Below are 115,343 nucleotides of genomic sequence, written 5' to 3'. Positions count from 1 at the left end.
ACCGAGCGCGAAACGCCAACCGGTGTCGAAGCGCTGCCGTTCGCGCGGTGCCAGCGCGGCTTGGGTCTCGGCGGGCGCGCGTTCACCGCCGCCGCGCGCCTCGCTCGCGCGCGCCGGGGGCAAGATCGCGGCCGCGGTCGGCAGCGCGAGGCCGGCGCCGACCAGCATCCGGCGTGTCAGGGTGGTCATCGTCTCAACTCCGGGCGGGTGACGCAGCGCGGACGCCGCTCAGGAAATCGGCATGGCTCGGTAGCACGGCGGCGCCTTGGCGGATCACGGCGCGCATCCGTTGCAGCTGCGCGCGAACCGCGTCCTCGGGCAATCCGTCGGCGAGCGGATCGTGCCCGCGCGGCATCGCGCCCTGGCCGAGCAGCACGGCGAGCCAGCTCGGCTCGCGGAACAGCTCGGACGGATCGAGGATCAACCGGCCGAGATTGTCGAAGATCGCGAGGCGCTGCGCCAGGCTGTCGGGCACCGCCATCGCGCGCGTGTGCCGCCAGAATGGGGAATCGTCGCGCCGGGTCAGTTTGTAATGCAGGATCACGAAATCGCGGACGGCCTCGATCTCGCTGCGCATCAGGCTGTTGTAGAGGTCGATCTCCGGCGCGGCGAAGCCGTTGCTCGGGAAGAGCGACATCAGCGTCGCGATGCCGCGCTGGATCAGATGGATGCTGGTCGATTCGAGCGGCTCGATAAAGCCCGAGGCGAGCCCGAGCGCGACGACGTTGCGGTTCCACGACAGCCGCCGCCGGCCGGTGGTGAAGCGCAGATGTCGCGGCTCGGCCAGCGCCGGCGCATCGAGCGCGGCGAGCAATTGCGCGGTCGCTTCGTCCTCCCCGATAAAGCCGCTCGCATAGACATGGCCGTTGCCGGTGCGGTGCTGGAGCGGGATCCGCCAGCGCCATCCCGCCGAGCCAGCGGTGGCACGGGTATAGGGGGTCGGCGCTTCGATCGCGGGGGTCGGTACGGCGATCGCGCGATCCATCGGCAGCCAGTGCGACCAATCGACATAGCCGGTCTCGAGCGCCTGCTCGATCAGCATGCCGCGAAAGCCCGAACAGTCGATATACAGGTCCGCCCGGCAGACGCGGCCGTCGGCAAGCTTAAGGTCTTCGACGAAGCCGGTTTCGCCGTCGAGGCGCACATCGACGACACGGCCTTGGACATGCTGCACGCCCTGCCCGATCGCCAGCTCGCGCAGGAAATCGGCATATAAGGCGGCGTCGAACTGCAGCGCGTACGAGATGTTCGACAGCACGTTGCGCGGATCATCCGAGGGCCGCGCGAACTTCCCCTCGCTCGCGGCGACCGCGGGCAGCGAATATTCCGACCACGCCCCCTCGCGCGTCCGCAGCCAATGATGGTGGAAGGCGACCCCGCCGAGATCGGCGCCATAGCGCCCGAAGGGATGGAAATAGCGCTCGCCGATCGCGCCCCAGTCGCGGAACTCGATCCCCAATTTGTAGGTCGCCTGGGTTCGGCGCACCAGCTCGTCCTCGTCGATCCCGAGCAACGCGTTAAATTGCAGGATCGGCGGAATCGTCGCCTCGCCGACGCCGACGGTGCCGATCTCGGGCGATTCGATCACCGTCACAGCCACGCGATCGGCCGCGAAGTTGCGCGCGAGCGCCGCCGCCGCCATCCACCCCGCAGTGCCGCCACCGACGATGGCGACCGATCTGACCGGCCCGTCCCGCATCACAGCTTGCTCCAAAAAAGTGGCGGCGTGCCCGAGATGGGCACGACCGCCATGAGGGGGACGTTCAGATGGCGGCGGCGTCAAGCGCCCGTCGCGCCATCAATAGCGGACCTGCAACCGGACCGAGACGCGGCGGTCGTTGATCTGGTAATTGCGCAGGAGATTGGGATCGCCCTGATAGCTCTTGGCGACCGAGTCCGAGAGGTTCTGGCCGTCAAGCGTGATCGAGGCCCAGCGGTTGAGCTGATAGCCGATCGAAGCGTCGAGCGAGCCGTACGCCTTGAAATAGATCGGCAAGGTCGCCGCCCCATTCTCGCTGACCGAATCGAGGTACTTCGAGCGCCAGTTATACGCGACGCGCGCGGTGACCCCGTATTTGTCGTACAGGGCGATCAGATTGTAGCTGGTCCGCGACAGGTTGATCAGCGGCACCTTGAACTGCGTCTGCGACCCGACATTGCCCGAAGCGAGCGTCCCGGCATCGCTGTCGGCGAGCGTGAAGTTCGCCGCGACGCCGAAGCCCGAGAGCGGCCCCGGCAGGAAGTCGAAGAACTTCTGGCCGGCGACTTCGAAGCCCTGGACGAACCCCTTGGTGACGTTGGTCACTGCGCTCACGTTGAATTGGACAGCGCCGACGCCGGCGATGTTCTGCGTCTGGAGCGAGGTGCGCGTGTCAATGATGTCGCGCAGGTTCTTCCGGAACAGCGTCAGCGCGATGTAGCCGGTCGGTTCGAAATACCATTCCGCCGCGGCATCGAACGAGGTCACCCGCTCGGGCTTGAGGTTCGGGTTGCCCGCGACCGAACCCGATCCCTGATAGGGGTTGGTCACGGCGTTGTACGGCTGGCCCGAATTGACCGTCAGCGGCGTGCTGTTCGACCCGTTGTAATTGGGCGACAGCGTGAAGGTCGGGTTGAGCTGCGCGAAGGTCGGGCGGAAGATGTTCTTCGAGAAAGCGAAACGCGCCTGCAGCTTGGGTGTGACGTGCAGCCGGAGGTTCACGCTCGGCAGGAAGGTGTCGTAGCTGCGACCGCCATTATACGGCTGGACCACCGAGGTGCTGGTCGAATCGGTCGCGCCCGCGGTGCGATAGGTCAGGATCTGAAAACCTGACGCCGACGCGTCGGTCTTGACGTAGCGCAGGCCGACATTGCCATCGAGATCCATGCCGCCGAGATGCGTGCCGAACGCGGCGCGCGCATAGGCCGAATAGTCCTTCTCGCTGACCCGGCTGGTGGTCGATTGCGTCGGATCGTCGAGCGAACCGAAGGCGGCATTCTGGCCGCTGATCGCCTTGATATGCGCGAACGCCGAGTCCGGATGGAGTGCATCGTACAGGTTCCACTGCAGAATCGGCCCGAACACCGAGTTCGACGCAGTCCCGCGCAGCAGCGTCGCCTGCCCCGGATTGTTCTCGACCACCTCGGGGTGCGCCGACACGAGATAGCAACTCGCCGCGGTCGAATAATTCGCGCAGGTCCCGCCGATCGTCGTCCAGTTGTTGACGTTGGTATCGCGGTTGATCGCGGTCTTGCTGCTGTAGCGCACGCCCGCGCTCAGCGACTTGAGGAAACCGCCGTCGTCGAAATCCCAGGTCAGGTCGAGCCGTGGCGTATTGCCGATCGCCGAGTTGCTGATGCGATCGGGCTGATACGCGGTGAAGCCGTAATTGGCGGTATTGGCGAAGAAGTTAGACGGTCCACCGGTAACCGGGTCGGTCGCGAGCTGGGTCGGGAATTTGCCGCGATTGTCGAACGCGTAATTGTAGCTCTGGTTGAACAGGCCCGCCACGCCGCCGCTCTTGGTATAGGGCGTGATGTAGAGGTTGAGCGAATCCTGCTTCACCGTCGAATCGATATGCTGATAGTCGAACACGACCTTCAGCCGATCGGTCACCGACCATTTCACGCCCGTCGTGATGTCGGTCGTGCGCGTCTTGCGGTTCGAGCCATAGGTGACCGACAGCCCGCCCGGATTGGACAGCGCCCCCGAGGTCGCGATCCCGTTGGCGACGGTATAGGTTCCGGTCGGCGCGGCGCCGTCGTCCGAGGCGAAATAGGCGACGCCGGTGTCGGTGAACTTGTAGGTCGTGCTCAGGACCTGGGCATAGGCCTCGACATTGTCGGCCGGGCGCCATTGCAGCACGCCCGAGATGCTCTGCCGCTTGCGATCGCCCTGCGCGACGTTGAAGCCGCCGCCTTTCTGGACCTGGATGTTCTGGCCGGCATAGCCGGGCACGAGCGTCGACTGCACCGGCGCGCCGCCCGGATCGGCGTTCGGGCCGTGGATGTTGTAGGGCTCAACCTGGTCGAGATCCTGGCGGAAGAACGACCGCTGGTAGGAGGCGTTGAGCAGCACGCCGATCTCGCCGAGCCCGGTGTGCCAGCGGTTGCTGTAGAGCGCGGACCCGCCCCAGCCCTTCTTCTTTGCAAGATCATATTCGGTGCCCGACACGGTCGCCGCGATGATCCGCCCCGGCGCATCGAACGGCTTGCGCGTGCGCAGGTCGATCGTGCCGCCGAGCGAGCCTTCGATCATCTCCGCCGAAGGGTTCTTGAAGACATCGACGCGCGACAGCAGGTCGGGCCCGACTTCGTCGAACGCGAGGCCGACGCCGCCGTTCGCGGTGAAGATGTCGTGGCCGTTGAGCTCGGTGCGCACTTCGCTAAGGCCGCGGATCGCGACCGTGCTGCCCTCGCCGAGGTTACGCTGGATCTGGATGCCCGAGATGCGCTGGAGCGATTCGGCGATGTTGGTGTCGGGGAATTTGCCGATGTCCTGCGCGGTGATCGAATCGACGATCTGCTCGGAATTGCGCTTGATCGCCTGCGCCGAGGCGAGGCTGCCGCGCAGCCCGGTGACGACGATATCGGCCGGGTCCGCTTCGGGCGGCTGCGGCGCGGCGGTGGTCGGTGTTGCGGGAGGGCCGCTCGTCTGTGGCGCCGGGGTCGTCTGTGCGTGCGCCGCGGCGACACTCCAGATGCCGATCGCCAGACCCGAGACACTCGCCAAAATCCGTACGCTGTTCCTCATCGAATCCCCTCCCTGATTGTCCTGTCTGGACTTGAGGACGGCATAGACGACATCATCACATATGAAAACAGAAATTTATAAGTGCTAAAGAGATACGTTTGGAGGTCGCCGAAATCGGGAGGTGTCGACCGCGCACGCCGAGCGGGTCGGGAAAGCGCGAAGCTCCGACAAATGGTCATTTCGTGATCGTGCGGGGCCATCGCGCGCACGGCAATGCGGCCTCTAAACCGCTGCGGGTGCGCCGTTACGGGCGTTCTGGTTCGATCCCGGCCTTGGCGATGATCGCTTGCGCGGCGTCCGGCCATGCGCCGTTCGCAACCGTCACCGTCTCGACTTCGCGATTGTTGACGTACGGCGTCCACTGGCCGGTGCGCTTTCCGCTATCGTGCCAATTCCCGATCGCGAGATTGTCCATCGCGGTGCGCCGCGGTGCGAGCTGGTCCTGCGAATTCATGTTGAGCCAGACCGCGACGTTGCTGATCGCATTGTTGCGCAGCGTGACGTAGCGCGATCCCTCGTCGAGATAGAGCGCGATCCCGTCCTTGATATCGTAGATATGGTTTTCGGCGATGAGCGCGCCGGGATCGGCGGAGAGATGATAGATCGCGCCGCCATCGGGAAACCATTGCTTCACGTCATGGACGCGGTTGCCGACCACTACGGTATCGCGCAGCGTCGTCGGCGTGTCGTACACGCGATTGCCCGGCTGATCGTAATAGCCGCGATCGGCGGTGAAATAGGCCGCATTGCCGCCGGGATCGTTCGCCCCCCAGCCCCAGCCGATATCGATCCCGTCATACGGCGCGGCCGACACGTCGTTGTGCCAGATCACCGCGCCGCTGGCATAGGTGACGAGAATGGCGGCCTGCTCGCGATACTGCTGCGACACGGTGCGCACCAGATTGTTGCTGATCACCACGTCGCGCACGCCCATTTCGGACCGTGACGGATGGTGCGCATCGGGTTGCACGCCCCCGACCATGATCGCCCCGCCAGCGAGATCGGTGAAGCGCGACCGGCGCACCTCGATCGCGCTGGTGCCCAGCCCGATCCCGCTGGCATTGGCGTCGGGATTGTTGCCGATCCCGAGCGCGATCTGGCCGAGCTCGGTGAATTCGTCATGATCGAACACGATCCGCGTCGCCGCGGCGACCTGGATCGCTGCGGGCTGCTGGCGCCAGCGGTTGCGCATCGCCTCGAACCCACGGCAGCCCCACGAGCAATCACGCACCGGATCGTCGGGATAGCCCGGCCAGTCGCCAGCAAGGAACGATCCGCTCTGCTGGCTGGCATAGCCTTCGGGCCCCGAGGGCAGCAGCCAGCTCGTGTGGCGGAAGCTCAGCCCGCGGAACTGCAGGTCCTTGATCGTCGCATCATAGCTACCGGCGATCGACAGCAGCAGTTCGAGCCGCGGGAGCACGACGTCGAGCCGCGCCATATCCTCGCCGGCGGCGGGCTTGTAATAGAGCTTACCCGCGGCGGGATCAGCATACCATTGGCCAGGGTCGCGCACGAAGGCGAGCGCGTTGACGAAGAACAGCGCAGCATTGTCACCCCAGACCGAGCGCGCCAAGGTGTCGTAGCCGACCAGATTGTTGCGCCAGCCCGGCTGCTGCATCAGGATGCGATCGCCGTCGATCCGCGCGACCATCGCATGGCGATCGGTGAACCATCCCGTCGCCTCGACTTCGATCCGCGTCTGATCGGGCAGCTTGGCGAGTGAACGCCACGTCGGATCGACGATCTCGATCCCGCTCTTGTCGAAGCGGAAGGCGGTGCGCGGCGCGCGAACCGCGGCGCGCGGCGCCATATGCCCGCCGACCCAGAGCTGACGCGGATCGACTCCGCGCGGGATGTCGGCCGCCCAGATTCCGCGCTGTCGATCGGCCAGCGTCCAGCCCGTCACCGGCGTCCCGCCCGAGACGACCGGATGCGCGCCCGGCGCGGCTTCCCAGCGCACGGTAAACCCGCGCTGCCCGCCATCCGCAGCGGTGAAGCGCAGCGGCGCTTTCAACCGATAGACTCCGTCGGCCAGTCGCACCGTCACGTCGTGGTCGCCGTTGAGCCGCCGCACCGCGACCTGCGCGCGCGCCAGCGTAGCGAACGGCCTGGCCGCGCTGCCGTCGCCGTCGTCCGATCCGCTTGGCGTGACCGCCAGCACGACAGGGACCGGCGCGGGGCGGCTCGAAATATGGATGGCGTTCGCGCTCTGCGCCTTGCTGACCGCGGGTGGCGTATAGGTAGGGATCGCAACGGGCGAGGCAAGCTGGGCTGCACCCGGAGTGGCGAAGGCCAGCATCGCGACACCGATGGCACGCGAAAGAGGACCGTTCCGCACCATTTGTCTCCCGCTACCGATGGGCCATGCGCCCGCTCCCGACCGCCCCCGCCCTGCCCGGTCACCCAGGCGTTGGGGGAGCTAGGCTTGACGGACCCGGCCCGACCGGGTGATCAGTTGACACAGCCAAGCGGCATTGCAAAGAGTTGCCATGTCCACGCCACAGACTCGCACCGTCTCGCTCCCGCCCGAGCTGGACCAGTTCATCGAAGCGCGGGTCGCGCAAGGCGATTACGCTACGGCCGACGATGCGGTACGTGCAGCGGTGAGCCTGTTGCGCGACGGACGGGCCGCAGGCATGGACTCGGCAACCCCCTGGCTGATCGGCGGCGGCGACTGCGGTGCGCTGATTCGCGCGCGCGACTGGTCGGAAACGTCGCTCGGCAGCCTTGCCAGCTGGCCCGCGCCGCTGCGCGCGACGCTCAACAACATCGTCAATTCACCGGTCGCCAAGGTGCTGATGTGGGGCCCCGACCATGTCATGCTCTATAACGACGGCTACAGCGCGATCGCCGGCGATAACCATCCCCGCGCGCTCGGCGGCAGGGTGCGCGAGATTTGGCCCGAGATCTGGGATTTCAACCGCGAGATCCTGGCGGCCGGCTTTCGCGGCGAGGTTCAGGCGCTGCGCGACCAGACGATGGTGCTCCACCGCTACGGCGCGCCCGAAGCGGTGGTGTTCGATCTGTTCTACACCCCGGTCTATGACGATGTCGGCCAGGTCGGCGGGGTGATGTGTACCGTCGTCGAGAATACCGAGAAGGTCGCGGCTCAACGTCAGCTCGCCTGGCGCGAAGCCGAGCTGCGCACGATCACCGACGCGATGCCGATCCTCATCTCCTATATCGATCGCGACCAGATCTATCGCTTCGCCAACAGCTATTACGAAGCCTGGACCGGCCGACCGCGCAGCGAGATCATCGGCCGGTCGGTCCGCCAGGTGATGGGCGACAAACTCTACCGCCGACGCGCGCCGCTGATCGAACGCGCGCTCGCCGGCGAAGATATCTCCGTCGATGACGTGATGCCGCATGCCGATGGCGCCCGGCGCGCCGAAATCCGCTATATTCCGCGCGTCGAAGCCGATGGTTCGGTGCCGGGCTTCCACGTCATGGTGTTCGATATCGAGGAGCGCGTCCGCCGCGCCGAGGCGCTCGAACGCGAAGCGGCGCACCGCGCGCGCGCCGAGGCGCAGCTGCGCCACCTCAACGAGACGCTCGAGGCGCGCGTCATCCAGGAGATCGAGGAGCGTCGCCAGACCGAGGCGGTCCTCGCGCAATCGCAGAAGATGGAGACGATCGGCAAGCTCACCGGCGGTGTGGCGCACGATTTCAACAATCTGCTGCAGGTCGTCTCGGGCAATCTCCAGCTTCTCGCCTTCGACGTCGCGGGCAATGCGCGCGCCGAAAAGCGCGTCACCAATGCGATGGCGGGCGTGTCGCGCGGTGCCAAGCTCGCGGCACAGCTGCTCGCCTTCGGCCGCCGGCAGGCGCTCGAGCCCAAGGTCATCAATGTCACCCGCTTCGTGCGCGGGATGGACGACATGCTGCGCCGCGCGATCGGCGAAGCGATCGAGATCGAGACTATCGTCGGCGGCGGGTTGTGGAACACCTTCGTCGACCCAGCGCAGATCGAGAATGCGCTGCTCAACCTCGCGATCAACGCGCGCGACGCGATGGACGGCCAAGGCAAGCTCACGATCGAGCTCGGCAATGCCAGCCTCGACGACGCCTATGCCCGCATCCATTCCGAGGTCACCCCCGGCCAATATGTCATGCTCGCGGTGAGCGACACCGGCACCGGCATGGCGCCCGAGATCATCGACAAGGTGTTCGAGCCGTTCTTCTCGACCAAGAGCGAGGGCAAGGGATCGGGGCTCGGCCTGTCGATGGTGTACGGCCTGGTCAAACAGTCGGGCGGGCACGTCGCGATCTATTCCGAGCTCGGCGAGGGCACGACGATCAAGCTGTATCTCCCGCGCGCGGCCGCAGCGGAGGATCTCGAGGTCGAGACCACCGCCGGGCCGATCGTCGGTGGGACAGAGACCGTCCTGGTGGTCGAGGACGATGACGAAGTCCGCGCCACCGTCGTCGAGCTGCTCGGCGAGCTCGGCTATCAGGTGCTCAAGGCGGTCGATGCCGGCAGTGCGCTGAGCGTGATCGAGAGCGGCATCCCGATCGACATGCTGTTCACCGACGTCGTCATGCCCGGCACGTTGAAGAGCCCCGAACTCGCCCGGCGCGCGCGCGAGCGGCTGCCCGATCTCGCGGTGTTGTTCACCTCGGGCTATACCGAGAATTCGATCGTCCATGGCGGCAAGCTCGATGCCGGGGTCGAGCTGCTCTCCAAGCCCTATACGCGCGAGGCGCTCGCACGGAAGTTCGAGCAGGTGCTCGCCGGGCAGCGGTCGCGGCGCGGCCCGACCCCGCTTCCCGCTGCCGATCCGGCATCCTCGGCGCGACCGATGGCGTTGCTGGTCGAGGACGATGCGCTGATCCGCGCCGATACCGCCGCGATGCTCGAAGCGACCGGCATCGGCGTGGTCGAGGCGGCGAGCGCGGAGGACGCGACGATGGCGTTGCAGACCGCGGCGATCGACGTGCTGGTGACCGACGTCAACCTGCCGGGAATGGACGGCCCCGACTTCGCCGCGCGCGCGCGCGCGCTGCGGCCGCAGATCGGGATCGTCTTTGCGACCGGCGACGCGGCCGCCGTGGCGGAGCTTGCCGACGCGCGCACGATCGTGCTTGCGAAGCCGTACGACCGCGAGGCACTGACGCGCGCGGTGCGCGTCGCGCTCGGGCGGCCCGACGCCATCGCTGCTAGCGATAGCGTCCCATCGTCACCTTCAGCACCTGCGGACGCGCGACCAGATTGAGCCCGTAATCGGTCTGATCACCATTCCAGACCCTCTTCATGACCCAGCGCCCCTTGTCGAACCGGCCTTCCTCGACGCGGACGACGATCCCGTTCGCCGGGGTGCCGGGGGCGCCCGCGAAGGAAACGCGGACATGGTCGCCCATGACCAGGAATTCATCCGCCGAGAGTTGCGCGACCGCGACGCCGCCGACCGGCTGCTTGTCCCATGGCGGCGCATCGCCCTTGAGCCATTCCCAGTCCTTCATGCCGAACTGCCACTCGCCCCACGCCGCGGTGATCGTCCAGTCGCCCATCCGCGTCGATTGCTTCGCGCCGTCGTCGGGCTTGGCGGCACCCCAGGTCGGCTTCTCGAAGGCGATCTTCGCCCAGTCGCGCATCATCGATCCGACCGCTGCATAGGGCAGCGCGAAGGCGTCGAGCGTCGTTGCCGAAAGATCAGCCGCGCCGAGCGGGTAATTGGCGTACCCCGTATCGTCCATGCCGAACGGCGCGAAGCCGATCGCCCCGCGGCCGAGCGTCGGCCAGAAGAAGCGCGCAAAATCGCGCGTATTGCCCATTTCGGGGACCATCAGCGCGTTGTCGGCACGGGCGTATTGATCGAGATATTTGATCACGTTGCCGCTGGTCTTGTCGTAGATGTCGGGCGCCTCGAGATCGATCGCGGGCGCCGCCGCCTTCCAGATGTCGAGCACGTCCTGCTGTGGCCCGCCGCTCGCCACGCCGTAGGGATCGGGGACGTTCGAGGGACCCGAAAGCGAGGCGTTAACGTACATCGGCAGCGGCTTGATCGCCTTGCCCGCTGCCGCGATCGCGTTGACGTAGCTGCCGACATACCAGGTGTTGAACGCGCGGTCGGCCTGCGCGCCGAACGCCGCGCTCCAGCTGCCGGTCTTGTGGACGCGCTGCGCGAGCGCGGCGGGGATCGGCTTGGCGAACAGCGCATTGCCGGTCGCCGAGAAATCACGCGGGTTCTTGTAGCTGCCGGTCTCGTTCTCGACCTGCACCATGATGACGGTGTTCTGCGGATCGTGATCGCGCAGATAGGTCATCAGCTGGACGAAGGCGCGCTTGTCCGCCGCGAGCGTCGCCGCACCGTGCGCGCTGAGCACGCCGTGATCCTTGCCGTCCTTGGTCTTCATCCGCGGGAAGCGGCTGTTGTCGAGCTTGACCCAATCGGGGGTGTAGGAGAACGACGTGTTCTTCCACGTCCCGAACCATAGCAAGACGACCCGCTTGTCATGCGCGCGCGCCTGGTCGAGCAGCGTCTGCAGGAAACTGAAGTCGAAGCTGCCCTCCTTCGGCTCGACCTGCTCCCACGCGATCGGCACCTCGACGGTATTGGCGCCGATCCGGTCGAGCACCGGCCACGCCGTCGCGAGCGGCTCGGCATAGTTGCTCGAATTATTGACCTGCGCGCCGAGCATGAAGAACGGCGCACCGTCGACGATCAGCGCGTGGCGGCCGTTGCGGCTCTCGATCCGCGGGACCTCGTGCGACGCCTGCGCCGACGCCGCCGAGCAGCCGGCAAAGAGCAGGCCGGCCGACAGCAGCGACGCGATCGCGGCGCGACGGGGGTTGGGGCTGCGCATCATCATTCTCCAAACATCTCTCAAATCGGTCCGACGCGTGCGGCTCAGCCGCGTGCGGGCTCGAGCGTCACCAGCACGACGTCGTTGGTGTCGAGCGGCACGGTGGCGGCATAGCGCCCGGCCGCGCCGATCTGCACGACGCGGTCCTGCTCGGGCTTGTCCTGCGTCACCGCCTGCAACTGCGCGACTTGCGCAGCGCTCAGCGCATTGGGCAGGCCCATGTCGATATAGGCCGAATAGGCATCGTTATGGCGATAGCCGGTGCGATAGGTCCGCAGCCGATAGCGGCCCGGCGCAAGGCCAGCGAACTGCACCGCGGCGGGCGCCTGATGCTCCGTGGGGACGAGCTTGGTATAGAACGGCCGGTTGCTGAGCTTCTGGTCGGGCTGGTGCCAGTCCCACACGACGACGCTGGTCCGCCGCCCCTCGGTCGCCGCCCAGCTGTTGGCATCGACGGTAGGCACAGCCTTGCCGCGCAGCGCGTTGAGATATTTGTAGGCGAACCACGCCGGCTTGCGGATGCCCTGCGGGTTCATCAGGCCAAAGCCGCCCTGGAACGGCGCGGTCGGCGGGCCCGGCTCCTCGAACAGATCGCTATAGGTCCAATAGCTCATGCCCTGGACGCTGCCCTCGACCGCCTTCAATTTGCTCAGGATATAGGGCGCGCTGACATAGCTGTCGTGGACCGGGTCGCGCGGGGTGTAGCTCGTGCTCCACTCGGTAAAAAAGAGCGGCAGCTTCGGGAAGGGCGATGCCGCGATCTCGGCGCGGACCTTGCGGACATCGGCGATGATCGCGTCGGGCGCGGGCGACAGCTTGGTGTCGCTCTTGCCCTGTTCGTCGAGGAAACCACCCTCGACGCCATAGGTGTGCGTCGTGACGAAATCGACCGGCGCACCGCTCTTGGCGACATGCTCGAGGAATTCGGGCACCCAGGCCGCGCCCGCGGTCGACGGGCCGCCGACGCGCAGCCCCGGATCGACCTTATTCAGAGTGCGTGCGGTAACGTCGTACAGCTCGAAATAGGCCGGCTTGTCGGCCTTCTCCCAAAAACCGTCGAGGTTGGGCTCGTTCCAAACCTCGAAATACCAGCTGCGGACTTCGGCAGCGCCGTACCGCTGCTGCAGATGCCGCGCGAAAGCGTCGATCAGCGATGCCCAGCCGTCGAGCCGCGGATGCGAAGTGTTGCCCTTCCAATAGAAGATCGTCAGGTCCGAGGTCTTGAGCGCGTCCGGCGTGAAGCCGAGCTCGACGAACGGCTTGATGTTCCGCCGCAGCATGTCGTCATACAGGCGGTCGATCCCGGTCCAGTCATACACCGTCTTCCCGTTTTCGACGCGCACCGTCTTGAGCACGTCGTGGAAGATCGCGTGGAAACGGAGATAGCGAAAACCGAGCTCGTCGGTCGCTGTCTTGAGCTGCGCCTGACTGTCGGCGCGCATCAGCGTGCCCGGATAATCCGAGCCGACCGAGAGATCGTAGAAGCGATCGACTGGCCCCTGCGCCTTCGCGACATCGACGCTGACCACCCGCTCCGGGGCAGCGAGCGCCGGTTGCACCGCGACCGTCGCGGCGAGCATCGCCAGACCCAGACCAGCCGGCATTGCGCTTACATCTTTTCGCATCGGATCCCCTCGCTCATGGCGCTATCGTATTCCTGAAGCCGCATAGGCGCTTACTGAACGCATGAAAACTCATGTTTATAAGCGCAAACCAGCTTTAGGATGTGCGGTGATTCGGAACGCTATTGCTCCCCGAAGCCGCACGCAGCTTGCATTGAAGAGAATTCTATTGCACCTGTGAAATCCATTGTCACGGTCGTAATGCCGGAGAGGACGCGTACATCATGCCCACTTTCAGCAAGCGCGAGCTATTGTACGGTCCGCTCGCCGCGCTCGGCGCCGGTGCGCTGAGCCGGGTCGTTCCGGCGGCGGCGGCAGCCCCCCGCGGCGCGGCAGGTTCGCTTCGCAAGGGCAAATTCGATGCGACGCACGCATCGCTGTCGACCTACACCACGCCCGACTGGTTCAAGGATGCGAAGTTCGGCATCTGGTCGCATTGGGGGCCGCAGGCGGTGCCGGCCCGCGGCGACTGGTACGCGCGCTGGATGTATGTGCCGGGCCATCCGCATTACGACCATCACCTCAAGACCTACGGCCATCCGTCGGAAAAGGGCTATAAGGACATCATTCCGCTCTGGAAGGCGGAACGGTGGGAGCCCGAGGCGCTGATGGCGCGCTACGCCAAGGCCGGTGCGAAATATTTCGTGTCGATGGGCGTCCATCACGACAATTTCGATCTGTGGAATTCGAAGCACAACCGCTGGAACGCGGTGGTGATGGGCCCGAAGCGCGACGTCGTCGGGACGTGGCAGGCTGCAGCCAAGCGCCATGGCCTGCGCTTCGGCGTCTCCGAACATCTCGGTGCGAGCCACAATTGGTGGTATCCCAACCATGGCTACGACCAGTTCTGGCCCAAGCTCGGTATTCCCTATGACGGCGCCAATCCCGCCTATGCCGATCTCTATCACAACAATCGCACCGAGCCGTTCATCGACACCAAGGCGAGCTGGTACACCACCGACCCGGCCTATCATCAGATGTGGCTCAAGCGGATCACCGACCTGATCGACGGCTATCAGCCCGATCTGCTCTATTCCGACGGCGGCCTGCCGTTCGGCGAAGTCGGGCGCAGCATGGTCGCGCACCTCTACAACACCAGCATCGCACGCACCGGGCGGCTCGAGGCGGTGTACAATTGCAAGGATGCCGGCACCGGCGAGTTCTTCAAGGAGGGCATGGTACAGGACGTCGAGCGCGGCGTGCTCAAGGGCATCAACCCGCTGCCGTGGCAGACCGACACCTCGAACGGCGACTGGTTCTACAACGAAACCGAGACGTACAAGACGTCGAACCAGATCGTCACGATGCTCGCCGACATCGTCAGCAAGAACGGCAACATGCTGCTCAACGTCGTGCAGCGCGCCGACGGGTCATTGCCGCCCGAATCCGACAGCCTGCTGACCGATCTCGCCGCCTGGATGGCGGTCAATGGCGAGGCGATCCACGGAACCCGCCCCTGGACGGTCTATGGCGAGGGGCCGACCGAGGCAGTCGAGGGCATGTTCAAGGAAAAGGCGGACTATTCGCCGCGCGACATCCGCTTCACGATCAAGGGCAAGACGCTCTACGCGATCGCGCTGGGTGAACCGCGCGGCACGACCGAGATCGCATCGCTGCGCAGCGGGTCGCCGCAGGCGCGCGGGCGCGTGGTCGGGGTCGATCTGCTCGGCGCCGGGCCGGTGCGCTTCCGCCAGACCGCCACGGCCCTGTCGATCAACGTTCCCGCGCGGCTCCCGACGCGCCATGCCAGCGTCTTCCGGATCCACCAGGCCTGACGCCCCCATTCGATACGCGATACGAAGGACCACCCATGCATCGTCGCCCTGCCCGCCTCGCCGGTATCGCGCTCGCGCTCGCCATCTCCGCCGGTATCGTGCCGAACGCGACCACCTCCCCGGCGCGCGCTCAGAGCGCGGCCGGTCACCCCGAATGGCCCGGCAAGGGCGCGCTGTTCGTCGGCACCTGCTATCAGCCGATCGACCGGAGCCCCGAACAGATCCGCCAGGACATCGCGATCATGAAGGGCGCGGGGATGACGATGGTCCGGATGGGCGATCTGTCGTGGGATTCGTTCGAGCCCGAGGAAGGCCGCTTCGAGTTCAAATGGTTCGACGACGTGATCGCGCAGATGCACGCCGCCGGCATCCGCGTGATCGTCGATATCCCCGGCCAGCCCGCGCCGATCTGGATGCACAAGAAGTATCCCGGGGTCGATATCGTCAACCAGGACGGCGTGCGGATCAACGCGGCGAGCCGCTATTGGGACAATATCAGCGATCCCGATTATCGCCGCCTCGCGACGCGGCTCGCGCAGAAGATGATGCAGCGCTACGCGCACAATCCGGCGGTAATCGCGCTCGGCTATGACAATGAGATCGGCAATGGGCACATGTCCGATTCGCCCGCCGATCGGACGCGCTTCGTCGGCTGGCTCAAGCAGCGCTACGGGTCGATCGAAGCGCTCAACAAGGCCTGGGCGACGCAACGCTGGTCGCGGCGGATCAACAGCTGGGACGAGGTCGACATCCCCTATGAGCGCGGCCCGGGCCCCAACGAGCGCTATCTCGACCTGCACCGCTATTGGTCCGACGACACCGTCGGCGCGCTGGAAGAGCTGGAAGCGGTGCGCAAGCAATACGCCCCCAATCTGCCCGTCGCGTCGAACTTCTGGCCCAATGCCGGGACAAAGGGCTTCGACTATCTGCGCGCGTGGGACAAGATTTCGACCTACGGCGCGCAAGGCTTCTATCCCGGCGATCCGGTCGGTGCCGCGGTCGACGTGATGTCGAACCGCGCGGGCCACGACACGCCGGTGTGGTTCAACGAATTCACCGCCGGCGGCGGCGGCTATTACGGCACGCCCGGCCGATCGCGGATGTGGGCCTATTTCGGGCTGCTCTATTACACACAGAGCTTCCTCGCCTGGACCTTCAACTCGCACAGCGGCGGCGAGGAGCAGGCGCTGTTCGGGCTGGTCGATCATGATGGCCGGCCGTCGTGGAAGGTCGGCGAGTTCGCGCAGATCGCGCGCGAGTTCGAGACGCTCAAGACGCTCGGCTTCCCGCGCTACGATCCGCCGCAGGTCGCGGTGAACTTCTCGTACCAGAGCTATTGGCTGACCAACCCGCCCCCCGGCCCCAACACGATGCAGGAATATTTCAAGGGCGATTACAGCAAGTTCGAGCAGGCGGCGTACCGCCCGCTGTTCGAGGACAATATCGACGCCGCGGTGATCGATTTCGGCCATGATGCGCTCGACACATACAAGCTCGCCATCCTGCCCAGCGCCTATGTGATGGACGCGCCGACCGCGGCGGCGGTGCGGAAATATGTCGCGGGTGGCGGGACCGTCATCATGACCGGCTATTCCGCCAAGGTCGACGAGACCGGCAAATGGTTCGAGACGCCCCTGCCCGGCCGCCTCGGCGACGTGTTCGGGGTGCGGACCAACGCCTTCTATCGCGCCGAACAGCCGCTGAAGGTCACGTTCAACGGGGCGACGCTCACCGGCAGCGATCCCTATTACGAGATCCTCGAGCCGAGCACGGCGACGCCGCTCGCGACCTTCGCCAACACGCCGCAGAAGAGCCCGGCGATCACGATCAACCATTATGGCAAGGGCCAGGCGATCTATGTCGCAACTGCGCCGCAGTCGGAGCTGATGGGTCCGCTGGTGCGCTCGCTCTACCCGTCGCTCGGCATCAAGCCTGGCCCGAAGACCCCCGCCGGGGTCGTCGCGCGCGAGGTCGATGGCCGGACGCTCTACGTCAATACGACGCAGGCGCCGGTCAGCGTCACGTTCGGCGGCACGAAGCGTGGGCTGCTGTCGAAGCAGGCCTATGCCGGCACGCTGCCGCTGGCGCCGTACGGCGTCGAGCTCGTCCAGTAGCGCGGCGCGTCGGTCAGGCGCTGCGGGGGTCGTCCAGGCCGTAAAAGGCGACCGCGGCGCCGCCGAACAGCTGGTCGAGATCGGCGCCTGCGCGGCCTGCTAGCTGGCCCGCATCGTGGTGCCAGCGGCGCCAATCGTCGCCAGACAGGCGCACGACCGGCCAGTCGCTGCCCCACATAAGGCGCGCGCCGAAGACCTTGACGAGATGTTCGACATAGGGCGTCAGCGCCTCGGCCGGCTGGCCCGGCGCCTGCTCGGTCCGCAAGCCGGAGAGCTTGCAGTACAGGCCCAGCTGGCCAAGCGCCGCGATATCGACGCGCCACGGGTCGAGCGTCATGGTCGCGGCGTCGGGCTTGGCGGCATGGTCGATCACGATCGGCAGACCGGGCCAGCGCGCGGCGAAGCGGGCGAGCATCGGCAGGTGCCGCGGCTCGACCAGGGCATCGAGCCTGAGGTCGGCCGCCTGCATCGCCTCCAGCGCCGGGGTCAGCGCGTCCTGCAATAGCCACTCGGTATCGGCGATCGACTGCAGCATCGGGCGCAGGCCGCGGAGCTTGGGCTGGCGCGCGAGTGCGCCGATCCGCTCGGGCGCGTGCGGATGCAGCAGATCGACCCAGCCGACCACCGCGCGGACCAAAGGCGTGCGCGCCGCCAACTCGAGCATCCAGTCGGTATCGCGATCGGTCGGCTGCGACTGGACCAGCACCGTGCCGTCGAGCGACAGACCGCTGGTCGCAACGACCAGATCGTCGGGACCGAAATCGCGGTGGATCGCGGCTTCCGCAGCGGTCGGCCATTCGTGCCCCTCGGTGGCGAGCGACCAGAAATGCTGGTGCGCGTCGATCAGGCGCGTCACGGCTGCTCGTCGAGCGTGTAGATCCGCTCGGCCTCGACCCATTTCTGCCCCTCTGCCGCAAAGCGCAGCCGGCGCTGGAAGCGGTCCATCAGCGCCTCCCACGCCTGGATCTCCGGGTCGGCCGAATCGCGCTCTGCCTTCCCCGCGGGATCGAAATCGGGCGTCGTCTCCATCATCATCACCAGCCGGTCGCCGACCTGCCAGATCTCGAGCGCGGCGATCCCCTCGGCGCGGATCGCGCGCGAGACCGGGGCGGGCGGGCCGCCGGGGCGATGCCAATGCCGATAGGCGGCGATCGCCTCGGGATCGTCGTGCAGGTCGAGGAGGAGGACGTGGCGCGTCAACGGGGGCTTCGCCTCGCTCACCGACATTCGCCAGCGATCGGCTGTGCATTTCGTTCGTTCAGCATCCTCGTCCCATCGATCTACGGTCCGTTGCCGTGACGGTACACCGCTCGCACGGCATCCGCCAAAGTGTTGCTTTCATCCATGCAAGTTCAGTCGCATAACGCAAGCACTGGATCGCATCGGCCACGGGTCGGCGCGGCGCATCGCCGATTGCCAGCGCCCACACTTTCCTGCGACATATGACGTCGCGCGGCGGGACCGGATGTCCGGCGGCGCGGTGGGGATCAGAAAGGACATTTGTGACGCGAAGCGGACCCAAGGGCGTATATGCCGCACCCGCGCTCGAGAAGGCGTTCGAGATCATCGAATTGCTCGCCGATCATCCCGATGGCGCGCTCGTCAGCGAAATGGCGGCGAGCCTCGGCCGATCGGTCGGCGAACTGTTCCGCATCGTGATCGTGATGGAGCGGCTCGGCTATCTCCGCAAATCGGTCCACACCGACCGCTATACCGTGTCGTACAAGCTGCTCGAAACCGCCTATCGCGCGACGCCGGCGCAGAATCTCGTGCGCGCGGCGCTGCCGCAGATGCAGGGGCTGGCGGCGGCGGCGGGGCAATCGTGCCATCTGGTGGTGGCGAGCCGCGATCACGGCTTGGTCGTCGCCTGCGAACAACAGCCCGGTACGCGCGGCTTCTCGCTGCGCGTCGGCGCGCGGATCGACATCATCACCAGCTGCTCGGGCCAGGTCCTGCTCGCCTATTCGGCGCCGCATCGCCGCGAACAGATCCTCGAGGCGGTCGATGCGGAACAGGACGCGCCGGTCGATCGCACCCGCCTTGCCGAACGCATCGCGGCGATCCGCGCCGTGGGGCATGACAGCCGGCAAAGCCCGATCACGCACGGCGTGACCGATATCAGCTTTCCGGTGTTCGGCTTCGACGGCCGCGTGATGGCGGCGCTGACGATCCCGTTTCTCGAGCTGATCGACGGATCGCAAAAGGTCGGGCTCGACGCCGCGCGCGATCTGCTGCGGGCAACCACCGGGGCGATTTCGGACACGCTGGGCTATCCCGGGGCGCCGTCGGAGCCCTGACGCGCCGCTAAAAGCTCGCGATCGCCTTCAGCACATGATCCGCACCGGCGATCAGCTCGGGCAACCGCTCGGGCATGTCGTCGGCGGCGAAGCTGTCGGTATGCAGCGCATCGATCGGGATCTTCCCCGCCTTGATCGAGGCGATGACATGCGCGAAGTCGCTCGCCAGCGCGTTGCGGCTGGCGAGCAGCGTCGTCTCGCGCTTGTGGAACTCGGGGTCGGCGAACACCAGATCGCCCGGCGCGACGCCGACCAGCACGAGCGATCCGCCATGCGCGACATACGCCAGGCTCTGCGTCATCGCCGCAAGCACACCGGTCGCATCGAACACGGTGTCGTACATCGTGCCGCCGGTCCGCCCCCCGAGCGCAGCCGCGACGTTATCATCTACCACCACGGAGTCGTCGAAGCCGAGCCGCGTCCGCGCATACTCCAGCCGCGTGGCGCGCGTATCGATCAGCATCACGCTCGCGCCCGCCAGTCGCGCGAAGAGCCCGGCGGCGATCCCGATCGGCCCGGCGCCGACCACGAGCACGCGCTGGCCCGGCGCCACCCGCGCCCGCGCGACGGCATGCGCGCCGATCGCCAGAAACTCGATCATCGCCGCCTGATCGAGCGAAAGGCCCGTCGCGTCGATCACGGCGCTTTCGGGGACGGCGATGCGCTCGCACATCCCGCCATCGGCATGGACCCCAAGCACGCTGATGTTGACGCACGCATTGGGCTTGCCGTTGCCGCACGCGATACAGCTGCCGCACGACAGATAGGGGTTGATCGCCACGCGTTGCCCGACTGCGAAGGACGAGCCCGCGGGCACCGCTTCGATTTCGCCGCCGAGTTCGTGGCCCATCACGCGTGGGTAAGAGAGGTACGGATGGCGGCCGGCATAGATGTGATAGTCGGTGCCGCACAGCCCGACGCGGCGGATCCGAACCAGGACTTCGTCGGCGCCAAGGACGGGCTCAGGCCGCTCGGAAACGACGAGATGATAGGGCGCTTGGCACACGATAGCTTTCACGAAGTCGACAGCCTCCAAACTGTGCAAAGCGTCTACAAGGTCGATCTCATATGTACAACCCGGCTTTGACCTATGCAAAGCGCTCGGATGCTCCGAAGCTGTGGAACTACGGACCGGTCGTGGTCGCGAAATGCCCAATGCGGGCGTGCGGCGATGTCCGTAAGGTGCACGCGCCCTTCCCCGTCCCGCGGATCTGACGGCGACCTGCAGGGTTCGGTTCAGGATGTCGAAAGCGATCCGGTACTGGACCGCGGGGAGACTGGAGCGTTGGGATGGTCGCACAAAAGCTGACGACAGATGCGCGCAGAGCAACGAAGGCGCTCGCGTGCCATGGGTGTCTCACGAGAGCTCGGCAGATGCCGCGCCGAACCCACCGTCCGGCTGCCACAGCTCGGGATCGACCGCGGATCGAAGGGCGTAGCCTTCACGCGGGATCCTGAGGGATAAGCGGGTCGCAGTCTATCGCCCGTCTGGGCGGAGCCCATCACACCCGCCGACGTCCCGCCCCCTTTTCAGGGGCGGGACTGAGAAGAGCCTACGCCGCGCCGGCGCCGGCCTTTTCCTTCTTGCCATAGACGCGGATCGGTTCCTTGCGGCCTTCGATCACGTCCTTGTCGATCATCACTTCCTCGACGCTGTCCATGCCCGGCAGGTCGAACATCGTGTCGAGCAGGATGCCCTCGAGGATCGAGCGAAGCCCGCGCGCGCCGGTCTTGCGGTCGATCGCCTTCTTGGCGACCGAAACCAGCGCCTCGTCGGTGAAGCCGAGCTTGACCGCCTCCATGTCGAACAGCTTCTGGTACTGCTTGACCAGAGCGTTCTTCGGCTCGGTCAGGATCGTCACCAGCGCCGGAACGTCGAGATCCTCGAGCGTCGCGATCACCGGCAGACGGCCGACGAATTCGGGGATCAGGCCGAACTTGAGCAGATCCTCGGGCTCGACCGCCTTGAGCGTCTCGCCGGTGCGGCGTTCCTCAGGCGAGGCGACATAGGCACCGAAGCCGATCGACTTGCCCTGCAGACGGTCGCCGATGATCTTCTCGAGGCCGCTGAACGCGCCGCCGCAAATGAACAGGATGTTGGTCGTGTCGACCTGCAGGAACTCCTGCTGCGGATGCTTGCGGCCACCCTGCGGCGGAACGCTCGCGGTGGTGCCTTCCATCAGCTTGAGCAGCGCCTGCTGGACGCCCTCGCCCGACACGTCGCGCGTGATCGACGGGTTCTCGGCCTTGCGGCTGATCTTGTCGATCTCGTCGATATAGACGATCCCGCGCTGCGCCCGCTCGACATTGTAGTCCGAGGCCTGGAGCAGCTTGAGGATGATGTTCTCGACGTCCTCGCCGACATAGCCGGCTTCGGTCAGCGTCGTCGCATCGGCCATCGTGAACGGCACGTCGAGGATGCGGGCGAGCGTCTGGGCGAGCAGCGTCTTGCCGCAGCCGGTCGGCCCGACGAGCAGGATGTTCGACTTGGCGAGCTCGACATCGGCGCCCTTCTGGCCTTGGTTGAGACGCTTGTAATGGTTGTGCACCGCCACCGAGAGCACGCGCTTGGCGCGCTTCTGGCCGATCACATAATCGTCGAGCACGTCGCAGATTTCCTGCGGCGTGGGGACGCCGCCGTCCTTCTTCGAGACGAGCGCCGACTTGGTCTCCTCGCGAATGATGTCGTTGCAGAGTTCGACGCACTCATCGCAGATGAACACCGTCGGTCCCGCAATGAGCTTGCGGACTTCATGCTGCGACTTGCCGCAGAAGGAGCAATAAAGCGTGCTCTTCGAGTCGCCGCCGCTGAGCTTCGTCATTCAAACCATCCTTGGCGCCACCCGGCGCGCATATGCGGAACGTGTATCCTAGACCGTCCTCGCGCAATCCGACAATCACCAAAATACCCGGTGATGTCAGCATCGGGACGTACACATGACGCCCCGATGCCCAACAGAGCCTTAACCGACAGGCTTACGCCGAAGTCAGCGCGGGCGGCGTGCTCGAATCATCGGGCAATGCCGGACGCTTGTCGAAGACCTGATCGACCAGACCGAAATCCTTCGCCTCATGCGCTTCGAGGAAGGTATCGCGATCCATCGCGCGCTCGATCTCTTCGAGCGGCTTGCCGGTGTATTGCGCGTAGAGCGCATTCATCCGGTTCTTGATTCGCTGGATTTCCTTGGCCTGGATCTGGATGTCAGACGCCATGCCCTGCGCGCCGCCCGAAGGCTGGTGGATCATGATCCGGGCGTTGGTCAGCGCGACTCGCATGCCCGGCTCGCCCGCTGCGAGCAGGAACGAGCCCATCGAGGCGGCCTGCCCCATGCACACCGTGCCGACGCGCGGCCTGATGTACTGCATGGTGTCATGGATCGCCATGCCCGCCGTGACGACGCCGCCCGGCGAGTTGATGTACATGAAGATGTCCTTCTTGGGGTTCTCCGACTCCAGGAAGAGCAGCTGTGCCGAGATGACCGAGGCCATGTGATCCTCGACCCCGCCGGTCACGAAAATGATGCGTTCGCGCAGCAGCCGCGAATAAATGTCGAAGCTGCGCTCGCCGCGGTTGGATTGCTCGATGACGATCGGAACGAGGCCGTCATTGATGGGGGCCAGAAAGTCGCCAGTGTCGAACGGATTGCGCATGATGAGCCTTTTAGTCCTTTATGCCCCTAGAACCGCATACATCGGCGCTGCACGAAACGAGTTCAAGCCCCGACCGCTTCGGAGCGGCGGTCGTCGCCGCCCGGCGCGCGGTGGCTGAGATAGGCGAGCCGCCGCACTTCGCGCCGGCCGCGCACCACCGTGTCGAGGATCAGCCCGGTAAAGATGTTCAGCGCCGCAAGGATTGCGAGGCCCACGACGAGCACCGCAGTCGGCAGACGCGGCACGAGATGGGTGTGCATATAGGTGACGATCAGCGGGATCCCGAGCGCCAGCACGCCGAGCGACAACAGCCCTGCAATCGCCCCGAAGAACAGCAGCGGCCGTTCGATCCGGTACAGCGTGACGATCGTACGCGCGATGCGGAAACCGTCGCGATAGGTGCTGAGCTTCGATTCGGACCCCTCGGGGCGCGCGAAATACGCGGTCTCGATCTCGCCGACCGGCATCTTGAGCTCGAGTGCGTGGACGCTGATCTCGGTCTCGATCTCGAACCCTGAGGAGAGCACCGGGAAGCTCTTGACGAAACGCCGCGAGAAGACGCGATAGCCCGAGAAGATGTCGGTGAAACTGCGCCCGAAGAGCTGGGCGAGCATGCCCGTCATCGCGCGGTTGCCGAGCACGTGTCCGCGGCGATACGCGGCGGTGATCTGCGTCACGCGACTGCCGACGACCATGTCGAGCTGTTCGTCGAGCAAGCGATCGACCAAGGCGGGCGCGGCAGCGGCGTCATAGGTCGCATCGCCATCGGCCATGACATAGATATCGGCATCGACATCGGCGAACATGCGGCGGACGACGTTGCCCTTGCCCTGCATCCGCTCGGTCCGGACGATCGCGCCGGCGGTGCGCGCAACCGCGACGGTGTCGTCGCGGCTGTTATTGTCATAGACGTAGATCGTCGCATCGGGGAGCGCGGCGCGGAAAGCCGCGACGGTCTGCGCGATGGCGGTGCCTTCGTTGTAGCAGGGCAGCAGGACGGCGATACGTGGTGTCATGGCCGAGCCTTAGGTCCGAATTGCGATCGGTTCGACTGTTTTGTGCGCCGCATGCGGCGGGCATAAAAAAAGCCCCTCCCCTTTAGGGGAGGGGTTTGGGGGTGGGGCAGTGCCTCGCAGAGAATCCGCGCCGGTTACGTCGCCACCCCAACCCCTCCCCCGAAAGGGAGGGGCTTTTGGCTTATTCCGCAGTATCGGTGGCAGGCTTCTTCTTGGCGGCCGGCTTCTTGGCGGGTGCCGGAGCAGCCTCCTCCGCGGGAGCAGCTTCGGTGTCGGCAGCAGCAGCGGCCTTCTTGGCCGGTGCCTTCTTGGTCGCGGCCTTCTTCACCGGCTCGGCTTCGACGAGGTCGTCGCCAGGTGCTGCCGGCTCGATGTCGGCCGCTTCCATTTCCTTGGCGTCATCCGTCGTGGCATCGGCTGCGGGCTTGGCCTTCTTGGCCGCCGCCTTCTTCGCCTTGGGCTTGTGGTTATCGTGATCGTGCGTGTGCGTGCCGCTCGAGAAGCCTTCCTCGCTCTCGATCGCCGCTTCGAGCTCTTCGCGCGTCACTTCGCGGTCCGAAATCTCGGCCTTCTCGAACAGGAAGTCGACGACCTTGTCCTCGTACAGCGGCGCGCGCAGCTGGGCAGCTGCCATCGGCTCCTGCTGGATGTACTGCAGGAAGCGCTGGCGATCTTCGTTGTTATAGTTCTGCGCAGCCTGCGCGATCAGGCGGTTCATTTCCTGCTGGCTGACTTCGACGCCATTGGCTTGGCCGATTTCCGACAGAAGCAGGCCGAGGCGCACGCGGCGCTCAGCGATCTTGCGGTAATCGTCGCGCTCGGTCTCCATCTCGGCAAGCGCTGCCGCAGGATCTTCCTCGTGCGTCGCTTCGTGCTGGAGTTGCTGCCAGATCTGGTCGAATTCGGCTTCGACCATCGACGGCGGCACTTCGAAATCATGACCCTCGGCGAGCTGGTCGAGCAGCTTGCGCTTCATCTGGGTGCGGGTGAGGCCGTTGAGCTCCTGCTCGATCTGGCCCTTGAGCAGGCCGGTGAGCTGCTCGAGGCTCTCGAGCCCGAGCGAGGTCGCGAGCGTGTCGTCGATGACGCTCTCGCCAGCGGTCTTCACCGCGGTGATCGTCAGGTCGAAAGTCGCGGGCTTGCCGGCGAGTTCCTTGGCCTGGTAATCCTCGGGGAAGGTCACCGTGATCTGGCGCTCGTCGCCGGTCTTGACGCCGACGACCTGCTCTTCGAAGCCGGGGATCAAGCGGCCGGTGCCGAGCTCGACCGACATGTCGCTGCCCGTGCCGCCCTCGAAGGCGACATCGCCGACCTTGCCGACGAAGTCCATGACGACGAGATCGCCCATCTTGGCTTCATGACCCTCGGCTGCGTCGTCCCACTTCTTCTGCTGGTCGGCGAACTTCTGGAGCTGTGCCTGGACGGTCGCGTCATCGGCGGGAACGGTCAGGCGCTCGAGCTTGAGCGCGTCGATCGCCGGGGTCGGCACATCGGGAAGCACTTCGAGCGTGACGGTGATCTGCGCATCGTCACCCAGCTTGAAGCCGTCGGCGAGCTCGACCGAAGGCTGCAGCGCAGGGCGCAGCTTCTGCTCGGCGATCAGCTCCTGGATGCCCTGCTGGATCGAGCTGTTGAGCGCGTCCTGCATCAGCGCCTCGCCGTGCATCTTGCGCACCAGGTTCGCGGGGACCTTGCCGGGGCGGAAGCCGGGCATCTTCACCGTCGGCGCAACGCGCTTGAGCTCGGCATCGACGCGCGAATCGATATCCTTCGCGGTGATCGTCAGCGTGTAGGCGCGCTTGAGGCCTTCGTTCAACGTCTCGACAGTCTGCATTTCAGATCTCACGCCTTTTCAGGAATTTGTTTCGCAGCCTCCACGCCGAATCGCGCGAAAGACTGGTGCGGGCGAAGGGACTCGAACCCCCACATCTTGCGATGGCAGGACCTAAACCTGCTGCGTCTACCAGTTCCGCCACGCCCGCAAGGACACCGCCGGTGTGGGGGGCGTCTATACCAGCCATGCGCGCGGGGGCAAGTCGGCAAAGTACGCGCGTGGCATTGCGCGCAACCGGCGGCTAGTTTGCGCGTTAAGACCCCAGAGGAGAGTCCCCATGGCAAGCACGCCCCCGACCGAACTTCCCCCCGTCCCGAGCGAACCGGGCCAGCCCGATCCGATGCCGACCGAGCTGCCGAGCCCGTCACCCGATACCGACTTTCCCAGCCCCGGCGGCGACCCCGGCGGTGAGCCGATCGCGCCGACCGACACCGGCCTGACAGGAGATTTCGCATGAGTGCGTCCGATCCGCACCCCGACAGCCTGCCCGAGAACGACAATGACACGCGCAGCGACATCGAGCAGGCGGTCGAAGCCCGCAAGGACGCGGTCGAGCGTGGCGAAGGCGGCCGTGAGCCCGATTCCTTCACGTCCCCCGGAATGGAAGACGGCGTCGGCGGGACCGGCGGCGTGGTGAAGAACCAGGACGACGACGCGCAGTAGCGCGGGTTCGACCTGACAGATCAAAGGAAGGGCCTGCCAAGCGGGCCCTTTTTTGTGCGTCCGCGCGGCGGCGGATTCGGGCGGGGCGCGGCGTCTAGGGGATGACGGGGCGTTTGCCGTCATGCCTTTGGGGGGCGCCATTATGTCTGTCGCAGAAGTCGCCGACGCCATACCCGCGTCGCCAGCGCCACCACCCGTCGGGGCGCCATTCGGCACCGCCCTCACCCGCCTCGCCGCGCCGGCGATGTCGATCGCGATCCTCGCGGCCGCCATGTTCGAGCTCCACGCGATGGACTGGCACGCGGTGCTCGCGATGGTCCCGGCCAATCCGCTCTTCTGGCTGGTGTTCGTCGCTTTCTATTGCACGCCGATCGTCGCCGAATGGGCGATCTATCACCGCATCTGGGGAATCCCGCGCGCCGCGATCGTCGCGATGGCGCGCAAGACGGTGAGCAACGATCTGCTGTTCGGCTATGTCGGCGAGACCTATCTCTACAGCTGGGCGCGCCGCGCGGGCAAGACGCCGGGGATCGCGTTCGGATCGGTCAAGGACGTGGCGTTGCTGTCGGCCGCGGTCGGCAACAGCGCGACGATCCTGGTGGCGGTGTTCACCGCGCCGCTGCTCGGGCGGCTGCATATCGCGATGCCGCACTGGGCGATCGGGCTTGCCGTGGTCGCGGTCGCGGCGCCGCCGATGGTGGCGATCCTCGGACGCAAATCGGTCTTCCATCTGCCCGGCACGCTGCTGCGCGAGATCACCGCGATCCACATCGTGCGCTCGACCAGCGGCATCGTGCTGACCGCGCTGATGTGGCACCTCGCTCTGCCCGAGATCGCGATGAGCTGGTGGGTCGCCTTTTCGGCGCTCAAGCTCGTGCTGTCGCGGCTGCCGTTCGTGTCGAACAAGGATCTGGTGTTCGCCGGCGCGACCGCGTTGCTGTTCGGCCATCACGGCAATATCGCCACGCTGATGGCGATGATGGCAAGCCTTTCGGTCGCCGCGCATATCGTCACCGGCCTCGCGGCGTCGACGAGTGGCCTCATCGAGGCCGCCGCCGCGCGGTTGCGCCGGGTCGGCGCGTCACGCGACACCCTGGTCGCGTGACGCCAGGCTCGGTCTAGCCGAGCATTTTCTTCAGCACGTCGTTGACGACGCCGGGATTGGCCTTGCCGCCCATCGCCTTCATCGTCTGGCCGACGAAGAAGCCGAACAGCTTGTCCTTGCCGCCGCGATAATCGGCGACCTTGTCTTCGTTTGCCGCCATCACCTCGGCGATGACGCGTTCGATCTCGCCGGTGTCGCTGGTCTGCTTGAGCCCGCGCTCCTCGACGATGGCAGCAGCCCGCTGCCCGGTCTCGAGCATGATCTCAAACACCTGCTTGGCGAGCGTACCCGACAGCGTGCCGTCGGCGATCAGACCCAGCAGTTCAGCGGCCTGGTCGGGGCTGACCGGCGAATTCTCGATATCCTTGCCCGTGCGGTTGAGCGCACCGAACAGCTCCGAGGTCGTCCAGTTGGCAGCGGCGACCGGGGCCACGCCCTTGTCGAGCAGCGCATCGAACCAGCGCGCCGCCTCGACCTCGGCGGTCATCACCGCAGCGGCATAAGGCGTGATGCCGAGCGCCTCATAGCGGCGACGCTTGGTGTCGGGCAATTCGGGCAACGACGCACGGCATTCTTCGAGGAACGCGTCGTCGAGTTCGAGCGGGAGCAAATCGGGATCGGGGAAGTAGCGGTAATCGTGCGCGTCTTCCTTCGAGCGCATCGAGCGCGTCTCGTTGCGATCGGGATCGTAGAGCCGCGTTTCCTGGATGATCCGGCCGCCGCTTTCGATCACGTCGATCTGGCGCTTGGCCTCCTGCTCGACCACCGCCATCACGAAGCGGACCGAGTTGACGTTCTTGGTCTCGGTGCGCGTGCCGAGCTCGTCACCGGCCTTGCGGACGCTGACGTTGACGTCGGCGCGCATCGAGCCTTCTTCCATGTTGCCGTCGCACGACCCGACATAGCGCAGAATCGACCTGAGCTTCCTCAGGTAAGCCCCTGCTTCGGCAGGAGAAGCCAAGTCGGGCTTGGAGACGATCTCCATCAGCGCGACGCCCGAGCGATTGAGATCGACGTACGAGCGCGTCGGGTGCTGATCGTGCATCAGCTTGCCCGCATCCTGCTCGACATGGATCCGCTCGACGCCGATCCGCTTGCCAGCAGCATCGGGGTTCTTGTCGTCGAGGCTGATGTCGATCGCGCCCTCGCCGACGATCGGGTGGTAGAGCTGGCTGATCTGATAGCCCTGCGGCAGATCGGCGTAGAAATAGTTCTTGCGGTCGAAGCGCGACCATTTGTTGATCTGCGCGTCGATCGCCATGCCGGTGCGGACCGCCTGGCGGATGCACTCGCGGTTGGGAACGGGCAGCATGCCGGGCATCGCGGCATCGACCAGCGACACCTGCGTGTTGGGCTCGGCGCCGAACGCGGTCGCCGCGCCCGAGAAGAGCTTGGCGTTCGAGGTCACCTGCGCGTGGACTTCGAGGCCGACCACGACCTCCCAGTCGCCGGTTTCGCCGCGGATGGTGTATTTCGTGTCAGTCATAATCTTGGCCCTTCGGCTTCGCGACGGAGTGCGTCACGTTGGCGCTGGCGATCTCGGGGTGATTGGCGAATGCTCTTCGAACTTCGACTTTGTCGCACAGGCACGGCAAACTCGATCAGCCGGCCGATGAACTCCGCGACGGCATCGGCGATGCTCACCACCAAGCCTCGGCACGTGCAGTGAACCCGGCGCGCTCCTCGAGGGCGAGCCCGGCGTTCAAAACGCCCTGCTCGTCGAGCGGCTTGCCGATGATCTGCAGGCCGAGCGGCAGCCCGGCGCCGTCGAGGCCACCCGGCACCGACATTGCAGGAAGGCCGGCCAGCGAGGACGGCACGGTGAAGACGTCGTTCAGATACATCGCGATCGGATCGGCCGACTTCTCGCCCAGTGCGAACGCCGATGACGGCGCCGTCGGGGTGAGCAGCAGGTCGCACTTCGCCCAGGCCTGCTCGAAATCGCGCGCGATCAGCGTGCGCACCTTCGAAGCCTGTGTGAAGTACGCGTCGTAAAAGCCTGCCGACAGGACGTAAGTCCCGATCATGATGCGCCGCTTGACCTCGTCGCCGAACCCATCGGCGCGCGTTGCGGCGTACATGTCCTGCAGCCCTGCCCCCTCGGGCAGATCGCGCAGGCCGTAGCGCACGCCATCATAGCGCGCGAGGTTGGAAGACGCCTCGGCGGGCGCGATGATGTAATAGGCCGGCAGCGCGTATTTGGTGTGCGGGAGCGAAACCTCGACGATCTCGGCGCCGGCGTCCTTGAGCCAGTCGATCCCCTGCTGCCACAGCGCGTCGATCTCGGCGGGCATATTGTCGACGCGATATTCCTTGGGAATACCGATCCGCTTGCCCTTGAGATCGCCCGACAATCCGGCTTCCCACGCAGGCACCGGTAGATCGAGCGAGGTCGCGTCCTTCGAGTCGAAGCCGCTCATCGCCTCGAGCAGAATAGCGCAATCGCGCACGTCGCGCGCCATCGGCCCCGCCTGGTCGAGCGACGAGGCGAACGCGATCGTCCCCCAGCGCGAGCAACGGCCATAGGTCGGCTTGATGCCGCTGATGCCGGCGAAGGCGGCGGGCTGACGGATCGAGCCGCCGGTGTCGGTGCCGGTCGCCGCCGGGCACAGCCGCGCGGCGATCGCCGACGAACTGCCGCCCGACGAGCCGCCGGGCGCGAGCGGCGCGTTGCCGCCATCGCTGCGCCGCCACGGCGAAATGACGTTGCCGAACGCCGAGGTCTCGTTCGACGAGCCCATCGCGAACTGGTCCATGTTGAGCTTGCCGAGCATCCCCGCGCCAGCATCCCACAGATTGGCGGAGACGGTCGACTCGTACTGCGGCGTGAAGCCCTCGAGGATCAGGCTCGCCGCGGTGGTCGGCACACCCTTGGTGCAGAACAAATCCTTCATCCCGATCGGGACGCCCGCGAGCGGCTTCAGCGTCTCGCCAGCGGCACGGGCTGCATCGGCGGCATCGGCGGCGGCGAGCGCGTGGTTGGGGGTCTCGACCAGGAACGCGTTGAGCGCCTTGGCCTTCGACACGTTGGCGATGAACCCTTCGGCGACTTCGCGCGCGGAGAAGGTGCCGGCGCGGACGCCGTCGCGGATGGCGGCTACGCCGAGATCGGTCAGTTCGGTCATTATTCGATCACCTTGGGCACGGTGAAGAAGCCGTGCTCGGCCTGGGGGGCGTTGGCCAGCACGGCATCGCGGATGCCGCCGCCGGTCAGCGGGTCGGCATTGACGACGTCGTCGCGCAGCCGGAGGTGGTTGGGGATCACCGCGGTCATCGGCGCGACGCCGGTGGTGTCGACCTCGCCCAATTGCTCGATCCAACCCATGATGTTGTCGAGCTCGGGCGCGATGCGCGCGGCTTGTTCCTCGGTGATCGCGATGCGGGCTAGGCTCGCGATCTTGCTGACGGTGGCGATGGTGACTGGCATGGCCTGCGGCTAGCAGAGCGCCCGAGGCTTGCGCAACCTATTCGAACGGATCGCCGACCGGAACGCCCCCGACGAAGACGCGGCGGGCGGGTACGGCGCGGATTTCGACCTTGCCCGCCGCAGCGCCAGTCTTGAGCGCGGCGCGTTCGGGCGGCGTGAGCGGAGCGCGGGCATTGTCATCGAGCCGCGCCCACTCGTCGCCGGTCCGCCTATAGCGCGAGGCGCCGCAGCCCGAGTTTAGCGTTCGAACTACAGGCACCGCAAACGTACGCTCGGATTTCGTCTCGCGCACCAGATCTTCGATGCAGCTCTGCGAGATCGACACCGCTTCGCTCGCCCCCGGGGTGTAGAGCAGGATGCAGCCATTCTCCCGATCCGACCGGCATGCCTGCCAGTCGGTCAGCAGCTGGCGCAGCGCGAGCGGCACGGGCACCGCCGCCGGCACGACGCGCAGGCGTTTGACGAGCAGGTCGGCATCGGTCTGCGTGCGATCGTGCTCCGCGACCTCCCAGCGATTGGTCTTGGTCGCAACGTCCTTCGCGCGCGCCGCGATCGCCGGAGTCTTGGAGCGGGCGAGCCGCCGCAGCGCCGCCTTGCCGGAATCGCCGAAATCGAACGCCAGCGCCGCCCAGTCGAATTTCGCCACCGAGACCCGCCCGCCCTCGAGCCGCGCGACCTGATCGGCGGTCGACAGCGTGTTGAAGCTGGCGATCGGCGTGGCGAGCAGGAGCCCGACCACCGAGACGATGAAGGCGAGCCGCAAATTGCTCGGGCGGACGAAGGCGCTCCACCCGAGCCGCCCGCGCAGCAGCGCCACGAGATAGGCGACGCCGTAGACGCTCGCGAGACCGACGAACACCACCGCCCACAAGCGGTCGGGCGTCAGGCCATATTGCCCGATCCGCAAGCCGGTCGCGATCGCCGCGATCACCGCCAGCGGCAGCACGGACAGCGCCAGCGCCATCGCGCCGAAGCACAGCACCGGATTGGTCGCCTCGTCGTCGGCCCCATTGCCGATCACCGCATTGGCGAGGATCAGCGCGCCGATCACGCAGCTCAGCAGGATCGGCGTGGTCGACTTGGTCGCGTCCCACAGTGCGTCGAGCCCGGTGAAGGGCAAGGCGAGCAGGAAGATCAGCAGCCCCGCCCCCAGCACCGGCGCCAGCACCGCGAGCACCGCGGTCACCACGCGCTGGAGCAGCCGCAGCACGCCATCGCGTTCGCGCAGCAGTCCGAGCGCCCCGCCGAAACTCGCGCCGAACAGCAATGCATTGAACCAGTCGTGCCGGAGCAGATCGCGCAGGAAATGCAGCCCGATCAGGTCGAACAGCGCCGACAGCAACCACGCCAGCGCGAAGGCGACCCCGGTGAACAGCCAGCACGCGCCCCACAGCACGACGTTGGTCCACGCCTCGCCGTGCACGTCGGCATAGGGAAAGCGCCAAGCGCCCTGGTCGCGCGCGGTCTGGAACAGCGGCACCGCGATCGCGATCGACAGGAACAGGCTCGCGCTATGCCAATCACGCCAAGCGCCCCAGCCGCCGCCATTCCAATAGACGATCAGCCCGGCGAGCGCGCCGACCCCGACGCCAAACAAGGCCGCCCACCACCAGCGCCGCCGCTCGAGCGCGAAGCCGAAAGTGACGGCGCCCGTCCCGATCGCGGTGGTCAGCGCGATTCGCCACGCCGCCGGGTCGATCGCCGGAAAGCGCGGGCCACCAACATCGAGCAATTGCTGTACCGCCAACGCCGCCAGCGCGCCCAGAACCGCGAGCAGGACCGGCCGCAGCGGCCAGCCGCGCGTATCCCGCTCAAATTCGGTCAATTCGGTCATCGCGTCGCTCCCCCGCCGTCGCGCCGCACCAACGCCGTCGCCAAGGCGATTGCAAGCGCCGCCGTCCTGCTGCACGGAAATCGCATCACGCTTGCATGGGCACTGCCGCGCCATGCCCGTGGGAGGTGGACCGCTTGGCGCGCAAGTTTCTCTACATCGTCGCCGTCCTGATCGTGCTCGTGATCGCGGGCGCCTTTGCCTATGCGATCTGGGGGGCCGAGTTGCTCAAGCTGGCGATGGTCCCGCATAGCGCTTTCGTCGCGCAGCCACGCGAACCCGCCGCCGCCTATCGCCGCGCCGACATGTGGCTCGCGCGCCCCGACAAGCCCGGCAATCCCGCTCTATGGCTCCCGCCCGGCTACACGCCGGAGAAGGACGGCAAGGCGGCGGTGTTCTTCATCCACCCGACCTCGTTCCTCGATCGCAACCGCTGGAACGCGCCGCTCGACGATGCCGAAGCCAATGCCCGTGCCGAGCTATTCCTGCGCGCCCAGGCGAGCGCGTTTAACGCGGTCGGCCAGATCTGGGCGCCGCGCTATCGCCAGGCGACCTTCGGCGCGTTCCTCACCAGCCAGGACGCCGCGGCCAAGGCGCTCGATCTCGCTTATGGCGACGTCGCGACCGCGTTCGACGCCTTCGTCGCGCAGGCGGGCAACCGCCCGATCATCCTGGCGGGCCACAGCCAGGGCGCGCTCCATCTGCTCCGGTTGCTGCGCGAAAAGGTCGCGGGCAAGCCGCTCGCGAAGCGGGTCGTCGCGGCCTATGTCATCGGCTGGCCGGTGTCGCGCAGCGTTGACGTGCCGACGCTCGGGCTGCCAGAATGCCGCACCGCCGATAAAGCCGGCTGCATCCTGTCGTGGCAGAGCTTCGCCGAGCCCGCCGACCCGGCGCTGATCGTCGATGCCTATCAGGCGAGCAGCGGCACCGACGGCAAGCCGCGCCGCGATACGCCGATGGTGTGCACCAATCCGATCACCGGCACGCCCGATGCCACCGCACCCGCCAGCGCCAATCTCGGCACGCTGGTCCCCTCGGCCGATCTTGCCTCGGCGACGATCGTGACGGGCCAAGTGCCGGCGCGCTGCGATTCGCGCGGGCTGTTGCTGATCGGCGCGCCGCCTGCGCTCGGCGGCTATGTGCTGCCGGGCAACAATTACCACGTCTACGACTACAGCCTGTTCTGGGCGAACGTTCGCGCCGATGCGGCACGGCGACTGGCGAGCTTCAAGCCATGATCACGACCGACCGCACCGAATTCCGCGCCGTCCTGCCCACTGGCGGGCGGCTGATCGGGCTCGATGTCGGCACCAAGACGATCGGCACCGCCCTGTGTGACGCGGGCTGGAGCTTCGCCTCCCCCGCCCTGCTGATCCGCCGCACCAAGTTCCAGAAGGACAAGCTGGCGCTCGCCGAGATGATCGCGGCGCAGCAGGTCAAGGGCATCGTGATCGGCCTGCCGCTGAACCTCAACGACGGCAGCGAGAGCCCGCGCAGCCAGTCGAGCCGCGCGTTTGCGCGCAACATGGCCGATCTCGGGCTGCCCATCTTCCTGCAGGACGAGCGCTGGTCGACCGTCGCGGTGACGCGCACGCTGATCGAACAGGACGCGAGCCGCGCCAAGCGCGCCGAGCTCGTCGACAAGATGGCCGCGGCCTATATCCTGCAGGGCGCGATCGACGCGCTCGTGGCGATCTAGCCGCTACAGCCCTTCCGCCACCCAATGCGCGTTCGACACGCGCCGCGCGAGCGTCCAGGCCTGGCCACGGATATCGGGCACCGCGACGATCTCCCAGAAGGCGCCGCGCGTCATCGGACCGATCGCGAAGATCCGCTCGTTCGCCGCGCCGTCAGCGCCGAGCGTGCGCATCTGGGCATCGACGTCGATCCCGAGCCGTGCCGGATCGGGGCGGATCACGCCGCGCGTCACCAGCGCCTGCAGCACGGGCTCGCGCGCTCGCGCCAGGTCACCCTGCGGTCCGGTACAGTTTATGATCCGCTGGACGACCCGCTGCTCGGCGGCATCCGCACCCCGCGGACGCCAGCGCACCGCGACGCCGTCGGGACCCGCCTCGGTCGCTTCGATCTTGCCCGCGACGATCTCGAGCCGCCCGCTTGATCGCAGCGCGGCGAGCCGCGCCGCGACGTCGGGCGCGAGGCGATGGCGGTGGATGTCCCACCAGGGCCGCGCATGGCGGATGAAGCGGGCGCGTTCGGCGGGCGAGGCTGCGCGCCACATGTCCTGCGTGAACGGCCGCAATTCATCGATCGCACTGCGCCAGCCGATCTCCGCGGCGCGCGTCCGCAGCGTGCGAACCAGCGCCGACAGGACCGGCGCCGGCCGATCCTTGATCGCGACGAACGGCGCACCCGGCGCGGCGTGCGCATGCGGCAGCAGGCCGCGGCGCGACACCGCCAGGATCCGCCCGGCAAACCCCTTCGCCTCGAACAGCAAGGCGATGTCGACCATCGTCAGCCCGGTGCCGAGCACCATCACCGTATCGTCCGCGCCCAATCCCTCGGTCGCGGCGGGATCCCAGCAATTGCCGGCATAGCACGCGCTCGGCAACGCCTCGGGCGCGATCCCCGCAGGCGTGTGCGGCGCCAGATTGCCGACCGCGAGCACCGCCGCATCGGCCTCGACCTCGCTGCCATCGGCGAGCACGACCCGCACGCCGTCGGTCTCGACCAGATCGACCACCTCACCGCGGACGATGCGCAGCCGGTCGGGATGGTCGGCTGCCGCCTGGTCCAGGAGATCGCGCAGATAATCGCCATAGACGAGCCGCGGAACGAAGGTTTGCGGCCCCGCCGCCAAGCCGCGCGCCGCGAGCCACCCCACGAAATGGCTGGGGTCGTCGGGAAACGCGCTCATATTGGCGGCGCGCACGTTGAGCAGATGCGTCGGATGCGCGGCGCCATAAGCGAGCCCGGTCCCGGGATCGGCCTGACGATCGATCAGCGTCGCGCGCGGTCCGTCGTGGCGCACGAGGTTGATCGCCGCGAGCGACCCGGAAAACCCCGCGCCGACGATAGCGACATGCTCGATCATGCCAGCCACCCGGCCGGGTCGTAGTGCTTCAGACACATCATATCCGCTCCTTGGTCGCACCCAGAACGCCCGAACGCGCTCGCCCCAGCCCGCGGCGGCGAGCGTCGAACGCGCGCAAAGCACAGCTTAGCCGATTGATAGTTTTGAGCAGCTTCAATTCCCATCGCATTGGTGGATTATAGCGTACCAGTCGGAGAACGCTAATGCTGCTTACCCAGGAAGACGTGCTTTCCCCTCTTCCACCGACCAAACACACGCCCGCGGTCGCGTCCCCGCCCCGCCCGGTGGTCGAACTGCCGACCTTGCTGCTCGCGGCCGCCATCTATGGCGGATGGCTCGCGGCGACCTATTGGCACGCCGCGATCCCAGCTCCGCTGCTGCTGCTGATCGGTGCCTGGCTGATCGCCTGGCACGGCTCGCTCCAGCACGAGACTATCCATGGGCACCCGACGCGCTGGCGCTGGCTCAACGACGCGATCGGTTTCGCGCCGCTGGCGCTGTGGCTGCCCTATGCGCTCTACCATCGCAGCCATATGGCGCATCACCGCAGCCCGGCGATCACCGATCCGCTGCACGATCCCGAATCGCGCTATGTCGCGAACGGCGACGGCATCGCCGCGGCGAGCGCGCGGCTGCAAGCGACCTTGCTCGGGCGCGTGCTGTTCGGCCCGGCGCTGGCGATCGGCGCGTTGCTCGCCGACGAAGCCCGCCGCGCGCGGCGCGAACCCGGCGCGGTGGTGCGCGACTGGCTGCCGCATCTGCTCGGCGTCGGCGCGGTGGTCGGCTGGCTGGCCTGGACGCGCTTTGACATCGGCGCCTATCTGCTGCTGTTTGTCTATCCCGGCATCGCCCTGACGCTGCTGCGCTCGTTCGCCGAACATCATGCCGAGCTCGGCGTGCCCGGCCGCGCCGCGACGGTTGAGCGGGGCGGGCTGCTCGGCCTGCTCTATCTCAACAACAATCTCCATGCCGCGCACCATGATCGCCCCGGCCTCGCCTGGTATCGCCTCCCCGCACACCATCGCGCCCATCACGCACGGCTGGTGAGCGCGGGAGCGCCCGCGTATCGCGGCTATGCCACGGTGCTGCGCCGCTTCGCGCTGCGACGGCACCACGTGCTGGTCCACCCCGCGCATCAGGACGCGCGCGCATGAGCCGGCCGATCGCCTCGCTCGCGATGTACGACCATCCCGCGCAACACGCGGCGAACGACCATCTGTGGGCGGAGATCGCGCGCCGCCTGCGCGCGCGCGGCGTGGCGGCGCCCGAGACGCTCGACCGGACGCGATCGGTCGAGGCGATCTGGCGTGATCCGGCGCTGCTGTTGGGCCAGGCGTGCGGCTATCCGCTGGTCAGCCAGCCCGATCTCGCGCTGCGCGTCATCGGCGTGCCCGTCTATGCCGCGCCCGATTGCGCCGGTGGCACGCATGTCAGCTATCTCATCGCGCGCGCCGCCGACCCGGACACAACGGTGGCGGACTATCGCGGCAAGCGGGCGGCGATCAACGCGCACCATTCGAACAGCGGCTACAATCTCCTCCGCGCCGCCATCGCGCCGCTCGCGATCGACGGGCGCTTCTTTGCGGCGGTGGTCGAGACGGGATCGCACCGCGCGAGCATCGACGCGGTGCGCGAGGACCGCGCCGATCTCGCCGCGATCGATGCGGTAAGCTATGCCGCGCTGCGCCGTTTCGAACCTGCGGCGATCGCCGGGCTGCGGATCCTCGCCACGACCGCGGACTCGCCGACGCTGCCCTTCGTCACCGCGCGCGGGACGAGCATCGCGACGGTCGCCGCGCTGCGCATTGCGCTCGCCGAAATCATCGCCGACCCAACGCTCGCCGAGGCGCGCGCCGCACTGTTCCTCGCCGATATTCTGCCGGGCGGGATTGAGCGGTACGCCAGCGTCCGCACGCGCGAGATCGACGCGATCAAAGCCGGCTACCCGGTGGTCCGATGATCCGCCGCCCCATGCCGTTGGCCGCAAAGAGACGGGTTCGACTCGGCGCACACCCAGCGCTTTCCGGCGATTCGCCTATTGCCGATCAATGCGATGGGAATAGGCTCCGATCGTGGAAGCGCAGCCCGAGTCGGCGCGATAAGATCGTCGCACCGGGCAACCCTGTCTCGAGAGGAGAGCCGTCATGACGCGTGCAATCGAGCCGCCAATCGACCTTCCCACGCCGATCCTGGTGAGCGTAAAGGGCGACCCCGCCGGTTTCCCGATTCCGGCCGGCATCGCGCTGGATCTTTCCAAATTCCATAACGGCCGCTGGGCGCTCCAGCTCGACGCCGTGCTGGCGCGCCGTGAGGCCCCGGTCGTCATCGTGGCGCATGGGATCGCCTGCCGCGCGGTTGCCTGGTGGGCGCAGCTGTCGCCGCGCAGCTATTTGCGCGCGGTGAAGGGCGCACTGTTCCACGCGCCGCTCCAGGTGGGGTTCGACGAACTGGCTGCGGCGGCAGCAATGCAGAATGGTCCCGCCTGTCGCCTGCCCTTTCCCTCGGTTGTCATCAGCGATCCGTCGTTCCAGGTGGAGGAAACGCTCGCGCTGGCCGATAGCTGGGGCAGCCGCTTCGTCGCGACCGACGCCGCCCGGTCGGCGACGGCGAGCAACCGCCACGCCCGCTTTACCGCTACGGAGGACATGCTGCTGTCGTATCGCGAGACGTACGTGCCGGCCCATGCGGCGAAGCAACAACCGGCGCGCCCCTTCACCATAGCGCTTTCGCCCCCGCCGCCGGACTAAGACCCGATGATTGGGTCCTTTCTTGCGGATCCGGCCATCTGTCACCAAGCTTTCACATAATCATCACGCAACTGAAACGACCCGTGCGTAACGGCCACCTCAACGGCGGAACAATCCGCCGAAGGGGAAAAGATCATGTCGCTTCGTATCGCGATCCGCGCCACCGTGTCCGCGACGGCGCTCGCCGCCGCCGGGATCGGCGCGCCACTGCTGGCGCAGACCACCATCGCCCCGGTCGATCCGGCGCCGACCCAGACCACCGATGCGACCGACGACAGCGCCACCGCGATCGTCGTCACCGCCAAAGCGACGCGCTCGGCCACCGCGATCCCGCAGAGCGAGATCCAGAAGATCCTGCCCGGCGTCTCGCCGCTGAAGGCGATCCAGACGCTGCCCGGCGTCCTCTACATCTCGGCCGATCCATGGGGGAATAACGAGCAGAACGCGCAGATCTTCATCCACGGGTTCAATTTCCAGCAGCTCGGCTACACGATGGACGGCGTGCCACTAGGTGACCAGAATTACGGCAATTACAACGGCTTGTCGCCGCAACGTGCGGTCATCTCGGAGAATGTCGGCCGGATCGTGGTGACGACCGGCGCCGGCGATCTCGCGACCGCCTCGACGAGCAATCTCGGCGGCACGATCGAGACCTTCTCGGCCAACCCGCTGCCCCGGCTCGGCGCACAGGTCGCGCAGACCTTCGGCAGCTATGGCACGTCGCGCACCTATGCGCGGATCGACAGCGGCAGCTTCGGCGCAGGCGGCACCAACTCGGTCTATATCTCGGCGGTCCGCCAGCGCAGCCGCGCCTGGGATTTCCAGGGCGTGCAGGGTGGCTGGCAGGCCAATGCCAAATTCGTCCATGATGACAGCATCGGCAAGCTGACGCTGTTCTTCGACTATTCGGACAAGGCCGAGCCCAATGAGGACGCGACCACCTTCCGCATCCCCGCAACCAATGCGGTCCCGGCCTATACCCCGTACATCCGCCCCTATTTCTACCCCGATCTCGGCGCGATGCGCGGCTATATGGATGCGTTCGGCAACACGCCGGCGGCGGCCGGCGGCAATTACCGCAACTATTATTCCGACGCGCAGCGCACCGACTATCTCGGTTATGCCCGCTACGACGCGCATCTCGCGCACAACATCACTTGGTCGACGACGGGCTATTTCCACCACAATGACGGCGTCGGCGTCGTCGCCGGACCGCTCGGCCAGTCGATCACGGTAATCCAGGCGTATCTCGATCCGAACTACGCCACCGCACCGCATTACGCGACCAACGCAAACGCCTCGGCCGCTCTGGTCGCCGCGACCGGCGGGTCGGGACTTGTGACGCGCACCACCGAATATCGCATCGATCGCGAAGGCGTGATCTCGAACCTCGCGCTCGATTTCGGCGCGCATCACATCGAGCTCGGCGGCTGGTTCGAACATAACAGCGCGACGCAGTGGCGTCGCTGGTACGCCGTGCCGCTGTCCTCGCCGGGGCTCAGCACGCCCTATATCCGCCCGCTCAGCGTCGAGCAGCCGCTCTTCACGCAATATCAGGGCGAGGCACGCGTCGAGACGCTTCAGCTCCATGCGCAGGACAGCTGGAAGGTCACCGATCGGCTGCAGGTCGAGGCGGGGCTCAAGACCAGCGCGCAGTGGGCAAACGGCTATTTCGTGGTGCAGCCGGTCAAGGGTTCACTCTCCGGCCTGACCGGCGCGCTTCCGAGCGGACGGATCAACACGCTGCGCTGGTTCCTCCCCGCATTCGGCGCGACCTACGAGGTCACGCCGCACGAGCAGCTCTATTTCAACGTGCAGAAAAACCTGCACCAGTTCATGACCTATCTCGGCGGCGGGTCGCTCTCGCCGTGGTTCACCGGCAGCCAGACCGCGTTCGATGCGTTCAAGCAGCAAGGCCGTCCCGAGACCAGCTGGACCTATGAAGCGGGCCTGCGCACGCATCGCAGCTTCAGCGGTTTGGTCAGCGGGCTCGACGCGCAGATCAATTACTATCACGTCGTCTTCAACGACCGCCAGCTCGCGATCGCGACCAACCCCGGCGGCATCGCCGGCGGCGCGATCACGGGCGGGACGTCGATCCTCGTCAATGTCGGCAACGTCCATACCGATGGCGTAGATGCTGCCTTCACGGTGCATCTCGGCAAGACCTTCTCGCTCTACAATGCGGCGTCGTACAACAGCTCGACCTACAAGAGTGACTATACCTCGACCGCGAGTGGGATCGGCGCCGCGACGGGGAGCTGCATCGGCGGCTTCACCGTCGTCAGCGGCGTCGTGCCGACCTGTGGCAAGCAGGTGCCGGGTTCGCCGAAATGGCTCAACAAGACCGTCGCGACGCTGAACGTCGGGCCGTTCGAGGCACAGCTGATCGGCGATTATGTCGGACGGCGGTTCGCGACCTATACCAACGATACGAGCGTGCCGTCCTACTTCCTCACCTCGCTGCGGATCGGTGCGAAGCTTCCGGCCGAGATGGCGCATCTCAGCAAGGCGGAGATCAGCCTCAACGTCACCAATCTCGGCGACGTGACGGGCGTTTCGACCGTTTCAATCGGCTCGGCGACCAACAGCTATTCGGCCTATCCGATCGCGCCGCGCCAGGTGTTCGTAACGCTGTCCGCAGCGTTCTGAGCGCAGCCGCGCGCGAAACTTCCTCAGCGCCAGCGTGTTACATCGACACGCTGGCCGCCGCGGCCTCGGTGTGAAGGAGTGACGCGATGGACATGCAGGATCTGAGCGGAAAAGTCGCCGTCATCACCGGCGCGTCGAGCGGGATCGGAGAGGCGACCGCGCGATTGCTCGCCAAGGAGGGCGTGCAGGTCGTGCTCGTCGCACGGCGCAAGGACCGGATCGACGCGCTCGCCGCCGAGATCGGCGAGAGCGCGCTCGCGATCGAGACCGACGTCGCAGATCTGTCTGCCGTCCAGGCGATGGTCTCCGAAGTGAAGGCGCGCTTCGGTGGGATCGACCTGCTGTTCAACAATGCCGGGATGGGCATCAACGGCCCGTTCGCGGACAGCAAGCCCGACGACTGGAAGACGCAGATCGACGCCAATCTCTACGGCGTGCTCAACTGCACCCACGCCGCCCTGCCGCTGATGCACGGCCGCGCCGGCGCTATGGTGTCGATCGTATCGAGCGTCGGCGGGCGCTACGGCATCGCCGGCTGGTCGGTCTACAACGCCACCAAATTCGCGGTGGTCGGCTTTGCCGATGCGCTGCGCAAGGAAGTGGGCGATCAGGGCATCCGCGTCTCGCTGATCGAGCCCGGCTCGGTGTGGACCGAATGGGGCCACAACGTCCCCGAAGCGGTGATGCGCGAACGTCGCGAATCGCTCGACGCGCTCCAAGCCGAGGATATCGCCCAGGCACTGGTCTATGCCTTCGCCCAACCGCCGCGCGTGCTGGTCGAGGAAATCCTCGTCCGCCCGGTCAAGCAGATCACGCCGTAAGCCAGCAGCACGGGGCGGAATAGCTCGCCCGACGCTGGTCTCCTGCCCTTGGCACGCGCTACAGAATGGCCCGGGTCGCCAAAATTACGGCACCCGCGGAGCGAACATGCGCAAAATCCTGATTCTCCTCGTCTTCACGCTCGCGTCTTCGGCCAGTGCGCAATCGACCGACGCCGCGATCGAGCTGCGCAATGCCACCGGCATGGTTGTCCGCTTGATCCCGTTCGGCGCGACAGTGACACAGATCGAGGTCCCCGACCGCGAGGGCAAGCGCGCGAACGTGCTGCTCGGCTTTCCCACCCCCTCCGAGTTCCGCGCGAAGAACGGCAAGGTCTCGTTCGGCGCGACGATCGGCCGCTATGCCGGACGGATCGGCGGCGCGCGCTTCGCGATCGACGGCAAGCCGGTGCAGCTCGTCGCGGACGACGGCCGCAACGCGCTCCACGGCGGCGGCAAGGCCAAGTTCGACACCCAGCAGTGGACGGTAAGCGCGCGCAGCGCCCGCGCGGTGACGTTCACGCTCGACAGCCCCGACGGGTTCCAGGGCTTTCCGGGACGTCTCCAGGTCGCGGTGACCTATCGCCTGATCGCGGGCAATGCGCTGCGGATCGACTATGCAGCGCGCACCTCGAAGCCGACCGCGCTCAACCTCACCAACCACGCCTATTTCAACCTCGCCGGCGAAGGCAGCGGGTCGATCCGCGCGCAGCGGCTGCAGGTGAACGCGATGCGCTATGTCGCGACAGATGCGGGCGGTATCCCGACGGGCGCCTTCCCCGCCGTTGCCGGCACGCCGCTCGACCTGCGACAGCCGCATCCGCTCGGTCCCGGCATCGACAGCCGCGTGCCGCTGATGGGCGAGCATGGCTACAACCATGGCTGGCTGTTCGACAAGCCGCTCGGCAAGCTCGCGCCCGTCGCGCGGCTAGACGACCCGGCGTCGGGCCGCACGCTCACGGTCGAGACGACCGAGCCTTCGATCACGGTCTATTCGGGCGGCTATATCGATGGGCAGGACAAGGGGCCGAGCGGCCGGGTGATGCATGCGTTCGACGGCGTTGCGCTCGAGACGCAGCATCTGTCAGACAGCCCGAACCACCCGGACTTTCCGACCACGCTGCTGCGCCCCGGTCAGGTCTTCCGCTCCACCACGATCTGGCGGTTCGGCGTCAGCCCGCGCTAGCGCCGCTTTCTGGCGAGCTCGACGGCCCCGCCGGTGTAGCGGACCTCGGCATCGAACGAATCGTCCTTCGCCGGCTGTCCCTCGCCGACCCATTTCACGCGCAGCGTCCGTGCCGTCGGCATCCCGGTCCAGCCAGCGCCTTCGCGCTTGCCGAAGCGGACCGTTCCGGTGCGGTCGTCATAGGCGATCGGAATGCGCGAATAGGCGCCCGTCTTGTATGCCATCGACCGCCCGTCATCCTCGTACAGCGAGAAGCTGCCGTCGGCGCCGGGATAGACGAGGATCGTCAACGGCGCGTCGCGGCGCTCATCGACATATTGCGTGACAGGGCCCGTCGGCACGATCGACCCCGCGCGCACGAACAGCGGCAGACGCTCGAACGGCGCATCGACCGTGGCGCGCGTTCCGCCCTGATAGGCGCGGCCGGTGTCGAAGTCGTACCAATGCGTGCCCGCGGGGAAATAGACCGACCGCGAGCGCGCCTTGTACGCCGTCACCGGCGCAACGAGGAACGCATCGCCGAACAGATATTCGTCGTCGATCCGGCGGACCTCGCGGTCGGCCGCATAACCCGCGGCAAGCGCGCGCATGATGCTGCCGTCCTTGAGATAGGTGTCGGCACCCACCGTGTAGATGTAGGGCATCAACCGATAGCGCAGTTCGTCGTAGCGGATCATCGAAGCGCGCATCGGCGAGCCTTCCGGGCTGATCTCATAGATCTCGCGATAAGGATATTCGCCATGGCTGCGGAACAGCGGGCTGAACGCGCCGAACTGGAACCAGCGCAGATTGAGCTCGCGCCACTCCTCGAGATTGGCCGCGGTCGGCGTCTTGGTCGAGAAGCGATCCTCGAGCGCAAAGCCACCGATATCGTGCGTCCAATTGGGGATGCCCGACATCGACGCGTTGACTCCCGCCGAGATCTGCGCGCGCAGATCGTACCAGCGGCTAGCGACGTCGCCCGACCAGATCGCCGCGCCGTAGCGCTGCAACCCGGCGAAGCCCGAGCGCGTGAGCAGGAACGGCCGCACGTCCGGCTTGTACGCGCTCCAGCCGTCGAAGAAGGCGCGCGCGTTCATCAGCGGATAGCTGTTGAAATATTGCGCCGCCGGCCCGGCCGCGGTCGGGCCCATCGCGTCGATCCGCTCGGGGATCGAAGTGTTCGAATGCATGTCGGGTTCGGACGCATCCGCCCACCAGGCGTCGACCCCGAGCTTGGCCAGCCGATCCTCGATCTGCTTCCAGAAGATCGTGCGGCCCGCGGGCGCGTACGGATCGTAGAACGTGCTGGCGAAGCCCGGCCCGACCCAGTCCTTGTTCCCCTGCCGCAGATTGCCCTGATAGGCGACGCCCGCCGCCGCGAGCTCCTTATAGGTGTCGGTGGTCGGATAGAATTTCGGCCAGACCGAGATCATGAAATTGGCATGATCGCCGTGGACGTCGGCGAGCATCTTCGCCGGATCGGCGAAACGCGTCGCATCGAAGCGGTGGCTGCCCCATTCGGGATCCTTCCAATAGCGCCAGTCGAGCACGATGTTGTCGAGCGGAATCTTGAGCTTGCGATACCGGTCGACGACGCCGGTCAGTTCGTCGGCGGTCTCATAGCGCTGGCGCGACTGCCAGAAGCCGTACGCCCATTTGGGCATCATCTCGGATTTGCCAGTGATCTGGCGATACCCCGCGATCGCACCGTCGATGCTGCCGCCGGGGATGAACCAATAGTCCTTCGCCTGCCCGACCTCGCTGGTGAACCACAACGAATGGCGATCGGCCTCGGCCAACGGATCGCTGTGGAAGAAAGCGATATAGCCCGCATTGGGCTCCCACTCGATGCGGATCGCAACCGGCTTGCCCGCGGTCATCGGCAGGTCGACGTTCGCGTACCACGGGTTCCAGTTCTGCCGCCAGCGGTCGAGAACCAGCTTCCCGTCGGCATAGATCTTGTAATAGCTCGACCCGTAGAGCTTGAACTTGTGCGTGCCGGTGGCGGTCGGCAGCACGTCGCCGCTCCACACCACGGTCTGCTTCTGCACCGCATTGCCCGCGGTGTTCTGCCCGCCGGTCGCCGCGACGGTGCGCGCCTTGGCGGCCTCGGGCCATTTCGTCTGGTCCTTGATGTACTGATAGTCGATCGTGGCTTCCTGCCGGGTGACCGCGGGCTTGCCGTCGAGGAAATACTCGGCGCGCCAGCCGGGCTTGCCGCCGCTGCTGACCTTCATCCCTTCGCCGACAAAAGCGTAGGGCGTGGGATTGCCGACGCGCGTGATCGAATTGTTGTCCCACAACAGGCCGTAGCCGCGCGTCGAGACGACGAACGGCACGCCGATGTCCATATTGTGCTGCGCGAGTTCGACGTCCTCGCCGTTATAATCCATCTGGCTGTTCTGGTGCTGACCGAGGCCGTAGAGCGCCTCGTCGGTGCCGCGATTGAACTGCTGCGAGACCGAGACGAAGGGCTTGCCGTCGGCGGTCATCGCGTTGAAGCGGACCGGGCCGGATTCGGCGAGCAGCGGCTTGCCGGCGGGATCGAGGAAGCGGACCTGCCCGGTCGCGAGCGCGACTTCGGCGGCGGTCTTGGCGGTGGTGATCCGTACCTGCCCGGCGGACTCGGCCACCTGGAACGCCCCGGCGGCGGGCGGCTGGGCGACCATCAGGCTCGGCGATCGCGGTGCCGCCCCGCTGCCCTTCGGGATCGTCACGACGTGGATGATCCCGTCGCCATGGACGCTGAGCTCGACGCTCGCGGCGGAGCCGTCGGCCGGCGTCACCGTCACGCCACCTGGGGTTCGCTCGAAGCTTTGCGCGTGCGCGGCGACCGCGCTCAGCGCGCTGCCGAGCAGCAGCGCGGTTATCAGGGGTTTCATCGTCATTCTCCCGGATGGCGTATTGGATCGAAGGATTATCGCACCGCCATGGGGTCGCCGTAGAACAGCCCCCGCCCGTCGGTGCCGAGATAGACGCGGCCCGCGCGTCGCGGATCGCCCGAGACGACGCGGTAGCGCCCGCCCCAGCGATGCGCGTCGTCGTCGATGCGCGACCAGGTCTTGCCCGTATCGACCGAGCGCCACACACCTCGAACGCCGTCTAGCGAGCCGACCGCGAACAGCCCGTGCTTGCCAAGCCCGAACAGCTCGACGCGCAGCGCGCCGCTGGCCGGCACGAAAGTCATGCCGCTATCGGTGCTGAGAAACAGTCGCTCGCCCGCCTGGAGCCACAGCGTTCCCGTGCGGTCGGGAGCGGCGAGCAGCGCGCTCTGTGCCTCGCGGCCCTTGCGGCCGGCTGGCGTGAGATCGGCGGGCAGGCCGCGCGCGGCGACGGGGGCGAAGCTGGCCGCCGCATCGCGCGAGACGAGTAACTGTCCGCGGTCTGTATCGACCGCATAGAAGAGGCGCGGATCGCGCTTGTCGGCGACGGCGCGGATCTTGCCCGGCAGGCCGCGCACGACCGACCAGCTTCGCCCGCAATCGCGCGAGACCTGCGGCACCGGAGTCGCCACCACCATCGTCGCGCCGTCCGCCGACACGCTGATCGGCCAGTCGCCATTGAGATCCTCGCGTTTGGCGGGATCGCCCATCGGTGGCAGCTTGAGCGGCGTCCAGGTCCGGCCGCCATCCTCGGAGCGCCCCATCGAGGCGTCACGCGGACGGTCGAGGTACAGGCTCCCAGTGCGCACGATTACGTTCGGTGCCATGCCGGCATAATCGATCGTGTTGGTGTTCGACATGTATGGGTTAACGAATGTCGGCTGCGGCGACCGGTCGAGATCGTCATGGACGAAGCCTGCCAGATCGCCGAAGCCCGAGATCAGCGGCGCACCGCCGGTCGGCGAGACGAGCGTGATGATCGCGGTCTGCTCGATGCCCGTGGTCCACGGCGTCCAGTCCACCGAGGTGCGGCCCAGCGACCGGGTCGCATAGACGGTCGCGCCGGTCGTGTAGGCGATATGGCCGGGATCGAACGGATCGATCGCGAGGCCGGAGATCCAGTGGCCGAAATCGGCGCCCTTGCCCTCGTGCAGCAGGAAGGGTGTCTGCGACACGTCGCGCTGGCTGCGCGCGCCGACGTCGTCCCAGCTGCGCCCGTCGTCGCGGCTGACCCAGAGCGAGTCGCCATGGCGATAGCGATCGACCGTGCTCACCGCGACGGTGCCGGGCTCCATCGGCGAGACCGCGACGCCGAGGAACGCCCCCTCCGCCCCGGTGTCGCGCCAGCCGGAAGGCGTTACGTCGTGCCCGACCCCGGTGGCGTCATAGCGCCACAGCGTCCCCGTCTTGATCCCACTCGGCCCGAGCCCGCTGGCATAACCGACCCACAGCACACCGCGGGGGTCGACGACGCCCTTCGCCGCCAGCAGCGCAGGCCCCGTAGCCGCGACCCACGTCTCGCCGCCGTCGTCCGAGCGATAGAGATGCGCTACGCCCGGATCGGCGATGCCCGCCCAAATTCGGCGCGACGGCCTTCCCGCGCCACCGTTCGTCGCGTCGATTGCGACGAAGGCCACGCCGCCATGCGTCGTCCGCGGTGCGGGCCGCCCAAGCCCCGCGACCGGGAACGCCGCAACCTTGCGCCAGGTCGCGCCCGCATCGTCGCTGCGCCACAGCCCATCGTGCCGCGAACCGAAGAACAGCCGCCGCGTATCATTGGGATCGACCGCGAGCCGCTCGCCGAGCCCGCGGCCATCCTCGTTGCCGCCCATCGCGAACGGCACCGGTGTGATCCGCCACGACCGTCCGCGATCCGCCGAGCGCAGGATCGCGGCGGGCTGGCCGGCGTTCATGCCGGCGGCCATGTAGACGACGTTCGGATCGCGCGGATCGGGGGCGATACTCTCTATCCCCATATAGCTCGGCACCGCATTGCCATCCTGAAGCGGCACCCACGCCTGCGCTTTTTCGTCCCAGCGATACGCGCCGCCCATGTCGGTGCGCAGATAGGCGAGGCCGCGCTCGGCCGGGCTGAAGACGATGTTGGGCGCATAGCCACCCGCGCCAACCTTCACGTTGGTCCAGTGATACGGCACCGCCGCGGGTGTCTTCGCCAAGCTCGGCACGGCAAGCGACAGCGCGACGGTCGCGATGATCGCCTGCCATCGTGCCGACACCGTACGGGTCACGCGGACTGTCGCATCGGTGCCGCGCAATGCTGCGCGATGAACTGCTCGTGCGTCGGCATCGCCGCTGCCGTCTTGTCGATCATGTCGCGGACATGCGCCAGGAAGCGCGCCGTCTCGCCCGCGGGCAGGACGGCGGCGAGCGGGTCGAACGACTGCGGGTCGATCCCCTGCCCCAACAGCACAGCGATCCAGCTGTCGGGCGTGAACAATTCGCCCTGTTCGCGAAAGACGCGCGCCTTGCCCGACCACAGTTCGAGCTTGGACTGCAGCGACTCCGGCAGCGCCATGGTGCGGCAATGCTCCCAGAACGGCGAATCCGAACGCTGGGTCGCATGATAATGCAGGATGATGAAGTCGCGGACCTGCTCATACTCGCGCAGCATCACGCGGTTATATTCGGCAGTTTCGACCGTGCTGAACCCGGTATCGGGGAACAGCGTCATCAGCCGCGTGATCCCCGACTGGATCAGGTGGATGCTGGTCGATTCGAGCGGTTCGAGGAAACCGCCCGAGAGCCCGATCGCGATGCAGTTCTTCTCCCACAGCCGATCTCGCCGACCAGCGACGAAGCGCAACTGGCGCGGCTCGCCCAGCGCCGTGCCCTCGAGCCCCGCGAGCAGCGCGTCGCGCGCGGCATCGTCATCGATATGCGCGCTCGAATAGACATAGCCGTTGCCGACGCGGTGCTGGAGCGGGATCCGCCAGCGCCACCCAGCGGTATCGGCGGTAGCGCGCGTATAAGGCGTCAGCGGCCCCTGTCGCGCGCTCGGCACCGCCCAGGCCCGGTCGCACGGCAGCCAGTGCTGCCAGCTCGTGAAGGGAACCCGAAGCGCATCGCCGAGCAGCAGCGAGCGGAAACCGCTGCAATCGATGAACAGCTCGCCGTCGATGCTGCGACCATCGGCAAGCTGCACCGCCGTAATGGAACCCGCATCCGGGTCCTTATCGACCGCGACCACCCGCCCCTCGACGCGGACGACGCCATCCTGTTCGGCCAGATTGCGCAGGAAAGCAGCGTACAGCGCGGCATCGAAATGAAACGCATAGGACAGCGTCGACAGCACCGATTGCGGATTGGCGCTCGGCCGGTTGAAGCGCCCGCGCCGCGCCGCCACCGCCGACAGGCAATAGTCGCCGATCGATCCCGGATCGCCCGCGCCCGAAGCCCGCTGGCGCAGCCAGAGCTGATGAAACGACACGCCCTCGACATCGCGGCCATGCGTCCCGAACGGGTGCAGATAGGCATCGCCGAGCCGCGTCCAGTCGCGAAACTCGATCCCCAGCTTGAAGGTCGCACTGGTCGCGCGGACAAAGGCGTCCTCGTCGATCCCGAGCATCCGGTTGAAATCGAGCAGCGACGGGATCGTCGCCTCGCCGACCCCGACGGTGCCGATCTCCTCGGATTCGACCAGCGTCACCGACACGCCGCCCGCGACCAGCCGCGACAGCGCCGCCGCGGTCATCCACCCCGCGGTACCGCCGCCGACGATCACTACCTTGGTGATCCGCCCGGAACCCGCCTCGCTCACGCCGCCGCCCGACCGCCGAAGCGGCGCGTCTGCGCATACTCGACCAGATCGCGGTTCGACGGCAGATTGGCGATCGCATATTCGGCCTGGCGCCGCACCTCGGCGAACGCGCGGCGCGCATCCTCATGATAGCGCAGCGCCCCCGCCTTCGCGCTCAGGTCGGTCTTCCAGCCCATGCCGTAGAGCACGTACTGCCAGCTCGCCTCGGTGAAGATGTCGATCTGCCCGTCAATGTCGAGCTCGTTCGGCGGCCGGAAGCGCCAGCGGTCGAGCATTTCGAGCAGGCTGTCGGGCACCGAGGCGTCGGCGACATTGTCGCGCCAGAACGCGGTGTCGCGCCGCTCCGAGATGCAATAATGCAGCTTGATGAAATCGAGCGCGCGTTCGTAGCGGCGCAGTAAATTGGCGTTGAACTGGCGCGCCGACGTCTCGTAATCTCCACCCCAAGGGAAGAGGTTGGCGATCATCCCCGCCGACACTTCGGCGAACGCGATGCCGGTCGCCTCGAGCGGCTCGAAGAACCCGCTCGACAGCCCGACCGCGACGCAGTTCTTGACCCAATTGACCTCGCGATAGCCCGCCTCGAACTTGAAATGGCGGACGTCGGCGTCGGCCCCGGCGGCACCCAGATAGCCGCGCAGCACCCGCTCGGCGGCTTCGTCGTCGGTGTGGTCGGAGGAATAGACGTGCCCGATGCCACGCCGGCGATCGAGCCCGATGTCCCAGATCCAGCCCGATTCCTGCGCGGTCGAAATGGTGTACGAGGCGATCGGATCGCTCGGCCGCGCATAGGGCAGCTGCGCGGCGATCGCGCGATTGCAGAAGAGCACGTCGCGGCACGAGCGGAACGGGACCTTCATCGCCTTGCCGATCAGCTCGGCGCGAAAGCCCGTGCAATCAACGTACAGGTCCGCATCGAGCACGCCGTTCTGCTCGGTCCGCACCCCGGCGATCGCGCCGTCCTCGGCGAGCAGCACTTCGTTCACGGTGTCGGTCAGATGCCGGACGCCGTTCTTGATCGCCTGCTCGCGCAACAGCCCGGCAAGCGCGATCGCGTCGAAATGGAACGCATAATTGAGCGGCCCGACATAATCGGGATTGGTCGGCAGTTTGGGCGCACGCTGCCGATCGGCGGCCTTCTTCTGCGGGTTGGAGACCTCGTCCCAATTCTCCGCACCGCCATGGCCGAGCAACCAATAGGGCAGTAGATCGAGCCCGTCGCTCGCATCGGCGACCTGGAACGGGTGCGAATAATGATCGGTCGCGCCCTGCCCCGGGGCGTGGCGCCAGTGCACGAACTTGGCACCCTGCTTGAACGTAGCGCCGCAGCGCCGGACGAGCTCGGCCTCGTCGATGCCGATCGTCGCGAGCGTCCGCCGGATCGTCGGGAAGGTCCCCTCCCCGACGCCGAGCACGCCGATATCGCGCGATTCGACCAGCGTGATCGCAACGCCGTCGGGAAGATCCGCACCGAGCCGCTTGGCGAGATACCCCGCCGTCAGCCACCCGGCGGTCCCGCCACCCACGATCAGCACACGCTTACGCATTCCGCTCCTCCGCTCGGTCGCCCGCCGCCATCACATCGGCGGCGGGCGCATCATCGTCAGAAGGCGAGGTTGATGCCAGTGCTGATCCGGCGATCGGACTGGAACCAGCTGCGGCCGACGAGCTTGCCGTTGGGATATCCGCCCATCAGCGTACGCTGCATCGCCGCGGTCAGGTTCGTCCCCTGGATGCCGAACGACAGATTGTCGGTCACCTTGAAGCGGATTCCGGCGTCGATCGACCCATAGTTTCCGCCATAGATCGGCAGCGCGATCTGCGTGGAGGTATCGGCGCCACCATCCTGATTGGTGATCACACCCGGCGCGCTGTAATAGGTATAGGCCGAGTTGGTGCCGTTGCTGTTGGTCGACAGCAGATATTGCGAGCGCCACGAATAGGCGATCCGCAACGAGACCGGGTTGCGCTCATAGAGCAAGGTCGCGTTGAAGTTGTGCTTCGACAGACCGGTCAGCGGCGCGTCGTTCTTGATGGCACCGGTGATGTCGCGGTAGATATCGCCCGGGTTGCTGCTCTTGATGAAGGTGTAGTTCCCCTCGAACCCGAAGCCGGCAAGCGCGCCGGGCAGCATGTCGAGGAAGAAGCGACCGCCGACCTCGACGCCCTTCACGGTCGCCGCCTTGGTCGAGTTGATATAATCGGTCGCCGACGCCGAAACGGTTTCGGTTTTGCCGTCGGTATAGACGACCGTAACCTGACGGTTGGTCAGCGAGTAGATCGGCAGATCGGTCAGCCGCTTGTAGAAGGGTGCGACGTGGAACGACGTGCCCTTGCGCCCGTAATATTCGAACGACAGATCGAAATTGTTCGACAGCGTCGGCTTGAGCAAGGGATTGCCGGTGTCCGCGGTGAAGTTAGTGAAGTTCCCCGGCTGCCCTGCAACCGCATTGCCCGTCGTCGCGACGCCGACCGACCCCGAGGCCCGCAGCGCGCTGAAGCTCGGCAGATCCATAGTGACGTTGTAGCCGCCGCGGATCTTGATCCGATCGGTGAGGGCGTATTCGAGGTTCACCGACGGCAGGACGCGCGTGAAGTCGGCCTTGCCGCCACGCGCGACGAAGGTGTTCGCCAAGGTCTGCAGAACGCCGTTGCGGATGAACGGCGTGCCGCCATTCTGCTGGACGTACCCGCTGCCCTCGTTCTCGATATGCACGACGCGCACGCCGACGTTACCGGAGATGCCGGGCTCGTTGCCCTGCGGCCCGAAGCGCACCAGCGCATAGCCGGCGGTGTTCTCGGTGCGGTTATCCACCCGGTCGCCCGGCAGGACGAACCCGGGGGTCCGGATCCCCGACGCCCCGCCATAGCCCGTAGCGGGCAGTTGCCCGGCGGCCGAGCAGTCGAACTCGATCCCGTTGCAGAAGCCCGCGGGTGGCGACTGCACCAGCCCGGTGCGGTTGACGTTGAAGCGCGACGCCAGATTCTCCGATGCGAACATCAGATTGCCCGGCAGCGTTGCCGCGCCGCGGAAGAAGTCCTTGAACGCGTGCGTGGCGACGTCGCCCTTTCCAGCATTCGCATAGGTCAGCTGCGGGTCGCCGTTCCAGCCGCGGCCGAGAGCGGTCCAATTGTAGCCGTTCGAATAGTCGCGCTCGGTCCGCTTGGCGTAGCGGCCGCCGACCTTGATCGAGCGGAAGAAGCTGTCTTCGAACTTGTATTCGGCATCGAGCTGCGCGGCGTCGAGCCGGCCGGTGTTGTTCTCGTTATGCGGCATCGATGCCGACCAGAAGTAATTCGCCGGGTTGTTGAACGACGCCTGGGTCGCGGGGCTGACGCTGATCTGCGGCAGGTCGCCGCGCAGGTCGATGCCATAGCTCTGGCCGAAGCCGAGATCGCGGAAGATGTCGATGCGATCATAGACCTGATGCGAATCGACGCGCTGCAGCGAGCCCTTGATCGACAGCGGGCCGTCCTTCGGCGCCCAGACGAACGACAGCGAATAGTCGCGCGTTACCGTGTTGCTCTGGACGAAACCCTTGTTGCCGCTGCTGGTGATCGACTGGCCGGTCGGCGCGAAGGTGTTCGGATCGCGATTGAAGATCGCCTTGGTGCTCGTCAGCAGACCATTGCTGTCGAACGTGCTGCTCGCCGGATCGACCGCGAGCGTCTGCGAATCGAGCTGCGTGCCGTAATCGCTCGACTGGCTCTTGTAGCGCGACTGGAAGAAGCTGCCGGTGAAGATCAGCGATTCCGCCGGCTGCCACTGCGCCGCGCCGTAAATGCCGTAGCGCTTGTACTGAAACGCCTCGTCGCCATAGGCGAAGCCGCTCGGGACGTACTTGTTGGTGCCGTCGCTGAGCGCGGTCTTGAAGTACGGGCTGGTGCGGATGAACTGCGACAGCGAGCTGAACTGGCTGAACGCGATGTCGCCGAGCAGGCCGATCCGGCCGATCGGCGTATCGAACGAGTCGGTGACGAGGACCGAGCCCGAGGGATCGGCCTTGTTCGCCATATCGCCAACCGCGAGCTCGCCCGTGCCCGCGACATGGAACTTGCCGTTGAAGTCGAACGGCATCTTGGTGCGCAGATCGATCTGGCCGCCGGTGCCGCCTTCGATCAGATCCGCCGTCGACGCCTTATAGACATCGACCGCCGACATCAGCTCGGGGGTCACGTCGCTCCACAGGATCGCGCGGCCATTGTTCGCGCTGAAGATCTCGCGACCGTTGAGGCGCGATGCCACGCCGGTCAGACCGCGCACCTGCACGCCCGAACCCTGGACCGAATAGTGATCGGGATCGCCGAGCGCTGCGAAGCGGACGATCGACACGCCCGAGACGCGCTGAAGGACTTCGGTGATCGAATTGTCGGGAAGCTTGCCGGCATCATCGGCGACCACGGAATCGACGATCGTTTCGCTGCGGCGCTTGCGCTCGTCGGCGGCCTGGAGCGCGGCGCGACGGCCGGTGACGACGATATCGCCGCTTGCCTCGGGCGCGGTCGGCGTGGCGACGTCCTGCGCGGGCGCTGCGGCCTGAGTGGTGTCCGGCGCAATCGGCTGCGTCTCGGCCTGGGCCCATGCGGTTCCGCTGACACCGGCAGCGAGCAACGCGGCCAGCGAAACACCGGCGCGCATCGCAATCATGCTACGATGATGACGAACGAAATTAGACGTGAACGCTTTCATTTACCCCCCCTTTTGCGCAGTGCCGACACAGCACCGCACCTGCAACGTCGCACCTTATCGAGGTGCTTCTGGAAATTTTGTTAGCGGTAGCATGTTTAAATAACAACTCCATTTTCACTGGTGATACTCCGCCCGATGGGACGAATGATCGGCGCGGCCGATTTACGCATGGATTTCATCGCGTTGATCCGGGCAAGAATCTTCCGATCCGGTCCTTTTTCCAGGCAGCCGGCAACTCGGCTCGCAAGGTCTGCTTTTCGGAAGAACGCACCTTTTCTGCGCGACCATCTCAGCCCGACGCACGTCGAGTCGCACACGACCGCCGCCAAAACTGCCGTCCGTGGTATCAACGGCCCGCACGGCTGCTCTTGCGCCGTATCGAGCGGGAGGTTTCCACTAGCCCGCGAGCGCGCGAACCATATAAGTCTCCTGACACCCAATTGGAGAAGATGGTTGATCAGCAAGCACCTGTCCCTCGCTGCCTTGCTCGGCGCTGTGGCGATAACCAATCCTGCGGCGAGCCAAGGGCCGCAAGCGACCGTCCCGGCGCAGACGCAGCCGGCTGCGACCGGCTACGGGACGTGGGGCTTCGATACCGCGGGCATGGATCGCAGCGTGAAGCCGGGAGACGACTGGTTTCGCTTCGTCAACGGAACCTGGGCGGCCAATACGCAAATCCCGGCCGACCGCTCGTCCTATGGCGCATTCGCCGTCTTGCGCGATCTGTCGGAGCAGCGGCTGCGCGCACTCATCAGTGGGTACAGTCCAGCCGACGCCGCACATCCGGACCGGATGAAGGCGGCGATCCTCTATGCCGGCTTCATGGACACAGCGATGGCGGAGCGGCTCGATGCGCAGCCGCTCACGCAGCGCCTCGCCCCGATCAAGGCGGCCAAATCCAAGGAGGATATCGCACGGCTGATGGGCGGTTCGCTCGGCGGCTTCGGTGCCAGTTTCTTCGCGCCGGGGGTGAATGACGACGCGAAGCAACCCGACCGCTACGCGCTCTACCTGCGCCAGTCGGGGCTCGGCCTGGGCGACCGCGACCTGTATCTCGATGCCAAGTTCGCGCCGCAAGTCGAACGCTATCGGCACTATGTCGCGCAGCTGCTGACGCTCGCCGGGTGGCCCGATGCCGATGCCGCCGCGAACGGCGTCGTCGCGATGGAGACCAAGCTGGCGAACGCGCATTGGACCCGCGCGCAGAGCCGCAATCGCGACAAGACCTATAACCCGACGACGATCGCCGAGCTCAACACCCAGGCGCAGGGCTTCCCCTGGGCGACCTTTTTCCAAGCCGCCGGAATCGCCGCCACAGACCGCGCGATCGTCGCGCAGAATACCGCCTTCCCCGGCATCGCGCGCGTCTTCGCGGAAACAGATCTGGCGACGCTCAAGGCGTGGGAGGCGTTCCGCACCGCCGATGACATCGCGCCGCTGCTGTCGAAGCGCTTCGTCGACGCCCAGTTCGATTTCCGTTCCAAGTTCCTGAATGGGCAGCCCGAGCAGCGCGAGCGCTGGAAGCGTGCCGTCGCCTTTACCGAAAACGGCGTCGGCGAAGGCATCGGTCGCGATTACGTCGCACTCTATTTCCCGCCCGAATCCAAGACGAAGATGGACCAGCTCGTCGGCAATCTGCGCGTCGCGCTCGCGGGGCGTATCCGTAACCTGGCATGGATGGGGCCGCAGACCAAGGACCAGGCGCTCGCCAAATTGCAGGGCTTCACCGTCAAGATCGGCTATCCCGAGAAATGGCGCGACTATGGTGCACTCGAGGTCAAACAGGGCGATCTGGTCGGCAATGCCGAACGCGCGCAGCGGTTCGAATGGGACTATCGCCGACGTCGCATCGGCATCCCGGTCGACAAGGCCGAGTGGGGAATGACCCCGCAAACGGTCAACGCCTATTACAATTCGGTCAAGAACGAGATCGTCTTTCCCGCGGCGATCCTGCAACCGCCCTTCTTCGATCCGAAGGCCGATGACGCCATCAATTACGGTGGCATCGGCGGCGTGATCGGCCATGAGATCAGCCATGGTTTCGACGACCAGGGTCGCAAGTCGGACGGTCGCGGCATCCTGCGCGATTGGTGGACTGCCGAGGATGCGACCAAGTTCGAGGCACAGGCAACGCGGCTGGACGGGCAATATGAAGCCTATAGCTTCGACGGGTTGCCCGGCATCCACATCAACGGTCGCGCCTCGATGGGCGAGAATATCGGCGATCTGGGCGGGGTGCTGATCTCGCTCGATGCCTATCATACAGCGCTCGGCGGCAAGCCGGCGCCGGTGGTCGACGGTTTCACCGGCGACCAGCGCTTCTTCCTGGGCTGGGGTCAGGTGTGGCGGACGTTGTTCCGCAACGAGGCGCTGCGCCAGCAGCTCGTCAGCGATCCGCATTCGCCGGGGCAGATCCGCGCGGTCAACCCGCTGCGCAACGTCGATGCCTGGTATGCGGCGTGGAAGATCGATCCGACGCAGAAGCAATATCTGGCGCCCGCCGACCGCGTTCGCATTTGGTAGACGTCGCCGACGGACGGATCGGATCATGGCGGGCGGGAGCGTGGTATGCGGTCTCGCCCGCGCATGCCGAGCGACCGGCGCTTACGCTGTGCGAGCAGCGTCAGGCCGACAGCCTCAGTCGCCCGCCGCAGCGATCACCGCATCTCCCACTGCCGGGCGCAGCGTGAAGATGCCGCTGTCGCGGTGGCGCGTGGGATGGACGCGGTTGGTGAGCAGCGTCCAGGCAAGCCCGCGGTCGAGATCGATCCACAGTCCGGTGCCGGTGAAGCCGGTATGGCCGATCGTCGCTGCCGAGCACAGCTGACCGCCCGACCAATCGGCATGGCGCACCTCCCAGCCGCAGGTGCGCGGGCCGTTGACCGGAGTGGCGATCGCCGCCAGCGCCGCGGGTGACAGTCCGCTGCCGTCGAGCACGCCGCGCGCGAAGCCGAGCACGCCGGCGACGGTGCCGAACAGCCCGGCATGCCCCGTCGCGCCACCCATCGCCGCGCAATTCTCGTCATGGACCTCGCCCTTGAGCACGCGCCCGCGCCAGGCGCAGCGCTCGGTCGCGACCGCCGGGCCGGGCGGCGGGCCGAAGGAAAGCTCCGGGCCGAGCGGCCAGTCGCGCAGCGAGGCGCCGGTGATCCGCTCGATCGCAATGCCGAGCAGGATGAAGTTGATGTCCGAATAGACCGACGGCCCGTGCCGCCATTCGCGCTGGAGCACGAAGGCGCGGAGCCGGGCGGGATCGTCGCCATAGGTGTAGATCGGCTCGACCGCAGGCAGGAAGGTGCGGTGGACCAGGCAATCGCGGAACGTCAGGCGCCGTTCGGGCGCATTGGCGATATCGTATTGGCGCAGATCGGGGATCGCGTCGGTCAGCGGGCGGTCGAGATCGATCAGGCCGCGATCGGCCAGCGCGAGGATCATGCTGGTCGTCGCGATCACCTTCGAGACCGAGGCGAGGTCGAACCAATGGTCCGGGGTCAAGGTTTCGGCCGCCGGCTCGAGCTGCGCCAAGCCCATGGTGCGCGTCGCAGTCCAGCCATCGCGGGTGACCACCCCCAGCGTCGCGCCGGGCACCTGCCCCGCCGCGACGGCGGCTGCAGCGGGCGCGAAGGCGGCGTCGATGTCGATCATACGGTCTCCTCGTCGCGCGCCCGGATGCCCGCGATAAACGGCAGGAACAGCACCGCCGCGAGGCTCAGCGTGCCCGACAGCCAGAAGAAGCCGTCATAGCCGATGCTCTTGACGATCTCCCCGCCCGCCCCCTGCAACAGCCGCGGCAACAGGAAGGCGAACCCCGACAGGAAGGCATATTGCGCGCCGGCGTAGCGCGGGTTCACCAGCAGCGAGAGATAGACGACGAAGATCGCGCCCTCCATGCCGTGCGCGAACTGATCGACCGCGGTGGCGGTGTAGATCGCCAGCCCGTTCGGCGGCACGTGCCACAGCCACACGAAGATCCAATTGCCCAGCGCCGATCCGATCGCCCCCAGCATCAGCGCGCGGCTCATCCGCAGCCGCACGGCGAGCGTCGCGCCGACCAGGACGCCCGCCATGCTCGACGGCGTCGTCACGAAGCCGTCGGCGATGCCCATCGTGGTAAGATCGTAATGTGCCGCGATCTCGAGCGGCTTGACGCCCCACAAAGTGAGCACATCGCCCATCCGGTAGAAGGTGACGAAACCGAGCAGCGGCAACACGCGATAGCCGAACCGCCAGAAGATGTTGACGTACGGCCCAAGCCAGGTCGAACGCCGCGCCCAGGCGGTCGCGGGCAACCGCACGATCCACGGCAGCGCCACCGCCATCAGCACGAACGGCACAAGGCACAGGACGAGCACCGCGACGGTCGCATTGCTCTTCGCGCTGATCCCGGCGGCGATCGCCAGCTGCAGCGCGACCCAGCCGAACCCGCCGAAAAAAGCGAGCGCGCCGAGGAGCAAGACCGCGATCGCGACCAGACCGGTCAGCAATGCCGTCGTCCGTCGGCCGACGCCGCGTGCCGCCGGTGCCAGGCTCACCAGGATCGGCAGGGGCAGCGCAGCGAGCAGCGCGACGGCGAGATAGCCCCACACCCATCCGGCCCGGTCCGCCACGGTCAACGCGACCAGCGACGAGGCCGCCATCGCGGTCCGATAGCCCCACAGATTGGCGGCAGTCAGCGGCCCCTGCTCCGCCGCCGTCGGCGCAAGCTCGACACGCCAGCCATCGGCGGCGACCTCGAGCGTGGTCGTCCAGAAGGCGAGCAGCACCGCGAGCAGCGCGACCAGCGGCAAATTGGTATCGGCCGAGGTATAGGCCATCGCCACCATCGCGGTGACGATCCCGATCTGCGCGGTGATGATCCAGCTCATCCGCTTGCCGAACACGCGCGACAAGCCGGGCACGGCGAAGGCGTCGAGCAGCGGCGCCCAGAGGAATTTGAAGGTCGGCAGCAGCGCGACCCAGCCGAAAAAGCCGATCAGCACGATGTCGAGGCCATGCTTCGCCAGCCGCGCCGAGAGCACGGTCGAGAACATGTAGAACGGCAACCCCGCCGAAAAACCGAGCAGGACGAACAGCGTCATCAACCGGAGACTGGGCTTGCCCGTCCGCGGCGGGGGGGCGGCGGTGGAAGCGGTCAACACCGGCGCTCGACCGGGGCTTCGCGGATAGGCCTCGGCACCCGCGACGATCTTTCTACCATGAACCCAAGTCCCGTATTCTTTGAAGCGCGCGCGGTACCGCGGTGGCGCACTGATCCGCCATCCCCCTGCCCCGCCCTATTTCGCACTGCGATCCGTGGCGTCGTCGGCCGGCAGATCCGCCATCGACGCAGCGACCGTCTCGGCGCGCTCCATCACGCGCAGGATGTTGCCGTCGGTCAACTTGGCGAGATCGCCGTCGCTCCACCCACGCCGCGCGAGTTCGGCGATCACCTTGGGATAGCCGTCGACGCCGTTCATCCCCTCGGGCGCAGTATTGTCGATCCCGTCGAAATCGCCGCCGAGGCCGACATGGTCGTGCCCCGCGATCTTGGCGACATGCTCGATATGATCGGCGACCGTAGCCACGGTAACGCGCGGCATCGGATGCGCGCGATCCCACTCGACGAGCGGCGCGGCGGCGCGCGGGCCGTAGACGTCGCCGGGCACCGCGAGCGACTTCGCATAGGCGGTCCGCGCCACGTCCCACTGCTTCCATGCGCCCGACAGGAAGGCGGGATAGAAATTGACCATGACGATCCCGCCATTCGCGCCGATCGCGGCGAGCAGATCGTCGGGAATGTTACGCGGCACCGGCGCCAGCGCGCGCGCCGAGGAGTGCGAGGCGATCACCGGCGCCTTCGATGCGGCCAGCGCCGCGCGCATCGTCGAATCCGCGACATGGCTGACATCGACCAACATTCCGATCCGGTTCATCTCGGCGACCACGCGCTTGCCGAACGGCGAGAGTCCGCCCGCCACCGCCTCGTCGGTCGATGAATCCGCCCATGGCAGGCTGCGGCTGTGCGTCAGCGTCATGTACCCTACGCCGAGCGCACGGTATTGGCGGAGCACCGACAGGCGTCCGTCGATCTGGTGCCCGCCCTCGACGCCGATCAGGCTCGCGGTCCGCCCGCTCGCCATGATCCGGCGTACGTCCGCGGCGGTCGTCGCGAGCGCAAGCGCGTCGGGATTGCCCGCGACCAGCCGCCGCACGACGTCGATCTGTTCGAGCGTCAGTTCGACCGCCTTGGGGCCGGTCACATCCGCCGGGATCCACACCGACCAAAACTGGCCGCCGACATGCCCCGCCTTCATTCGCGCGAGATCGGTCTGCAACGGACGCGGCAGATCCGCCCCGCCCTTGCGCGCCACCGCGACACTCCCGCCCTGATAATGCCCGATCTCCCAGGCGAGATCGTTGTGCCCGTCGATCACCGGCGCGCGTGCGAGCACGCGCTCGGCGCGCGCCGTATCCGCCGGACTTGGTACGGTCTGCGCATTGGCCGGCGCCGCGAGTGCGAACGCCAGCCCGAGGAATGCGAAATGCCTCACCGCGTCTGCACGCGGATGCCGAAGCGGAAGGCACGGCCGAGCATGTCCGAATAGGTGCTGTTCGCGGCCAGGCCCGTCTCGGGAACCAGCAGCGGTTCGCGATTGAACAGGTTGGTCACGTTGACGAAGAACTGTGCCTTCACCTTGCCGGCGACGCGGACGTTCTGCGTCACGTTGAGATCGGCATAGAACAGCCCCGACACCTGATTGTTGTCATAGGTCGGGTAGTTGGTGGTCGAGAGCGGGCAATTCGTCTGGCACTCGATGCCCGTTGCCGAATAGCGACCCGCGCTGATTCCCCGACCGACCGCGGTGATCGACGTGCTCGGCAAATCCAGCGTCACGCTGCCACGGAAATTCCAGGTCGGCGTCGTCGCCTGGCCGCTGTTGACCCCCACGGTGTTGGCGATCACCGCGCCCGGCACCCCGGTATCGAGAATGTTGTCGATGTAGCGCGTGGCCTGGCCGCGCAGCGTCAGTGCGGTCTCGCCCGAGAGCTGGGTGCGATAGCTGGTGTCGAAATCGATGCCGCGGGTGAGCTGGCTCGCCGCATTGAACGGCTGCGTGCGGATGAGCAGGTACGGCTGCCCCGGCACCGAACGCGCGGCATCCTGCGTGATCGCGTCACAGAAACGCTGCTGCCCCTGGCTGCACAGATTGACGATGTCCTGCGCGCTGAAGCTGGTGATGCCCTGCTTGATGTTGATCCGCCAATAATCGATCGAGGCATTGAAGCCCTTGAGGAAGCGCGGCGCGAGCACGGCGCCGATCGTCCAGGACGCGGCGACCTCAGGCCGCAGGTTCGGATTGCCCGTCGCGATGCCGGAATAGCTGTACGTGGCGGGGCCGTTGGCGCCATCGGCGGTGAAGGACGGATTGCGAACCGAATCGCTGTTGGCCGACCCTGCCTGATACAGTTCGTTGAGGTTGGGCGCGCGGATGTCGCGCGAGCGCACCACGCGGAAACGGATGTCGGGGATCGGCGCCCAGGTTCCGCCGAGCTTCCACGTCACCACGCCGCCCGAGGTCGAATAATCGGTCCCGCGGACCGCACCGTTGAACTCGAGCCCGAGGCCGAGCGGAACGACGGTTTCGAGATAGGCTTCCTTGACGTTGTAGCTGCCGTTGGTGGGCAGATAGTTGCCGACCGACCAGGTGTTGGTGACGGTCGGGCGGCCTTGCGCATTGACCGTGGGAATCGGCTGGAACTCCTGCGGCACATAGCCACGGATGCTTTCCTCGCGCCATTCGCCGCCGATCGCGACGCTGACATCGCCCGCCCAGGTGCGGAACGGCGACGCGCGGAAATTGACGCCAGCGGTCTTCTGCTCGGTCGTCTCGTCGCGATACGGCGAGCCGAGAACATAGGCGATCGCCGCGGAATTGGCGACGCCGACACCGAGCCGGTTGAGCGGCACGCATGCCGCATCGTTGTTGGTGGCGATGGCGTCGACGTTGATCGCGCACTGGATCGATCCGGCAGCATAGCCGCCCGAATTGCCCGCCGGCGCGACCGCGGCGTTGGTCGCGTTGGCGATCTTCGTGATGTTCTGGATGTTGCGGAGCTGCTCGCGCATGTCGGCCCGGCCATATTGGCCGTAGACATCGAACGACACGGTCTTGCCGAACACATCGAACTTGCCGTCACTGCCGATCTGGTAGCGCTGCACCTTGCGCCGGTTGTCGACGACGCGCGACGGCAGATCGACCGACGTGGTCGCCAGCGTCACGCTGCTGATCCCGGCAAGCCGCGACGCGCCGAGTGCCGCGACGAGATACGGATTGGTCGCGGAAAGGGTGATGCCGGTCTGCAGGTTCGGACCGGCGTTGAACAGGATATGCTGCCGGTTGAACGACCCTTCGGCGTAGAGCTCGATGCGATCGGTCACGTCGAAACTCGCCCGGCCGAACACGCCGTAGCGATCGTCCTGCGGATCGAGCCCGATATTGCGTCCCGAATCGTTGACCTGCCAGCTGCCGCCCTGCGTCAGTGTCGGCGCCGCGCTCCCGGTCGCCGACGGGAAGGTCAGCGCGCCATATTGGAATTGCTGCGGCTGGCCGCCGCTGCCGAAATAGACACCGCGCAGGCTGTTCGCGGCGACCCCGCTGCCCGCCACCGCCGTGCTACCGGTGATGAGACCGCCCGGCGTGGAGTTGGCCGCGCCGATCTGCCGCTTGGTGGTGATGAACTGCGGCGTCGTGCTGTTCGCGGTCCAGTTCGGATCCTGGATGCGGACATAGCCCGTCGCGTTCCACGCGCGATCGACCTGGAAGATGCCGTCGCGGTGCGCATATTCGCCCTCGACCTCGATATGCCCGCGGCCATCCGCAAAGGACGTGCCGGCGGTCAGCGCGGCCGAATAATTGTGCCCGTCGCCATATTGCGTGATGCCGTTGTCGGCGGTGAGGCGAAGCCCCTGAAACTTCTTGTCGAGGATGAAGTTGACGACGCCAGCCACGGCGTCGGAGCCGTAGGCGGCCGAGGCGCCGCCGGTGACGACCTCGACGCTCTTCACCAGCCCCTGTGGGATCGTGTTGATGTCGACCAGCCCGGTGATCGTCGATCCGACCGAGCGATGCCCGTCGACCAGCACGAGGGTGCGGACCTCGCCGAGGTTGCGCAGGTTGAGCGCGTTGATGCCGGCCTGCCCGCTCGACAGATTGAGCCGCGAATTGGCGGGCTTGGTCGATCCTGCGAGCGCGGGCTGCTGGTTGACGAAATCGGCGATGTTGTTCGACGGCGACTGGTTCTGGATCTCGGTCTGGCTCAGCACCGTCAGCGGTGTCGGCGCCAAGAAGCCGCTGCGCGCGACGCGCGAGCCCGTGACGACGACGTCCGGCCCATCCTCATCGCCGCGCGCCGCCGACTCGGTCTGTTGCACATCGACACGGTCCGTCGGTGCCGCGCCGGGCGCGGCCGTATCCCCCAAAAGCGGTGCGACCGCCTGCGATCGTACCGTCTGCGCTACGGCTGGAGTCGCCAACGCGATCGCCGCAACGCTGCACCCGAGCATCATCGCCATCCGGCGCCGAGCCTGATCGGAATTCGTCATGATTGTCCTTCCCTGACCGGACTCGCACATACGGAGCGTTTCTCGACGCTTTCCAGTAAATGCGACTTACGGTTGTTGTACCGCCGACCTCTCTGGGCCAGTTCCCCCTGCTGCGATTGGGGAAAGTGCGCGGTCTTGTGTGAGGGCGTCAAGAGCCGGATCTTCGCGCTCCCATAGCCTGCCTCTATGGGAGCCGACCATAACTCGCTGCTATGCCCTAGACCGTGCTCGATATGGGTCGGCGTGGCGCCACGGCGCTAGCCTCCCGGCGTCGCGCCAGCCATGAAAGCCAGACCATGATCAATCGCCGATCCTTTCTGCTGCGCTCGGTCGCCGCCGCCGCGATCGCGGCAGGCCCGGCCTGTCGCGCGGCCGATGCCGGCGACAAGCAAGCGAGCGTGCGCGGGCCGACCGCGCCGATCGAGATCCTCGACGACGTGTACGGCATCCCCCATATCCGTGCGCAGTCGATCCCCGATGCGTTCTTCGGCCAGGGCTATCTCGTCGCACGCGACCGGCTGTTCCAGATCGATTTCGGGCACCGCCGCGAACTCGGCCGGATGGCGGAAGCCTTCGGCGCCGACTTCGTGAAGCACGACGCGCAGGCGCGACTGTTCCATTATCGCGGCGACAGCGATGCAGAACTTCGCCGGCTTCCCGCCGACGTGCTCGCCTGCGCACGCGCCTATATCGCCGGGGTCAATGCGCGGATCGACGAGGTCACCGCCGACCCGACATTGCTTCCACTCGAATACCGTATCCTGGGCGTCGCGCCGCTCCGCTGGGACATTGCCGACCTGGTGCGCGTACGCGGCGCGGCGGCCGGCAATGCCGACGACGAAGTCCGCCGCGCGCAGCTTGCCGCACTCGGCCTGCTCGAGCTCGACGCGGTGATCGCGCCGCTGCTGCCGGCGCACCCGCTGACCGTGCCCGATGGGCTCGACGTGGCGGCAGTGTCCGACGACGATCTGGGCGTGCTGACGATCGGCCGCCTGCCGTTCGGGCCCAACACCCCGGTCGTCGATCCCGACGAGCGTTCGGGCCGGCTCGAACGCACCAATGCCGGCAGCAACGCCTGGACGATCGCGCCGGCGCGCTCGGCGACCGGGCGGCCGATCCTCGCCAACGATCCGCATCTCGGCATCGGCGGTTTCGGCCCACGCCACGTCGCGCACCTCACCGCGCCGGGGCTCGACGTGATCGGCGGCGGCGCGCCCGGCCTGCCCGGCATCATGCAGGGCCATACCGACCGGTTCGCCTTCGGCCGCACCAACTTCCATATCGACCAGGAGGATCTGTTCGTCCTCGAGCTGCATCCGACCGATCCCGGGCGCTACCGTCACGCCAACGGCTGGCAGCGCTTCACGCGCGTCGAGGTCGCGATACCGGTCAAGGGCGGCGCGGCGCAGACCGCGGTGCTGCGCTACGCGGTGCAGGGCCCGGTCGTGTCGCACGATCCGGCCAAACGGCGCGCGACCGCGCTTGCGTCGATCGCGATGCAGCCGGGCGGCGGCGGTTCGTTCTCGATGATCGCGATCAACCTGGCGCGCGATTGGGCCGGGCTGCAGGAGGCTTTCAAGCTCCATCCATCGCCGACCAATTTCCATTATGCCGATGTCGCGGGCAATACCGGCTGGCAGGCGATCGGCTTCATGCCGGTGCGCAAGCGCGGCGCCGGGCTGATGCCGGTGCCGGGCGACGGACGCTACGACTGGACCGGGTACCGCGACCATCGCGCGCTGCCGAGCGATTACAACCCCGCCAAGGGCTGGTTCGCCTCGGCCAATCAGGACAATCTGCCGCCGGACTGGCCGACCGACCGCATCCCCGCGTTCGATTTCCGCGATCCGTACCGTTACGAGCGGATTTCCGGCGTTCTCTCGCACCAGCCGCGCCATACCCTTGCCGACAGCGTCGCACTCCAGCACGACACGCTGTCCACGCCCGCCCGCCAGCTCGTCGCGCTGCTGCCGACGGCGCCTTCGGAAGCGGCGGGGCCGGCGGTGACGCTGCTGCGCGGCTGGGACTGCCGGCTCGATGCGGCGAGCGGCGCGGCGGCTTTGTTCGAGATCCTCTGGCGTGAGCTGGGGCATCGCATGCTCGCCGCGATCGTCCCCGAGCGCGCCAAGGCGATCGTCACCTCGATCGGCCCATCGGTCCTGCTCGGCCTGCTCGCCCGCCCCGACGCGCGGCTCGGCCAGGATCCGGTCGCCGCCCGCGACGCGATGTTCGACGCGGCGTTGATTGCCGCCTGGACAAGCGCGCGGGCGCAACTCGGCCCCGATCCCGCAGCGTGGCGCTGGGGGGCGCTGCATCGGCTGCGCATCCAGCATCCGCTCGCGCGCATCCCCGCGATCGCCGCCGCCTTCCCGCCGATCGAGGTCGGGCCGACGGGGGGCGACAGCTATACGGTGCAGGCGCGCTGGCTCGGCAACGGTCCGGGCTGGTCGGCGGGGGGCGGCGCGAGCTATCTGCAGGTCATCGACGTCGGCGCGTGGGACAATTCGCTGATGCTCAACCTCCCCGGCCAGTCGAACGATCCGCGCTCGCCACACTATCAGGATCAGGTCGCGAGCTGGAGCGTCGGTCAGCTCCAGCCAATGCTCTACAGCCGCGCCGCGGTCGATGCGCATTCGGTCGGCCGCCTGACCCTCACCCCGCAAGGAACCCAGCCATGAGCCGCCTGCCGATCCTCGCCGCGCTGCTGATCGTCGGCGCGGCGTCCCCAAAGGTCGACGTCGTGATCCGCGGCGGCACGATCTACACCGGCGCGGCGACACCGCCGATCGTCGGCGACGTAGAGCTTGTCGGCGACCGGATCGTCTATGTCGGCCCAGCGCGGCACACCGCGGCGGTGACGATCATCGACGCGACCGGCCAGATCGTCGCCCCCGGCCTGATCGATGCGCACACCCACCCCGACACCTATCTCCGCTCGCCCGACGCCAAGACGCGGTTGAACCTGCCCTGGCTCGCGCAAGGCGTCTCGACGATCGTCACCGGCGTCGATGGCGGCGGCACCCCCGATGTCGCGGCGGACGCGCGCAAGCTCCAGGCGAGCGGGATCGGCACCAACGTCGTCCCGTTCGTCGGCTTCGGCGCAATCCGCCAGCGCGTGCTCGGCGAAGCCGATCGCGCGCCGAACGCCGCCGAACTCGCACAGGAAAAGGCGCTTGCGGCAAATGCGATGTGCGAGGGCGCGACCGGGCTCTCGACCGGCCTGTTCTACGCTCCCCAAAGCTTCGCCACCACCGACGAGGTCGCTGCCGTCGCCGCCGAAGCGGGAAGCCGCGGCGGGATGTACGATACGCATCAGCGCGACGAATCGAACTACACGATCGGCCTGATCGCCAGCACCAAGGAAGCGATCGAGATCGGACGGCGCGCGCACATGCCGGTGCATTTCGCGCACCTCAAGGCGCTCGGTGTCGATCTGCAGGGGCATGCGCCCGAGCTGATCGCGACGATCGAGGCGGCGCGCCGCGCCGGACAGGACGTCACCGCCGACCAATATCCCTGGCTCGCCTCGGGCTCGAGCGTCGATGCGTCGCTCGTCCCGCGCTGGGCAGTCGATGGCGGCTACAAGGCGATGCTCGCGCGCTTCGCCGAGCCGGCCACGCTTGCCCGCATCAAGACCGAGATGACCGAGAACCTCCGGCGGCGCGGCGGGGCGGAATCGCTGCTGCTGACCTCCGAGGGCCAGCCGTGGACGGGCAAGACGCTCGCGCAGATGGCGACGCAGTGGGGCGTCTCGCCGATCGACGCGGCGATCCGGATCTTGAAGACGCCCGATGCGGCGGGCACCGGCCCCGCCGGGGTCGGCGTTGCCAGCTTCAACATGATCGACCGCGACGTCGATCTCATCATGCAGCAGCCGTGGGTGGTGACCAGCTCCGACGGCTCGGACGGCCACCCGCGGCAATATGCGACGATGCCGCAAAAGTATCGGCTCTATGTCGAGCAGCGCAAGGTCATCCCGCTCGCCGATTTCATCCGGCGCTCGAGCGGGCTGACCGCAGACATCTACAAGATCAATCATCGCGGCTATCTGCGCGCCGGCTATTATGCCGACGTGGTCGTGCTCGATCCCGCACGCTTCGCAGCCCGCGCCGACTACATCCATCCGCGCATCCCCAGCGTCGGGATGAGCGCGCTGTTCGTCAACGGGAAGCTCGCGCTGCGCGACAGTGCCGCAACCGGCGCGGCGGCGGGGCGCGTGCTGCTGCGTCCGCGGCCGGCCGGCTGCGGGGCATAGCCGAGGGTTATGGCGCGCCGCTCGACAAATAGTGGGCGGATCGGCGGGTATCTATACACCGGTGGCTCCCCCCTCGTTTGCGTAGGACCGCGATGATCCCCGGCCCCTTCCTCCTGTATCTCGGCCATTCCGACGACGATGTCGGCATCAAGACCTCGCGCGGGCTCGCCGCCTTCCGCCGCGACGATTGCCTGGGCGAATGGCGCCACGACGATTGCCCGCTGACGCTCGGCCTGCCGCGGATGGACGCTGCCGCCGCGCGTGCGGCCGGCGCGCGGACGCTGGTGCTCGGCATCGCCAATGCCGGCGGTCGGTTGGGCGAGGCGCTGGTCCAGGACGCGCTGCAGGCGATCGCGCAGGGGATGAACGTCGCCGCCGGGCTCCACCAGCGGCTGCGCGACGATCCCCGCCTCGTGAGCGCGGCGGCCGCGGCCGGGGTCGAACTCTTCGATGTCCGCGATCCGCGCGCGGATATCCCGGTCGGCAACGGCAAGCGGCGCGCGGGCAACCGCCTGCTCACGGTCGGGACCGATTGCTCGGTCGGCAAGATGTACGCGACGCTGGCGCTGCGCGACGCGCTCCAGCGCCGCGGCGTCGTCGCCGATTTCCGCGCGACCGGCCAGACCGGCATCCTGATCGCCGGTGACGGCGTCCCGCTCGACGCGGTCGTCGCCGATTTCATCTCGGGCGCGATCGAGACGCTGGCGCCGGCGCGCGGCGACGATGGCTGGGATCTGATCGAGGGCCAGGGCTCGCTGTTCCACCCGTCCTTCGCCGGCGTCTCGACCGGGCTGCTGCATGGCGCACAGCCCGCGGCGCTCGTCCTGTGCCACGATCCGTCGCGCACGCACATGCGCGGCCTGCCGCACTATGACCTTCCCGACCTGGCCGAATGCCTCGCCGCAAACATACAGGTCGCGCGGCTCACCAGCCCGTATGTGCGCGCGGTCGGCGTCGCGCTGAACACGGTCAAGCTCGACGAGGATGCCGCGCGGCGGCTCTGCGCCGCAACCGGCGACGCGCTCGGCCTGCCCTGCACCGATCCCTATCGCTTCGGCTCCGACCCGATCGCCGACTGGCTGCTGCAATGCTACGCACCCTCGACGCCCGCCACCACCGCTTCGGCCTGAACGCGCCCTTCCGCATCGCGCGGGGCGTCAAGACGGCGGCCGACGTCGTCACCGTCACCGTGCGCCAGGGCTCGGTCGTAGGGCGCGGCGAAGGCGTGCCCTATCCGCGCTATGGCGAGACGATCGAGGATGCGCTTTCGCAGATCGCGCAAGTTGCCGCGCGGATCGAGGCCGGCGCAAGCCGCGATGACCTGCGGACGCTTCTCGTCCCCGGCGCCGCCCGCAATGCGGTCGATTGCGCGCTCTGGGACCTAGAAGCGCGGCTCGCCGGCACCAGTGTCGCGGCGCTCGCCGGGGTGGCCCCGCCCGCGCCGGTCGCCTCGGCGATCACCATCGCGATCGACACGCCCGACGCGATGGCCGCCGTTGCCGCGCGCGCCGCTTATGTCCCGTTGCTCAAGGTCAAGGTCGACCGTACGGATGCGGCGATGCAGATCGCCGCCGTCCGTTCCGCCGCGCCTACCCCGCGCATGATTGTCGATCCCAACGAAAGCTGGACGATCGCCGAGCTCGAGCGCTGGCAGGATTTGCTCGTCGAACACCGCGTTGATCTGCTCGAACAGCCGTTGCCGGCGGGCGAGGATGCCGTGCTGGCCGGCTTCGCCAGCCGCGTGCCGCTCTGCGCGGATGAATCGCTGCATACGAGCGCCGATCTCGAGACGCTTGCCGGGCGCTACCAGTACGTCAACATCAAGCTCGACAAGACCGGCGGCCTGACCGAGGCGCTCGCGCTCGCCGACGCCGCCAAGGCACGCGGGTTCGGGCTGATGGTCGGCTGCATGGTCTGCTCCTCGCTCGGCATCGCGCCGGCGCTGCTGCTGGCCGGCGAGGCGGCGTTCGTCGATCTCGACGGTCCGCTCTGGCTTTCGGAGGACCGGCCCGGCGGCGTCACCGACCGCAACGGCGTGCTCGCCCCGCCGCAGCCCGGTTTCTGGGGGTCAGCGGCGTGAGTGTCGCGCGACGCTGGTTCGCGGTGCCGCTGTGGCAGCGGGTGATCGGCGGCCTGGTGATCGGCGTGATCCTCGGCACGCTGTGGCCCGCGGGCGCGAACGCGATCGCGATCCTCGGCGATCTGTTCGTGCGGCTGATCCGGATGCTCGTCGTACCCGTCGTGCTGGTGACGATCGCCGCGGGCATCGCCGCGCTCGGCGATCCGCGCCGGCTCGGTGAGATCGGCGGGCGGACGGTGCTGCTGTTCGCGTTCACCACGATCGTCGCGGTGACGATCGGGATGGCGACCGGGCTGCTCATCCGACCCGGTGCCGGCATCGCGCTCGCGGGCGTCGCACCGCATGCGCTGGGGGCCGCGGTTTCGCCGAGCGACCAGTTGCTTGGCATCGTCCCCGTCAACATCCTCGACGCGCTCGCCAAGGGCGACATGCTCGCGATCATCTTCACCGCCGTGCTGCTCGGAGTCGGCATGGTCGCCGCGGGCGAGGCGGGACGGCCGGTGGTCAAGCTGTTCGAGGGGCTCGCCGCGGTGCTGCTCCAGATCGTGCGGATCGTGATGGAGGTGACGCCGCTCGGCGTGCTGGCGCTGATCGCGCGCGCGGTGGCGACCAGCGGGGCGGCGGTGTTCGTCAATATCGGCGCGCTCGCGCTGTGCGTGGTGATCGCCTCGCTGGTGCAGATGCTGTTCCATGGCGCGCTGATCGCCTGGGTCGCGCGGCTCCCGGTGTTGCGCTTCTTCCGCGGCATCCTCGATGCGCTTGTCGTCGGCTTTTCGACCGCCTCCTCCTCGGCGACCTTGCCCGTCGGCCTGCGCGTGGCCGAGGACAATCTTGGCATCGCGCCCGCCGTGGCAGGCACCGTGCTGCCGCTCGGCGCGAGCATCGGCAAGGACGGGACGGCGATGTATGTCGGGCTGATGGGCCAGTTCGCGCTCCAGGCGCTCTGCATCACGCCCGATCCCGGCATGTTGCTCGTCATGCTGCTGACGGGCGCGCTCGCCGCGTTCGGGACCGCGCCGGTGCCCTCGGCCTCGCTGTTCATGCTCGCGGCGATGCTCGCGGCGGTCGGCGTCTCGCCCGAGCAGACCGCGCTGATCGTCGGGCTCGTCCTGCCGTTCGACCGCCTGCTCGACATGACGCGCACCACGCCGTCGGTCTCCGCCAACCTCACCGTCGCGACGCTGGTTGCACGTCGCACCGGCGCGCTCGACACGGCGGTGTTCCGCGGGGCGACATCGGGCTAGGATGGCGCGCTTATGAACCTGCGCCACATCGAAATCTTTCACGCCGTCTACGTCAACGGCTCGGTCAGCGCCGCCGCGCGCGCGCTAAACATCTCGCAGCCCTCGGTGTCGAAGACGCTGCGCCACGCCGAATCGCTGCTCGGTTTCGAACTGTTCCAGCGCAGCGCCGGGCGGATGGTGCCGACCGAGGACGCGCATGCGATGTTCGGCGACGTCGCCGAGATCCAGGAGCGCGTCCGCGCCTTGCGCGAGGCGGGGCGCAACCTGCGCACCGGCGGCGGCGCGACACTGCGCATCTCCGCGTTGCCGAGCCTCGCGCTGAGCGCGCTGCCGACCGCGGTCGCGCGCTTCCTCAAGACGCACCCCGACGTGCGCTTCGACCTGCAGACGACCCATCACGACGACGTGCTGCGCAAGCTGTACGAACGCGAGACCGAGATCGCGATCGGCTATCAGGCGCCGCGCGGCGCGCCCTTGGGGCAGATCTGGCTCGGCGAGGGCGAACTGGTGATGCTCTACCGCGAGGCCGAGCTGCCCGACGCGCCACCCCGGCTCGAGCTCTGCCAGCTCGCCGGCCAACCCTTCATCTCGCTCGCCGCGAGCGGGCCGATCGGCCATCTGTTCACCACCGAGGTCGAACGGCTTGGGCTCGAGCTGAACGAGATCGTCTCGGCGCGCACCTTCTACATCGCCGCCGCGCTGGTCCGCGCCGGGGTCGGGGTGACGGTGGTCGACAATCTGACCGCCGAGGCGTGTCTCGCGCCCGGGCTCGCGATGCGCCCGCTCAAGCCCTCGCTGACCTTCGACATCCATGCGATGCATTTGCTCGACCGGCCGCCGAGCGCGCTGGCGAGCGATTTCCTGGCAGTGCTCGGTACCGTGATCGAGGCGCCATGACACCATTGCTGCTCGGCCTTCTGCTTGCCGCCCCCACCGCGGCGGCGTCGCCCTCCGACGCCGTTGCGAGCGCGCTCGCTCAGGCTGGACCGGGCACGCGGATCGGGTTGGTGGTGACCGACGAGCAAGGACGCGAGATCGTAGCGATCCGCCCCGACGAGCGCTTCGTTCCCGCCTCCAACACCAAGATCTTCACGACCGCCGCCGCTTTCGCCACGCTCGACATGACGGCCGCCGATGGCGGCGGCGGGGCGGAAGTGCGGCTCGAAGGGCAAGACGCGGTGCTCGTCGGCCACGGCGATGCGCGCCTCTCGAGCGCCACGGACTGCCGGGTCGATTGCCTCGCCGAGCTCGCCCGCGCCGTCGCCGCGCGCACGCACGTCGTCCACGATGTGATCGGCGACGACAGCGCCTTTCCCGACGAGCGCTGGCCGCAAGGGATGAGCTGGAACAACCAGGCCGGCCGCTACGGCACCGCGATCTCGGCGTTGACGATCGATGACAATGTGGTCGAGCTTTCGGTCACGCCGGGCACGCAAGGGGCATCGCCCGCGATCACCGGCGATGGCTATTACCGGATCGAGAACCGCGCGATCACCGTTGCAGGCGGCAAGACCGCGCTCGAGGTCACGCGCCTGCCCGGCAGCGACACGCTGCGTATCACCGGCAGCGTCGGCACAGGCGCGGCACCACGGCCGTTGCTCGTCGGTCTCGATGATCCGGCGCACCGTGCCGCCTGGCGACTTGCCCGCTTGCTGCGCGAAAACGGCGTGCGCGTGACGGGAAGCGTGACCGTGCGCCATCGGCCTTTGTCTCCCGCGGATGATCCCGAGGTCCGCGGTGGCGCACCTGCCCCACGTCCCCCTGCCCCGCCCGCTGCGCTCGCGCGGCTCGCACCGCCGCCGCTTGGGGACGACGCTCGCCTCACCAACAAGGTAAGCCAGAACCTTCACGCCGAACTCTTCCTGCGCCGGGTCGCGGCGGCCAGCGGCAGTGGATCGGTCGCCGATGGCCGCGCCGCGGTCATCGGGATGCTGAGCGCGATCGGCGTGCCGCGCTGGCAATACGATTTTGCCGATGGATCGGGCATGTCGAGCTACAACCGCGTCACGCCCCGCGCCACCATCACCCTGCTGCGCTGGATCGCCGCGCAGCCCTGGGGCCCGGCCTGGCGCGCGACGCTGCCGGTCGGCGGTGTCGATGGCACGCTCGCCGCGCGTTTCCATGGTACGGCGCTCGACGGCCGGCTCTTCGCCAAGACCGGCTCGCTCAACGCGACCAATGCGGTATCGGGCTATCTCACCGCCGCCAGCGGGCATGTGCTGACCTTCGCCGCCTTCTGCAACGACGTTCCGGGCGACGCATCCGCCACCAAGGCGATCGACGCGGCGCTGCTTGCCGTCGCGGCGGAGCACTGAGCGTCGGTTCGCTCGCCCGCTAAACCTCGGCGAGCGGCGTCACGAACTCGTAGCGATCGCCACGATAGACCGAGCGAGTGAATTCGACGAAGCGGCCATCAGGAATCCGCGTCAGCCGCTCGATCCGCAACACTTCCGAATTCTGGCGCACGCTGAGGATCCCGGCCTCGGTCGGCGTCGCGAGCGAAGCCCGCACCCGCTGCGTCCCCGCGGTCGGGCGAAAGCCGTGCGCGTCGAGCGCCTGGTAGAGTGAATCGCCGAGCGTATCGAGATCGGGCAGAAATTCCGCCGGGATGATCGCATGCTCGATCGCGAGCGGCTCGCCCCCCGCTAGGCGGACCCGCCCGAGCCGCGCGACGCGTGCAGTTGGGCTGATCTGCAGCGCCACGGCTTCCTCCTCGGTCGGCTGCGCATAGGTCTTGTTGATCCACACCACGCCCGGCGCCTCGCCGCGCGCGCGGGTTTCGTCGCTGAAGCTGCTGAGCCTGCTGCCCGCCGCCTCGATCCGCGGCGCGACGAAGGTGCCCGAGCCCTGCTTGCGGAACAGCACGCCTTCGCCGACGAGCTGCTCGATCCCCTTCCGCACGGTCACGCGCGAGAGCTTCGCCATCTCGCTGAGATCGCGTTCGGAGGGCAGCGCGCTGCCCGGATCGATCCCGCCGCTGCTGATATGCTCGCGCAGGCTGCGCGCGAGCTGGAGGTAGAGTGGCGTCCCTTCCGCGCTCGAGGTCCAGGCAATGTCGTGCATCGTCATGCCCGCGCGCTCATGGCCTCGATCGCGCGGCGCAGATCGCCTGCGGCCGTGTCGAGCGCCGATTTGGCCTCGGCGAGCGACAGGCCAAGCGCGACGAGCACGCCAAGCCGGATGTCGTTATGCGCGGCGTCGAGCGCCTTGGACGCCGTCTCGGGATCGACCCCGGCGATCTCCGCGACCATCGTGCGCCCGCGCTGCAACAGCTTCGCGTTTGAGATCCGCATCGCAACCATCCGGCCGTCATAGACCAGCCCGCGCCGCAGCATGATCGCGGTCGAGAGGATGTTGAGGATCGCCTTCTGCGCGGTCCCCGCCTTCATCCGCGTCGATCCCGCGAGCACCTCGCTGCCCGTGACCGCGCAGATCGGATGCTCGGCGGCGTCGAGCAGCGCCGAGCCAGCATTGTTGGCGATGGCGATCGTCAGCGCGCCCGCGGCGCGTGCGGCGTCGATCGCGGCGAGCGTATAAGGCGTACGACCGCTCGCCGCGACGCCGATCACGACGTCGCTCGCGCCGACCTCGGCCGCGCCAATCTCGGCCCGCGCCGCCGCGGCATCATCCTCGGCCCCCTCATAGGCCTGGGTCAGCGCGCCGGTGCCGCCGGCCATCAGGAAGACCAGGCGCTCGATCGGCCAGCCGAAGGTCGGGTGAAGCTCCGCCCCGTCCTGCACCGCGAGCCGGCCCGACGTGCCTGCCCCGACAAAGACCAAGCGGCCCCGTTCGCCGAGCCGGGACGCTGCCGCATCGGCGGCCAGCGCGATCGCGCGCGTCTGCGATTGGATCGCGGCGATCGCGGCCATCTGGCCCTCGAGCATGGCTTCGACCGCCGCCTCGGTCGGCCAGCGGTCGAGATCGCGATACCGGGGGTCGAGTGCTTCGGTCTTCATGCGATGTCCTGATTTGACGCTGCTGTGGCGACGATGACGCGCTCCGACGATCCGAGCGCATTTCCGCTCTTGTGATGCGTTGCCATCGCCCGTCCTCCGTCCCGACACCCTCGATCGCTTTGGCTCTCGCGGATGCGCAGCGGATCGCGGAAAAGAAACACTGTGCTGCTACACATCCAAAATGTAAAGACCGGTATGGTATTGGCAGTATTGCAAGGTCACTTCTCGTCTCACAGCGACCCGGATAAATCCATTCTTCAATTCCAATCTAATGCCACTTGCGCCGGCGATCGGCACTGGTATTCTACGATCATGGCAGCTCCCCACTCCACCACGACGAAGATGGCCGAGGAAGCGCTCGAGGCGCCGGCTAAAGCATCCGAACAGCTCGCCCGCAACGCCGGTCTGATGCGCGAAGCCGGAAAGCGGTTGCGCGACCTGTCCCCGCCCTTTGCCGCCACGCTCGCGCGCGGCAGTTCGGATCAGGCGGCAGCCTTCGCCAAGTTCCTGCTCGAAACGCATGTCGCAATGCCGACGCTGAGCCACGCGCCGTCGATCGGTTCGCTCTATCGCAAGACCTCGCCGCGCTTCGACGGCGTGCCCCTCATCGCGATTTCGCAGTCGGGCCGAAGCCCTGATCTCCTCGCCGCCGCCGCAGATGCACGCCGACAAGGCGCCGTCATCGTCGCGGTGGTCAACGACGCTGCGTCGCCGCTCGCCCACCTCGCCCAGATCGTCATTCCGGTCCACGCCGGGCCCGAAACCAGTGTCGCGGCCACGAAGAGCTTCGTCTGTACGCTCGTCGCGCTCACCCATCTCGCGGCCGAATGGAGCGGTGATGAGGCGCTTCTCGCCGCCTTGGAGACGACTGGCGCGGTGCTCGAACAGGCGGCGCAGGCCAACTGGACGTCAGCCGTGCCTCTGCTCCGCGACGCACGAACGATGCTGGTGCTCGGCCGCGGGCCGACGCTGCCGATCGCGGGCGAGGCGGCGCTCAAACTCAAGGAAACCTCAGGCATTCATGCCGAGGCGTTCAGCAGCGCCGAGGTGGCGCACGGTCCGATGCGGCTGATCGGCGCTGGCGACCCGGTGCTGGTGCTCGCACCGAACGACGTCGCGCGCGAAGGTCTTGTCGAGCGGCTGGCGGAGTTCGCAGAACGCGGCGCGAACCTCGTCGTCGCCGGGCTCGAAGCCGAGCTGGTGCCGACCGCCACCGTCCTGCCCTCGCCGCGCGACGTGCATCCGGTGCTCGGCGCGATCGCGCAGATCCAGAGTTTCTACGGACTCGCCGAGGCGCTCGCGCGGGCGCGCGGGCTCGACCCGGATCATCCGCCGCACCTCAACAAGGTGACGCGCACGCTATGACCCGGATCGCGCTCACCGGCGCCCGCATCGTGCTGGCGGATCGCATCGCCGAGCAGCAGGCGTTGCTCCTCGATGGCACGCGGATCGTCGGGCTCGCCGCAAGCATTCCCGAAGGTTTCGAGCGGCACGAGCTTGGCGGCGGCTGGCTCCTCCCCGGCTTCATCGACACGCAGGTCAATGGCGGCGGCGACGTGCTGTTCAACGACGTGCCGACGCTCGCCGGGATCCGTACGATCGCCGAGGCGCATCGTCGCTATGGCACGACCGGCCTGCTGCCGACGCTGATCAGCGACCGCGCGCCGATCGTCGAGGCCGCGATCGCGGCGGGCGAAGACGCGCTCGCGGCGGGGGTGCCCGGCGTGCTCGGCGTCCATATCGAGGGGCCGCACCTCAACCCGCAGAAGAAGGGCATCCACGATCCGGCCCGCTTCAGCACGATCGATCCGGACGCGCTCGCGCGGCTGACGGCGCCCTCCCAGGGCCGCCGCATCGTCACGCTCGCGCCCGAACTGGCACCGGCCGGCGCGGTGCGCACGCTGGCCGAGGCCGGCATCCTGGTCTGCGCCGGGCATTCGCTGGCGGATTACGACCAGACCCGCGCAGCGCTGGCCGAGGGGCTGGTCGGCTTCACGCACCTGTTCAACGCGATGACGCAGTTTCTCAGCCGCGACCCCGGCATGGTCGGCGCGGCGCTCGAGGATCGCGCCAGCCATTTCGGGCTGATCGCCGACGGGCTCCACGTCCACCCCGCTGCGCTGCGCGTCGCGCTGCTGGCGCGCGGAATCGAAGGCATCATGCTGGTGACCGATGCGATGCCGCCGGTCGGCGGGCAGCGCGATCGCTTCACGCTGATGGGGCAGGAGATCACCGTCGTCGGCGGGACATGCCGCGGGCCCGACGGCACGCTCGCCGGCTCGGCGCTGACGATGGCGCAGGCATTCCGCAACGCGATCGAGCTGATGGGATGCGATATGGTCGCCGCCTCGCGCATGGCGAGCGGCACTCCCGCCGCATTCCTGCGGATCGACGATGAAACCGGCACGATCGCCCCCGGGCTGCGCGCCGATCTCGTCCATCTCGACGACGCGCGCCGGGTGACGGCCACCTGGATCGCCGGCGCGCGCGCCGATCGCGGCGAATGACGGTGCCGCGCGCGCAGGCGATTGCGCGATCGATCCCCCCGCCGCATCTGCGCTATGCCGATCGCAGCGCCGGCGACCGGCGACCGCGCAAGGGAGGCCGCGCATGACCTACTATCTCGGCATCGACGCGGGCGGGAGCAATTGCCGCGCCCGGTTGATCGACACCCGCGGAATGGTGATCGGCGAGGGTCGCGCGGGGGCCGCCAATGCGCGCGTCGGCATCGAAGCGCTCTACGCGACGCTTAAGGACACCGCCGACCAGGCCGTCGCTCAGGCCGGTCTCGGCAGCGCAGAGCGCGCGACGATCCAGGCTGGGATGGGCATCGCCGGGATCAGCCGCACCGGCGTGCTCGATGCGCTGGCCGCGCTCGACTTCGGTTTTGCCGATGTGGCCTATGCCACCGATGCGCAGATCGCGAACCTCGGCGCGCATGCCGGGCAGGACGGCGCGATCCTCATCATCGGCACGGGCAGCGCGGCGCAACTCCGCGTCGCCGGCCGCGAATTCACGATCGGCGGCTACGGCTTTCCGATCTCGGACGAAGGCAGCGGGGCGGCGCTGGGCCTGTCGGCGATGCGCCACGCACTGCGCGCGCTCGACGGCCGCACGCGGCAGACCCCGTTGAGCATCGCGGTGACCGAGCGCTTCGAACACGACACCGCCAAGGCGATCGCGTGGATGGATCAGGCCACCCCGCGCGACTACGGCACGTTCGCGCCGCTGGTGATGGATTATGCCGAGGCCGGCGACACCATCGCGCGCTCGATCGTCGAACAGGCGGCAAACCATATCGAGCGCTTCATCGAGACGATTTTCGAACGCGGCGCGACCCGCTGCACGCTCGTCGGCGGCCTCGCCCCGCGGATTCGCCCATGGCTGCGCGCGCGCACCGTCGACCGGCTGAGCCCAGCGCTGGGCGACTCCTTGGACGGTGCGTTGCGATTGGCGGGGTATCGCCCCGATCCGTGCCGGTAACGGCAGCACGAACGAAGCGGACCGCAACAGCCGCAACAGGCTTCTGTTTCCGGATTGTTGCTGGATCGTCACATTGGATGGCTGCATCCGCATCGCGCTTGTCGCAACACCCACCACCCCTAACTGGGTCGCGAAATGCGGTCTCGCGGCGGTCGCGACGATCGCCCCGAACCGCTATACGCCCTCTCCAGCCGGCGAGCGCGCGCTCGTCGCCATCGATCTAGCCGAAGGACCGCCATGCCGTCAGGACTCGTAGCGCTGCTCGACGATGTCGCCGCGATCACCAAGCTCGCCGCCGCGTCGCTGGACGACGTCGCCGCCGCGACCGGCAAGGCCGGCAGCAAGGCGATGGGCGTGATCGTCGATGATGCCGCGGTCACCCCGCGCTACGTCGCGGGCTTCACCGCCGAGCGCGAATTGCCGATCATCGGCAAGATCGCGCTCGGGTCGCTGCGCAACAAGCTGCTGATCCTGCTCCCCGCGGCGCTGCTGCTCAGCGCGTTCGCGCCGTGGCTGGTGACGCCGCTGCTGATGCTCGGCGGCGCGTATCTGTGTTTCGAGGGTACCGAGAAAGTCGTCGAGGCGATCTTCGGCGGGCACGCGACCGAGGAAGCGCCGGTAACCGGCGACGCGACCGTGCTGGAGGCGCAGAAGGTGTCGGGCGCGATCCGCACCGACCTGATCCTCTCGGCCGAGATCATGGCGATCGCGCTGGCCGAAGTTTCGGGCTCGCCGATCGTCACCCAGGCGATCGTGCTCGCGCTGGTCAGCGTCGCGATCACGCTGGGCGTCTACGGCGTCGTCGCGTTGATCGTGAAGATGGACGATATCGGCCTGCTGCTAGCGCAGCGCGACAATGCAGCCGCGCGCGCGATCGGCCGCGGCTTGGTGACCGGAATGCCGTTGCTGATGCGGGGCCTGTCGATCATCGGCACCGCGGCGATGATCTGGGTCGGCGGCGGCATTCTGGTCCACGGGCTCGAGACCTTCGGGGTCAACGGACCGGCGCACATCAGCCATGCGCTCAGCGCTGCGGCGAAGACGCTGCCGGGGATCGGCAGCGCGGCCGGTTGGGCGGCTGGGGCGGCGTTCGCGGCGGTGGTCGGCCTGATCGTCGGGGGAGCAATCGTGCTCGGCCACGCCGCCGTCATGAAGCTGCGCGGGAAGCACGCGTAACAATCTGGCCGCTCCGGGCGTATTGTGCGGGAGCCATTGCAGCGCTTGCGAGTTACACCCGCGCAACGAAATTCGAGCCTGGCACGGCCGACGCCATGCCGGGATCGACACCCTCGGAGGATCGAACAATCGCGATAGATCGACAGCGCGTTGAAAATGGCGGGCTTATTCTTTTCCTGACGCTCATCACGGTCGGCCTGGGCATGGTCGTGTCGAGCTTCCTCGGCGCGCTTTTATGGTCGGCGCTGGCGGCGATCCTGTTCCAGCCGTTGTTCCAGCGTCTGCTCGCCTATTGGCCCGGGCGCCGCAATCGCGCCGCACTGGTCGCGTTGCTGATCATCACCGTCGCGATCGTACTCCCGGCACTGATCATCAGCTCGATGGTCGTCGATCAGGCGGCGGGCGTCTATACGCAGATCCGCTCGGGCCAGATCAACATCGCCTCCTATTTCGCGCAGATCCATGACGCCTTGCCGCTGCGGCTGCAGCAATTGCTCGACAGCGCCGGCTTCGGCAGCTTCGAGCGCGCGCAGGCGCAGGTCGCCGACGCGGTGAGCAACAGCGCGAGCATGCTCGCCGGCCGCGCTTTCTCGATCGGCGCGAACGCCGCGGCCTTCCTGCTGGCGTTCGGCGTCGGGCTCTACGTCACCTTCTTCCTGCTGCGCGACGGCGAGCGGATCGGCCCGGCGATGGTGCGCGCACTTCCGCTCGAGCCCAGCGTCGCGGCGCAGCTGGCCGACAAGTTCGTCTCGGTCGCGCGCGCGACGATCAAGGGCTCGGTCGTCGTCGCGCTGGTGCAGGGTGCGCTCGGCGCGGTGACCTTCTGGATCGTCGGCCTTCCCGCGGCGTTGCTGTGGGGCGTGCTGATGGCGATCGCCGCTTTGCTCCCCGCGATCGGGCCGACGATCGTGTGGGCGCCGGTCGCGATCTACCTGCTTGCCACCGGCGCATTGTGGCAGGCCGGGGTGGTGGTCGCTTCGGGCATGCTGGTGATCGGGTTGGCCGACAATATCCTGCGGCCGATGCTGGTCGGACGCGACACCGGGATCCCCGACTGGCTGGTGCTGGTCACGACGCTCGGCGGGGTCGAGTTGGTCGGCTTGAGCGGCATCGTCGTCGGGCCGATCGCGGGCGCGCTGTTCCTCACCGGCTGGAGCATCCTGACCGAAAAACGTTTGGGGAATGCCACTGAGGGCGACACGACGCGCCAGCAGCAAGGCAACATCGACGCGTAACGGAATGGTGCGGCGAGGCAGGACAAGCCGCTCGCTCCCCGCACTGCACCCAAATCGTATCACGAGAGTTGTCCAGTGATGAGCACATCCCCCCTGCCCCGCGCCGCTGCGTTGATCGTAAACGCGCATTCGCGCAGCGGACGGGATATGTTCGTCGACGCCAAGGCAAAGCTCGAGGCGGCGGGGGTCACGCTGACCGAAGCGCATGCGGTCGAGGACCCCGACACGCTTGCCGCAACGGTCCGCCAGGCCGTGGCGAACGGGGCGCCGATGGTGATCGTCGGCGGCGGCGATGGGACCTTGTCGGGAGTGATCGACGAGCTGATCGGCAAGACCTGCGTATTCGCGATCCTGCCGCTCGGCACCGCCAACAGCTTTGCACGAACGCTCGAGCTTCCGCTCGATCTCGACGGTGCGATCGCGGTGATCGCCAATGGCACGCCGCGACGGGTCGATCTCGGCATGATCGACGACGATTACTTCGTGAATGGCGCCTCGATCGGACTGCCCGCTTTGATCGGCGAGACCGTGCCGCACGGCCTGAAGCGCTATCTCGGGCGGGTCGGCTATCTACTCTGGGCGCTGCGCTGTTCGATACGCTTCCGCGCCTTTCGGCTGATGATCGACGATGGGACCACCGAACGCCGGATGTGGTCGACCGAAGTCCGCATTCTCAACGGCTGCTATCATGGCGGCGTCGAACTGTCCGACAACGCGGATGTCGAAAGCGGCGAGATCGTGATCCAGGCGGTGGTCGGTCGGAGCCGCGCGCGCCTCGCGGCGGATTGGTACGCCAAATTCTTCCGGCTGCGCGATCGGCATGCGCATACCGAGGAATTCCGCGGCTGCACCTTCCGCATCGAGACGACGCCGCGGTTGAAGATCTCGATCGACGGAGAGGTGCTCGCCAAGACCCCCGCCATCGCCAAGATCGCTGCGCAGGCGGTCGAGATCGCGGTGCCGGTAACGCCGATCGCGGCACGCTGAGCCATCCCGCGGGCTTACCGGTAGCGCTCAAAGCGAATTGCTGCGGACGGCCGAGACCAGATCGATCAATTCCGGGAGCAAGACCTTCGGCCAAAACCGGTCGCTGGAACCGGAGGTGCTGGAACGACCCGCCCCTCCGCTTCCAGCAACCCCATCGGAACCGATCAGAACCCGAACCGCACCCCCACGCGATACGACCGCCCGAGCAGATCGTAATAGGCATTGTTGTTGATCGCGGGGAGCGGCGGGTCCTTGTCGGTCACGTTGTTGACCGTCAGATAGATTTCGGACCGCACGCCGTCGCGGCCGAGATCGTAGCTTATCCCCAGATTGAGATAGGTCACTGCCGGGATGATGTTGTTGTTGATGCTGTTGAACAGCGTCGTGCTGTAACCGCTCTCGACGGGCCCGATCAGCGCGTTGTTCTGATGGCTCTGGCTGATGTAGCGGACCTGCGCATTGATATCGAATTTCGCCACGCGATAGTCGAGATTGGCGTTGACCGACCAGCTCGGCAACCCGGCCGTCCCGCCGAACAATGCCCCGGTCTGGCCGGCACGGTTGACGCCGTTCGGATACAGCAACGAGACGTCGGTCGAGGCGCGATATTCGATGACATGCGTCGCCTGCGTGGTGAACGAGAGCCGACCCGGCAGGTTCGCGCTCACTTCGTTCAGCGGCTGCTGGACCGAGAAGGCGAAATCGAGCCCCTTGGTGCGGAATTCGGCGAAATTGGCATTCGCGCCGTTTACCGCCACGATCGCGCCGTTGGTCAGATCGTTATTGGCGAAGGTGATCAGCTGGCAATATGGGTTGCTCGCCTGCGCCGATCCGCCGCCGAGGCAGTTCTGGATGATCGTCGATGAACCGATGGCCCCGATCGCGTCGCGAACCCGGATCCGGTAGAAATCGACCGAGAATTGCACCCGATCCTTCAGCGCGCGCGGCTGGACGACGAACCCCGCGGTGAAGGTCTTCGAGCCCTCGGGCTTCAAGTTCGTATTGCCGCCGGTGAAGGAGTCGAACGCGTAGGCAGGTAGCGAAACGAACGCCGGACGAAGATCGGCGTTCGCGCCCGAGGTGACCGGTCGCGGCAATGTCGAGACATTGGCGGTGTACAATTCGGGCAGCGTCGGCGCGCGAATGTCACGCGACAGCGTCGAGCGGAACAACAGGCCGCGGATCGGTTTCCAGGTGAAACCGCCCTTCCAGGTCGCGACCGCCGATTATGCCGGATCGGGCAATCGCGGCGTGCAGGATATCGCAGTCGCGCTGGCCTGGGTGCATGCCAATATCGCGGCCTTCGGGGGCGATCCCGACAACGTCACGATCTTCGGCGATTCGGGGGGCGGGCTCAAGACCAGCTGCCTCTACGCGATGCCGCAGGCGGCGCGCTATTTCCACAAGGCGTCGATCGAGAGCGGCCCCGGCGTCCGCGTGATCGAACCCGAGCTCGCCGCGCAGACGACGCGCAAACTGCTCGACCATCTCGGCATCGCACCGGCGGCGTGGCGCACGCTGCTCACCCTGCCCGCCGCGACCTTGCTCGATGCGCAGATCAAGATCGGGTCGCCCCCCAATGCGGCACCGGCGAGCTGGGGCGGACGCGCCGGCATCGGCGCGGGCACGCTCGGGTCGTTCGGCGCGGTGCGCGACGGGCATGTCCTGCCGCACCATCCGTTCGATCCGGGGGCGCCGAACCTCTCGCGCAACAAGCCGCTGATCGTCGGCGGCAATCAGGAGGAGCAGATGTTCTTCTCGCTCGTCGCGCGCGATACCGCCGCCTGGGCGCTCGACGACGCAGCGCTGGCCGCGCGGATGCGCCAGGCGTTCGGCGCCAAGGCCGAGGCGGTGATCGCGACCTATCGCGGCGATCGCCCCGGCGCTACGCCGAGCGATCTCTATTTCGCGATCCAGAGCGACCTGTTCTCGGGCCAGGGCTCGACCGTCATCGCCGAGCGCAAGATGCAGCAGCGCGCCGCCCCCGCCTTCCGCTATGTCCTCGCCTATCAGCAGGGCGGCCCGGTTCCCGGCGCAAGCGCCACGATGGGCGCGCTGCATGCGATGGACATACCGTTCAAGTTCAACACGGTCGATGCCACGGTCGGCGGCCGCCCGCCGATCGCCGGTCCGCGCCCCGAACGCCACGCGATGGCCCGTACGATGAGCCGCGCCTGGGCGACCTTCGCCCGCACCGGCACGCCTGCCGCGCCCGGCCTGCCGGAATGGCCCGCTTACGACCTGACGCGGCGGCCGACGATGTATCTCGATGTCGCGAGCCATGTCGTCGACGATCCGCACCGCGCCGAGCGGCTGTTCTGGGAGCACGCGGGCTAGGCGAGCGCCGCCTAGCCGCTTCGATCAGCGCGCGAGAGGCGCGACATCGATCGCCGAGACGATCGCCTTGCCCTTGCCCGGCTTGAACCACAAATCGAGCATGTCGCCCTTCGTCGTCACTGATACCTGGCGGACGACTGCGGTCATCGGTGCCCCCGCCGCCTTGGCGACATCGAGGCCCGGCAGCAGTGGCCGGTCATCGGCCAGCACGTCGAACACGCGCTCGCCGGGGGCCGCGGCGGGTTCGACGAAGGTCAGCGTCACGCGGTATCGGCTCTTGGGCACTGGCAGGCGATAATGGAAATCGCCCTCGCGATAGGTGGCGACGATCGCGCTGTCAGGGGTGCCTGCGATCACCGCCGGCTGCGCAGGCTTGCCATAATCGGCCGGCTTCACGGTCGTGCCCGACTGTCCGCCGACGAAGAACGCGTCCGAGCCATAGCGTGCCGCGGCACCCGGCGCCGCGACGAGTGCGCCGCTGTCGATCCGCCACACGCGTGCGGCGTCGGCCGAGAGCTGCCACGCGATCGCATCCTCGACCGACTTGCCAGCGAACGCGCCGGAAGCCCGCACGTCGTTCGCGCCTTCTTTCAACCGAACGTTCGGCCAGGTGCAGACATGCATCGGGCAGTAGGCCTTGGCGCCGAGCGCGACGCCGTTGACGCTCAGCGTCGTGCTGGGCGCGTTGCTATAGACGCGCACATCGGTCGCGGCGTAGGCGCGGTCCTGATAGTGGCGGCCGGTGACATAGACCGTCGGCTCGGCCGACCAGTTCGCCTTGTAGAGATAATAGGCGTCCTTGCGGGTGCGGTGGTCGTAATTGACCAGCCCCTTGGTGTTGATGTCCTCGGCATCGCCCTCGTGCCGCACGGTCGAGGCGAAGTCGAACCCGGCCCACAGCCATGTCGCCCACAGATACGGCTTGGTCGCGATCACCGCGAGGTTCTGCTCGTGGACCCAGTCCTCGATCTCCTCGGGCTGACTGCGGCCGCGCGAATCGACCGGGCCGCCGAGCACATTGTCGGTGTGGATCGCGGTCGATCCGCCGGCGCCATATTCGGTCAGCGCGAGCGGCTGGGTCGGGCGCTTGGCGCGGAGCCCGTCAAGATTGCCCGCAAGGTCGGCCGGGGCGCCGAAATACCAGCCGAAATAGCGGTTCGCGCCGCTGACATCGGTGACGCCGGCGGTGACCGGTACGTCCACGCCGGGCGCGAACAGCCGTCCTTCGCAGCAGGTGGCGAGCGTCGTCGGACGGTTCGGGTCGAGCTGCTTGGCGGTCGCATTGATCTCGCGCAGCAACGGCAGCGGATCGGGCGGCGCGCCCTTCGAGCCGGTCAGGAAGATCGGCAGCGAATTGCCGAAATCGACCTCGTTGGAGATGCCCCACACCGCGACCGAGGCATGGTTCTCGTTCTGGCGGACGAGCTCGGTCAGCTGCTGCCGTGCGTTGGCGCGCAGCCCCTCGGTCGCGACCTTGTCGGGACCGAGCGTCCAGGCCGAGACGAGCGGGATCTCGTCCCACAGCACCAGACCATAGCGGTCGGCGAGATCGTGTATCGCCTGGCCGTGCTGATAATGCGTGAGGCGGATGCTGGTGACGCCCATCTCGCGCATCGTCCGCACGTCGGACTCGACGTCGCTCGCGTCGGTCGCCCAGCCCTTGTCCTCGCGATCCTGGTGATAGCCGATACCGCGCAGCGCATAGGGCTTGCCGTTGAGCAGAAAGCCGCGCTCGGGATCGATCACCATCTCGCGGATGCCGTACGGCTGATCGAGCCGATCGAGCACGCGGCCGTCGCTGCCGAGCAGCTCGATCGACAGGCGGTACAGATAGGGATCCGCGACGCCCTGCCAGAGATGCGCCGCAGGGATCGCCAACGAGGCCTCGAGCGTCGCCGCCGCGCCGCCGCGCAGCGCGAGCTTGCGCTCGACCGTGCCCGCCGCCTTGCCGTCTGCGTCGCGCAGTGTCGCACGCATCAACGTCGGCTGGTTGCGCGCGCCATCATTCTTGAGCTTCACGCTGAGGTCGATCTGCGCGGCGCCCCCGGCGATCGAGCGGGTGTGCGCATAGGCACCCGGGCCGCCGGCATCGAGCATGTCGAGATGCACCGGATCGGTCGCGATCAGCCGCACCGGCCGATACAGCCCGCCCGGCACGAAGAAGTCGCCCGTCAGCGGCAGCACGTCGGCGGTCGAGGAGCCCGGCGCCGGCTTGGTATTGTCGGTCTTCACGACCAGGACGTTGTCACCACCCTTCGCGAGCGCATCGGTCGCATCGAGGCGGAAGCGCGAATAGCCGCCCTTATGCTCGCCAAGCAGCCGACCGTTGAGCCACACGCTCGCGATACGGCTCGCGGCGTCGAATTCGAGCCAGACGCGCTTGCCGGTGAAACGCGCATCGGGAGTGAAGTGCAGCCGATACCAGCCGATCCCCTGCACCTTGTTGACCACGCCCGGCAGGTTGATCCGCCCTTTGGTTGCTGGGCCGTAGACGCCGACGCGGTTCCAGCTGTGCGGGACCGAGACCGTCGCCCAATCGGCATCGGCAAACGCGCTTGCCTCGGCGCCCGTCACGCGATCGTCCTGGCGGAAGCGCCAGCCGTCGGCGAGCGGCATCACCGCACGATCGCCCGCCGCGTGCTGCGCATCCGGGGCGGCGGCGGCCGGCGCGGCCTGTGCGCTCAAGGCGATCGGGGCGGCCAGTGCCACAAGGGCCACGCCGAGCTGCAGCGCGAGTTTGCCGGTCATATAATCCTGTCCTTCGTTGCGCGCGCCGAGCGCGCATATTGGTCGTTATCTGCCGGAGTGTGAACCGCCACCACCCTGCCGGTCAGGCGCGCCGCGCCGACGCGATGACCGGCCACACCGCGAGCGGCGCGACGATCGCACCGAGCACCGCGCCGAACAGCGCCTTGACCGTCAGCGCCGGAGCGATCGGAAGCGTGGCCGCGCCGTGCAGCGCGCACAGCCAATAGGCAGCACCCCCCGCAATCGCCGCGCCGAGGAGCGCGAAAGCGATCGCGCGCAGCACGACCGGCACGATCGCGCCGCCCAGCTGCCGACGCATCAGCAAGGCGGGGACAAGGCTCCCCATCAGCGAGACCATGAAGGCCTGCGGCAGAAAGTCCTGCCCGAGCGCCGCCAGTCCCGGCGCCACCGAGGTGCCGAAGACCAAGATGAAGAACACGATGCTCAACACCGCGTTGATCGCAGCACTGATCGCGGCCTCGCGCAGCAGCATCGCGCGCGTCGTCAACGCGCGGGACCGGCTGGAACAAAGGATCGTTGCATCGCCCGCCCCTCAAATCGGCTCGGCGACGCGCAGGAACATCTCGCGCGTGGCGGCGGCATTCTCGACCAGCGGGCCGAGCCCGAGCTGTCCCAGACAGATGCTGCGGCTCGCTTCGACGATGTAGCGGCAGCGCTCGAAGCGGCGCGCATGAAAGGCAGTGAGCGCCGCATCGACCGTGTCGGCGCGCGCGAGCTCGTCGGCAAGCACGATCGAATCCTCGATCGCCATCCCCGCCCCCTGCCCGAGATGCGGCGTCGTCGCGTGGATCGCATCGCCGAGCAGCACGACGCGACCCTTGTGCCACGCGCCTTCGAGGAACATCCATTCGAGCGGCTTGTAGACGACTTCGCTATCCTCGACGATCTGCGCGCGCAGTGCCTGGATCTCGGGCGCGGGAATGCCGGCGAGCGTGTCGCGCATCTTCGCCGCGATGCCCTCGACCGGATACCAGGGATTGCCCGGCTCGGCGGTCGTCACATACATGTACATCAGCGTGTCGGAGAGCGGCACCAGCCCGACCCCCGTCGGCCCCTCAAAGATCCGCATCCCCGTAAGATCGGGCAGCCGCGGGAAATTGTAGCGCCACACCGCCTGGCCGGTGAAGGTCGGCACGGGCGCCTCGGGAAACACGGTTTGGCGCGTCTGCGAATACAGGCCGTCGGCGCCGATCACGAGATCGTAGCGCCCCTCCGAGCCGTCGTCGAAGCGGACCGACACGCCGACACCGTCATCGTCGATCGTCTCCGCCGTTACCCCGAGCCGCACCACCGCGCCCGCCGCCTGGGTGCGCGCGCCGAGCACCGCGTGCAGCGCGCGGCGGCCGATGCCGACATTGCCGGGTAGCCCCTCGACCAGCCGTGGTGTCGGGATCTTGGCGACGATCTTGCCGGTCGGGATCGCGATCTCGAGATGATCGAAGCCGAACCCCGCCCCCAAATAATCCTCGATCAGCCCGAGCTCGGACATCGCGCGGATGACATTGCCCTGCTGGATGATCCCGACGCCGTAGACCGACCAGGTCGGATCGCGCTCGATCACATCGACCGCGATGCCTTTCCCACGCAGCGCGATCGCCGCGGTCAACCCGCCGATGCCGCCGCCAATGACCAATGCCTTTTCGATCGAACGTCCCATAGGCTAACCCCTCCTCATGCCGCTCGTCGCGGCTTGTCGGCAGATTTAGAGCGAGCTGGAAGCAAGCGGAAACTGATAGAACGAATAGAGTTCGATCAGCTTTATTGCTGACCTTGGCCAGCGCACCAGGCGTTGCTGCACTGGCGCCAGCGCGGCTCGGCAAGGCAACGCATTCACCCGAGCAGTGAATAGCCCGGGTTGATCGAACGGCCGAAACCCTATCGAAATTCGCGACCCGAAACGGCTCGCTCGCCTTCACGCAATAATCCTTCGCGCGTTCCCCCTTTAGGGGGTGCGCTGCCGGTTTCCGCTAGGCGGCGTCGGGATATTGCTCGATCGCGATCCGCCGCATCAGCGCGAGCATCCACTGCACGCCCTCGTCGTTCGCGCGCGCCGAATGGACCTGCCCGACTTCATGCATTGGCGGAATCTCGAGCGCGGGCGGCAATGGCAGGACCGAGATCGGGAAGGTCTGCGCGAGCAGTCGTGCGAGCCGCTCATGCATCACTGCCAGCCGATTGGTGCCGCACAGCAGCCACGGCACGGTCGTGAACGACGCAGTCACGACCTGAACGTTGCGCCGCCGCCCCAGCGTACCGAGGAACGAGTCGGCATAGGTCCCCTTGCCGATACGCCCGATCGAGACAGCGACATGCTCGGCGGCGAAAAAGGCATCGTCGTCCATGTTGGCGAACGCGGCTTCGTTCGCGGAATCGCACACGACGACGTGCCGTTCGGAAAAGATCCGCTCGAACGGGTGTGCGGGCGAGACATAGACTTCGGGCGTGATGATCAGATCGAGCTTGCCGTCGTCGAGATCGATCGTGCTGCGCTCATCGGGGGCGTTGATCTCAATCTGGATCGCGGGCGCGGTCTCGGCGAGCAGGCGGACCAGCGGGCTGATCAGGATCGCGCTGATATAGTCCGACGCGGCGATGCGAAAGCTGCGCTGGCTCGTCGCCGGATCGAACCCCGACTGGATCGCCAGCAGCCGTTCGGATTCCTGGAGGCAGCGGCGGATCTGCGGCCACAGGCTGTCGGCATGCGCGGTCGGATGCATCCGCTTGCCGACCGAGACGAGCAGATCGTCCTGAAAGAAATCGCGCAACCGGCTGAGCGCTGCGCTGACCGCGGGTTGGCTGAGGTTGAGATGCTCGGCGGCCCGCGAAACGCTGTGAGTCGTCATCAGCGCGTCGAACGCGACCAACAGGTTCAGATCGAAGCCTTTGAAACGCATACCCTATCCACAACCATGATCGTTTTTTATCAGTATAAGCAATTATTCAAATGATGCCAGGTGCGTTACGATTTGGGCGGCCGTCGAGAGAACGGCGAACAGGAGAGTGAGCATGAAGGCAGCCCGTTGGATGGTGCACTGCGCCGTATTGAGTTTCGCCACGGCGGCGCATGCGCAAGTCACGCCCCCATCCGCCGAAACGCCGGCAGCCGCCCCGACAGAGGCTGGATTGCAGGACATCATCGTCACCGCGCAGCGCCGCTCGGAGAATCTCCAGCGCGCGGCGGTCGCGATCAGCGCGGTGTCGGGCGATACGCTCGCCAGCGCCGGCATCACGCGCCCCACCGAGCTGACCTCTGTCGTCCCGTCGCTCCAGGTTGCCCCCGCCGCTGGTCCGTACGCGCTCTTCTATCTGCGCGGCGTCGGCAATTTCAACGGCAACGCGCTGTCGGACTCGGCGGTCGCGTTCAATTTCAACGGCGTCTATGTCGGCCGCCCGAGCTCGACCACGGGCTTCTTCTACGATCTCGAGCGCGTCGAAGTGGTCAAGGGACCGCAGGGCACGCTCTACGGCCGCAACGCCACCGGCGGCGCGATCAACGTGATCCCCAAGCGCCCCGATTTCGACAAGGCGAGCGCCGAGGGCAATGTCGAATACGGCAATTACAACGCACTGCGGCTCGACGCCGCGGTCAACGTGCCGCTCGGCGAGAATGTCGCGCTGCGCGCGTCGGGCATCTATGTCCGCCACGACGCCTATATGAAGGACGGCACCGACAATCAGAAGGACGGTGGTGGCCGCGTTTCACTGCGCTTGCGGCCGACCAACACGCTGTCGATCAATATCACCGCCGATTATTTCCGCCAGCGCGGCCGCGGCACCGGCGCCACCCCGCTCGGGCTCGATCCCGACAATCGCGACGGCTTCTTCTCGCCCGCGGGCCAGGCGTTCGTCAACGGCCAGGTCAACCAAGTGCTCGGCCGCAATATGGTCGCGCAGACCACGCCGCAATTCCTCAACAACAGCTATTGGGGCGTGTCCTCGACAATCGAGCTCAACACGCCGGCCGGCACGATTACGGTCATCCCGGCCTATCGCGAGGGCAAGCTCGATTATCTGTCCTATTCGCCGGGTTTCTACATCCGCCAGGTCGAGAAGGACAAGCAGACCAGCCTGGAAGCGCGGATCGCGTCGGACGAGACGCATCCGCTGCGCTACATCGCCGGCCTGTTCTACTATGACGAGAGCAACCACGTCCCCGGCAGCTATATCAACCAGCAAGCGAGCGTGAACTCGAACGTAGCCGACCAGTCGACCAAGAGCATGGCAGTGTTCGGGCGCCTGACCTACGCGATCGTCCCGACGTTCCGTGTCACCGCCGGCGCACGCTACACCACCGAGGACAAGTCGCTCGATGGGTATACGACCGCGGCCCTGCGGCTCTGCACGCGCCCGAGCAGCTTCTTCCCGACCTATGTCGCGGGCTGCCCGACCGCGCAGCCGATCGCAGTGTCGACGGCGATCCCGTCGGTCGTGCCCGCGCCCAATTTCAACCCGTTCATCGACGGGACGATCACCACGATCGCGACCGGCACGTATCAGGGATTGAAGGCCAAGCGCGCCTCGTTCGATCGCATCACCTATCGCGCGGCAGCCGATTGGGACATCACGCCGCGCAACCTGCTCTATGCAAGCTATGAGACCGGGTTCAAATCGGGCGGCTTCTTCCAGACGGTCGATCGCGGCGTGTTCCGCCCCGAGCGGATCGGCGCCTGGACGCTGGGTTCGAAGAACCGCTTCTTCGACAATCGCCTCCAGCTCAATCTCGAGGCGTTCTACTGGCGCTATCACGACCAGCAGATCAGCCATGTCGTCGCCGATTCGTCGGGCAGCCAGATCCTCGCGACCGAGAATGTCGGCCAGGCGACCTTCAAGGGGGTCGAGGTCGAAGGCCGGCTGCTCGTCACCCGCTCGACGCAGCTGACCGCCGACGCGCAATATCTCGACGCGCGGTACGATTCGTTCGTCTACAGCGCGCCCAACAACAATGGCGGGCGCGACAACGGCACCGCCTGCGCCACGCGCGGGACGCCGGGCGCGACCTATGTCATCGATTGCTCGGGCCGTCGCCCGCCCAATGCGCCCGAGTGGACGATCAATCTCGGCGCGGAGCAGACGGTGCGGCTGGCGAACGACGGCAAGATCGTCGGCAACCTGCGCGCGCATTACCAGAGCCGCACGCTGACCGGGCTCGAGTTCAAAGAGGTCGAGTATCAGAACGCGTATTGGACCGCCGACGCGCAGGTCACCTATACCGCGCCGGGGAGCCGCTATTCGATCGGGCTGTTCGTCAACAATGCGTTCGACAAGACCATCCTCGCGCTGGCGACACCGGTGCCGTTCGCATCCTATTACGCCGGATCGCTCCGCCCGCCGCGCACCTTCGGCGCGCGCGCCGGCGTCAAATTCTGAGATCCATCGGGCGCCCTCCTGTCGGGGGGCGCCCGACGATCATGGCGGTCTCCGGTCACAAAAAAGACCTCCCCGGCCAACGCCGGGGAGGTCTTTCCTCGTTTAGCCGGGTCGAGCGCTAGCCCTTGACGACCTGCTGGTCGATCGCGCCGAACACCGTAGCGCCGTCGGCACCGCGGGCTTCCATTCGCACCCGGTCGCCGAAACGCATGAAGCCGGTCACCGGGGCGCCGTGCTCGATCATCTCGATCGCGCGGCGCTCGGCGATGCACGTCGATCCGACGTCGCGATACTCGACATTGGCGACGGTCCCCGATCCGATGATCGTCCCCGCCGGCAGCGCGCGCGTGCGTGCGGCGTGCGCGACCAGCTCGGGAAAGCTCACCGCCATCACATCGCCGCGCGCGCGGCCGAACGGCGCCTCGTTCCATTGCACTTCGAGTGGCAGGCAGACCCGACCACGCGACCACCCCTCGCCCAGCGCATCGGGCGTCACCGCGAACGGCGCGACGCTGCACGCGGGCTTGGCCTGCACCCAGCCGAAGCCGGTGCGCATCTCGGGGCCCGCCAGCGTGCGCAGCGACCAGTCGTTGATCTGCACCACCAGCCGGATCAGGCCGGCGGCCTCCTCGGCGCTCGTGCCCATCGGCACGGCGGCGGTGATCACGCCGAACTCGCCCTCGAAATCGATGCCATGCGCTTCGTCGGGCACCGGCACATCGGCGGTCGGCGCAAGGAAGCAGTGCGACATGCCCTGGTACATCAGCGGCAAATCGGTCTCGATCGGCGGGGAATTGTACGCCATCTGCATAAGGACCCCGTGGTTCGGGAAGGCCGACCCATCGAGCCACTGCCACGCACGCGGCAGCGGCGCCTCGAGCGCCTCGCCAGCCAGCGGAGTGCCCCCACCGGCGGCAAGCTCGGCGGCGAGCGCGCGCAGCGCCGGTTCGACCTCGTCCCAGCGTTCGAGCGCATCCTGCAGCGTCGGCGCGATCCCCTCGGCACCGGCATAGCGCTCGCCATCGGGCGAGACGAGGACCAGGCGACCATCGGGCCGCCCATTGGCAAGCGTAGCGAGCTTCATCGAAAACAATCCTGTGTTGGTGGGCGTCGCCCGGTCAGTCTTCGAAGATCGCGACCGCGCGGGTCCAGCCGGCCGAGCCGCCCTTCACCTTGTGCGGGAAGCACGACACGGTGTAGCCGGTCGCCGGCAACGCCTCGAGATTGTGGAGCTTCTCGAGGTGGCAATAGCCGATGTCGGCGCCGGCCTTGTGGCCTTCCCAGATCAGCGAAGTGTCGCCCGTCTCGGCGACGCGCTTGGCGGTGTAGACGAACGGCGCATCCCACGACCAGGCATCGGTGCCGGTGACGCGCACACCGCGCGAGGTGAGGTACATTGTCGCCTCATACCCCATGCCACAGCCCTTGCTGACATAATCGGGCTGCCCCAGCGCCGCCCCCGCGGCGGTGTTGACCAGCACGATGTCGAGCGGTTGCAAATCGTGCCCGATGCGCTTGAGCTCGGCCTCGACATCCGCCGCGGTCGCGACATAGCCGTCCTCGAAATGGCGGAAGTCGAGCTTCACGCCGGGGCGGAAGCACCAGTCGAGCGGCACTTCGTCGATCGTGATCGCGCGTTCGCCGCCGTTCATCGTCGGGTGAAAATGCCACGGCGCGTCGAGATGCGTGCCGTTGTGCGTCGTCATCTTGACGTTCTCGGCCGCGCCGAAGCCCTTGCCGCCGCGCAGCTGATCCGAGGTCAGCCCGGGGAAGAAGCCGTGCATCGCGGGCGTCGTCTCTTCATGCGTCTCGTAGGTGATCTCGGGGCGCATGAAGGGCGGGTCGCTGACGACATCATTCTCCAGGTAGATCGACAGATCGACGAAGCGGCGCGTCATCCGAGCTTTCCTCCCAGCGTATCGGCGAACCAGTCGGCGATATAATCCTTGCCGAACGCCATGTTGTCGGCGCCGACATGCTCGACCCCGCCTTCGCGCGCGGTGAAGATCTTGAGCTCACGCTGCGCGGCGTTGGTCAGCTGGTCGTAGCTCTTATGCGCATATTCGAGCCCAATCTGCCGGTCCTTCTCGCCGTGCGTCACGAGGAACGGCACGGTGATCCGCTCCATCACGCCGTCGAGCGTCATGCCCTTCGATTTCTCGAGGAAATCGTCCATGTCGGTCGCGCCGAACACCCACAGCACGTGCCCCCAATAATGCGGCACGGGGTTCTCGCCCTCGCGGCGCAGGCGCTTCTGCTGGACTTCGGCCCAATCGTGATTGGCGCCCCACACCGCACCCGCGGCAAAGCGCGGCTCGAACGCGACCGCACGCGGCGTGTAATAGCCGCCGAGCGAAATGCCGGTCATGCCGATCCGCTTGGGATCGACCTCGGGCTGCGTCTCGAGCCAGTCGACCCAGGCCGACGCCCAGCGCTCGCTCTCATGCGTTGCGGGAAGGTTCTGGAGCCGCAGCGCCTCGCCCGTGCCCGGCTGGTCGACGCTCAGCGTCGAGATGCCGCGCTTGGCGAGTGCCTGCGGGAGCCCCGAAAAATAGAGCAGCTCCTTGGTGCTGTCGAGACCGTTGCAATAGATCACCGTCGGGCCGTTCGCCGCACCCGGCGCACGGGTCCAGACCGCCGACAGCGTCTTGCCCTCATAGGGGATCTCGACGCGCTCGGCCGATTCCCCGGCGAAGCGCGTGCCCTTCTCGAAGCTGTCGAGCTGGCGCGCATAGGTCGCGGCCTTGCCGGGATGCCCGTGTCCCTGCATCCGCTCGGCGACCGCGAAATAGAGGCTCGCGCGCTTGAGCTTCTCGCCCGCCGAGAAGAGCCGCCCGCGCGCCTCGTCCTCGTCGGCCAGACCGCTCAGCCGCTCGGCCATCGCCACCCACTGCGCCATGAACGCAGGCGTACCGGCATCCTCGCCACGCTCCGCCGCATCGAGCAGCGGCGCGCACATGTCGACGATCTCGCCGATCTTGGCACCGCTCTCGAGCGCAATCGCGAGCGACAGGTTCCAGACATAGTTCGGAAAATATTGGAAAAGCGCCATGATTCAAACTGCCACTGGCTGGAAGAGACCCTTGTCGGGCGCGGGCTTTGGCATCGTCTGCGGGCCGCCGACACCGGTGCCCCACTGGTCCATCACGTTCGGTCCGGCCTCATGCACCTGGGGCTCGTGCGTCTCGAAATCGACCGCCTCGACCTCGGCGGTATATTCGACCGCAAAGCCGTTGGGCGTGGTGAAATAGCTGAAGGTGTTGTTGCCGGCGGTGTGGCGGCCAGGCCCCCACTTGATGTCGACGTCCTTCTTCCGCAGCCGCGAGATGCCGCGCATCATGTCATCGACCGAGGCGACTTCATAAGCGACATGGTTGAGGCACGGCGGCCCCGGCAAGAAGGCGATCCGGTGATGGCAGCTGTTGCAGCGCAGGAACGCCATGAAATCGCCGAGCCAGTCGGACAGCTTGAAGCCGAGCACGTCGATGAAGAACTGCACCGCCGCCTTATGGTCGGGCGAATGCAGCACGATGTGGCTGATGTTGCGCGGGATGCCTTCCCATTTGACGATCTCGCGCTTGTCGCCGCGCGCGACGCCGGCCGAGACTTCGAACGGCAGGCCGTCGGGCGAGAAGAAGCGGAAGCCATAGCCGCCGCCAAAGCTCTCGAGCGCCTTGGGGGCGAAGATGATCTTGCAGCCGGCGTCCACGACGCGCTGATGGAGCGCTGCGACATCGGCGTCGGTCTCGGTCGCGAGCGCGATCACGTCGATGCGATTGTCCGCGGCTTCGCGCAGCCGCACGACGTACAGCTCCTCGTCGCCATGCGTCGCGAGATAGGTCATCCCGTCCTGCTCGGCGACGGTCTTGAGGCCCCATTTTTCAGTATAGAATTCGCGCTCGGCCGGCAGGTCGACGACGCCATATCCGACATAGCGGATCTCGGTAACACGGCTCATACAACTTTCCTCATACTCAAAACGTCTGTTCGATTGATCGGAGCATCGCGAGGGGCTGCCAGCTGCTCGAGCGTCGCGCTTCGGGCGCGCGGCCCTTCGGAACGCGCGCGGCCGGAGACGCTACGCTGGCCGCAATCCCCTGAATGCGCGGAAAAATTGCCGCCGGCTGCGCGCCGATGCGCTTGCCCGTGATGGAGATCGAAGCCTCGTTCATATCGAACGGCACGCTTCAAGAGCGTTCTGACGCACCACATCTCTCTCCTCACGGTGAATCTGGAGTGTGGCCAGGTATTTGTAAATTCACTTATATGGATAGAGGTGGATCAGCCAGATTGATGCTCGTACTTGCCGTCCTGCCGATCCGAGGGATCGCATGGAGGGTCGCTGTATCGCTGCGTTCGCACCCTGCCCCGTGATCCTGAAGCGGTGCTCTCAGCGTAAAGTGGTCGAGGCCATTCCCTTCCCCCCCACGCCTGGGTCCAGGCGTCCCGACCTCGCCTTTGACCGCTGCGCAACAAGGCCGTGGCGTGTCCCGCTCATATCCGCCAAACATCGCGCGTCATGGCCCTGTCCGCTTTATCCGTTCCCGATGCGCTTCCGCTGCTGAACGCCGTGCTCCGCGGCGGCGCGGCGGCGCTGCTGGTGCTGGCGAGCGCCGTCTTCCTGCGCGCGCCCTCCAGCCTGCCAAGTCGCTTCGGCGCGGCGCTCGCGCTGTGCGGGATCCTGGCGGCGTTGGCGGGTCTGCCGTCCATCGCGATACTGGATCCGTTCGATCCGCTCGTCGCCCTGTGCAGCGCTGCCTGCGTGCCGCTGTTCTGGCTTTTCACCCGCGCCTGGTTCGATGACGACTTCCGGCCGACCTGGATCGACGCGGCGGTGGGTGGCAGCTATCCGGTGCTCGGCCTGATCATATCGCTGCAGCATGAGGCACCGATCGCTCCGCTCGGCCTGCTCGACTTGCTATCCTCGGTCGGCGGCGCGGCGTTCGCGGTGCACGCGCTATGGCTCGCATGGCGCAGCCGGAACACCGATCTGGTCGAGCCGCGCCGCCACGCCCGCATCGGCTTCATCGCGATCGTATCGGCGATCATCCTGATATTGACCGGGAGCGAGGTGGCGGGCCGGATCACCGGCGCGATCGAAACATCGACGCTTACCGGTGCCATCGTGCTGTTTGCAGGCGCACTGGGGCTGCTGATCATTCTGGTCGGCTTGCGGCATCCCGATATGTTCCCCGCCCCGGCGGAGGCCCAGGCAAACGCGCCGCAGCCGATCGCCGAACCGCTCGATGCCGGGCTCGAATACACGCTGGACCGCCTGATGACCGAGGAACGGCTGTACCGCGACCCCGACCTGACGATCGGCATGATCGCCGCGCGCGCGGGCACCGCGGAATATCGGGTGCGGCGGCTGATCAACACCGGCCTCGGCCATCGCAACGTCAACGCCTATCTCAACGGCTTCCGCCTGCGCGAGGTGTCGGCGGCGCTGGCGGACAGGGCGCAGGCCGAAGTGCCGATCACGACGATCGCGCTGGATGCGGGCTTTGGCAGCCTCAGCGTGTTCAACCGCAGCTTCAAGGCGCAGTTCGGCGAAACGCCCAGTCTTTATCGCAAGCGGGTCGCAGCCGGCGGACCTTCCGACTGATCGATTTCGAAAACGACCGGTCGTTTTCGAGGATCGGCGCGTAACCCCACCGCAGGATTGGCATCGGCAGCCTCGTCACGTCACGAGGCCCGCTTATGTTCCCCCGTATTCCCGCTCGCGCCGCAGCCCGTTGCTGCGCCGCACTGATTGCCGCTGTCTCGATCGCAGGCTGCTCGACGCCTAAGCCGCCGGAAACGTCTTCCGCGACGCTCGTCGATCTGGTCGTCGCGCATCACAGCGGCGGCGACAGCGCCACGCTCGATGGGGTGGTGCGGCCGCGGCGTGACATCGGCCTCGGCTTCAGGACGGGTGGCCGGATCGCGCTGCTGAGCGTCGAGGTCGGCGATCATGTCCGCAAGGGCCAGGTGTTGGCGCGGCTGGCGAGCAGCGACCTGAATGCCGCCACGCGGCAAGCGCGCGCCGATCTGGCGGCGACTACCGCCGAAGCAGTGCAGGCACAGGATTCGGCGAGACGCGCGCAGGGGCTGGACGCAACCGGCGCGCTGTCGAGTGCAGATGTGAAAGCCCGCGCGCTGAGCGCCGCCGCCGCCGCCGCGCGACGCGATGCCGCCCATGCGGCGCTCGATCGCAGCCGGACGATGCTAAGCGACGCGGTGCTCGTCGCGCCCGAAGCCGGCGTGGTGACCGATCGCCTGATCGAGCCCGGCACCGTGGTCGATGCGGGCAGCGTCGTCGTTCGTCTCGCCGCGGGCGATGCGGAAGTCGAGGTCAAACTCCCCGAGACGATGCGACTGGGCGCCGACAGCACCGCCGCCATCTCCTTCCCCTCGCAGGCGGGCATAGTCGTTCGCGCGCGGCTGCGCCGCCTCGCGCCCGCCGGGGACAGTCTGTTGCGACTCCGCGCGGCGCGCTTCGTCCTGCCCGCGCGGCCGGGCGCCCTGCCCTTCAACAGCTCCGCCTCGGTCGCGATAGCGTCCGACCAGATCGGGCCGCGCATCCGCATCCCGCTCGCGGCGGTCAGCGGTCGCGGTGGGCGGGGGCATGTCTGGCTGGTGACCGGCCACACTGTGCACCGCCAGCCGATCAGCATCCTCGAGCTGCGCGGCGACGAGGCGCTGGTCGCCGGATTGGAGGACGGGCAGCGCATCGTCGCCAGCGGCGGGGATACGCTCGCCGAAGGGCAGCGGGTCGTCGCGGCGGGCTACGTCCAGGGCGGCCTGTGACGATGGATCGCTTCAATCTCTCCCGCTGGGCGATCCGCCATCCCGCGCTGGTCGGCTTCCTGATCGCCATCCTGTTCGCGGCCGGGGCCGCGCAATTCCTGATGCTCGGGCGCGACGAGGATCCCGGCTTCACGCTCAAGGAGATGATCGTGGCCGGCACCTGGCCGGGGGCGTCCCCCGCGCAGATGCAGGCGCAGATCGGCGGCCCGATCGAGCGGACGCTCCGCGCGATCGATCACCTCGATTTCCTCGAAACCTATTGCGTCGAGGGCGGCTGCGTGACGCGCGTGTCGCTGCAGGACAGCGCGCCGAAAGACCGTGTCGCGGACACCTGGCAACAGGTGCGCAAGCGGCTCAAGGATATCGAGCCGAGCCTGCCGCAAGGCGCAAGCGTCAGTGCGGACGAGGACAATGCCTATGTCTATGGCTATGTCTTCACGCTGACCGGCGCCGACAACGCCCGGCTCGTCCAGCTTGCCGAGCAGGCGCGCGACACGATGCTGCGCCTGCCCGGCGTCGCCAAGGCGCAGATCAGCGGCGAGATCCCGCGCAAGCTGTTCGTCGACTTCGATCCGCGGCGGCTGGCCGCGATGGGCATCACGCCGGGGCAGATTGCCCGCACGCTCACGCAGCGAACGCTGATCACGCCAGCGGGCATCAGCGAGCAGTCGGTGCGCGTGCCGGTCCGGGTCGGGGACACGCTCGACGGCGTCGCGGCGGTCGAGCAGACGCGGCTGTCGGGCCCCAGCGGTGCGCTGCGGGTCGCGGATGTCGCCACAGTCAGCCGCGGCTATGCCGATCCCCCCGACGCGCTGGTGCGCCATGCCGGGCGACCCGCGGTGACGCTGGCGATCGCGATGGAACCCGGGGCCGACGGCCTCGCGCTCGGGCAGCATCTGCGCGACGCGGCGGACGGCATCCGTCGGCAGCTTCCCGCGGGCGTGTCGCTCACCCAGGTCGAGGACCAGAGCGAGAATATCCGCGAGGCGGTCGATACCTTCCTCATCAAGTTCTTCGTCGCGCTTGCGGTCGTGCTGATCGTCGCGTTCGTGACGCTCGGCTGGCGCACCGGGATCGTGGTGGCGCTGTCGGTCCCGTTGACGCTCGCGATCGTCGCCTTGTTCATGGGCGCGAGCGGGATCGGGCTCGAACGGATCTCGCTCGGCGCGCTGATCCTGTCGCTCGGCCTGCTGGTCGACGATGCGATCATCAGCGTCGAGGCGATGGTCGTCCAGCTCGAGCAGGGCGCGAGCCGTGCCGACGCCGCCGCCTTCGCCTGGACGCACACCGCCTTTCCGATGCTGACGGGGACGCTGCTCACCGTGATCGGGTTCCTGCCGGTCGGCTTCGCCGAATCGACCACCAGCGAATATGCCGGCGGAATCTTCTGGGTGACGGGCTCGGCGCTGATCGTCAGCTGGGTCGTCGCGGTGGTGTTCACGCCGTATCTCGGCGTGCGACTGCTGCCCGAGGTGGCGTCGGGCCATGGCGGCGCTGCGCTGTACGATACGCCGCTCTACCGCCGGCTGGCCGCGAGCGTTGCCTGGTGCATCGATCATGGCCGACTGGTGGTGCTGGTCACGCTCGGGTTGCTGTTGGCGAGCGGTGGCGGGATGCTGCTGGTCCGCCAGCAATTCTTTCCGCTGTCCGATCGCCCCGAGGTGGTCGTCGACGTCAGCCTGCAACCCGGCGCGTCGATCGAGGCGACCAGTGCAGCGGTAGCACGGCTCGAACGGACGCTCGCGGGGAGCCCAGACATCCGGCATCTCGACAGCTATGTCGGACAGGGCGCGCCGCGTTTCTATCTGCCCTATGCGCCGCTGCTGCCGAACCCGGCCACCGCGACGATGGTGCTGGTCGCGACCGATCTCGCCGCGCGCGAGCGGATCATCGCGCGGCTGACCGATCCTGCGCTCGCGACCGCCGCCAAGATCCACGTCCACCGCCTGTCGCTCGGGCCGAGTGCGGGTTTTCCGATCCAGTATCGCGTGATCGGTGCCGACCCGACCCGCTTGCGCGCGATCGCCGACCGGCTGACGGGCATCCTGCGGGCGACCCCGGGCACGACGGCCGTCCAGGTCAATTGGGGCGCGCAGACGCCGGTCGCGCGGTTCGAGCTCGATCCAGGCCGCGCCGCCGCACTCGGGGTCGATCGCGCTCAGGTCGCGGAGGCGCTCGACACGGTCTTGTCGGGGCAACCGGCGGGCGAAATACTGCAAGACACCAAACGGATCGGTGTGGTGGTGCGCGGGCGAGCCTCCGACCGCACCGACCCCGCCCGGCTGCTCGACGTGGCCGTGCCGACGCCGAACGGTCCGGTACCGCTGCGGCAAATCGGGCACATGGCGATCGCCACCGACGATCCGATGCTCTGGACGCGGAGCGGCGAACGCGTCGTCACGGCCGAGGCGGATACGCTCGGCGACGTCCAGCCCGCCGAGATCCTGACAGACGCTGCACCGCGTGTCGCGGCGATCGCCGCCGCGCTTCCGGCGGGATACCGGATCGAGACCGGCGGCGACGAGGAACTGTCGGCCAAGGCGAACACGGCGATCTACCAATTGCTGCCGGTCACGCTCGCCGCGATGCTGCTCCTGCTGATGATCCAGTTGCAGAGCGTGGGGCGGACGCTGCTCGTGCTCGCCACCGCCCCGCTCGGGCTGATCGGCGCGGTCGTTGCCTTGCTCGTCACCGGCCAGCCCTTCGGGTTCGTCGCGCTGCTCGGGCTGATCGCGCTGGCGGGGATGATCATGCGCAATGCGATCATCCTGGTCGATCAGGTCCAGCGCGATCACGCCGACGCGCCCGATGGCGATCTGCGCGCGGCGATCATCGCGGCGACGGTCGCGCGCTCGCGACCCGTGGTGCTGACCGCGCTCGCTGCCGTGCTCGCCTTCGTGCCTCTGTGTTTCAACATCTTCTGGGGGCCGATGGCGATCGTGATGATCGGCGGGCTGATCGGCGCCACCCTCCTCACGCTGCTCGCTTTGCCGGCGCTCTACGCGCTCGCCTTCGGTCGCAGCGACACGCCGGAGCCGACCCATGCGTAACCGCCGCAGCCTCTCCTCCCTGTTCGGCCTGATGCTCCTGGCAGGGTGTACCGTCGGCCCCGACTTCGTGCGGCCGACCCCTGCCCTGCCGGTTGCGTGGCAAGCGCGTGGCGCTGCGCCGGCGGAGGCGCGCTGGTGGCGCGTGTTCAGCGATCCGGTGCTCGATGCGCTCGAGGACAAAGCGGACACGGCCAATCTCGACCTTCGCATCGCGCTCGAGCGGATCGAAGCCGCGCGCGCGACGCGGGGTCTCGCCAGGGCGGACGCGGCACCCACCCTGTCCGGCCAGGCAAGCTACAGCCGCGAGCGGATCGGCACCAAAGGCATCGCCGCGATCGCCGCGCCCTTGCTGGGGCTGGAGAGCGTGGCGCAGTCGCCCAAGGGGGTCGACTTCAATCTCTACAGTGTCGGCGCCGGGGCAAACTGGGAGCTCGACCTGTGGGGCAAGCACCGGCGCCAGATCGAGAGCGCCCAGGCGTCGCTCGCGGCGACCGACGCCGAGGCCCGCGGGGTCCGGCTCTCGGTCCAGGCCGAGGTCGCATGCGGCTATTTCCAGCTCCGCGGCCTGTGGGCGGAACGGCGGTTGGCGGCAGAGCGTCAGGCGATGGCCGCACAATCCATCGCCATCGCGACCACGCTGACCAGCCGCGGCCTGGCGACCCCGATCGACTTGGCCGAGGCGCAATCGCGCGACCGGCAGATCCGCGACGACCTGTCCGATCTCGACGACCAGGCCGCTCGCGCCAGCCGCGCGCTCGCCGTGCTGATCGGCAGCGATCCCGATGCGCAGCCGGTTGCGCCGAACGACGCCTACGCGCTCCCCGCCCCGGAAGCGCCGGCAGGTCGGCTGTCCTCGGACCTCGCTCGCAACAGGCCAGACATCGTGGCGGCCGAGGCGAAGCTCCACGGCGCGACCGCGGCGATCGGCGTCGCGCAGGCGGATTTCTATCCGAACATCAGCCTGACCGGACTGTTCAGCCTCGATGCGCTCAACCTCGACGCGCTCGGCTGGAATGTGCGCAACACGAGCATCGGCCCGAGCGTCTCGCTGCCGATCTTCGATGGCGGGCGGATCCGGGGTCAGGTCGCGGTGCGCACGTCGGAACAGCGCGGCGCCGCTCTGGCCTATCAGCAAACGGTGCGCGGTGCGTGGCGCGAAGTCGATGACGCGCTCGGCCTGGTCCGCACGCTTCAGACGCGCGGCACCCTTGCCGATGCCGAGTTGCAAGCCCGCCAGCAGACCGTAGCCGCGCTCGAAGCGCGCTTCCGTCGTGGCGATATCGCCGCCGCGCCGTTGCTCGACGCGCGTGCGGCGATGGTCACCGCGGAAACCGCACGCGTGCGGCTCCGCATCGCCGCGCTGCTCGCGCAGATCCAGCTCCGCCGCGGGCTTGGCGGCTGACCTTTCGCTTTCTCACCCTCCCCACCCAAGGACCTTTTCATGCCCCCTTTCCTGAACACCCTCGCGGCCAGCCTGTGCCTTGCCGGATTCGGCCTGGCCGCCCCGCCCGCAACCGCGCAACAGGCGCCGGCTGCCGATCCATCCGCGCAGCCCGCACCCGCGACGGTGCCAAACCTCGACCGCGACACCGTGACGATCGGCGCGGTCGGTGCCTATCTGCCCGATTACGAAGGCTCGAACGACTATCGCGCGACGCCCGCACCCGTCGCGATCGGGAGCATCAAGGGCTATGGCTTCGTCCTGACCGGCAACCAGCTCGCCATCGATCTGATCCGCGACAAACCCGGCGCGCAATGGGATTTTCAGGCCGGTCCGATCGCCAGCCTCAACTTCAACCGCTCGTCGCTCAAGGATATCGCCGACCTGCGCTTACGTGCGCTCGGGAAGCGCCCCATCGCGCTCGAACTGGGCGGCATCGTCGGGATCGGCAAGACGGGCGTGCTGACGAGCCCGTACGACAAGCTGTCCGTATCGCTCAGCTATCGCCACGACGTGACGGGCGTGCACGACAGCGGCATCTGGCAACCCAACATCACCTATTACACGCCGCTTTCGATCAAGGCCGCCGTCGGCATCTATGGATCGGCCGAGATCGTCGAGGACGGCTATGCGCGCAGCTATTACAGCGTATCAGCGGCGCAAAGCGCGGCGAGCGGCCTGGCGGTCTATAACGCGAAGGGCGGCCTGAAGAGCTGGAACGTCGGCCTGGTCGGCGGCTATGCGCTGACGGGCGATCTGCTCCACGGTCTCAAGCTGTTCGGCACCGGCAGCTATGGCCGCGTCGTCAACAGCATCGGCCGAAGCCCGCTCGTCAAGGACGCCGGATCACCCGATCAATGGCTCGGCGCCGTCGGGCTGGCCTACACGTTCTGACCGCTCGCGGACGGCATGTCTTCGAGATCCGCGAGCAGCCGGTTGCCATCGCCTGCTGATAAGGCGGGACGGCCCTTGAGATAGCGGAAGTGGTTCGGCTCGTTCCCTGGCAGGAAGGGATGGCGGCTGCATGGCCGGTATCGGACGTGCAGTCCGCTGAGCAGGCCGCAGCGCGACGCGCCACAGACCGGGACTTGCTGGCGAGCCAAGCGCGCGCCTGGCTCGCCAGCAGGTCGAGATTGCATCAGCCGGCGCGACCGAAAGCAAGGCTGACCGCATGTCCGTCATACTGCAATGTTCGCGTATCGCGTTGCTTGGTCTGATCGCCACCCGCAGGATCGATCACGACGACCTTCAACGTCCGTTGCCCCACCATGCCGGGGAAGGAACCATGCCGCGCGCCGATCGCCAGCGTCCGCTTGGCATCGTCCCACGCAAGATCGTACCGTGCCGCCTGCCCTTTCTCATAGGCATAGGTCTCGTTGTCATCCTCATAGAGCGTGAAGCGACCGTCCGCTCCGGGATAGACGCGGATCTCGTACGGCGCATCGGGCTTTTCGGTCGCATATTGCAGCACGGGGCCCATCGGTACGATCGCCCCGGCGCGGACATAGAGCGGCATCACATCGAGCGGTGCTTCGCGCGCCACCGTATCGCCGCCGGGGTAGCGCTCGTTGGTCCAGAAATCATACCAGGCGTTCCCGCGCGGCAGGTAGGTCCGCATCGTCAGGTCGCGCGGCGCGTCGAGCACCGCGGCATCGCGCTTCAAGTCGCTCGGGGTGCGCCAGATGAAGCGGAACACGCGCCCGCCCTCGGGATGGAAGAATTCGAGCCGCACCGGCAGCCGCTCGCCTTGCTTGAGCGTGTAGCGCATCACGCGCGAGCGCGTCGCGCTGCGGTTCCAGTCGTCGATCACGGGCTTGCCGCCGAGGAACAGCCGCATCCCGTCATTGCCGGTCAGGCCGATCTCATAGGTGCCGTCCTCGGGCGCGATCAGATCGCCCTGCCAGCGGGCCGAGAAATGGCTGAGCGAAGTCAACCCCGACGGCAGTTCGGCGAGCGGTGGATCGGGCCAGGTGTGGTCGATCTGCGCATCCGATCCGCTCCCAGCCGCCTTCTCGAAATTCTCGCCCGCGAAATACTGCACGGTGAGCCCGCGCTTGCCATCGGTGCTGCGAAGATTCTCCGCGGGCACCACCGACGCGGCAGACGGCAGGATGTGGTACATCGCGCGCGTCACCGGATGGACAAGCAGCGACGATCCGAACATGAAGCTGTCGTTGACATTGCGCACCGCGGGGTCGTCGGGGAAATCCATCGGCAGCGCGCGCATCAGCGTGTAGCCGGCCGAGGTCACCTGCGCGCTGAGGCTGTAGATATAGGGCAACAGCCGATAGCGGAGGTTCACGCTGTCGAGCAGCGTCTTGTAGACCGCCGGGTCGAGCGTCTTGAAGATGTACGGCTCGCGTTCGACGTTGGTGCCGTGGACGCGCATGATCGGGTTGAAGGTCGCATATTGGAACCAGCGCGCGAACAGCTCGCGCCATGCCGGATTCTTCTCGCCGCCGGGAAAATCGCTGACGAAGAAGCCGCCGGTGTCCTGCGTCCAATAGGGGTTGCCGGTGATCGTCACGTTGACGCCGCCCGACACCTGCTGCGCGAAGGTCTTCCAACTCGCGTAGATGTCTCCCGACCACGACGCCGCCGCGGTGCGCTGCGCGCCCGCCCAGGCCGAGCGCGTCAGCGTGAAGACGCGCTTGTCGCTGGTCGCGCGCTCGCCGTCATAGGTGCCCTGCGTGGTCATCAAAGAATAGGGGTTCAGGTAACGCGTGAAGTCGCCCATCGCGTTGCGGCCGAGCGCCTTGGTATCGCGGACATTGTCCACCGGATTCCACATCGCCGAGCTGACCTCGACCTCGGTGCCGTCCATCCACAGCGCATCGACGCCTTTGTCGAGCAGGCCCGACTTGATGTATTTGAAATAGGTCTCGCGGCCCTTGGCGCTATACGCATCGTAGACGCGCGCCTGTTTCGAAATCCAGTGCAGCGGTGCGAAGCGCAGCCCCGCGGCGTCGAGTTCGCGCGCGAGCGGCGTGTCGTTGCCGATCGACGGCCAGATCGACACCATCAGCTTCATGTGGAGATCGTGGATCTCGCGGCTCATCGCCGCCGGGTCGGGATAGCGCTTCGGGTCCCAGATCATGCCCGACCAGGTGCCGTCCTTGTCGCTGCCCCAATATTGCCAGTCCTGCACGATGTAATCGAGCGGGAAGCCCTCCTTGCGGAACGTGCGCGCGACATCGACGATGCGCTCCTGCGTCGGGTAGCGCTCCTTGCTCATGAACAGCCCGAACGCCTGTTTGGGGAACATCGGCGCGTCGCCGGTCAGCCAGCGATAAGCGCCGACCACGCCGTCCATCGTGTCGCCGGCCATGAAGTAATAATCGACCCCGCCCGGCGCGCTCTCGGCCCAGAGCCGCGCGCCCTTGGCGTCGTCCTTGAAGCGCATCTGCGAATAGGTGTCCCACAGCACCCCGTAGCGTTCGGTCGAGACCATCACCGGGATGATGATGCCGACATTGGTCTGGACGAGCAGCAGCTCCTTGCCGCGCCGGTTGACCTCGTCGTCGCTGGTGAAGCCGAAGCCGTAAATGCCTTCGTCGGACTTCAGCGTGAAGCGGTTCTCGACCTCATAGGTCGGCGCGTCGGAGATGATGCGCTTGTCGATCGATTGCGGCGCGTCGGCCTTCTCGCGCGTGAGCAAGCGACCGTAGGGATCGTAATAGCTCACCGCTCCGGTGCGCGTGTCGATGACGACGCGCAGCCTTTGCCCGAGCAGTTCGAGCGTGGCGGCGGTTTCGCGGACGCTGAACGGCACCGCCTCGGGCGCGCGGATCACCACGAGGCTGCGCTGGTTCCAATACGATTGCCCGAGATTGGCGTTCACCCGGACCACGCCGGGGGCATAGAAAATCACCGATTTGGTGACGCCGCCCAGCGTGAACTGCACGCCGCCGCGCAGCCGCCGGAAGTGGAACGCCGTGTCGGCTGCCGGCGCCACCGCCTGCATCTGGCCGAGCGGGTCGAGGCCGCTCGGCGCCGCGGTCGATTGCGCGAGCGTCGGGCTTGCGGACAGAAGGGCGGCGGCACCAGTGGCGATCCAGCGAGCTTTCATGCGATTTCCCCTTCGGATGCCTTAGCGGTCGAACCGCCAGTAATCGACGTCGACGAGTGACGCGGCATTGCCGCCGCGAAACACGAGATACAGGTCGTGGACCCCGCTCGCGCCCGATACCGCCGCGCTCGCCTCGCGCCACTGGTCCGCTGCACCCACCGGCAGCGTGCCGATCAGCGCACCATCGACCCGGTCGAGCCGTAGCTCGATCTTGGCGTCGGGCGTCCCCTTGGCGACGCTGGCGCGAAACGTCTTTGCGCCGGCCGTACCGAAATCGACACCCGCGACCTTGATATAGCTGCGGTCGGCGGTGCGGGTGACATAGACGCTGCCGCGGTCGTCCTGCGCTGTGATGACGCCGGGCGTCCAGGCATAGGGGCGGTCGCGGTCGCGCTTGATCCGCGAGGTCCAGGCGATCGTCTCGGCCTCGACGCGGGCATAGGGATCGAGCGTCCCGATCTGCGGTGCGCTGGCCTTGTCCCACCAGCCGAGATTGGGGATGGTGCCGTCGGCATTGTAGGAGAACTTGGCGACCGAAACCGATCGCCGCTCGTGATGGATCGGCGTCAGCGCGAAATTCAGCTCGTAGCTAAAGCCAAACAGATACGAGCCGCCCTTATAGTCGATGATCCCCGGATGATTGCCGGTCGCGCGCGTGTCGTGATCCATGATCGGACCCTTGTAGGTCCACGGCCCGGTCGGCGTCGGGCTCATCGCATAGCCGATCCCCTCCGAGCAGCAGGTCGAGGCGAACGCCATGTAATAGCGGCCCTTGCGTTCGTAGAACCACGGCCCCTCCTGATAGTCGGTGATCCGCGGCTGCACCTTGGTGATCGGCCCCGCATAGGACACCATGTCGCGGTTGAGCTTGACGTACCACAGGTCGGGATTGCCCCAGTAGAGATAGGCCTGCCCGTCCTTGTCGATCCACACCGTCGGATCGAAAAAGCCCTCGCCCGGCGCGATCAGCGGCTTGCCGAGCACGTCACGAAACGGCCCGGCGGGCGTGTCGGCGACCGCGACCGCGATCACGTTGCGCGGCGATCCGGCGACGGTGATCGGCGTGTAGAGGTAGAATTTGCCGTTCCGCGCGACCACCTGGGGCGCCCAGGCATCGTTGGCCTGGTTGGCCCAGGGAAAGGTCTTGAGCGAAGCGACCTCGCCACGATCGGTCCAGTTCGCCATGTCGGTCGAACTGTACAGCCGCCAATCGAGCATCTTGAAGCCATCGGCATCGTCCTCGTCGTGGCTCGTATAGAGATAGACCACCCCGTCATGCACCAGCGGCGCGGGATCGGCGGTGAAGCGCGTCTGGATGATCGGCGCGTCGGCGTGCGCGGCGGGGATCGGCAGGGCGGCCGCCAACACGGCGGGCGCTAACAGGCGGCGTAACGATGGCATGACAGGTCTTTCTCCCGGGACTGTGCTGGTCAGGGCGTGATCGTCACGATCACGCGTGCGTAGCGGGTGAGCGGTGGGGTGCCCTTGTCGGTGACGCGGACGATGAAATGCGCCTCGCGCGGTTCGGTGACGGTCGGCGCGGTGAAATCGACCGTGTGGATGTTCGCGGAGATGCCGCTCGCGATCGGCGTCTGCCAATGGCCGATCTCCTGATAGTGGAACCACTGGAAGCTCAGGCTGTCGCCATCGGGATCGCTGCTGTCGGCCGCGCTCAGCACGAAGCGCGCGCCCGATTTGACGGTCAGATGGTCGGGATGCGCGAGCTTCACCACCGGCGCGTGATTGGTCTGTGCGAAGGGCAGCGTTGTCCACGCCATGCGCGCGGCGAAGTCGTTCTGGAATTCGTCGCGCCAGCGCCAGATGCCGGCGCGGAAATCCTTGATCTGCCGCTCGCCCGGCGTCGCGGCGCGGCCATAGGGGCGGGCAAGCAGCGGCGTATAGCTGTCGATCGCGTTGCTCCAGGTCGGCCGCGTCTCGGGCACGATCGGCACCCCGCTGAAGCCGCTCGGATCGGTGGTGGCGAGCGGCGGCGTGTAGAGCTCGTACCGCCCGCCCCAGCCGCCCCAATCGGGATGCTCGGGATCGCTCAGCCCGGTCGGGATCAGCGAGAGATACGCCGGCGTGTCGCCCTCCATCCCATATGCGACATCGGGATAGAGCGCGCCGAGCGGCCCATGGCCTTGCTGGATATTGTCGCGCAGCCAGGCATTGCTGATCGTCGTGTTGTCGGCGCCGTCGATCAGCGTGTGGATACCCGTCCAGGTGCCGGCGCCATAGCCGCCCGGGCTGACGATATAGAACAGATCGGGAAAGCTCCGGCGGAGCCAGGCGCCGCCATCGTCCTGGTCGGAAATCGTATAGACGCGCAGCTTGGCGATCAGCCGCTTCGCCGTTTCGGGCGGCCGCGTCTCGCGGATCGTGTAAAGGGCCTGGGCGAGCGTGTTCGCGCCGCCCCACACCGAGATCCGCAGCGGCCGTGGATCGGGCCGCTCGAGCGCCTCGACGATCAGGCGCGAGCCCGGCGTGTCCTTCCCGGCGCCGACCATCGCCATGCCGTACCCCGGCTGCCCCTCCCGCACGAGCGCGCGCAGCCGGTCGGGCGTCGGAAAACCGGCTTCGTGGCGGAGCAGATTGGGCTGCACCAGCGCATAGGCCTGGAGGATACGGCGGATCGAGTCCGGGTGGATCGCGGTCTTCATATGGACCGAGGTCGTCGCGACCAGCCCCTCGAGATCGAGTTCGCTCGAATAGAGCAACAGACGGATGAAGGACTGCGTATCGTCGGGATCGGCCTCGATATCGCTGAGCACGATCACGCGCGGCTTTGCCGTCGGCGCAGCGAGCGGCGGCGGGGTGGCCGCGGCCATGGCAGGCGATGCGACGAGCAGCGCAGTACAGCCCAATACCATCGACAGTTTCCGCATCATCCTCCTCTCACCGCTTGCCCGTTGTCGGGCGTTATGAGCAGCCTACCCATGGCGCCCCAATACTCCTACAAGAAAATGGTATTAGTCGACGGCCGCAGCTTTGGTTGCTGCTCCGGGTATTCCGACGCACCCGAGCGCAACGGCCAAGCCAGTGAGCTTTGCGACCGGCCGTTACAAAGCCAACGAACCGGGCGTTCACAGAGCATTCGCAGCAATTGCAGTGAAAGCGAGTGGGAAGGTCTAGCTTTCCCTGTCCTGAAAAACACTGCCACCAATTGCATTTGGACCGACTATTAGATCGTCCAACCAGGCCACCCTGTTGGTGGGCTTCAACGACGAGCTTCCGAAGTTTTGGAGTGCGATCCGATCGATGATCCGAAGATCGAGACTGTCTCTCGCCATCTGAGGCTGAGACGGAATGTCCGGATGACACTCGCCGCCGTCGCCGCTACCCGCCTCGCGTGCAGGCTGTTCGGCATCTTATCGCGCAACGCAATTTCGCTGTGCTGATCTGCGCCGCGGCGCTGTTGCTCAAGCTGTTGGTACCCGCTGGATATATGGTCGCCAGCGATCATGGCCGCCTCGCCATCATCATCTGCTCGGGCACGATGCCTTCCCCGATGACGATGGCGATGCCGGGCACGCACGGCGACATGACCGATCCCGGCGCGCCGAAGGATCACGGCAAGGCCGAAATGCCCTGCGCGTTCGCCGGGCTGTCGGCCGCGATGATGGCAGCGGTCGATCCGATCCTGCTCGCGGGGCTCGTCGCCTTCGTCATGGCGATCGGGCTGGCCGGCGCTGTGCTGCCGACACGGTCCGATCCGGCGTATCTCCGCCCCCCGTTACGCGGACCACCGCCGCACCGCTGACTCGTCATCGGACGTCGGCTCGGCCGGCGTCCCCCACGATCCACGGCCGGCGTCCCTGACGCGCGGCCGGTCAAAGGTATTTCCATGTCACGATCCTCCCTCTTGGCAGGGGGCACCTTGCCGTGCCTCCTGCTCGCCACCCCCGCGTCGAGCCAGGAGCCAACTTCGGCGCCCTCGACCGATATCATCGTCACCGCCACACGATCCGCCCGCGCTCTGGCCGACGTCCCGGCAAGCGTCAGCGTCCTCACCGCCGACCAGATCGAGCGCACGCCCGCGCGGACGATCGACGAGGTGCTGCGGCGCGTGCCCTCGCTCGATCTGCCGATCGCCGGCACGAACGAGCAGCACCCGACCAACACGATCGTCTCGATGCGCGGACTGAGCGGGATTCGCGCGCTGGTTCTGCTCGACGGGGTGCCGATCAACGATCCCTTTTTCGGCTACGTCCAGTGGAGCGAAGTGCCGCTGCAGACGATCGACCGGGTGGAGGTGGTCCGTGGCGGCGGCGCCCCGCTCTGGGGCAATTACGCGATGGGCGGGGTCATCAACATCCTGACCAAGCCAATCGACAAGACCGGCCTCGTTGCCGAGGCGGCGGGCGGCAGCCGCGGCACCTATCGCGCCGACGCTCACGCCGCGCTCGCCGGGCAGGGCTATGGCGTCGGTCTCGACGCCGGGGTGAGCCACAGCGACGGCTATGTCGAACAGGTGGAAAGCGCGCGCGGTGCCGCGACGGTCCCGACGTCGTTCACCGCCCGCACCGTCGCGCTGTCGGGGAATGCCGATCTGGCGGCGGACCTCACGGCACGCGCGCGGGCCAGTTACTACGACAACGACCAGACCTTCCTCACGCGCGCCAACACCAACACCCAGCGGACCTGGCGCCACACCGGCACGCTGTCCTGGACACCGCGCCAGGGGGGATCGATCGACCTCACCGCATTCCACAATGACGAGCATTTCGTCACCAACAACCCCGGCTCGCCCGCCGGTGCCAACCCCAACAACGTCGAGTTCGTCCAGAACAGCCACGCTACGCGCGCGACCGACTGGGGCGCGTCGCTGATCTGGACGCAGACCTTCTCGGGCATCGTCCGCTTGCTGTCGGCAGGCGTCGATTATCATGGCATCCGCGGAAGCGACCAGGCGCGCATCTTCGACGAAACCGGAGCGCAAATGCGGGTCGATACGGGGTCGGGCAATCAGCGCTTCCTCGGCGGCTTCGCGCAAGCCGATCTGCGCCCGCTCGATCGCCTGCAAGTCCTGCTGAGCCTGCGCTATCAGGATTTCTACAGCTATGACGGCGTCGACGACACGCCCGGCGGGCTCGGGCGGGTCGCGAACCGGCACGAACGCGACGTGGATCCGCGGCTGTCGCTCCGCTACCAGCTCCGCGGCGGCTTTGCGCTGCGCGGCGCGATGTACCGCGCCTTCCGCGCGCCGACGCTCGACAATCTGTATCGTGGCGCGTCGGTTCCCGGCTATATCCTCTACAGCAACGCCGCGCTGAAGCCCGAGACGCTCGAGGGCGCGGAAGCCGGCTTTGATGTCGATCGCGGTTCGGTCCGTTTCCAGGCGACCGCTTATGCCAGCCGCATCTCCGATTTCCTGACGTATCGCTATCTCGATCCGGCCGCCCTGCCGGCAGGGTTCGATATCGGCGCCCGCTTGATCAACGCGGGAACGGCCCGCAGTCGTGGCGTGGAGGCGGAACTGACGTGGCGACCGAGCCGCAAGCTTACCGGGACGCTCGCCTACACCTATGCCGACTCGATCGTTACGCGGAACCCGGAAGATCCGGCCAGCATCGGCGTCCAACAGGCCGGCATCCCGAGGCATCGGGCAAGCGCGAGTCTCGACTGGACCGGCCCCGACGGGATCACGCTCAGCCCGCGCGTGCGCTACCTCGCGCGCACCAACGGCGACCCCGACGCGATCTACCGCACCGACGCGCATTTCATCGCCGACCTGGGTGTCAGCGTGGCGGTGCGGCGTGACGTGGAGGTGTTCGGGCAGATCGAGAACCTGTTCGACCGCCGCTACATCGGCACCAACGACGGTTTCACCGCGGCGCTGTACGGCAAGCCGTTCACCGCGGTCGCGGGCGTGCGCCTCAAATTGGGGAGCCAGTGATGCCAGAGCTGCGCGATCCGTTGCCGGCATCCCATTGGCGCGGGCGCTGCGTTCATTCCGAAAACCCTCTGCGCAGTTCGGCGTATCACGCCCTGGGCACGCCCAGAGCGTGAAGTGCGGCAGTCGTAAACCTTAATGTGCGTCAATATATTCGCATGGTTTCGACTGCCGGCACACTTATAGGAGATTAATCTGACTTTATAGTCGGTTGGGCCGCACATTTTTAGTGGCATTAACGAATTATGAAAGAGAATTGCCTTATCAATCGCGCAAAGGGGGCCTCACAGTGGCGGCATTGCGCAATAAGATTTGGCCATCTGGCGCGCCCTCGCGCCGTCGATCGAGCCTTGTCGAAAACTGCGAGGGAGCAGCCGCACTCGAATTCGCCATCGTCGGACCTGCCCTGATCGGCCTAATCCTCGCGATCCTTTATACGGCGCTCATCTTTCTGGCGCAGCAGATGCTGGAAACCGCGGCCCTGTCCTCGGCTCGCTTGTTCCTGACGGGATCCGCGCAAACGATAAAGATGGCCAACGGCCAGATCGGAATGTCCGCGAACGACCTCAAGAATGCAATCTGCAACGGGACCACCGGCACGGATTCCAGCGGCCATGCCATCACGATTGCGCCCCTGTTGCCGCCGATGCTCTCCTGCAGCCGGCTCACGGTCAACGTCAGCACCGCGAGCAGTTACAATGTGACGAGCACCGCGGCGCCAACCTTCACCTATAACAGCGCAGGCGTCATAACTTCGACCAACACCGGCTATAACACCCAGTCGGGCGGCGACGGCCAGAGCCAGATCCTCGTCCTGCAGCTCATCTACCTGTGGCCGACGGGAACAGGACCGTTGGGGCTGAACCTTACCAACCAGCCCAATGGCAACCGCATGCTGGTCGCGACGTCGGTCTCAACGACCGAGGCCTATTCGTGCAACTCGGGGCAGACCTCATGCTGAGCCGCCT

81 protein-coding genes and 1 tRNA gene (1 of these 82 running past the window's edge) are annotated in these 115,343 nt (G+C 67.2%); 39 read left to right on the top strand and 43 right to left on the bottom strand.

From position 1 onward, the window contains the following. From galA to EAH76_RS18885, 4 genes are all read right to left on the bottom strand, one after another. Positions 1-189, bottom strand: the beginning of a protein-coding gene (gene galA, locus EAH76_RS18900; protein ID WP_140851828.1) for a beta-galactosidase GalA. It extends 2,319 nt beyond the left edge of the window; the window shows 189 of its 2,508 coding nt (coding positions 1-189); its start codon is at positions 187-189; the stop codon falls past the left edge of the window. Between the two features lie 4 nt (positions 190-193). After that, positions 194-1,699 carry a tryptophan halogenase family protein gene (locus EAH76_RS18895; RefSeq protein ID WP_140851827.1) on the bottom strand — a complete coding sequence of 502 codons (1,506 nt, stop codon included), beginning with the start codon at positions 1,697-1,699 and terminating at the stop codon, positions 194-196. A gap of 99 nt (positions 1,700-1,798) precedes the next feature. Continuing rightward, positions 1,799-4,732 (bottom strand): TonB-dependent receptor, encoded by a 2,934-nt coding sequence (locus EAH76_RS18890; RefSeq protein WP_140851826.1) that lies wholly within the window; start codon positions 4,730-4,732, stop codon positions 1,799-1,801. A 244-nt stretch (positions 4,733-4,976) separates the two neighbouring features. Then, positions 4,977-7,031 (bottom strand): right-handed parallel beta-helix repeat-containing protein, encoded by a 2,055-nt coding sequence (locus EAH76_RS18885; RefSeq protein ID WP_140851825.1) that lies wholly within the window; start codon positions 7,029-7,031, stop codon positions 4,977-4,979. Between the two features lie 190 nt (positions 7,032-7,221). Between EAH76_RS18885 and EAH76_RS18880 the strand changes: the two genes are divergently transcribed. Further along, the gene (locus tag EAH76_RS18880; protein ID WP_140851824.1) at positions 7,222-9,948 is read left to right on the top strand and encodes a response regulator; all 2,727 of its coding nucleotides are present in this window, start codon (positions 7,222-7,224) and stop codon (positions 9,946-9,948) included. On the opposite strand, the gene EAH76_RS18875 is transcribed toward EAH76_RS18880, so the two are convergent. After that, positions 9,893-11,545 carry a DUF5597 domain-containing protein gene (locus EAH76_RS18875; RefSeq protein ID WP_140851823.1) on the bottom strand — a complete coding sequence of 551 codons (1,653 nt, stop codon included), beginning with the start codon at positions 11,543-11,545 and terminating at the stop codon, positions 9,893-9,895. The genes EAH76_RS18880 and EAH76_RS18875 overlap by 56 nt on opposite strands. A gap of 38 nt (positions 11,546-11,583) precedes the next feature. Further along, positions 11,584-13,164 (bottom strand): GH39 family glycosyl hydrolase, encoded by a 1,581-nt coding sequence (locus EAH76_RS18870; protein WP_241659790.1) that lies wholly within the window; start codon positions 13,162-13,164, stop codon positions 11,584-11,586. Between the two features lie 221 nt (positions 13,165-13,385). On the opposite strand from EAH76_RS18870, the gene EAH76_RS18865 reads away from it, so the two are divergent. After that, entirely contained in the window at positions 13,386-14,936 is a 1,551-nt protein-coding gene (locus EAH76_RS18865; protein ID WP_140851822.1) for an alpha-L-fucosidase, read from the top strand. Positions 14,937-14,971: 35 nt separating this feature from the next. After that, positions 14,972-17,050: a beta-galactosidase gene (locus EAH76_RS18860; RefSeq protein WP_140851821.1), complete on the top strand. Its 2,079-nt coding sequence runs from the start codon at positions 14,972-14,974 to the stop codon at positions 17,048-17,050. 13 nt (positions 17,051-17,063) lie between these two features. On the opposite strand, the gene EAH76_RS18855 is transcribed toward EAH76_RS18860, so the two are convergent. Next, positions 17,064-17,906 (bottom strand): amidohydrolase family protein, encoded by an 843-nt coding sequence (locus EAH76_RS18855; protein WP_241659789.1) that lies wholly within the window; start codon positions 17,904-17,906, stop codon positions 17,064-17,066. Further along, positions 17,903-18,277, bottom strand: coding sequence for an L-rhamnose mutarotase (locus tag EAH76_RS18850; protein WP_140851819.1), 375 nt, complete (start codon positions 18,275-18,277; stop codon positions 17,903-17,905). The genes EAH76_RS18855 and EAH76_RS18850 overlap by 4 nt, the downstream gene beginning before the upstream one ends. Positions 18,278-18,552: 275 nt before the next feature. On the opposite strand from EAH76_RS18850, the gene EAH76_RS18845 reads away from it, so the two are divergent. Next, positions 18,553-19,347 carry an IclR family transcriptional regulator gene (locus EAH76_RS18845; RefSeq protein WP_140851818.1) on the top strand — a complete coding sequence of 265 codons (795 nt, stop codon included), beginning with the start codon at positions 18,553-18,555 and terminating at the stop codon, positions 19,345-19,347. Positions 19,348-19,354: 7 nt separating this feature from the next. Here EAH76_RS18845 and EAH76_RS18840 read toward each other — a convergent pair whose 3' ends face one another. The 6 genes from EAH76_RS18840 to EAH76_RS18815 all read right to left on the bottom strand — a co-directional run bounded on the left by EAH76_RS18840 (position 19,355) and on the right by EAH76_RS18815 (position 25,996). After that, a complete protein-coding gene (locus EAH76_RS18840) occupies positions 19,355-20,365 on the bottom strand; it encodes a zinc-binding alcohol dehydrogenase family protein (protein WP_140851817.1) in 1,011 nt (336 codons plus the stop codon). A gap of 535 nt (positions 20,366-20,900) precedes the next feature. Continuing rightward, complete coding sequence (clpX, locus tag EAH76_RS18835) at positions 20,901-22,169, bottom strand: ATP-dependent Clp protease ATP-binding subunit ClpX (protein WP_140851816.1); 1,269 nt, start codon at positions 22,167-22,169, stop codon at positions 20,901-20,903. Between the two features lie 154 nt (positions 22,170-22,323). Further along, entirely contained in the window at positions 22,324-22,998 is a 675-nt protein-coding gene (locus EAH76_RS18830) for an ATP-dependent Clp protease proteolytic subunit (RefSeq protein ID WP_133188610.1), read from the bottom strand. A 62-nt stretch (positions 22,999-23,060) separates the two neighbouring features. Next, positions 23,061-24,014 (bottom strand): glycosyltransferase family 2 protein, encoded by a 954-nt coding sequence (locus EAH76_RS18825; protein ID WP_140851815.1) that lies wholly within the window; start codon positions 24,012-24,014, stop codon positions 23,061-23,063. A 181-nt stretch (positions 24,015-24,195) separates the two neighbouring features. Beyond that, on the bottom strand, positions 24,196-25,848 hold the full coding sequence (gene tig, locus EAH76_RS18820) for a trigger factor (RefSeq protein WP_140851814.1): 1,653 nt from the start codon (positions 25,846-25,848) through the stop codon (positions 24,196-24,198). 63 nt (positions 25,849-25,911) lie between these two features. Beyond that, positions 25,912-25,996, bottom strand: a tRNA-Leu gene (locus EAH76_RS18815). 129 nt (positions 25,997-26,125) lie between these two features. On the opposite strand from EAH76_RS18815, the gene EAH76_RS18810 reads away from it, so the two are divergent. The 3 genes from EAH76_RS18810 to EAH76_RS18800 all read left to right on the top strand — a co-directional run bounded on the left by EAH76_RS18810 (position 26,126) and on the right by EAH76_RS18800 (position 27,616). Further along, positions 26,126-26,305: a hypothetical protein gene (locus EAH76_RS18810; protein ID WP_140851813.1), complete on the top strand. Its 180-nt coding sequence runs from the start codon at positions 26,126-26,128 to the stop codon at positions 26,303-26,305. Then, complete coding sequence (locus EAH76_RS18805; protein WP_140851812.1) at positions 26,302-26,511, top strand: hypothetical protein; 210 nt, start codon at positions 26,302-26,304, stop codon at positions 26,509-26,511. Before EAH76_RS18810 ends, EAH76_RS18805 begins: the two co-directional genes overlap by 4 nt. Positions 26,512-26,653: 142 nt before the next feature. Then, positions 26,654-27,616, top strand: a complete 963-nt coding sequence (locus EAH76_RS18800; protein ID WP_140851811.1) for a hypothetical protein — start codon at positions 26,654-26,656, stop codon at positions 27,614-27,616. Between the two features lie 13 nt (positions 27,617-27,629). On the opposite strand, the gene gatB is transcribed toward EAH76_RS18800, so the two are convergent. The 4 genes from gatB to EAH76_RS18780 all read right to left on the bottom strand — a co-directional run bounded on the left by gatB (position 27,630) and on the right by EAH76_RS18780 (position 32,877). Next, the gene (gatB, locus tag EAH76_RS18795) at positions 27,630-29,102 is read right to left on the bottom strand and encodes an Asp-tRNA(Asn)/Glu-tRNA(Gln) amidotransferase subunit GatB (protein WP_140851810.1); all 1,473 of its coding nucleotides are present in this window, start codon (positions 29,100-29,102) and stop codon (positions 27,630-27,632) included. A 154-nt stretch (positions 29,103-29,256) separates the two neighbouring features. Continuing rightward, positions 29,257-30,741, bottom strand: coding sequence for an Asp-tRNA(Asn)/Glu-tRNA(Gln) amidotransferase subunit GatA (gene gatA / locus EAH76_RS18790; RefSeq protein WP_140851809.1), 1,485 nt, complete (start codon positions 30,739-30,741; stop codon positions 29,257-29,259). Continuing rightward, positions 30,741-31,043, bottom strand: coding sequence for an Asp-tRNA(Asn)/Glu-tRNA(Gln) amidotransferase subunit GatC (gatC, locus tag EAH76_RS18785; protein WP_140851808.1), 303 nt, complete (start codon positions 31,041-31,043; stop codon positions 30,741-30,743). The genes gatA and gatC overlap by 1 nt, the downstream gene beginning before the upstream one ends. A gap of 37 nt (positions 31,044-31,080) precedes the next feature. Next, on the bottom strand, positions 31,081-32,877 hold the full coding sequence (locus EAH76_RS18780) for a DUF4153 domain-containing protein (RefSeq protein ID WP_140851807.1): 1,797 nt from the start codon (positions 32,875-32,877) through the stop codon (positions 31,081-31,083). Between the two features lie 134 nt (positions 32,878-33,011). Here EAH76_RS18780 and EAH76_RS18775 point away from each other — a divergent pair, with 134 nt between their 5' ends. After that, positions 33,012-34,112 (top strand): DUF3089 domain-containing protein, encoded by a 1,101-nt coding sequence (locus tag EAH76_RS18775; RefSeq protein WP_140851806.1) that lies wholly within the window; start codon positions 33,012-33,014, stop codon positions 34,110-34,112. After that, positions 34,109-34,573, top strand: a complete 465-nt coding sequence (ruvX, locus tag EAH76_RS18770) for a Holliday junction resolvase RuvX (RefSeq protein ID WP_140851805.1) — start codon at positions 34,109-34,111, stop codon at positions 34,571-34,573. The genes EAH76_RS18775 and ruvX overlap by 4 nt, the downstream gene beginning before the upstream one ends. 3 nt (positions 34,574-34,576) lie before the next feature. Here the strand turns inward: ruvX and EAH76_RS18765 are convergent, their stop codons facing one another. Next, on the bottom strand, positions 34,577-35,926 hold the full coding sequence (locus tag EAH76_RS18765; protein ID WP_140851913.1) for an FAD/NAD(P)-binding protein: 1,350 nt from the start codon (positions 35,924-35,926) through the stop codon (positions 34,577-34,579). 203 nt (positions 35,927-36,129) lie between these two features. Here EAH76_RS18765 and EAH76_RS18760 point away from each other — a divergent pair, with 203 nt between their 5' ends. From EAH76_RS18760 to EAH76_RS18735, 6 genes are all read left to right on the top strand, one after another. After that, positions 36,130-37,080 carry a fatty acid desaturase gene (locus EAH76_RS18760; RefSeq protein ID WP_140851804.1) on the top strand — a complete coding sequence of 317 codons (951 nt, stop codon included), beginning with the start codon at positions 36,130-36,132 and terminating at the stop codon, positions 37,078-37,080. Continuing rightward, positions 37,077-37,886, top strand: a complete 810-nt coding sequence (locus EAH76_RS18755; RefSeq protein WP_194151043.1) for a phosphate/phosphite/phosphonate ABC transporter substrate-binding protein — start codon at positions 37,077-37,079, stop codon at positions 37,884-37,886. Before EAH76_RS18760 ends, EAH76_RS18755 begins: the two co-directional genes overlap by 4 nt. 184 nt (positions 37,887-38,070) lie before the next feature. After that, positions 38,071-38,673 (top strand): alpha/beta hydrolase, encoded by a 603-nt coding sequence (locus EAH76_RS18750; RefSeq protein ID WP_140851803.1) that lies wholly within the window; start codon positions 38,071-38,073, stop codon positions 38,671-38,673. 135 nt (positions 38,674-38,808) lie between these two features. Further along, complete coding sequence (locus EAH76_RS18745) at positions 38,809-41,325, top strand: TonB-dependent receptor (RefSeq protein WP_140851802.1); 2,517 nt, start codon at positions 38,809-38,811, stop codon at positions 41,323-41,325. A gap of 86 nt (positions 41,326-41,411) precedes the next feature. Next, a complete protein-coding gene (locus EAH76_RS18740; protein WP_140851801.1) occupies positions 41,412-42,146 on the top strand; it encodes an SDR family oxidoreductase in 735 nt (244 codons plus the stop codon). A 106-nt stretch (positions 42,147-42,252) separates the two neighbouring features. After that, positions 42,253-43,329, top strand: coding sequence for an aldose epimerase family protein (locus tag EAH76_RS18735; protein ID WP_161989093.1), 1,077 nt, complete (start codon positions 42,253-42,255; stop codon positions 43,327-43,329). Here EAH76_RS18735 and EAH76_RS18730 read toward each other — a convergent pair. The 5 genes from EAH76_RS18730 to EAH76_RS18710 are packed head-to-tail and all read right to left on the bottom strand — an operon-like array spanning position 43,326 to position 54,619. After that, the gene (locus EAH76_RS18730) at positions 43,326-46,193 is read right to left on the bottom strand and encodes a TIM-barrel domain-containing protein (RefSeq protein WP_140851799.1); all 2,868 of its coding nucleotides are present in this window, start codon (positions 46,191-46,193) and stop codon (positions 43,326-43,328) included. The two genes, EAH76_RS18735 and EAH76_RS18730, sit on opposite strands and share 4 nt — an antisense overlap. Positions 46,194-46,228: 35 nt before the next feature. Further along, a complete protein-coding gene (locus EAH76_RS18725) occupies positions 46,229-48,442 on the bottom strand; it encodes a WD40/YVTN/BNR-like repeat-containing protein (protein ID WP_241659788.1) in 2,214 nt (737 codons plus the stop codon). Then, the gene (locus EAH76_RS18720; RefSeq protein ID WP_140851798.1) at positions 48,439-49,971 is read right to left on the bottom strand and encodes a tryptophan halogenase family protein; all 1,533 of its coding nucleotides are present in this window, start codon (positions 49,969-49,971) and stop codon (positions 48,439-48,441) included. The genes EAH76_RS18725 and EAH76_RS18720 overlap by 4 nt, the downstream gene beginning before the upstream one ends. Continuing rightward, entirely contained in the window at positions 49,968-51,518 is a 1,551-nt protein-coding gene (locus EAH76_RS18715) for a tryptophan halogenase family protein (protein ID WP_140851797.1), read from the bottom strand. The genes EAH76_RS18720 and EAH76_RS18715 overlap by 4 nt, the downstream gene beginning before the upstream one ends. A 56-nt stretch (positions 51,519-51,574) precedes the next feature. After that, a complete protein-coding gene (locus EAH76_RS18710) occupies positions 51,575-54,619 on the bottom strand; it encodes a TonB-dependent receptor (RefSeq protein ID WP_161989092.1) in 3,045 nt (1,014 codons plus the stop codon). A gap of 495 nt (positions 54,620-55,114) precedes the next feature. On the opposite strand from EAH76_RS18710, the gene EAH76_RS18705 reads away from it, so the two are divergent. Beyond that, on the top strand, positions 55,115-57,184 hold the full coding sequence (locus EAH76_RS18705) for a M13 family metallopeptidase (protein WP_140851795.1): 2,070 nt from the start codon (positions 55,115-55,117) through the stop codon (positions 57,182-57,184). Between the two features lie 114 nt (positions 57,185-57,298). Here EAH76_RS18705 and EAH76_RS18700 read toward each other — a convergent pair whose 3' ends face one another. The 4 genes from EAH76_RS18700 to EAH76_RS18685 all read right to left on the bottom strand — a co-directional run bounded on the left by EAH76_RS18700 (position 57,299) and on the right by EAH76_RS18685 (position 64,244). Then, positions 57,299-58,306 (bottom strand): serine hydrolase domain-containing protein, encoded by a 1,008-nt coding sequence (locus EAH76_RS18700; protein WP_140851794.1) that lies wholly within the window; start codon positions 58,304-58,306, stop codon positions 57,299-57,301. Next, entirely contained in the window at positions 58,303-59,799 is a 1,497-nt protein-coding gene (locus EAH76_RS18695; protein ID WP_241659787.1) for a permease, read from the bottom strand. The genes EAH76_RS18700 and EAH76_RS18695 overlap by 4 nt, the downstream gene beginning before the upstream one ends. A 135-nt stretch (positions 59,800-59,934) precedes the next feature. Then, positions 59,935-61,191 (bottom strand): dipeptidase, encoded by a 1,257-nt coding sequence (locus tag EAH76_RS18690; protein WP_140851793.1) that lies wholly within the window; start codon positions 61,189-61,191, stop codon positions 59,935-59,937. Next, positions 61,188-64,244 carry a TonB-dependent receptor plug domain-containing protein gene (locus EAH76_RS18685; RefSeq protein WP_241659786.1) on the bottom strand — a complete coding sequence of 1,019 codons (3,057 nt, stop codon included), beginning with the start codon at positions 64,242-64,244 and terminating at the stop codon, positions 61,188-61,190. Before EAH76_RS18685 ends, EAH76_RS18690 begins: the two co-directional genes overlap by 4 nt. 296 nt (positions 64,245-64,540) lie before the next feature. Here EAH76_RS18685 and EAH76_RS18680 point away from each other — a divergent pair, with 296 nt between their 5' ends. From EAH76_RS18680 to EAH76_RS18650, 7 genes are all read left to right on the top strand, one after another. Then, a complete protein-coding gene (locus EAH76_RS18680) occupies positions 64,541-66,922 on the top strand; it encodes a penicillin acylase family protein (RefSeq protein WP_140851792.1) in 2,382 nt (793 codons plus the stop codon). Beyond that, on the top strand, positions 66,919-68,499 hold the full coding sequence (locus tag EAH76_RS18675) for an N-acyl-D-amino-acid deacylase family protein (protein ID WP_140851791.1): 1,581 nt from the start codon (positions 66,919-66,921) through the stop codon (positions 68,497-68,499). Before EAH76_RS18680 ends, EAH76_RS18675 begins: the two co-directional genes overlap by 4 nt. A 92-nt stretch (positions 68,500-68,591) precedes the next feature. After that, positions 68,592-69,629 carry an N-acetyltransferase DgcN gene (gene dgcN / locus EAH76_RS18670; protein ID WP_140851790.1) on the top strand — a complete coding sequence of 346 codons (1,038 nt, stop codon included), beginning with the start codon at positions 68,592-68,594 and terminating at the stop codon, positions 69,627-69,629. After that, positions 69,587-70,579 carry an N-acetyl-D-Glu racemase DgcA gene (gene dgcA, locus EAH76_RS18665; RefSeq protein ID WP_140851789.1) on the top strand — a complete coding sequence of 331 codons (993 nt, stop codon included), beginning with the start codon at positions 69,587-69,589 and terminating at the stop codon, positions 70,577-70,579. Before dgcN ends, dgcA begins: the two co-directional genes overlap by 43 nt. Beyond that, a complete protein-coding gene (locus EAH76_RS18660) occupies positions 70,576-71,823 on the top strand; it encodes a dicarboxylate/amino acid:cation symporter (RefSeq protein WP_140851788.1) in 1,248 nt (415 codons plus the stop codon). The genes dgcA and EAH76_RS18660 overlap by 4 nt, the downstream gene beginning before the upstream one ends. A gap of 12 nt (positions 71,824-71,835) precedes the next feature. Beyond that, entirely contained in the window at positions 71,836-72,720 is an 885-nt protein-coding gene (locus tag EAH76_RS18655; protein WP_140851787.1) for a LysR family transcriptional regulator, read from the top strand. After that, positions 72,717-74,138 (top strand): D-alanyl-D-alanine carboxypeptidase/D-alanyl-D-alanine-endopeptidase, encoded by a 1,422-nt coding sequence (locus EAH76_RS18650; RefSeq protein WP_140851786.1) that lies wholly within the window; start codon positions 72,717-72,719, stop codon positions 74,136-74,138. The genes EAH76_RS18655 and EAH76_RS18650 overlap by 4 nt, the downstream gene beginning before the upstream one ends. Before the next feature lie 19 nt (positions 74,139-74,157). Here the strand turns inward: EAH76_RS18650 and EAH76_RS18645 are convergent, their stop codons facing one another. Continuing rightward, on the bottom strand, positions 74,158-74,886 hold the full coding sequence (locus EAH76_RS18645) for a GntR family transcriptional regulator (RefSeq protein WP_140851908.1): 729 nt from the start codon (positions 74,884-74,886) through the stop codon (positions 74,158-74,160). A 2-nt stretch (positions 74,887-74,888) separates the two neighbouring features. After that, positions 74,889-75,779 carry an N-acetylmuramic acid 6-phosphate etherase gene (locus EAH76_RS18640; protein ID WP_140851785.1) on the bottom strand — a complete coding sequence of 297 codons (891 nt, stop codon included), beginning with the start codon at positions 75,777-75,779 and terminating at the stop codon, positions 74,889-74,891. Between the two features lie 312 nt (positions 75,780-76,091). On the opposite strand from EAH76_RS18640, the gene EAH76_RS18635 reads away from it, so the two are divergent. The 6 genes from EAH76_RS18635 to EAH76_RS18610 all read left to right on the top strand — a co-directional run bounded on the left by EAH76_RS18635 (position 76,092) and on the right by EAH76_RS18610 (position 82,660). Continuing rightward, positions 76,092-77,144 (top strand): SIS domain-containing protein, encoded by a 1,053-nt coding sequence (locus tag EAH76_RS18635; protein ID WP_241659785.1) that lies wholly within the window; start codon positions 76,092-76,094, stop codon positions 77,142-77,144. Beyond that, positions 77,141-78,286: an N-acetylglucosamine-6-phosphate deacetylase gene (nagA, locus tag EAH76_RS18630; protein WP_140851784.1), complete on the top strand. Its 1,146-nt coding sequence runs from the start codon at positions 77,141-77,143 to the stop codon at positions 78,284-78,286. Before EAH76_RS18635 ends, nagA begins: the two co-directional genes overlap by 4 nt. A gap of 103 nt (positions 78,287-78,389) precedes the next feature. After that, positions 78,390-79,262, top strand: coding sequence for a BadF/BadG/BcrA/BcrD ATPase family protein (locus EAH76_RS18625; RefSeq protein WP_140851783.1), 873 nt, complete (start codon positions 78,390-78,392; stop codon positions 79,260-79,262). Between the two features lie 237 nt (positions 79,263-79,499). Then, positions 79,500-80,438 (top strand): DUF808 domain-containing protein, encoded by a 939-nt coding sequence (locus tag EAH76_RS18620; RefSeq protein ID WP_140851782.1) that lies wholly within the window; start codon positions 79,500-79,502, stop codon positions 80,436-80,438. A 95-nt stretch (positions 80,439-80,533) separates the two neighbouring features. After that, the gene (locus tag EAH76_RS18615; protein ID WP_140851781.1) at positions 80,534-81,673 is read left to right on the top strand and encodes an AI-2E family transporter; all 1,140 of its coding nucleotides are present in this window, start codon (positions 80,534-80,536) and stop codon (positions 81,671-81,673) included. A gap of 78 nt (positions 81,674-81,751) precedes the next feature. Further along, positions 81,752-82,660: a diacylglycerol/lipid kinase family protein gene (locus EAH76_RS18610; RefSeq protein WP_140851780.1), complete on the top strand. Its 909-nt coding sequence runs from the start codon at positions 81,752-81,754 to the stop codon at positions 82,658-82,660. 164 nt (positions 82,661-82,824) lie between these two features. Here the strand turns inward: EAH76_RS18610 and EAH76_RS18605 are convergent, their stop codons facing one another. Further along, positions 82,825-83,832, bottom strand: coding sequence for a TonB-dependent receptor domain-containing protein (locus tag EAH76_RS18605; protein WP_241659783.1), 1,008 nt, complete (start codon positions 83,830-83,832; stop codon positions 82,825-82,827). 22 nt (positions 83,833-83,854) lie between these two features. Between EAH76_RS18605 and EAH76_RS18600 the strand changes: the two genes are divergently transcribed. After that, the gene (locus tag EAH76_RS18600) at positions 83,855-84,997 is read left to right on the top strand and encodes a carboxylesterase family protein (protein ID WP_161989091.1); all 1,143 of its coding nucleotides are present in this window, start codon (positions 83,855-83,857) and stop codon (positions 84,995-84,997) included. Between the two features lie 24 nt (positions 84,998-85,021). On the opposite strand, the gene EAH76_RS18595 is transcribed toward EAH76_RS18600, so the two are convergent. From EAH76_RS18595 to EAH76_RS18580, 4 genes are all read right to left on the bottom strand, one after another. Then, on the bottom strand, positions 85,022-87,745 hold the full coding sequence (locus EAH76_RS18595) for a glycoside hydrolase family 2 TIM barrel-domain containing protein (protein ID WP_140851777.1): 2,724 nt from the start codon (positions 87,743-87,745) through the stop codon (positions 85,022-85,024). Positions 87,746-87,827: 82 nt separating this feature from the next. Continuing rightward, positions 87,828-88,253: a hypothetical protein gene (locus tag EAH76_RS18590; protein WP_140851776.1), complete on the bottom strand. Its 426-nt coding sequence runs from the start codon at positions 88,251-88,253 to the stop codon at positions 87,828-87,830. A 45-nt stretch (positions 88,254-88,298) separates the two neighbouring features. Beyond that, entirely contained in the window at positions 88,299-89,423 is a 1,125-nt protein-coding gene (locus EAH76_RS18585; RefSeq protein ID WP_140851775.1) for an FAD-dependent oxidoreductase, read from the bottom strand. A gap of 310 nt (positions 89,424-89,733) precedes the next feature. Then, positions 89,734-90,660 (bottom strand): LysR family transcriptional regulator, encoded by a 927-nt coding sequence (locus EAH76_RS18580; protein WP_140851774.1) that lies wholly within the window; start codon positions 90,658-90,660, stop codon positions 89,734-89,736. A 112-nt stretch (positions 90,661-90,772) separates the two neighbouring features. On the opposite strand from EAH76_RS18580, the gene EAH76_RS18575 reads away from it, so the two are divergent. Continuing rightward, a complete protein-coding gene (locus EAH76_RS18575) occupies positions 90,773-93,133 on the top strand; it encodes a TonB-dependent receptor (RefSeq protein ID WP_140851773.1) in 2,361 nt (786 codons plus the stop codon). 118 nt (positions 93,134-93,251) lie between these two features. On the opposite strand, the gene EAH76_RS18570 is transcribed toward EAH76_RS18575, so the two are convergent. From EAH76_RS18570 to EAH76_RS18550, 5 genes are read right to left on the bottom strand one after another with little or no spacing between them, the layout of a single operon-like run. Next, complete coding sequence (locus tag EAH76_RS18570) at positions 93,252-94,217, bottom strand: fumarylacetoacetate hydrolase family protein (RefSeq protein ID WP_140851772.1); 966 nt, start codon at positions 94,215-94,217, stop codon at positions 93,252-93,254. Positions 94,218-94,251: 34 nt separating this feature from the next. Continuing rightward, positions 94,252-95,031 (bottom strand): cyclase family protein, encoded by a 780-nt coding sequence (locus tag EAH76_RS18565; RefSeq protein WP_140851771.1) that lies wholly within the window; start codon positions 95,029-95,031, stop codon positions 94,252-94,254. Continuing rightward, positions 95,028-96,185, bottom strand: a complete 1,158-nt coding sequence (locus EAH76_RS18560) for an alpha/beta hydrolase family protein (RefSeq protein WP_140851770.1) — start codon at positions 96,183-96,185, stop codon at positions 95,028-95,030. The genes EAH76_RS18565 and EAH76_RS18560 overlap by 4 nt, the downstream gene beginning before the upstream one ends. A 3-nt stretch (positions 96,186-96,188) precedes the next feature. Further along, positions 96,189-97,091, bottom strand: coding sequence for a VOC family protein (locus EAH76_RS18555; RefSeq protein ID WP_140851769.1), 903 nt, complete (start codon positions 97,089-97,091; stop codon positions 96,189-96,191). Positions 97,092-97,107: 16 nt separating this feature from the next. After that, the gene (locus EAH76_RS18550) at positions 97,108-97,305 is read right to left on the bottom strand and encodes a hypothetical protein (protein WP_140851768.1); all 198 of its coding nucleotides are present in this window, start codon (positions 97,303-97,305) and stop codon (positions 97,108-97,110) included. A 347-nt stretch (positions 97,306-97,652) separates the two neighbouring features. On the opposite strand from EAH76_RS18550, the gene EAH76_RS18545 reads away from it, so the two are divergent. The 5 genes from EAH76_RS18545 (at position 97,653) to EAH76_RS18525 (ending at position 105,307) form a co-directional block, all read left to right on the top strand. Continuing rightward, positions 97,653-98,738 carry a helix-turn-helix transcriptional regulator gene (locus EAH76_RS18545; protein WP_140851767.1) on the top strand — a complete coding sequence of 362 codons (1,086 nt, stop codon included), beginning with the start codon at positions 97,653-97,655 and terminating at the stop codon, positions 98,736-98,738. Between the two features lie 95 nt (positions 98,739-98,833). Next, the gene (locus EAH76_RS18540; protein ID WP_140851766.1) at positions 98,834-99,922 is read left to right on the top strand and encodes an efflux RND transporter periplasmic adaptor subunit; all 1,089 of its coding nucleotides are present in this window, start codon (positions 98,834-98,836) and stop codon (positions 99,920-99,922) included. 2 nt (positions 99,923-99,924) lie between these two features. Continuing rightward, positions 99,925-102,972 carry an efflux RND transporter permease subunit gene (locus EAH76_RS18535; RefSeq protein ID WP_140851765.1) on the top strand — a complete coding sequence of 1,016 codons (3,048 nt, stop codon included), beginning with the start codon at positions 99,925-99,927 and terminating at the stop codon, positions 102,970-102,972. Then, positions 102,965-104,374, top strand: coding sequence for an efflux transporter outer membrane subunit (locus EAH76_RS18530; protein WP_140851764.1), 1,410 nt, complete (start codon positions 102,965-102,967; stop codon positions 104,372-104,374). Before EAH76_RS18535 ends, EAH76_RS18530 begins: the two co-directional genes overlap by 8 nt. Before the next feature lie 39 nt (positions 104,375-104,413). After that, positions 104,414-105,307 carry a MipA/OmpV family protein gene (locus tag EAH76_RS18525; protein WP_140851763.1) on the top strand — a complete coding sequence of 298 codons (894 nt, stop codon included), beginning with the start codon at positions 104,414-104,416 and terminating at the stop codon, positions 105,305-105,307. 244 nt (positions 105,308-105,551) lie between these two features. On the opposite strand, the gene EAH76_RS18520 is transcribed toward EAH76_RS18525, so the two are convergent. The 3 genes from EAH76_RS18520 to EAH76_RS18510 are packed head-to-tail and all read right to left on the bottom strand — an operon-like array spanning position 105,552 to position 111,367. Then, positions 105,552-108,482 carry a TIM-barrel domain-containing protein gene (locus tag EAH76_RS18520; RefSeq protein WP_140851762.1) on the bottom strand — a complete coding sequence of 977 codons (2,931 nt, stop codon included), beginning with the start codon at positions 108,480-108,482 and terminating at the stop codon, positions 105,552-105,554. Between the two features lie 21 nt (positions 108,483-108,503). After that, a complete protein-coding gene (locus EAH76_RS18515; RefSeq protein WP_140851761.1) occupies positions 108,504-109,883 on the bottom strand; it encodes a glycoside hydrolase family 43 protein in 1,380 nt (459 codons plus the stop codon). 29 nt (positions 109,884-109,912) lie between these two features. Next, the gene (locus tag EAH76_RS18510) at positions 109,913-111,367 is read right to left on the bottom strand and encodes a DUF1593 domain-containing protein (protein ID WP_161989090.1); all 1,455 of its coding nucleotides are present in this window, start codon (positions 111,365-111,367) and stop codon (positions 109,913-109,915) included. A 464-nt stretch (positions 111,368-111,831) separates the two neighbouring features. Between EAH76_RS18510 and EAH76_RS18505 the strand changes: the two genes are divergently transcribed. From EAH76_RS18505 to EAH76_RS18495, 3 genes are all read left to right on the top strand, one after another. Then, positions 111,832-112,242, top strand: coding sequence for a DUF2946 family protein (locus EAH76_RS18505; protein ID WP_140851759.1), 411 nt, complete (start codon positions 111,832-111,834; stop codon positions 112,240-112,242). Between the two features lie 84 nt (positions 112,243-112,326). Then, positions 112,327-114,378 (top strand): TonB-dependent receptor, encoded by a 2,052-nt coding sequence (locus EAH76_RS18500; RefSeq protein WP_140851758.1) that lies wholly within the window; start codon positions 112,327-112,329, stop codon positions 114,376-114,378. Positions 114,379-114,664: 286 nt separating this feature from the next. Beyond that, positions 114,665-115,336, top strand: coding sequence for a TadE/TadG family type IV pilus assembly protein (locus EAH76_RS18495; RefSeq protein WP_161989089.1), 672 nt, complete (start codon positions 114,665-114,667; stop codon positions 115,334-115,336). The last annotated feature ends 7 nt before the right edge of the window (positions 115,337-115,343 follow it).

This window comes from Sphingomonas glacialis (genome assembly GCF_006439055.1).
GTDB lineage: Bacteria > Pseudomonadota > Alphaproteobacteria > Sphingomonadales > Sphingomonadaceae > Sphingomonas > Sphingomonas glacialis_A.
This window is presented reverse-complemented; position numbering and strand designations above follow the sequence as displayed.

What these genes read in the sequence shown, in the direction of transcription:
- EAH76_RS18895 (WP_140851827.1), bottom strand. Translation starts at nt 1,699, where the DNA reads ATGCGGGACGGGCCGGTCAGATCGGTCGCCATCGTCGGTGGCGGCACT.
- EAH76_RS18890 (WP_140851826.1), bottom strand. Translation starts at nt 4,732, where the DNA reads ATGAGGAACAGCGTACGGATTTTGGCGAGTGTCTCGGGTCTGGCGATC.
- EAH76_RS18885 (WP_140851825.1), bottom strand. Translation starts at nt 7,031, where the DNA reads ATGCTGGCCTTCGCCACTCCGGGTGCAGCCCAGCTTGCCTCGCCCGTT.
- EAH76_RS18880 (WP_140851824.1), top strand. Translation starts at nt 7,222, where the DNA reads ATGTCCACGCCACAGACTCGCACCGTCTCGCTCCCGCCCGAGCTGGAC.
- EAH76_RS18875 (WP_140851823.1), bottom strand. Translation starts at nt 11,545, where the DNA reads ATGATGATGCGCAGCCCCAACCCCCGTCGCGCCGCGATCGCGTCGCTG.
- EAH76_RS18870 (WP_241659790.1), bottom strand. Translation starts at nt 13,164, where the DNA reads ATGCGAAAAGATGTAAGCGCAATGCCGGCTGGTCTGGGTCTGGCGATG.
- EAH76_RS18865 (WP_140851822.1), top strand. Translation starts at nt 13,386, where the DNA reads ATGCCCACTTTCAGCAAGCGCGAGCTATTGTACGGTCCGCTCGCCGCG.
- EAH76_RS18860 (WP_140851821.1), top strand. Translation starts at nt 14,972, where the DNA reads ATGCATCGTCGCCCTGCCCGCCTCGCCGGTATCGCGCTCGCGCTCGCC.
- EAH76_RS18850 (WP_140851819.1), bottom strand. Translation starts at nt 18,277, where the DNA reads ATGTCGGTGAGCGAGGCGAAGCCCCCGTTGACGCGCCACGTCCTCCTC.
- clpX (WP_140851816.1), bottom strand. Translation starts at nt 22,169, where the DNA reads ATGACGAAGCTCAGCGGCGGCGACTCGAAGAGCACGCTTTATTGCTCC.
- EAH76_RS18830 (WP_133188610.1), bottom strand. Translation starts at nt 22,998, where the DNA reads ATGCGCAATCCGTTCGACACTGGCGACTTTCTGGCCCCCATCAATGAC.
- EAH76_RS18825 (WP_140851815.1), bottom strand. Translation starts at nt 24,014, where the DNA reads ATGACACCACGTATCGCCGTCCTGCTGCCCTGCTACAACGAAGGCACC.
- tig (WP_140851814.1), bottom strand. Translation starts at nt 25,848, where the DNA reads ATGCAGACTGTCGAGACGTTGAACGAAGGCCTCAAGCGCGCCTACACG.
- EAH76_RS18810 (WP_140851813.1), top strand. Translation starts at nt 26,126, where the DNA reads ATGGCAAGCACGCCCCCGACCGAACTTCCCCCCGTCCCGAGCGAACCG.
- EAH76_RS18805 (WP_140851812.1), top strand. Translation starts at nt 26,302, where the DNA reads ATGAGTGCGTCCGATCCGCACCCCGACAGCCTGCCCGAGAACGACAAT.
- EAH76_RS18800 (WP_140851811.1), top strand. Translation starts at nt 26,654, where the DNA reads ATGTCTGTCGCAGAAGTCGCCGACGCCATACCCGCGTCGCCAGCGCCA.
- gatB (WP_140851810.1), bottom strand. Translation starts at nt 29,102, where the DNA reads ATGACTGACACGAAATACACCATCCGCGGCGAAACCGGCGACTGGGAG.
- gatA (WP_140851809.1), bottom strand. Translation starts at nt 30,741, where the DNA reads ATGACCGAACTGACCGATCTCGGCGTAGCCGCCATCCGCGACGGCGTC.
- gatC (WP_140851808.1), bottom strand. Translation starts at nt 31,043, where the DNA reads ATGCCAGTCACCATCGCCACCGTCAGCAAGATCGCGAGCCTAGCCCGC.
- EAH76_RS18780 (WP_140851807.1), bottom strand. Translation starts at nt 32,877, where the DNA reads ATGACCGAATTGACCGAATTTGAGCGGGATACGCGCGGCTGGCCGCTG.
- ruvX (WP_140851805.1), top strand. Translation starts at nt 34,109, where the DNA reads ATGATCACGACCGACCGCACCGAATTCCGCGCCGTCCTGCCCACTGGC.
- EAH76_RS18765 (WP_140851913.1), bottom strand. Translation starts at nt 35,926, where the DNA reads ATGATCGAGCATGTCGCTATCGTCGGCGCGGGGTTTTCCGGGTCGCTC.
- EAH76_RS18760 (WP_140851804.1), top strand. Translation starts at nt 36,130, where the DNA reads ATGCTGCTTACCCAGGAAGACGTGCTTTCCCCTCTTCCACCGACCAAA.
- EAH76_RS18755 (WP_194151043.1), top strand. Translation starts at nt 37,077, where the DNA reads ATGAGCCGGCCGATCGCCTCGCTCGCGATGTACGACCATCCCGCGCAA.
- EAH76_RS18750 (WP_140851803.1), top strand. Translation starts at nt 38,071, where the DNA reads ATGACGCGTGCAATCGAGCCGCCAATCGACCTTCCCACGCCGATCCTG.
- EAH76_RS18745 (WP_140851802.1), top strand. Translation starts at nt 38,809, where the DNA reads ATGTCGCTTCGTATCGCGATCCGCGCCACCGTGTCCGCGACGGCGCTC.
- EAH76_RS18740 (WP_140851801.1), top strand. Translation starts at nt 41,412, where the DNA reads ATGGACATGCAGGATCTGAGCGGAAAAGTCGCCGTCATCACCGGCGCG.
- EAH76_RS18735 (WP_161989093.1), top strand. Translation starts at nt 42,253, where the DNA reads ATGCGCAAAATCCTGATTCTCCTCGTCTTCACGCTCGCGTCTTCGGCC.
- EAH76_RS18730 (WP_140851799.1), bottom strand. Translation starts at nt 46,193, where the DNA reads ATGAAACCCCTGATAACCGCGCTGCTGCTCGGCAGCGCGCTGAGCGCG.
- EAH76_RS18715 (WP_140851797.1), bottom strand. Translation starts at nt 51,518, where the DNA reads ATGCGTAAGCGTGTGCTGATCGTGGGTGGCGGGACCGCCGGGTGGCTG.
- EAH76_RS18710 (WP_161989092.1), bottom strand. Translation starts at nt 54,619, where the DNA reads ATGATTGCGATGCGCGCCGGTGTTTCGCTGGCCGCGTTGCTCGCTGCC.
- EAH76_RS18700 (WP_140851794.1), bottom strand. Translation starts at nt 58,306, where the DNA reads ATGATCGACATCGACGCCGCCTTCGCGCCCGCTGCAGCCGCCGTCGCG.
- EAH76_RS18685 (WP_241659786.1), bottom strand. Translation starts at nt 64,244, where the DNA reads ATGACGAATTCCGATCAGGCTCGGCGCCGGATGGCGATGATGCTCGGG.
- EAH76_RS18680 (WP_140851792.1), top strand. Translation starts at nt 64,541, where the DNA reads ATGATCAATCGCCGATCCTTTCTGCTGCGCTCGGTCGCCGCCGCCGCG.
- EAH76_RS18675 (WP_140851791.1), top strand. Translation starts at nt 66,919, where the DNA reads ATGAGCCGCCTGCCGATCCTCGCCGCGCTGCTGATCGTCGGCGCGGCG.
- dgcN (WP_140851790.1), top strand. Translation starts at nt 68,592, where the DNA reads ATGATCCCCGGCCCCTTCCTCCTGTATCTCGGCCATTCCGACGACGAT.
- dgcA (WP_140851789.1), top strand. Translation starts at nt 69,587, where the DNA reads ATGCTACGCACCCTCGACGCCCGCCACCACCGCTTCGGCCTGAACGCG.
- EAH76_RS18655 (WP_140851787.1), top strand. Translation starts at nt 71,836, where the DNA reads ATGAACCTGCGCCACATCGAAATCTTTCACGCCGTCTACGTCAACGGC.
- EAH76_RS18650 (WP_140851786.1), top strand. Translation starts at nt 72,717, where the DNA reads ATGACACCATTGCTGCTCGGCCTTCTGCTTGCCGCCCCCACCGCGGCG.
- EAH76_RS18645 (WP_140851908.1), bottom strand. Translation starts at nt 74,886, where the DNA reads ATGCACGACATTGCCTGGACCTCGAGCGCGGAAGGGACGCCACTCTAC.
- EAH76_RS18640 (WP_140851785.1), bottom strand. Translation starts at nt 75,779, where the DNA reads ATGAAGACCGAAGCACTCGACCCCCGGTATCGCGATCTCGACCGCTGG.
- EAH76_RS18635 (WP_241659785.1), top strand. Translation starts at nt 76,092, where the DNA reads ATGGCAGCTCCCCACTCCACCACGACGAAGATGGCCGAGGAAGCGCTC.
- nagA (WP_140851784.1), top strand. Translation starts at nt 77,141, where the DNA reads ATGACCCGGATCGCGCTCACCGGCGCCCGCATCGTGCTGGCGGATCGC.
- EAH76_RS18625 (WP_140851783.1), top strand. Translation starts at nt 78,390, where the DNA reads ATGACCTACTATCTCGGCATCGACGCGGGCGGGAGCAATTGCCGCGCC.
- EAH76_RS18620 (WP_140851782.1), top strand. Translation starts at nt 79,500, where the DNA reads ATGCCGTCAGGACTCGTAGCGCTGCTCGACGATGTCGCCGCGATCACC.
- EAH76_RS18615 (WP_140851781.1), top strand. Translation starts at nt 80,534, where the DNA reads ATGCCGGGATCGACACCCTCGGAGGATCGAACAATCGCGATAGATCGA.
- EAH76_RS18610 (WP_140851780.1), top strand. Translation starts at nt 81,752, where the DNA reads ATGAGCACATCCCCCCTGCCCCGCGCCGCTGCGTTGATCGTAAACGCG.
- EAH76_RS18595 (WP_140851777.1), bottom strand. Translation starts at nt 87,745, where the DNA reads ATGACCGGCAAACTCGCGCTGCAGCTCGGCGTGGCCCTTGTGGCACTG.
- EAH76_RS18585 (WP_140851775.1), bottom strand. Translation starts at nt 89,423, where the DNA reads ATGGGACGTTCGATCGAAAAGGCATTGGTCATTGGCGGCGGCATCGGC.
- EAH76_RS18580 (WP_140851774.1), bottom strand. Translation starts at nt 90,660, where the DNA reads ATGCGTTTCAAAGGCTTCGATCTGAACCTGTTGGTCGCGTTCGACGCG.
- EAH76_RS18575 (WP_140851773.1), top strand. Translation starts at nt 90,773, where the DNA reads ATGAAGGCAGCCCGTTGGATGGTGCACTGCGCCGTATTGAGTTTCGCC.
- EAH76_RS18570 (WP_140851772.1), bottom strand. Translation starts at nt 94,217, where the DNA reads ATGAAGCTCGCTACGCTTGCCAATGGGCGGCCCGATGGTCGCCTGGTC.
- EAH76_RS18565 (WP_140851771.1), bottom strand. Translation starts at nt 95,031, where the DNA reads ATGACGCGCCGCTTCGTCGATCTGTCGATCTACCTGGAGAATGATGTC.
- EAH76_RS18560 (WP_140851770.1), bottom strand. Translation starts at nt 96,185, where the DNA reads ATGGCGCTTTTCCAATATTTTCCGAACTATGTCTGGAACCTGTCGCTC.
- EAH76_RS18555 (WP_140851769.1), bottom strand. Translation starts at nt 97,091, where the DNA reads ATGAGCCGTGTTACCGAGATCCGCTATGTCGGATATGGCGTCGTCGAC.
- EAH76_RS18550 (WP_140851768.1), bottom strand. Translation starts at nt 97,305, where the DNA reads ATGAACGAGGCTTCGATCTCCATCACGGGCAAGCGCATCGGCGCGCAG.
- EAH76_RS18545 (WP_140851767.1), top strand. Translation starts at nt 97,653, where the DNA reads ATGGCCCTGTCCGCTTTATCCGTTCCCGATGCGCTTCCGCTGCTGAAC.
- EAH76_RS18540 (WP_140851766.1), top strand. Translation starts at nt 98,834, where the DNA reads ATGTTCCCCCGTATTCCCGCTCGCGCCGCAGCCCGTTGCTGCGCCGCA.
- EAH76_RS18535 (WP_140851765.1), top strand. Translation starts at nt 99,925, where the DNA reads ATGGATCGCTTCAATCTCTCCCGCTGGGCGATCCGCCATCCCGCGCTG.
- EAH76_RS18530 (WP_140851764.1), top strand. Translation starts at nt 102,965, where the DNA reads ATGCGTAACCGCCGCAGCCTCTCCTCCCTGTTCGGCCTGATGCTCCTG.
- EAH76_RS18525 (WP_140851763.1), top strand. Translation starts at nt 104,414, where the DNA reads ATGCCCCCTTTCCTGAACACCCTCGCGGCCAGCCTGTGCCTTGCCGGA.
- EAH76_RS18520 (WP_140851762.1), bottom strand. Translation starts at nt 108,482, where the DNA reads ATGAAAGCTCGCTGGATCGCCACTGGTGCCGCCGCCCTTCTGTCCGCA.
- EAH76_RS18515 (WP_140851761.1), bottom strand. Translation starts at nt 109,883, where the DNA reads ATGCCATCGTTACGCCGCCTGTTAGCGCCCGCCGTGTTGGCGGCCGCC.
- EAH76_RS18510 (WP_161989090.1), bottom strand. Translation starts at nt 111,367, where the DNA reads ATGCGGAAACTGTCGATGGTATTGGGCTGTACTGCGCTGCTCGTCGCA.
- EAH76_RS18500 (WP_140851758.1), top strand. Translation starts at nt 112,327, where the DNA reads ATGTCACGATCCTCCCTCTTGGCAGGGGGCACCTTGCCGTGCCTCCTG.